Here is a 115343-nt window from a genome sequence, read left to right on the forward strand (position 1 = left end):
ACATGCAGCCGGTTTTTTTACGCCTGTACATATGTAAGGCGGGCTCTCGAGAACCTCTGGGCGAAAAAAAAACCGGCCCGCAGGCCGGTTTTCCATCAGCGAGTAGCTGATTACTTCTTTGCAGCGTCAGCAGCGACGTCAGCAGCGGTCGAAGCGGCCGAAGCAGCGTCAGCAGCAGCAACCGAAGCGGTTGCAGCAGCAGCAGCAGCGTCAGCAGCTGGGGTAGCAGCAGCGTCGGTGGTGGTGGTGGTGGTCGTTGCAGCAGGAGCAGCCGCGTCAGGCGTGGTGGTCATTGCAGCAGGTGCCTCAACAGCAGCTGGGGTGGTGGTGGTGGTGGTGGTCTCTTCTTTTTTCGAGCAAGCAGCCAGAGCAACAGCCATCAGCGAAACGATCAGCAGGGATTTTTTCATGGTTTTTCCTTAATTAAGTTAGAACTTTTGTTGCGATGAATAATTACCGGTAATTATCGCTCTTTTGGAATTCTCGTAGCTTTCGTACTGGTAACAGTGCCTGATAGACAACGGAACCTTCCTAACCCGATATTATAGCCAAATTTAGTGCTTCGCAATAGAAAACACATGCCAAAATGGAAGTATTTTGTGACTTGATAAGCTTCATTTTGTTACAAGATGCTACAAAGGTCAGGATTTTCGCTTAATTGTTGATCTACAGACAAATTTACAGTCCGGTGACAGTCGGTGAGAGTGTCACACTCGACTCTTCCCAGAGCGCGTCGAAACGCGGCGCCGACAACTCGACAGCGCCCGGTGCATCGAATACCGCCTCGCCGCGCATGTGATCGCAGTGAAAACGCCGTACCACATGCACGCCATCAGCCAGCGCGAACGAGTCGGACAGGTGCCGCAGCGAACGCGGGCTGAGGCGGCATTCGACGCGCTCACTGTAGTAACGCACGAGACCCAGGAACCGTGGACAGGAACGTTCGATATATTTGGTGTCGTGCAGCGCCAGGCGCAAGGAGCCGCCGGCACGCAGGAATGCGCCAAGGGTCGCCTCGACATCCGGCGCTCCCAGCGGAAAATCCGCAAAATCAGGGTCGAACAGGTCGAGCCGAAGCCTGGCCCGGCCGAGCAGCGCTCGCCACTGCACCTGAAGTTCGCGGCGCGTGTCGAAACGCGTGATCGGCGGCTCGGTCATCATTTAGCCCAGCTCGATCCAGGCATCGCAATACCATGTGTAGAGCGCCTCGAGCACGTCGTCCGACGCCTGGGCCAGCGTCGCGCCCGACAAGCGGCGCTCATTGGCCAGCATGTCGAGGACAATCTTGTCCGCACGGTTCACCGCGAACGATTCGCCGTTGATGAAGACATGCTTGCCGCGGTACAGCATCAGGGACTTCGGCGACAGTTTCAGGCCGCGCTTGGCGGCCGTCTCCATGAAGCGCCCGACGACCAGCGGCTTGGCGAGCGGCGTGAAGAACACATTGTGTTTCGGCTCGGACATGTATTCGCCAAAGAAGATCGTCACGTCTTCCTCGTCGAAGCGCACCTTGTTCAGTTCTTCGGTAATGCTGGCAAGCATCTCGCGCGGGATCTCGGCCGGATTTTTCGCCGGCTGCAGGTCGGGGTCGGCGTAGCGGCCCGGCAGGTCGATCGAGTCGGCCATGAATTGCAGGAAGGCTTCGCCCAGTTCCTGGAACGAAGGCGAGCGGAAACCGATCGAATAGGTCATGCACTCGCCCTCGGCCACGCCGTCGTGGGCGTAGTGCGGGGGCAGGTACAGCATGTCGCCCGGTTCCAGCACGAATTCTTCTTCCGGGGTAAAGTTCGACAGGATCTTCAAGGGCATGCCCTCGACCAGCGACAGGTCTTGCTGGGCGCTGATCTTCCAGCGGCGCTTGCCGTGCGCCTGCAGCAGGAACACGTCGTAGGAATCGAAGTGCGGGCCGACGCCGCCGCCATCGGTGGCATAGCTGACCATCAGGTCGTCCAGGCGCGCGTCGGGCAGGAAGCGGAACTCGCGCAAGAGGGCGTCGGCGCGTTCGTCGATCAGGTTCACGCCCTGCACCAGCAAGGTCCACTCGCGCTCGGTGCGCGGCGGCAGTTCAGGCAGCGGGCCATGCTGCATGTCCCACTGGCCGTCGACCATGGTCACCAGGCGCGACTCGACATGGTTCGTCGCAGCCGCTTCGGCGAGCTTGTCGAATTTCAGCAGTGGCTTGAAGCCGGGGATGGCATTGCGGATCAACAGGGGCTTCTTGTGCCAGTAATCGCGCAGGAACTGGGCCGGGGTGATGTTCCCCAGGAGCTGTAATTTTTTCATGACACATTATAAGGGAACTCAAAAACCTGCTGCGCGTTGGCCTGGCAGTCTGCGATGCTCACCGTACTTTAGTACGGTTGCGCTTCTCGACCACCATGCCTGCCGCTCGCTACGGTTTTTCGAGATCCCTTTCACCAGACCCACCACGGGCGAAAGCGGAGGAAGGTTATAATCTGGCCCTAACAACGAAAGGAAGCGCGATGAAGATTGCCCAGAATACGGTCGTGACGGTGAACTACAAACTGTCGGACGCACAAAATAACCTGATCGAAGAAGGCGCACAGCCGATGGTCTATCTGCACGGTGGTTACGAAAACACCTTGCCGAAGATCGAAGAAGAGCTCGACGGCAAGGAAGTCGGCTATGCGTCGACCCTGCAGGTCGAGCCGGACGATGCGTTCGGCGACTACGACGCCGAGTTGGTCAAGGTCGAAGACCGCAAGCTGCTGCCTGAGCCGCTGGAAGTTGGCATGCAGTTCGAAGGCATGGCCGACGGCGCGCCGGACGACGAGCCGATGATCTTCACCGTCACCGAAATCGCCGACGACAAGGTCGTGCTCGACGGTAACCACCCGCTGGCCGGCATGGCCCTGCGTTTCGAGCTGTCGGTGATCGACGTGCGCGCTGCGACCGACGAAGAGATTGCCCACGGCCACGTGCACGGCGCCCATGGTCATCACCATGGTGGCGACGGCGACGACGACGGCGAAGAAGGTGACCACTTCCGTAGCCAGCCGCTGCACTGATTCATGTTGGACTCACCGGGAACCTTCGTTCCCGGTTCATTGCTCCCTCGCATCCTTCAAACTGAATAAGGCCTTCTCCCCCGGCGTCACCTTCAGTTCAACCGCCTCACCCCCGACCGACACGTGCCCGACGTTCTGGCGCCATCCGATGGCCGGTTTGCCATCCTTCGGCAGGGCCGCACTGTCGACCAGCAGCACCTTCCCATCGAACTTCTGCGCCAGCAAATGCACCTGATTGCGTGTCGCCGCGAAACCGTCGCGCGTGGTAGACCCCCGGCGCAGCAGGCTGCGCAGGCCGGACGGCTCGGCCAGGGGTTTCAAGTCGCCTTCCGAGAACAGCACGATCGCATCGACCTTGTCGCGCCGGGCCAGTGTGAACAGGCGGTTGAGCCAGAAGCGCGTCGCCACCATCCGGTCCTCGTACTCGCTGTTGCGGCCGGCCGCGGCCAGGTAGTGGTTGTTGTTGGCGGGGAGGTTGACGGTCGCGTACAGCACCGAGTCCACGGTCCAGTGGGCATTCTCGGCATAGCTGCGAAAACGCGGGCTCATCGACAGGCGGGTCAGCGGCAGCTTTTGCGCGCCGAGCGATTGCGGTTCGCCATGAAACAGCTCGCGCATCCGGTTCAGGCGTTCGACGGCGTTGGTGCGGCCGGCCGCGTTGCGGCAATCGGCCCAGTCGCTGCCGGCGGGCAGCACGATGACGGGCCGCTTCGCCTTGTCGACCAGGTCGCGCCGCTCCTGGTACAGCGTGTCGCCGCAGGGCTCGCCGGATGCCTTGATGCCGGTGACGACAACAAAGGCCAGCGACTTCTCGCTCGTCTCCGCCAGCGCCTTCTTGAAATCCTCGTCGCCGGGCTTGCTGAAGCTGTGGCCGATGACGCCGAAGCGGTGCGCTTCATGCGCCTCGCGCCCGCCGTCACGCGCGCCGGCCGATGGCGCCGACAGGGCCGTCGACAGCGCAGCGGCCAGCAGGGCAGGGCGCAGGCGCGGCATCAGGCAGCCAGCCGCTTCAGTTCGTACAGCCGCTCGAGCGCTTCGCGCGGCGTCAGCGCGTCCGGATCGAGATCGTCGAGGGCGGCGAGCAGGGCAGGCGAGACGACCGGGGCTGCAGGCGCCGGCACCGCGTCGTCGACCTCTTCGGAAGGCAGCGCGAACAGGTCGAGCTGCGGCGTCGTGCCCACCGCCTGCGATTCGAGCCGCGCCAGGTGCTTGCGCGCGGCCTTGATGACGCTTGGGGGCACGCCTGCCAGCTGGGCCACCTGCAAACCGTAGCTCTGCGAGGCCGGGCCGTCCTGGACCGCGTGCAGGAACACGATCGTGTCCTTGTGCTCGACCGCCGACAGGTGCACGTTGGCCGCGCTAGCGTGGCTCTCGGGCAGCTGGGTCAGCTCGAAATAATGGGTCGCGAACAGCGTAAAACTGCGGCTGTTGTCGATCAGGTGGCGCGCGATCGCCCAGGCCAGGGCCAGGCCGTCGAAGGTGGAGGTGCCGCGTCCGACTTCGTCCATCAGCACCAGCGAGTGTTCGGTGGCGCCGTTCAGGATCGCGGCCGATTCGGTCATCTCGACCATGAAGGTCGAACGCCCGCCCGCCAGGTCGTCGTTCGCGCCGATGCGCGTGAAGATGCGGTCGATCGGTCCGATCGTTGCGCTGGTGGCCGGCACATAGCTGCCGACATATGCCAGCAGCACGATCAGCGCGGTCTGGCGCATGAAGGTCGATTTACCGCCCATGTTCGGGCCGGTAATGAGCAGCAGGCGCCTGTCGTTCGAGAGCTTGCAGTCGTTGGCGATGAAGCGCTCGATCTGTTTTTCCACCACCGGATGCCGGCCCTCGACGATGGTCAGGCAGGGCGCATCGACCAGCTGCGGGGCGCACCAGTTGTGGCGCAGCGCGTGGCTGGTGAGCGCGACCAGCGTGTCGATCTGGGCCAGGCCCTGCGCCACCCGCTGCAAGTGGCCGATGTGCGGCGCCAGGCAAGCGAGCAGCTCGTCGTACAGGGCTTTTTCGCGCACCAGGGCCTTGTCCTGGGCCGACAAGGCCTTGTCTTCGAAGGCTTTCAGTTCCGGCGTGATGTAACGCTCGCAATTCTTCAGCGTCTGACGGCGGCGGTAGTCGTCCGGCACCTTGTCGGTCTGGCCGTTGGTGACCTCGATATAAAAGCCGTGCACCCGGTTGTACTCGACGCGCAGGTTGGCGATGCCCGTGCGGGCGCGCTCGCGCGTCTCCAGATCGACCAGGAACTGGCCGGCGTTTTGCGACAGCGCGCGCAACTCATCGAGTTCGGCGTCGAAACCGCTGGCAAACACGCCGCCGTCGCGCACCATCGCGGCCGGTTCAATGGCCACCGCGCGGGTGAGCAGATCGAGGCAGGGCACGGGCGTATCGATGGCCTCGTGCAGTTCGCGCAAAAGGCAGGAGTCGCCCGGGATGAAGCAGCTTGCTACCTGTTGGCCCAGGGACGGTAACTGTTTCAAGCCGTCGCGCAGGCTGGCCAGGTCGCGCGGACGCACCGACAGGAGCGCGATGCGCGTCGTGATGCGCTCGATGTCGGGTACTTCATTGAGCGTGGCGGACAGGGCGCTCGTCGCATCGCCCTGGGCCAGCGCCTCGATCGCTTCGTGGCGCGCCCTGGCAACGCCTTGGTCGCGCTTCGCATGGTGCAGCCAGTGGCGCAGCAGGCGCGAACCCATCGCGGTGCGGCAGCCATCGAGCAGGGAAAACAGCGTCGGCGATTCCTGGCCGCGGATCGTTTCGGTCAGCTCCAGGTTGCGCCGCGTGGCCGCGTCCAGACCGATGAATTCGTTCTCGCTCTCCACGGCGAGACTGTTCACGTGCTGCAGGCCGCGGCCCTGGGTCGACTGCGCATAGCGCAAGAGCGCGCCGGCCGCGCCGAACGCGGCGCCCAGGCCATCGGCGCCAAAGCCGGTGAGGGTGGCCACGCCCAGCTGCTCGACCAGCGCCTTGTGGCCCTTGACGACGTCGAAGTGCCAGCCTGGGACGCGCTGGGTGTGGGCGAACGGATTTTCCTCGAACAGGTTGCCGTCGTCGGCGCGCAGGATTTCCGCCGGCGCGATACGCTCGAGCTCTTGCGCCAGGCGTGCGCCCACCGTGCGCTCGTCGCCCGAGAATTCCGTCAGGCGCAAGGCGCCGCTGGCTAGCGACAGCCAGGCGAGACCGACGGTGACCGACTTGCGTCCGGTGAGCGTGTACAGGGCCAGCAGGGAGCGCTCGGCTTTTTCGGGCAGCAGATCGGAATCGGTGAGCGTGCCGGGCGTGACCACGCGCATCACCTTGCGCTCGACCGGACCTTTACTTGTCGCCGGGTCGCCGATCTGCTCGCAGATCGCGCACGATTCGCCGAGCTTCACGAGTTTGCCGAGGTAGCCGTCGAGCGAGTGGAAAGGCACCCCGCACATCTTGATCGGGTTGCCGCCGGCCGAACCGCGCGCGGTCAGCGTGATGCCGAGGATGCGCGCGGCTTTCTCGGCGTCCTCGTGGAACAGCTCGTAAAAGTCGCCCATGCGGTAAAACACCAGCATGGTCGGGTAATCGGCCTTGATGCCCAGGTACTGGGCCATCATCGGGGTGACTTTCTCCGACGTTGCGCGTGCGGCAGCGGCGTTGATTTCGGTAGGGACGGTGGTCATGTCAATCGTGTTCGGGAAGGCAGGGCGGCAGCCGCGCCAGGACCGTCATTTTACAGCCATTGGCTGGGCAGCAGGATGCCGGACCGGCATGCGCCCGAGTAGCAGAACAGAATCAGCTGCGCAGCAAAGCCATGATCGTGTCGAGCTTGTAAGGCTTGGTCGTAAACAGATAGCGTCGCTCGCGGTTTTCCATCAGGGATGGGACCGTATACCCGGAAGTCAGGACAACTTTGATCCAGGGGAAGAACTCGGTGACGGCATCCGCCAGCTGCAAGCCGTTCATGCCGGGCATCATGACGTCCGAAAATACGGCATCGATGTCGGCGTCCTGCCCCAGGATCGTCAACGCTTCCTTGGCCGAATTGGCGACCACGACGTCCAGTCCGCGGCTGCCCAGGAGCGCCTCGGCCAGGTCAGCGAGGTCCGCTTCATCGTCGACGACCAGCACTTTGCGTACCAGGCCGGCTGCCTTGCCGGCTGCTGCTTCATCGACGTCGTGCGAACCCGCGAAACCGGGCGGAACAGCCTTCGAAAACGACCAGCGGACATTCGGCATACCGACCACAGCAACTCCCAGGACAGATCGCGTGCCACCCAGGCGGGTGGAATGAAGAAAAATACAAGTATGAATGATTTCAGGCTTGTGCTGCAAACAATTGCCGGCGTAAAGCGTGCTCATGGGCATGACATAAAAATATTCGATCGATTCAGGCTTGATTTCAGTGGAATCGCCAAAATCCCACTAGCATGGGACATCCGGGAGCGCCGTGGTCGGCATCATTGAACACGGCCATGACTGCGCCAACGAGGCGTGGATGGGGGAGTGCGACGCGACCATCCGGGCGCCGCTGTCTCCTTCGCGGGTGGAGTGGACGCTCGACTTCGAGTTGCGCTATTTCGGCAGTTGAACCCTGCATTTTTTGGCGCCGTCCCGGCCCCGAGCGAATGCTGTCACCCGGCCTGTATGTCGGGGTAATTTACACCTTGCTTCACTCGGCGCCGACGGGGTTTGGTAAGTGCCTGATAAGGCGCGTCTTTTGGATGGTGGAACGAAAATTGCTTCTATGTAGACGCCAATAATAAGGAGAACCCATGCGCTACGTGCGACGTCTTGCCGCTTTGATCATCACCGTCTGCGCTTGCGCCAGCGCCTCCGCCGCCGTCATCACGGCGACCAACACCACCTACGGTGTCATCGACGGCAGTGAAGCAACGCGCGTATTGGCCGTCGATGTGCACGGCACGATTACTGACGTGAACATCACGGTCGAATTCTCGAAGTGCGACAATCCGCCAATCGGCCCGAATGGCCGTGCTTGCGTGGGCCGTGGCTCTCCCTTCGAAAGCGAGTTCTCGCTTGTCCTGGTCGGACCGAACGGCCAGTCTGCCACCCTGGTCGATTCCTTCGACACCTATACAGCTGGCACTGTAGGGAGTGGCGTCGGGCGCGTGCTGGTGACGTTCGACGACGAAGCCGCGGCCGCTGCCGGTCCGCGTGTGCGGGCGGGCACCTTCCGCCCGGAGGACATGCTCTCCGCTTTCGATGGCATGGACTTGTTCGGCAGCTGGACCCTGTTCTTGCAGGACGACTTCCCCGCCGATCCGCTCGAATTCTTCTCGACGTCGCTCGAGATCGCCTACGAGCCGGCGCCCGTGCCGGAGCCGGCCACGCTGGCAATGCTCGGCCTGGGCCTGGGCTTGATGGGAATGCGGGCGGCGCGCAAGCCTTGATCCGCTCAGCGCGACACGATCAGCGTGACAGGATCAACTTCGCGCCCAGCGCAATGAACACGGTCCCGGCCAGGCGGTCGAGCCATTTGCCGGCACCGGGCTTGCGCTCGAGCCAGGCGCCCACGGAGCCGGCAAAATAACCGAGCAGGCCGAACAGGATCGCCGCCTGCAGCGTGAAGGTCAGGCCCAGCGCCAGCATCTGTCCCGGCACATTGCCGTGTGCCGCAATCACGAACTGCGGCAGCAGCGACAGGAAAAACAGCACCACTTTCGGGTTGATGGCGTTTGCCAGCAGCCCTTTCATGAACAGGCTGCGCAGCGACTGCGAGGGTTCTTTCGCGCTCGCTGCCGACTGCCCGCCCGTGCTGCGCAGCGCGCCGATTCCCAGCCAGACCAGGTACAAGCCTCCGCCGATGCGCAGCAGCGTGAACGCGGTCGGGGAGGCGGCGATGATCGCGCTCACGCCGATCACGGCGAGAAAAGTGTGGCTCAGGCAGCCTAGCGCGCAGCCCAGGCCGAAGACCATGCCTTGTTGACGACCCTTCGACATGCCGAGACCGAGCACCATCAGGTTGTCGGGGCCGGGGGAGGCGGTGAGCAGGATGGCGGCGAGCAGGAAGCCGAAAAATTGTTCGGGTGCGAGCATGGTTGAATTATTTTGCTTCCGCGACCCGCTTGGTGATATGCGCCAGCGCCGCATCGACCTGGTCGATCAGGATCAGGCACAGGTCGCCCTCGGTCAGGCGCGCCAGGGCCCGGTCGATCGCGACGAACTCGCCATTGATTTCCTCGACATGGCTGGTGCGCGTGGCGCCAAGCAAACCTTGGCGCAGCAAGGCCACGACTTCGCCGTCGGGACGTCCACGCTGGCACTGGTCCTGGTACAGCAGCACGTCGTCGAACGCCTTACCCAGGATTTCGGTCTGCTGGGTGATGTCCTGGTCGCGCCGGTCGCCGGCGCCGCTGATCACGGCCAGGCGGCGTTTTGCCGGCATGTTCTCGACCGCCGACACCAGGGCAGCGATGGCGTCAGGGTTGTGGCCGTAGTCGGCGATCAGGGTCGCGCCCTTGTAGTCGAACACATTGAAGCGCCCCGGCGCGTTGTCGCTCTCGCCGACAAAGGTTTTCAGGCCGAGGCGCATCTTGTCCCAGTCCAGGCCCACGGCCCAGGCGGCACCGACCGAAGCCATCACGTTCTCGACCTGGAAGCCGATGGCGCCGCCGCGGGTGATCGGCACCTCCGCCAGTGCAATCTTCGTGTCAAGCTTGCCCTCGGCGCAGACCAGGACACCATCTTCCACGTACACGACGCGCCGGCCCTGGGCGCGGTGCATGGCGATCAGCGGGTGGCCGCCGTCCTGGGCGAAGAAGGTGATGTCGCCTTTCGTGTTCTCGGCCATGGCGGCGACGACCGGATCGGCTGCATTGAGCACGGCCATGCCGCCGACCTTCACGTTCTGGACGATCACGCGCTTCAGGACCGCGAGGTCTTCCAGCGTGGTGATGTAGTTCAGGCCGAGGTGGTCGCCTGCGCCGATGTTGGTCACGACCGCCACTTCGCAGCGATCGAAGGCCAGTCCTTCGCGCAGCAGGCCGCCACGGGCGGTCTCGAACACGGCGGCGTCGACGTCCGGGTGCAGCAGCACGTTGCGCGCGCTGCGCGGACCGCTGCAGTCGCCGCTGTCGATGCGCCGGCCTTCGATATACACGCCGTCGGTATTCGTCATGCCGGTGCGCAGGCCGGATGTGGTGAGCAGGTGCGCGATCAGGCGCACGGTCGTCGTCTTGCCGTTGGTGCCGGTAACGGCGACCACCGGGATACGGCCGTCGTCGCCCTTCTTGAACATCATGTCGATGATCGCTGCGCCGACATCGCGGCCCTTGCCGAAGGAGGGCGAGAGGTGCATGCGCAGCCCCGGCGCGGCATTGACTTCGACGATGCCGCCGTGTTGCTCTTCAATCGGTTTGAGGACGGAATCGCACACCAGGTCGACGCCGCAGATATCCAGGCCGACCATGTGCGCGGCGGCGATGGCACGCGCGGCGACTTCCGGATGGACGTCGTCGGTGACGTCGGTGGCCGCGCCGCCGGTCGACAAATTCGCGTTATTGCGCAGCACGACGCGGCGGCCCTTGGCGGGCACCGAGTCCGCTTCCAGTCCTTGCTTGGCCAGGCTGCCGAGTGCGATGTCGTCGAAGCGGATCTTGGTCAGCGAGGTCGAATGCCCGTTGCCGCGGCGCGGGTCGAGGTTGACCTGGTCGACCAGCTGGCGCACCGTGTGCACGCCGTCGCCCACCACAATCGGCGGATCGCGGCGCGCGGCGGCGATCAGCTTGTCGCCGATGACGAGCAGGCGGTAATCGTGGCCCGGCAGGTAGCGCTCGACCAGGATGTCGTCGCGGAACTCGCTCGCCGAGTTGAAGCCGGCCGTGATCTGTTCCTTGGTAGTGATGTTGACGGTCACCCCCTTGCCCTGGTTGCCGTCCTTCGGCTTGATCACGACCGGCAGGCCGATCTCTTGCGCGGCAGCCCAGGCGTCGTCAGCATCAAGCACGACGCGCCCGAGCGGCACCGGCACGCCGGCGGCGTCCAGCAGGCGCTTGGTCAGTTCCTTGTCCTGGGCGATGGTCTCGGCGATGGCGCCGGTGGCGTCGATCTCGGCGGCCTGGATGCGGCGCTGCTTGCTGCCCCAGCCGAACATCACGAGGCTGCCTTCGGTCAGGCGCCGGAACGGGATGTCGCGCTCGATCGCGGCCTGCACGATCGAACCGGTCGAGGGGCCGAGGCGCACGTCTTCGTCGAGCTCGCGTAATTGAAGCAGCGCCGCTTCCAGGTCGAAGGGCGTGTCCTCACGCGCGGCGCCAATGAGCTGCTCGGCCAACTTCATCGCCAGGCGGCCGACCTCTTCCTCGCTGAACTCGACCACGACCTGGTAGATGCCGGTTTCCAGGGTGGCGGTGGTGCGGCTGAAGGTGACCGGGCAGCCGGCTTCGGCCTGCAGGGCGAGGGCGACGATTTCCAGCACTTCGGCCATCGGCACCGGGTCGAGCGCGTCTTCTTCGTGGCCGAAGGGCTGCAGCTGGCCCAGCTGAGGGAAGCGCGAACGCAGGCGCGACTCGAAGCCAGGCAGGGTGGCGATCGATTCTTCCTCCGGGCTGCAGGCGACGATCGCCTCGACCGAGGTGTGGTGGCTCCAGAGGTTAGGGCCGCGCAAGGCCCGTACGCGAGATACTTCCATAAACCATCATTCCTTTACAAGGTGCCGCTCCGACTGCCAGGACGGCAACAGCACCGTTAATTCGGACCGGCGAACCGGCCCTGATCATCAATAAGTCGTTTTCTTGCTTGCGTCGAAAGCGCGCAGGCCACCGCAGATCAGGTCGTGCTGCAGGCCCAGCGCCCAGGCGGCGGCAGTGGCCGCCAGCACGCTGGCCGGATGCTTGACGGTGGCGGGCCTGATCTTGGCAAGGTCGAGCAAACGGGATTCAGTCTCGCCGTCAGCGAGCACGATGTGGTTGTCGCGCGCAAAGACGATCCGCTCGCCGGAGGCGCGGTGCTGCGCCATGACAGGATTGTGCTCGTCCATCGCATAGAAGATCACGCGCCCGTCCGACAGTGCGGCCAGTTTGACCACGTCCGGGTCGGCCGCGTTCAGGACGGCAGCGCCTTCGGAGAGGATCACGTCGACCTGGCTGCGCACCACGTTGGCCAGCGCCTCATCGTCGTTGATGTGGAATCCGGTCACGTCGCCGAGTTGCCCCATGTCGGTCACCACGCCGACCGAGCAGCGGTCGTAGGGCAGGCCGCCGGACAGGATGCTGCGCGCGTTCGATTCGAACACGGCCGCTTCGACGTTGCGGTTAATGAGCAGGCGTTCGCCGGCCGCAAAGCCGGTGCAATCACCCTTGTGGACCTGGCGCCCGTCGAGGTACAGGCCCTCGCCGTTGGCCACGCCCACATGCTTGCCGGCGGCGTTCAGGAGGCAGCCGAGCAGGCGTGCGATCAGGCTGGTGCCGAGCGTGCCGGTGACGCCGACGACCGGAATGCGGCCGCTGTCCCCGTCCGCGAACAGGTGCCTGATAATGGCCTCGCCGACCTTGCGCGGCGTGCCGCTGGCCGGCTTGATGTGGGCCAGCAGGCCCGGGCTGGAATTGACTTCGATGATCGCGCCACGCTGCTGCGCAAGGGGCCGCGAGATGTCTTCGCAGACCAGGTCGATGCCGGCGATGTCCAGGCCCACGACGCGTGCCGCCAGGGCGGCCATGTGCGCCACCTCCGGGTGGACCAGGTCGGTGACATCGTCCGAGACGTTGCCGTTCGGCTGGATCAGCACTTTCTGGCCGTCCTGCGGCACTGACGCGGGCGTGAGGCCCTGGCGCTTCAGGTCGAGCAGGATTTCATCGTCCTGCACATTGACCGTGCCGAGCGGGTGTTCCTCGGTCTCGCCGCGGCGCGGGTCGGTGTTGATCTGGCTGGCGACCAGCGCGCTGACGCTGGAGCTGCCGTCGCCAGTCACCCGCAGCGACTCGCCGCGCGCCACGGCCACGACCTGCCTGCCGACGATCAGCAAACGGTGTTCGTTGCCGGGAATGAAGCGCTCCACCAGCACGGCGCTGCTGCCGCCCGCTTCGGAGGCGATCGCGTAGGCGGTATGCACCTCGGACTCGCTCATCAGGTTCAGCGTCACACCGCGGCCATGGTTGCCGTCGACCGGCTTCACGACGACCGGCAAGCCGATGTCCTGGGCTTCTTCCCATGCGGCTTCGGCGCTGCGCACCAGGGCGCCTTCGGGCACCGGCACGCCGCACGAGGCGAGCAGGCGTTTCGTTAAATCCTTGTCGCTGGCGATGCTCTCGGCGATGGCGCTGGTGCGGTCGGTCTCGGCGGTCCAGATGCGGCGCTGCGCGGCGCCGTGGCCGAGCTGCACCAGGTTGCCTTCGGTCAGGCGGATAGAGGGAATGCCGCGCTCGGTGGCGGCGTCGACGATGTTCGCAGTCGACGGGCCCAGGCAGTAGCGGTCGACCAGGTCGGTCAGGCGGGCGACAGTGCTCTTCATATCGAAGGACTCGCCGCTCACGGCAGCCATCAGGAGCGCGTGCCCGGCGTCGAGCGCGGCGCGGCCGACGATGGCGTCGCGCGTGCGGAACGCCATCTTGTAGACGCCCACTTCCGCGGTCGAGCGGGTCTTGCCGAAGCCGGTCTTCATGCCCGCCATGTTCTGCAACTCGAGCACGATGTGTTCGAGGATGTGGCCGGCCCAGGTGCCGCATTCCAGGCGCTCGAGGAAGCCGCCGCGTTCGCCGACGCCGCAGCGGTGCTCGATCAGGCCGGGCAGCATGTCCGTCAAGCGCGCGTTAAAGCCGGGCAGCTTGTCCGAAGGAAAGTCTTCCAGCTCGCCAATGTCGAGCCAGACCTCGATCACTGGACGGTAGGTCCAGATGTTCGGGCCGCGCAGGTGCGTCACACGGAGAAACTTGATGTCTTTCTTCTTTGTCATGTAATGATGTCTTGCCCACGGTGTCCGCTCGTGCACCATGATGGCTTTGCCTATGTTTGCCTGCCTGTGCGCTACCGCACCCAAGTGCGGTCATGCAGTGCACATGTTATATACTCGCGGGACCGAAGCTTACAGCGCGGTACCGATTTATGCCAATCAGGCGCCGTTCGCGACCCGCAGCAGAATTTTTCCTCTGATCATGTAAACCGCTGAGCCGGTCACCGCGTTACCCCTCTATCCAGAACATGCCTGTCACGGGCGGCACCATTAATGACAACTCAACAACTAGCTCTTCCGACATCGCTGGCGGCGGCCGCCGGCTTCCTGCCTGACGGTTGGGACAATGACGTTCGGAAACAGCTTGCACCAGGGGAAAACGTTTTAACTGGCGTGGAGGTTGACCTCGACACGAAATTACGTTTCACCAAGGGAATTCTGGTGGTGACGGATCGCCGTTTGCTGTCGCGCGCGCCGGGCGACGCCACCTGGAGCGACTGGGCGCACCAGCCCGGGCTGGTGCTGCGCCACCACGACCACGCCGGCGTCGGCCACCTGGAGCTGGTCGACGCGAACCGCCTGCTGGCGGCCTGGCGCTTTACCCTCGGCCAGAACCTGCACGCGATCCGCGTCGCCGATGCGTTTGCAGAGCAAATCACGAGCATCGAGACCGGCAACCCGGTCCTGCCACCCGAACAGCACATCTGCCCGAGCTGCAAGGCGCCGCTCGAGCCGGACCAGGAAGAGTGCCCGATCTGCGCCAAGGTGCTGCACACGCCGCCTTCGACCTGGACCCTGTTCCGCTTGTGGCGCTTCGCCATGCCCTACCGCGGCCAGCTGCTGCTGGGTTTCCTGCTGATGCTGGGCAGTACCGCCGCGCACATGATTCCGCCTTACCTGACGATGCCGCTGATGGACAATGTGCTGATCCCGTATCAGAACGGCCAGAAGATCGACAATCAGCTCGTCTACCTGTACATGAGCGGCCTGCTCGCGTCCGCCGTGCTGGCCTGGGCGCTGGGCTGGGCCAAGACTTATGTGTTGGCGCTGGTGTCCGAGCGCATGGGCGCCGACCTGCGCTCGACCACTTACGAACACCTGCTCAAACTGTCGCTGGAATTTTTCGGCGGCAAGCGCACGGGCGATTTGATGTCGCGCATCGGCAGCGGCTCGGACCGGATCTGCGTGTTCCTGTCGCTGCACCTGCTCGACTTCCTGTCCGACGTCCTCATGATCATCATGACCGGCGTGATCCTGTTTACGATCAATCCGTGGCTGGCCTTCATCACCCTGGTGCCGCTGCCCTTCATCGCCTGGATGATCCACGTCGTGCGCGACAAGCTGCGCACCGGCTTCGAGAAGATCGACCGCGTCTGGGGCGAAGTCACCAACGTGCTGGCCGATACGATTCCCGGTATCCGCGTGGTGAAAGCCTTCGCCCAGGAAAAGCGCGAAGCGGTGCGTTTCCGCGAAGCGAACAAGCACAACCTGGCCGTCAACGACAAGTTGAACAAGGTGTGGTCGCTGTTTTCGCCGACGGTCAGTTTTCTCACCGAACTCGGTTTGCTGGTGATCTGGTGCTTCGGCATCTGGCAGGTCTCGCGCGGCGACATCACGGTCGGCACGCTGACGGCCTTCATCGCCTACAGCGGCCGCTTCTACGTGCGTCTCGATTCGATGAGCCGGATCGTCTCGGTCACGCAGAAGTCGGCCTCGGCGGCCAAGCGCATCTTCGACATCCTCGACCACGTTTCCAGTGTGCCGGACCCGGTCAATCCAGTGAAAGTGCCGAAAGTACAGGGCAATATCGAACTGCGCGAAGTGGGTTTCCGCTACGGTAACCGCGCCGTGAACCGCGGCATTTCGCTCAACATCAAGGCCGGCGAGATGGTCGGCCTGGTCGGCCACAGCGGCTCGGGCAAGAGCACGCTGGTGAACCTGATCTGCCGCTTCTACGACGTGGCCGAAGGCGCGATCCTGCTCGATGGCGTCGACATCCGCAGCTTTGCGGTGGCCGACTACCGCCGCAACATCGGCCTGGTGCTGCAGGAGCCTTTCCTGTTCTTCGGCACGATTGCCGAGAACATCGCCTACGGCAAGCCGGATGCGACGCGCGAGGAAATCATCGCCGCCGCACGTGCCGCCCACGCCCACGAATTCATCCTGCGCCTGGCGCAAGGCTACGATTCGATGGTCGGCGAGCGTGGCCAGGGCCTGTCGGGCGGCGAGCGCCAACGCATCTCGATCGCGCGCGCCTTGCTGATCGACCCGCCGATCCTGATCATGGATGAAGCGACGTCCTCGGTCGACTCGGAAACCGAAAAGGAAATCCAGAAGGCGCTCGACAACCTGGTGCAGGGCCGCACCACGATCGCGATCGCGCACAGGCTCTCCACCCTGCACCGTGCCGACCGCCTGATTGTGCTCGACCGCGGCGTGGTGGTGGAAGAGGGCAGCCACGACGACCTGATGGCGCGCGAAGGCGCTTACCACCGCCTCTACGAAGCGCAGGCGCGCAACGTGGACCAGGACATGGACGATGCGGACAAGGACGACTGATATGACCCATGTATTCCAACTACGCCGCGACAGTTTCGGCAAACTCGTGTTCACCGGCGCCGACGGCATCGACGTCCATGGTGTAATTCCGGTGCGCGCCTTCCCGATCCAGGCGCCGACCCGCGGCATCTCGCTGGTGCGCGACGGCGGCAAGGAAGTCGCCTGGATCGACGACCTGGCGACCGCGCCTTCGCACATCCGCGATCTGGTGACCGAAGACCTCGAAGGCCGCGAATTCATCCCCGAAATCTCGCACATCGCCAGCGTGTCGAGCTTTGCCACACCCTGCACCTGGACCGTGAAAACAGATCGCGGCGACACCGCGTTCGTGCTCAAGGTCGACGAGGATATCCGGCGCGTGGGGGAAGCGTCGCTGCTGATTGCGGACAGCCATGGCATCAACTTTTTGGTGCGGGACATGTTCAGGATCGATAAGCACAGCAGGAAGATCCTGGATCGGTTTTTGTAGGCCTGTCGTAAACCTCCTGTTCGAGCACCTCCTCTAATGATTCGGCCATTTCGATCCATCGCGACGATCGCGTGTTAATGTCGTTAACACGTTAACGATATAGACCGCCCGCGATGACTCCCGAAACTTTCATCATCCCGACCGCCAACGGCGCCCAATTGGCGGCCACCCTCTGGCCCGCGCCCGACCCAAAAGCGATCGTGCTGATCCACCCGGCGACGGCCGTCACGCAAGCCTTCTACGAACCCTTCGCCCGCCACCTCGCCAGCCTGGGCTTGATCGCGCTGACCTACGACTACCGCGGCACCGGCCGCTCGCGCGGCCCCAGCCTGCGCGGCGAGACGGTCACGATGGCCGGCTGGATGCTCGAAGATGTGCCCGCCGTGACGCGCTGGGCCGGCGCGCGCTGGCCAGGGCTGCCGCTGCTGGCGGTCGGCCACAGCGTCGGCGGCCATGCGTTGGTCTTGTCCGGCGGCCAGCACGACGTGCGCGCCGGCGTGTTGATCGCCACCCACGCGGGCATCACGCGTACCATCCGCGGCCGCGCCGAGCGGGCACGGGTCTGGTGTGTCATGCGCGTGCTGGCGCCGTTGCTGTGCGCAATCAAGGGCTACATGCCCGGCCGGCGCATCGGCCTGGGCGAAGACCTGCCGCGCGGCGTCATGCTGCAGTGGAGCCGCTGGACCACGCTGCCGCGCTATTTTTACGACGATCCGGCGCTCGATGCGGCGCGCCGGGCCGCCGCCGTGCGCATGCCGCTGCTGGTGCTCGGCTTCAATGACGATCTCTGGGCCAATCCGCACGCGATGGACATCCTGCTCTCCGGCGTCACAGGCGCGCCGATCGAGCGGCGCCAGGTCGCCCCGCGCGCGGTCGGACTGGCCAGCATCGGCCACATGGGCTTCTTTCGCAAGCGCTGTGCGGGGGCGCTGTGGCCGCAGGTCGGCGACTGGCTGCTGGCGCAGGCCGCGTCGCACCAGGAGCACGCATGACGCCGGCGTCGAAGCCGCCGCGCTTCGTCTTCCTCGTCAACCGCGCCCAGCGCGCGATGATGCGCTGGATCGAGTGCCGGCCCGCAGCATGGGAAGGCGCCAGCGCCGCCCAGGCGGGACTGCTGTTCCTGCTGGCCGCGCGCGATGCGGCCTCGGTCGGCGAGATCGCATCGGCACTCGAGGTGGCGCCGGCCGCGGTCACGAACCTGTCGAAGCGAATGGAGGCGGCCAGCCTGGTCGAGCGCGTCGCCGACGAGCGCGATGCGCGCATGACGCGCCTGAGGTTGACCGAGCAGGGACTGGCGGCCAGCGTCCAGGCGAAATCGGCGCTCGCGCAGCTCAACCAACAGCTGTGCCAGGGTTTTAGCCCCGACGAGCTGCACACCGTCGCGCGCTGGCTCGACCATGCAGCCAGCGCCCTCAAGGAACAGGACGATTCCTAGATCACGCGGCGCTTGAAGCGATGTCCGGGCTGGCCTATGCTGGTGTCACATCATCGGCAGCGGAGGCAGCATGTTGCAGGGAGGCTGTTATTGCGGCGCGGTGCGGTATGTCGTCGAGGGCGATGTTTTCCACGGCACATTCTGCCATTGCAGCGACTGCCGGAAGATTACCGGGGCGCCGGCGGTGGCCTGGTTCAGCGTGCACAAGGAGCAGATGCGCTTCTCCACCGGCAATCCCGCGACCTTTCGCTCGAGCGAACACGTGCTGCGTGGCTTTTGCGCCACCTGCAGCACCACCCTGACTTTTCAGGACGACCACTACCCCGGTGAGATCGACATTGCCACGGCGAGCCTGGACGACCCCGAAGCCGTGCCGCCGCGCGACCATACCTTCCTCCGGGAACGGCTGAGCTGGATGCGCACCGACGACGGCTTGCCGGCGTATCCGCGCACGCGTTCCAAGGTGGCTGAATGACCCGCCTTTGTCCCGGGCTGGACCGGTCGAGCGTGAAATCGCCCACAGAGGCTTGCGCGGCGCACCTGTAGTCTGGTTGCATTACCAATCACAAGGAATACCGACATGAATTCGATCAACCGTAACCAGCCCGAAGAAAACCACCGCGACCTCACCGGCGTCGAGGCCCGCAAGCTGATCAGCGAGATGGCGGAAGAAGTGGAAACCTGCTTCTTCTGTACCAGTGGCGGCACCGGACAGAGCCGCGGCGTGCGCCCGATGAGCGTGCAACAGGCAGACGATGCCGGCCACCTGTGGTTCCTGAGCGCCACCGACAGTCACACGAATGCCGAGCTGGCGCACGACCCGGCCGTGAAACTGTTTTTCCAGCGCAGCGCCCATGCCGGGTTCATGGAACTCGACGGCATTGCCACCGTGTCGCAGGACCGCGCCAAAATCAAGGAATTGTGGAAGCCAATCCTGAAGACCTGGTTCACCGAGGGCGAGACGGACCCGCGCATCAGTGTCATCCAGGTCGTGCCGCGTGAAGGCTATTACTGGGACAACAAGCATGGCCAGATGGTGGCCGGCGCCAAGATGCTCATCGGCGCGGCGATCGGCAAGACGCTCGACGATTCGATCGAGGGCAAGTTGACGCCGTAAGCTGCGCCCGCGACCCGCGCACGATTGACTGTGTTTCATCCCCCGCGCACGCCCTTGTTAACCCGCAGTTAAAATGGGTTTCATCGAGAACGCAGGGGAATCCATATGCAGCGAACAGCTTTGGTAGTAGGTATCACGGGAATCGGCGGCAACCATGTCGCGCGCGAATTGCTAGCCAATGGGTGGAATGTGGTCGGCCTGTCGCGCCGCGCGCCGAAGGATTTGCCCGATGTGCGCCACGTCGCGGCCGACCTGCTGGACCCGGTCGCATTGCGCGCCGCGCTGGCCAATGTGTCGCCGACCCACGTCTTTATTACCACCTGGATGCGCCAGGAAACGGAAGCCGAGAACATCCGCGTCAACGCCGCGCTGGTGCGCAACCTGCTCGACGCCCTGTCGCCGAAAAAGAGCGTGCGCCATGTCGCCTTGGTCACGGGCCTGAAGCACTATCTTGGCCCCTTCGAAGCCTATGCCAAGTCGGGTACGCTGCCCGACACGCCGCTGCGCGAAAGCCAGCCGCGCCTGCCGCTTGAGAATTTTTATTACGCGCAGGAAGACGAGGTCTATGCCGCCGCCGAGCGCGACCGTTTTACCTGGAGCGTGCACCGTCCGCATACGATCATCGGCCAGGCGGTCGGCAATGCGATGAACCTGGGCACCACGCTGGCCGTGTATGCCACCATCTGCAAGGAAACCGGGCGCCCCTTCCAGTTCCCGGGCTCGAGCGCGCAGTGGAACGGCCTGTCGGACGTGACCGATGCGCGCATGCTGGCAAAGCAGCTGGTGTGGGCGGCCGACACTGATGCAGCGAAGAACGAAGCCTTCAACATCGTCAATGGCGACGTGTTCCGCTGGAGCTGGCTGTGGCCGAAACTGGCCGGCTGGTTCGGCGTCGAGGCGGCCGGCTTCAGCGGGCAGATCCAGCCACTTGAAGCGGCAATGGCGCAGGATGCGCCGCGGTGGCGCGAGATCGCCACCCGCCACGGCCTGGCCGAACCCGACCTGGATCGCCTGGCGTCGGCCTGGCACACGGACCTCGACCTGGGCCGCCCGCTGGAAGTCATGACAGACATGGCCAACAGCCGCCGCCTCGGCTTTGCCGCCTACCAGGCCACCGACGCCTCGTTCTTCGAGCTGTTCGAGCGCCTGCGCGCCGAGCGCCTGATTCCCTGAGGCGTTTTCCGTAAGGTGAGCACCATGGAAGCGCGGCACCCGTCCCTTCACATCGTGCTGGTCACGATCGGCTCGGCCGGCGACCTGTTTCCCTTCATGCGCCTCGCGCTGGCGCTGCGCGAGGCCGGTCACCGGATCAGCTTTCTCGGTCCGGTCCAGCACGAACCCTTCGTCCGCGCCGCCGGCCTGCCGTTTCATGGTTTGCCGGCCGACCCCAAGGTGCTCGACCATCCGGATTTGTGGCACCCGACGCGCGGTTTCGGCGTCGTCTGGGAAGCGACCCGGCCGGCGATGGCCGCCGTCCCGGCCTTCATGGCCGCGCTGGCGTCCGATGAAAATTGCACCATGTTGGTGCACCCACTGGCGTTGCCGGAGGCGGCACTGTGCCGCGCCACACGGCCCGGCTTGCGCATCGCCGCCGCCTTCCTCGCGCCATCGAACCTGCCGACCGTCCACGATCCGCTGATGCTCGGTCCCTGGCGCGTGCCGCGCTGGGTGCCGCACGCGGTGCGCCGGCGCCTGTGGCGCATCCTGGCCAGCCGCTTCGTCGATCCGATCGCGCTGCCCGACGTGAACGCGGCAAGGGGCGCGGCCGGGCTGGCGCCTGTGCACTCCCTGCTCGACACCATCGTCTCGATTCCCGACCTGTCGATCGCCCTGTTCCCCGACTGGTTCGCAGTGACCCAGCCCGACTGGCCGCGTCCCGTAGTGCGTAGCGGCTTTCCCTTGTTCGACCCGGCGCCGGATGCCGCCTTGTCCAACGAACTGCAGCATTTCCTGGGACAGGGTGGCCGGCCGCTCGTCTTTACCCCCGGCACCGGCAACCGCCAGGCGCGCAGTTACTTCGCGCATGCGATCGCGGCCTCCACCCTGCTGGGCGAACGCGCCGTCTTCCTGACGCCGCACCGCGACCAGCTCCCTTCCGAACTCCCGCGCCACGTCCTGTGGCAGGAATACGTGCCGCTGCGCGCCTTGCTGCCGCGGGTGGCGGTGCTGGTCCACCACGGCGGCATCGGCACCACGGCCGAAGCGCTGCACGCCGGTACCGCCCAGCTGGTGGTGCCGCTTGCGCACGACCAGTTCGACAATGGGGCGCGGGTCGAGGCGCTGGGTGTGGGGCTGGCGCTGCCGGCGACGCGCTTGACGACGCGCAAGCTGGTTGCGGGGCTGGCGGCCTTGCTCGATGATGATGGATTGCGGCTGCGCTGCCGGGCGGTGGCGGGGAAGTTCGCGGGAAATGCCGGAGTAGAGGGGGTCGTCAAGGCCCTGGAGGAACTGGGCGTCCGCGGCGCGGCGCGTACGCGACCGTAGAAAGGGGCGGCGCGTATTCATCTCGGTGTGTGAACGCACCGTCAACTTTCCCCGGTCGCGATTAAATGAGGCCATCTACAGCGAGGGCGGGACAGGCGATGCGACGTAAAGCGGAAGGCAGCAACGAGGCAGGCGGCATGACGGGCAACCCGGCAAGTGGCGCAGGCCGCCCCGGCTATGTGCGGGTGCGCGGCGCGCGCGCGCACAACCTGAAAAACGTCAGCCTCGACATCCCGCGCGACGCCCTCGTCGTGTTCACCGGCGTGTCCGGCTCCGGTAAATCGTCGCTCGCGTTCGGGACTTTGTACGCCGAGGCCCAGCGGCGCTACCTGGAATCGGTCTCGCCCTACGCGCGCCGCCTGTTCCACCAGATGCCGGTGCCGGAAGTCGACGAGATCGACGGCTTGCCGCCCGCCGTCGCGCTGCAGCAGCAACGCGGTTCGCCCACCACGCGCTCCTCGGTCGGCAGCGTCAGCACCTTGTCGAACTCCCTGCGCATGTTGTATTCGCGCGCCGGCGACTATCCAAAGGGGCAGGAACTGCTGTACGCCGAATCGTTTTCGCCGAATACCCCGGAAGGGGCCTGTCCGGAATGCTCGGGCCTGGGCCGCGTGTATGAAGTGACCGAACACTCGCTTGTGCCGGACGACTCGCTCACCATCCGCGAGCGGGCGGTCGCCGCCTGGCCGCCGGCCTGGCATGGCCAGAACCTGCGCGACATCCTGGTGACTATGGGTTACGACGTCGACACGCCCTGGCGCGAGCTGCCTAAAAAGGACCGCGACTGGATCCTGTACACCGACGAGACGCCGAGCGTGCCCGTGTATGCGGGCCTGACGCCCGAGGAAACCCGCAAGGCCCTCAAGCGCAAGGACACGCCGAGCTACCAGGGTACGTTCACCGGCGCGCGCCGCTATGTGCTGCAGACCTTCGCGACGACCGAAAGCGCCTCGATGAAGAAGCGCGTGGCGCGCTACATGGTCAGTAACGCCTGTCCGCTGTGCCGCGGCAAGCGCCTGCGGCAGGAAGCGCTGTCGGTGACCTTTGGCGGCGTCGATATCGCCGACATCTCGCGCATGCCGCTGGCGCGCCTGCACGACATGCTCGAGCCCTATGCGAACGGAAAGGCAATCGAAGACCCGCAACGCGCCAGGCTCCATCCCGAGCAGCTGATCGTCACCCAGCGCATCGCCGAAGACCTGGTCGCGCGCCTGGACGTGCTGCTGGCGCTGGGCCTGGGCTACCTGGCGCTGGAACGCAGCACGCCGACGCTGAGCCCCGGCGAACTGCAGCGCCTGCGCCTGGCGACGCAAGTGCGCTCGAACCTGTTCGGCGTCGTGTATGTGCTCGACGAACCGTCGGCCGGCCTGCACCCGGCCGATACCGAAGCGCTGCTGACCGCGCTCGCGCAACTGAAGGCATCGGGCAATTCGCTGTTCGTGGTCGAGCATGCGCTGGACGTGATCCGCTGCGCCGACTGGATCGTCGACGTCGGCCCTGCCGCAGGCGAGCAGGGCGGCGAGGTGCTCTACAGCGGCCCGCCCGACGGGCTGAAGAATATCGCCGCTTCGCAGACGCGACGCTACCTGTTCGACGATGCGCCGATCGGGCATCCGGCACGGCGCGCACCTGCCGGCTGGCTGCGCCTCGAAGGCGTGACCCGGAATAACCTGAAGGGGCTGGCGGTCGAATTCCCGCTCGGCGTGCTCACGGCCGTGTGCGGCGTGTCGGGTTCGGGCAAGTCGAGCCTGGTCAGCCAGGTGCTGGTCGACCTGGTCTCGCGCGCGCTGGGGCAGGGCGCCCCGGCAGCGGAGGTGGAAGAAGTCGACGACCTCGAACAAGAAGCGGTCATGCCGCTGGAAGGCCGGATCATCGACGGCATGGAATCGATCCGGCGCATGGTGCGGGTCGACCAGAAGCCGATCGGCCGTACGCCGCGCTCGAATCTGGCGACCTACACGGGTCTGTTCGATCAGGTGCGCAAACTCTTCGCCGGCACGAAAACGGCGAAGGCGCGCCGCTACGACGCCGGCCGTTTTTCGTTTAACGTGGCCAAGGGCCGCTGCGAGAATTGCGCCGGCGAGGGCTCGGTCATGGTCGAGCTGCTGTTCCTGCCGAGCGTGTACGCGCCGTGCCCGGTCTGCGCCGGCGCGCGCTACAACGCCCAGACGCTGGAAGTCACCTATAAAGATAAAAACATCGCCCAGGTGCTGGGCATGACAGTCGATGCGGCCGCCGAATTCTTCGCCGGCGAAGTGCTGGTCGAGCGCTCGCTGGAAGTGCTGCGCGAAGTGGGCCTGGGTTACCTGCGCCTGGGCCAGCCGGCCACTGAACTGTCGGGCGGCGAAGCGCAGCGCATCAAGCTGGCAACCGAACTGCAGCGCACCGGGCGCGGGAATACTTTGTATGTCCTGGACGAACCGACCACCGGCCTGCACCCGTCCGACGTCGACCGCCTGATCCTCCAGCTCGAGCGGCTGGTCGAGGCCGGCAACACGGTTGTCGTGGTCGAGCACACGATGCGGGTGGTGGCCGCCTGCGACTGGGTGATCGATATCGGACCGGGCGCTGGTGACGAGGGCGGGACGGTCGTCGCCAGCGGACCGCCGGAAACCGTGGCGCGCGTCGCGAAGAGCCGCAGTGCGCCGTACTTGCGGCCTTGCCTGGCGCCGTAAAGACGGGCCGGTGGCGCACTGTTGAACCGCCAGAGCCAAGTCCTTTGCGTTACACTTAAGAACTTTTTTCTTGAGATAAACGCAACACATGACCGGCTCCTCTCTCGATAACACCCAGTTCCGCCGCATTCTTACGCGCAACGTGGCGCTTCCCCTCGGCCTGTCCGTGTTGACCGCTGCCGTCTTCGTCGCCGTCATCACCTATCTGGTCAGCGTGCTGAACTGGGTAGAGCATTCGCAGGAAGTCATCGGCAAGGCGAACGAGGTCAGCAAACTGGTGTCCGACATGGAAGCCGGCATGCGCGGCTATCTCATCTCCGGCGACGACACCTTCCTCACGCCTTATACCGTGGCCAAGCCAAAGGTCGACGTCCAGTTGGATGCCTTGACGAGCCTGGTGTCGGATAACGAGGCGCAGACCGATCGCCTGGGCCGGGTACGGGCGGCGTACAGCGAGTGGTTGAAATTTACGTCGGAAGCCATCGAAAGGCGCCGCGCCGCACAGGATGTGGTCGAACTGGTCCGCAGCGGGCGCGGCAAGGTCCTGACCGATGAAGTACGCAGCCAGTTCGCCGCCTTTGTCGTCAGCGAACGCGAACTGTTGCGCGAGCGCAGTGACTCGGCGCGCTCCGTGATCACCTGGTCGGTCGCTGCCTTTCTATTGTTTACGCTGGTCGTCGGCGGTTTGCTCGCTGCATTCGGCCGGCGCGAACTGATGCATCTGTCCAAGTCCTACGGCGAGGTGCTGGATCACGAAAACCAGCACAATGCCGAACTGCGCCACCTGAGCTGGCTGCGCAGCGGCCAGACCGAGCTGGCGTCGAAAAGCGTCGGCTTGAATTCACTCGAAGCATTGGCCCAGGCCGTGCTCGACCATGTGGTGCGCTACCTCGGCGGCAGCGTGGCCGCCATGTATTTCCGTAACGAAGAGGGCGTGCTGCGGCGCATCGGGGCCTATGGTTTTTCGAACGACGAGGAACGCGCCAAGCTCATCGAGCCGGGCACGTCGCTGGCCAGCCAGGCCGCCAACGAGAACCGCCTGCTGCGCATCAAGGAATTGCCGGACGATTACATCAAGGTCGCATCCAGCCTGGGCGAATCGGCGCCGCGCGAAATCGTGATCGCGCCGTTCAATAATTTCGGCAAGGTCAAGGGTGTCATCGAGATCGGCTTCCTGCACCCGGTGCGCGAGCGCGACATCGAATTCCTGAAGCTCGTCGGCGATGCCGTTGGCTCCTCGGTCGGCGCGGTGGTGTATCGACAGCGCCTGCAGGATGCGCTGTCGGAAAGCCAGGCGTTGAACGAAGAACTGCAAGTGCAGCAGGAAGAACTGCGCACCGCGAACGAGGAATTGGAGGAACAGTCGCGCGCGCTGGAAGAATCGCAGAGCAGCCTGGAAAACCAGCAGGCCGAACTCGAGCAGACCAACGACCAGCTGTCCGAGCAGGCTCTGAACCTGGACATGAAGAACGCGGCGCTGACCGAAGCCCAGGAGCAGCTGCGTGCGCGTGCGCTGGACCTGGAGCGCGCCAGCCGCTACAAGTCGGAATTCCTGGCCAACATGTCGCACGAGCTGAGAACGCCGCTGAACAGCTCGCTGATCCTGGCAAAACTGCTGTCGGACAATGTGCCGGGCAATCTGAATAATGAGCAGGTGCGCTTTGCCCAGACGATTTATTCGGCCGGCAATGACCTGCTGCACCTGATCAACGACATCCTCGACATCTCGAAGGTCGAGGCCGGCAAGCTCGAATTGATGCCGGAAGACTTGCCGCTCCGCCGCACCGTCGAGGGCCTGGGCCGTACCTTCGAGCCGCTGGCCAAGCAAAAAGACCTGCGCTTTTCTGTCACGGTCGAGCCGAACGTGCCGCCCACCCTGCATACCGACCGCCAGCGCCTCGAGCAGGTGCTGAAGAACCTGCTGTCGAACGCGGTCAAATTCACCGAACAGGGCGAGGTCGGCATGACCGTCAGTGCCACCGACGAGGGCTGGATCCAGTTCACGGTGGTCGATTCGGGCATCGGCATCGCCCAGGACCAGCATGAACGCATTTTCGAAGCCTTCCACCAGGCCGACGGCACCGCGAACCGCCGTTTCGGCGGCACGGGCCTGGGCCTGTCGATTTCGCGCGACCTCACCAGCCTGCTGGGCGGCACCCTGGTCGTCTCCAGCACCCCCGGACAGGGCAGTACGTTTACGCTGAGCATGCCAAGGAACGGCACGGTGTCGGCTGCGCCACCGGCGCCCCGCATCGCCGCCCCAGCCCCGCGTCCGGCACGGCCCAGCCCGGCGCCTGCGCCAGTGGAAACGCTCGAGGAAGCGCCAGAGCGCGCCTCGTTCCCGGATGACCGCGCGCAGAGCGCGGGAGGCGCGCGTACCGTCCTCGTCATTGAGGACGAGCCGGAATTCGCACGCATCCTATTCGACCTCGCGCACGACCTCGAATACCGGTGCCTGGTGGCGCTGACGGCCGGCGAAGGCCTGGAATTGGCCGCCACCCACAGCCCGGACGCGATCCTGCTCGACATCCGCTTGCCGGACGGCTCGGGCCTGTCGGTGCTGCAACAGCTGAAGGACAACCCGGCCACCCGCCACATTCCCGTGCACGTCGTCTCGAGCATGGACAATGCCGGCGAAGCGCTGCACCTGGGGGCGATCGGCTTTGCGCTGAAACCGACCAGCCGCGAGCAGCTGGAAAGGGTGTTCCGCAAGCTGCAGGAAAAGAGCGCGCAGCAGATCAAGCGCGTGCTGCTGGTCGAGGACGACGAACGCCAGCGCGACAGCGTCGTCAGGCTGATCTCCGACGAGGACGTCAAGATCGACGCCGTCGGCTCGGGCGAAGAAGCCCTGGCCCTCTTGCGTACCGAGATTTTCGACTGCATGATCATCGACCTGAGGCTGCCCGACATGCAGGGCAGGGAATTGCTGGAAAAAATGTCGCACGAAGACCTGGTGTCGTTCCCGCCGGTGATCGTGTACACGGGCCGCAACCTGACGCGCGACGAGGAAGCCGAACTGATGAAGTATTCGCGCTCGATCATCATCAAGGGCGCGCGCTCGCCCGAGCGCCTGCTCGACGAAGTGACGCTGTTCCTGCATAAGGTCGAATCGCAACTCTCGACCGAGCGCCAGCACATGCTCAAAACCGTGCGCGGGCGCGACCGCGTGTTCGAGGGCCGTACCATCCTGCTGGTCGACGACGACGTGCGCAATGTCTTCGCCTTGACCGCGGCGCTGGAGCAGCGCGGTGCGCATGTCGAAGTGGGCAGGAATGGGTTTGAAGCCATTGCCAAGCTCGACGAGGTGCCGGGCATCGACCTGGTGCTGATGGATGTGATGATGCCGGGCATGGACGGGCTGGAAGCGACGCGTCGCATCCGCGCCGACGGGCGTTTCAACCGCCTGCCGATCATCTCGATTACCGCCAAGGCGATGAAGGATGACCAGGAACAGTGCCTGGCCGCCGGCGCCAACGACTACCTGGCCAAGCCGATCGACCTGGGCCGCCTGTACTCGCTGTTGCGGGTCTGGATGCCGACCATGGAGCGCGTGTGAAGCTTCCCCTGGACGACATCGACATCGAATTGCGGATGCTCGTTGAGGCGGTCTACCTCAAGTACAACTACGACTTTCGCGACTACACGGGCGCCTCGCAAAAGCGGCGGGTGCTGGTGGCGCTGCGCGAGATGGAGTGCGCGACCGTCTCCGAGCTGCAGGCCAAGGTGTTGCACCAGCCGGACGCGTTTGCCCGGCTGCTGCAATTTCTCACGATTCCCGTCACCGAAATGTTCCGCGACCCCGAGTACCATGCGGCCATCCGCAGCCAGGTCGTGCCGCATCTGTCGACCTATCCGTCGCTCAAATTCTGGGTGGCCGGCTGCAGCACGGGCGAGGAAGTCTATTCGCTGGCGATCCTGCTGCACGAAGAGGGCCTGCTGGATCGCAGCATCATCTACGCGACCGACATCAATCCGGCGTCGCTGGAAGCGGCGCGGCGCGGCGTGTTCCCGCTCGACCGCATGCGCCTGTACACCGAGAACTACCAGAAGGCGGGCGGCAAGCGCGCGTTTTCCGATTACTACACCGCGGCCTATGGCGGCGCGTTGTTCGAACGGTTCTTGATGGAGAACGTGACCTTCGCCGATCACAGCCTGGCGACCGACAGCGTGTTTTCCGAGACGCATTTCGTCAGTTGCCGCAACGTGATGATCTACTTTAACAGGCGACTCCAGAACCGCGTGCTGGGGCTGTTCCACGAGTCGCTCTGCCACCGCGGCTTCCTGGCGCTGGGCAGCAAGGAAAGCATCGACTTTTCCAGCCACGCCGACCGTTTCGAGCCGGTCGCCAAGCGCGAACGCATTTTCCGCAAGGCGGGGAAATGAGCGTCTTCAAAGCGGCAGTCGATACTGCGCTCGCGGGCCGGAGAATCGAGGCGATCGTGATCGGCGCCTCGGCCGGCGGCGTCGATGCCCTGATCGGACTGCTGCCGGCGCTGCCGCTCCACTTTGGTCCGGCCACGGTCTGCATCCTGCACGTCCCGGGCGACCGCGATAGCCGCCTGGCCGAGCTGTTTGCCGCGCGCCTGGCGCTGCCGGTGCGCGAAGCCGTCGATAAGGCGCCTGTGGAGGGCGGCACGGTGTATTTTGCCGGCGCGGGGTACCATCTGTCGATCGAACACGATCGCGTATTTTCCATCAGTTGCGAGCCGCCTGTGCACTATGCGCGTCCGGCCATCGATATCCTGATGGAGTCGGCTGCCGACGCCTATGGCGCTTCGCTTGCCGGCATTCTGCTGACCGGCGCCAATCACGACGGCGCCGAAGGCATGCAAAGGATCAGGCAGCGCGGCGGCCTGACGGTGGTGCAGGATCCGAACGAAGCACAGGCGCCGACCATGCCGGAAAGGGCGATCCGCCTGTGCGAACCGCATCTGATCTTGCCGCTTGCCGCCATCCGCGCGTTGCTGCCCCAGCTGGAGACAAGAATATGAGCGTCCTGAACCCAAGCAAACTCCTGATCGTCGACGATCTTCCCGATAACCTGCGCGCGCTCGACGCCCTCATCCGCGACGAGCAACGCCTCGTGTTCCACGCCCACTCGGGCGACGAAGCGCTCGCGCTGCTGCTCGAACACGAGTTCGCGCTCGCCATCCTCGACGTCCAGATGCCCGGCATGGACGGTTTCGAACTGGCTGAACTCATGCGCGGCACCGAGCGTACCCGCAACATTCCGATCGTGTTCGTCTCGGCCGCCGGGCGCGAGCTGAACTACGCCTTCAAGGGCTACGAGACGGGCGCCGTCGATTTCCTCTACAAGCCGCTCGATCCGGACGCGGTGCGCGGCAAGGTGAATGTGTTCGTGGCGCTCGACCAGCAGCGGCGCGAGACGCGGCGTCAGATGGAAGCGCTGGAAAAGAGCCGGCGCGAGCAGGAAATCCTGTTGCAGGAACTGAACGCGACCCAGGCCGAGCTGCAGCGCTCGCTACGCATGCGCGACGAATTCATGTCGCTCGTGGCGCACGAATTGCGCACGCCCCTGAATACGCTGTTTTTAGAGACGCAGATGCGCACGCTGCATCTGAAACGCGGCAATTTGCAGGCCTTTGCCGGCGAACAGATGGGCGCGATGATCACGCGCGACGAGCGCCAGATCAAGGCCATGATCCGCCTGATCGACGACATGCTCGATGTCACGCGCATGAGGAACGGCACCTTGTCGGTGCGTCCGGCCCAGGTCGAGCTGATCGGCATGCTGGAGCGGGTGGTGAGCGACTTGTCGCTGCAGGCGGCCGCCAGCGGCTGCGCCATTTCGCTCTGTCCTCATGCACCGGTGACCGGCTGCTGGGACGAGTTCCGGATCGAGCAGGTGGTGGTGAACCTGTTGACCAACGCCTTGCGTTACGGCGGCGGCTGCAATGTCGAGGTGCGGGTGGAAGTGGAGGGAAAGTGCGCGCGCATCGACGTCATCGACGGCGGCAAAGGTATTTCGCCGGAAGACATCGAACGCATTTTCCAGCCCTTTGAGCGCGGTGCGCGCAATGGCGAGCCGAAGGGTCTTGGCCTGGGCCTGTACATTTCGCGCCAGCTGGCGACGGCCCACAGCGGCCAGTTGACGGTGACCAGCACGCCGGGCCAGGGTTCGACCTTCAGCCTGGTCTTGCCCTGCGAAGTGATTACTTCGCGCGCGGCCGTGTCGGCGTAATCGTCGTAAAGCGCGCGCGGTTGCAAACACCGCGCGTTTCCCCCACACTAAGGGCTCTCTTGCGAGATCAATCGCCTTGCCTGACATGGCAGGTTTCGTTTTGTTCTCGCGATAGTAGAAATTAATCGAAGTAATCCGATCAATTAATTTTACAAGCATGAGCTAGACCTTTACACTTGCGTCTATCAACTTTTGACACACAACAGGAATTTCAATGTCCCTTATCAATACCGAAATCAAGCCATTCAAAGCAACCGCTTACCACGCAGGCAAGTTCATCGACCTCACCGAAGAGAATTTCAAAGGCACCTGGTCCGTTCTGATGTTCTACCCGGCCGACTTCACCTTCGTCTGCCCGACCGAACTGGAAGACCTGGCTTCATTCCAGCCTGAATTCAAAGACATGGGCGTGAAGGTGTATGGCGTTTCGACCGACAGCCATTTCGCCCACAAGGCATGGCACGACACCTCGGACGCGATCAAGAAAGTCAATTATCCGCTGATCGGCGACCCGACCGGAACGCTGGCCCGCAATTTCCAGGTCATGATCGAAGAAGAAGGCATGGCACTGCGTGGCACCTTCGTCCTCAATCCGGAAGGCCATATCAAGCTGATGGAAGTGCACGACAACGGCATCGGCCGCGACGCGTCGGAACTGATGCGCAAAGTCAAGGCTGCCCAGTATGTCGCCGCTCACCCAGGCGAAGTTTGCCCAGCCAAGTGGACCGAAGGCGCTGACACCCTGACCCCGTCGCTGGACCTGGTCGGCAAGATCTAAGTACTCGCCCAGAAATAAATGTGTTTTTGGCTGCCAGAACCGGCGCGTTGCTGCGTTGCCTCGTGCTTGCAGTGCTCGCACTGCGGCGCACTCGCCGCCTTGCACCGCAGCCGGTTCTGTTTGCCAAAATTCACATTTATTCCCGGTCAAGTACTTAAGCTGGCGTCAAGAAGCTGTCGTAATTAGCAGCAACCAGTTGTACCGGGCAGTGGCTTGCACTAGCCGGCCAGTGCCCGACAATCACCGAATAAAAGGAATAACAATGCTCGAAGCAACCCTCAAGAAGCAATTACAGGCCTATTTGGAAAAAGTGGTGCAGCCGATTGAGATCGTTGCATCGCTCGACGACTCGCCGAAGGCGCGCGAAATGGAAGAGCTGCTCCGGGAAGTCACCTCGTTGAGCGCCAAGATTTCGTACGTCGTGGGCGACGACGCCACCGTCCGCGCACCATCGTTTGCGATCAAGCGCGTCGGCACCGATGTCGGCGTGCGCTTCGCTGGCATTCCGCTCGGTCACGAATTCACTTCCCTGGTGCTGGCCCTGCTGCAAGTGGGCGGGCACCCGATCAAGTTCGACGACGCAGTCATCGAACAGATCAAGAATCTCGATGGCGATTACGTCTTCGAGGCATTCATCTCGCTGTCCTGCCATAACTGCCCGGAAGTCGTGCAGGCGCTGAACTCGATGTCGATCATCAACCCGCGCATCAAGGTCACGACCATCGACGGCGGCCTGTTCAAGGACGAAGTCGAGTCGCGCCAGATCATGGCAGTGCCGATGATGTTCCTGAACGGCGAGCACTTCGGTCAGGGCCGGATGAGCATCGAGGAAATCCTCTCCAAGGTCGACACCGGTGCCGGCAAGCGCAAAGCTGCGGAATTGAGCAAGAAAGAAGCGTTCGATGTGCTGATCGTCGGCGGTGGTCCAGCCGGCGCAGCCGCGGCAATTTATGCTGCCCGCAAAGGCATCCGCACCGGCGTCGTCGCCGACCGCTTCGGCGGCCAGGTGCTCGACACGCTGGCGATCGAGAACTTTGTCTCGGTCAAGGAAACGGAAGGCCCGCGCTTTGCCGTGTCGCTCGAAGAGCACGTCAAGCACTACGATGTCGACATCATGAATTTGCAGCGCGCGGCCAAACTCGAAAAGACCGGCAAGCTGTTCGAAGTGACGACCGAAGACGGCGCCGTGCTGAAATCGAAGTCGGTGATCATCTCGACCGGTGCTCGCTGGCGCGAAATCAACGTGCCGGGCGAAAAAGAGTACAAGAACCACGGCGTGGCCTATTGCCCGCACTGCGACGGTCCGCTGTTCAAGGGCAAGCGCGTGTCGGTGATCGGCGGCGGTAACTCGGGCGTCGAAGCGGCAATCGACCTGGCGGGCCTCGTCGAGCACGTGACGCTGATCGAGTTCGGCAACGAACTGCGGGCGGATGCGGTCCTGCAGCGCAAACTCTACAGCCTGAAGAACGTGGATGTGATCAAGGGTGCGCAGACGACTGAAGTCCTGGGCGATGGCAAGAAAGTCACGGGCCTGACCTACAAGGATCGCGCCAGCGGCGAGATCAAGACTGTGGAACTGGCGGGTGTGTTCGTGCAGATCGGCCTGATACCGAACGCCGAATGGCTCAAGGGCACGCTCGAACTGACGCCGCATGGCGAGATCGAAGTCGATGCCAGAGGCGAAACCTCGATCCCGGGCGTGTTTGCCGCCGGCGACGTGACTACCGTGCCGTTCAAGCAGATCGTGATTGCGGTGGGCGAGGGCGCCAAGGCATCGTTGTCTGCGTTTGACTACATGATGCGTCTGCCGACCGAAGAGACCGATGCGGTCGAGATGCCCAAGGCTGCATAAGTTGTAGCCGGGTAGATCGAGAACGCCATGCCGATGTGAATCGGGATGGCGTTTTTTGTTGGCTCAAGATTTAAAAAAGCGCCATCCGGCTCGAGCGGATGGCGCTTTTTGTCAATTGCCGGTACTGATGGAGTGCCGGTCTAAAACTGGTGCCTAGCGTTATCGTGCGCCGATGAGCTTGATGTTTTGCGACAATGATTACATCAACACATCACATATCGGCGACAAGCGGCCACGCCTGTGGCGGAATTTTTTTAGTGAAACATCAGCACCGCTGCGCCCTGCAGGGTGTTCGTCTCATAGACCAGCCAGGCTGCGGCAGTGGCAAGAGCAAGCTGAAGTGCGGTCAGGGTGGTGGGAAGTGAGCGCATCATGATTGTTTCTCCGGTCGTCGTGATTTCGTTTGGTATGGTGCCATTCTGAGGCCGTGTCGGTCCCTGTGGCATCGGCCGGTAGTCCTCCATTCTGTAGGAGCACAGCTTGCGCGCCTGTCTCAGCGGCAGGAAGGGTGACTGGGAGACACTCCTACGTGCCGCCTGCGTTTGCTCCTATAGCTGCGTTCGCGGGGGCGAATTATATTTATGACATGACCCGACACGACTCCCAACTCCTCCATAACGGCGTTCTCGCGGTGCGGCGCCATTCCATCAAAAAAATGCTCCGTTCCGTGTTTGGCATCGAGCGCCTGCGCGACGGACAGCAACGCGTCATCGACAGCGTCCTCGACGGCAAGGACACGCTGGCGATCATGCCGACCGGCGGCGGCAAGTCGCTGTGTTACCAGATTCCCGCGCATATGCTCGGCGGCATGACGGTGGTGGTCTCGCCCCTGATTTCGCTGATGAAGGACCAGCTCGGCAAACTGGAAGAGCTGGGCATCCGCGCGTGCCAGGTCAACAGCTGCCTGAACGCCGGGGAAGAACACGCGGCCCTGGACAGTATCGCGTCGGGAGAGTGCGAAATCGTCTTCTGCACCCCCGAACGCCTGACCTCGCCCGAATTCCTCGCTGTACTCAAGCAAACGAAGGTGGTGCTGGTAGCAATCGACGAAGCCCACTGCATCTCGCAATGGGGGCACGACTTCCGCCCGGCCTATCTCGAGATGGCGGCCGCGATTGCCGCGCTTGGCGAGCCGACCGTGCTGGCGCTCACCGCCACCGCCACCGACGAAGTCATGGCAGACATCGGCCGCCAGCTGAACCGGCCGCGCATGAATGTCATCAACACCGGCATCTACCGCCCGAACCTGCACTACAACGTGGTGCAGGTGACGAATACGGATCAAAAATTCGCCGAGGCGCGCCGCCTGGTGGCCGAATCCGAGGGCGTGGGCATCGTCTACGCCGCGACCGTCAAAGCAGCCGAGGAAATGCATCGCATCCTGGAAGAAGCCGGCGAATCGGTGACGATTTACCACGGCAAGCTGCCCGCGGGCGAGCGTCGCGCCAACCAGGATCTGTTCATGAACGATGAGCGGCGCATCATGGTCGCGACCAATGCCTTCGGCATGGGCATCGACAAGAGCGATACGCGCTTCGTGATCCACCTGCAGATTCCGGCCAACCTGGAATCGTATTACCAGGAGTCGGGCCGGGCAGGGCGCGACGGCAAGGACGCGAGCTGCACGCTGCTGTTCCTGCAGGATGACAAGCGCCTGCAGCAGTTCTTCCTCGTCAAGCACTATCCCGGCGCCGCCGAGATCCGCTCGGTATATGACGCCGCCTGCGAACTGGCGGAGTCTGGCGCGGTCACGACGGGGCGCATCGAGGAACAGCTGGTCGACTTGAACGAGGCGAAGATCAAGGTCTGTCTCAAGTTGCTGAAAGACGGCAAGCTGGTGCGCCAGAACCGCAAGCTCGAATTCGTCGTCACCGCCATGGAACCGGAACCCTCCCATTTCGAGTCGCTGGCCGCAGTCTATGTGCAGAAGCAGGACCACGATCACGACTCGCTGGAAAAAATGGTGGGGTATGCGGTCAGCGGATACTGCCGCTGGAAGCTGATGCTCGATTACTTCAACGACGAGGTGGAGGGCTTCGAGAAGTGCTGCCGCTGCGATAACTGCAAGAATCCGCCGTCGATCAAGCTGGAAGACATCGAGATCCGCGACGACGAGTTCGACCATACGCCTCTGCCCGAACCGACCGGGCCGCATTTCGACGCGGGCATGCAGGTCAAGGTGCCGAAGTACGGTGCGGGGGTGGTGGTGTCGGTCGCGGGCGAGCAGGTCGGCATCGACTTCCCGGACGGCGAGCATCGGTCCTTTATGGCAGACTTCGTCGAACCGGTCTGATGCCGGGAAAGGATCGCATGGCAGACATGGTGGTAGTGCGCAAGGAGGGGCTGTATTGCGTCCCTGGCGGGTTTTATATCGATCCCTGGCGTCCCGTGGAGCGCGCCGTCATCACCCACGCCCATGGCGACCATGCGCGCTACGGCCATGGCAAGTACCTGACCGCCGCCAGCGGCGTCCACGTGCTGCGCTCGCGCCTGGGCGAGATCTCGGTCGACGGCCTGGAATATGGCGAGACCGTGGTCCACAACGGCGTCACCATTTCGCTGCATCCGGCCGGCCATGTGCTTGGTTCTGCCCAGGTGCGCATGGAGTATCAGGGCGAGGTCTGGGTCGCTTCCGGCGACTACAAGATAGAACCCGATAAAACCTGCGCGCCGTTCGAGCCCGTACGCTGCGACACCTTCATTACCGAATCCACCTTTGGTTTGCCGATCTACCGCTGGGACCCGGAGCAGTCGATTTTCGACGACATCAACCGCTGGTGGCAAAAGAATGCAAACGAGGGGCGCCCGAGCGTGATCTTTGGCTATTCGTTCGGCAAGGCGCAGCGCATCCTGTCCGGACTCGATCCGTCGATCGGGCCGATTGTCTGCCATGGCGCGGTCGAGCCGCTGAACCGGGTGTATCGCGAGGGCGGCGTCCATCTGCCGCCGACGCTATTGGTGAGCGATGTCGACAAGGCGGGGCTGAAACAATCGATCATCGTCGCGCCGCCGTCCGCCTCCGGTTCGGCCTGGATGAAGCGTTTTGGCGACTACAGCGACGCCTTTGCCAGCGGCTGGATGCAGCTGCGCGGCGCGCGCCGCCGGCGCGGCGTCGACCGTGGCTTCGTGCTGTCGGACCATGCCGACTGGCCGGGATTGATGAGCGCGATCGCCGCCACCGGCGCGCAGCGCGTGATCGTCACGCACGGTTCGATTCCCGTGCTGGTGCGCTGGCTGTGCCAGCAAGGGCTGGACGCCGCCGGTTTTGACACCGAATATGGCGATGACGATGACGACGTGAGCATGGCGCCGCAACCGGCTCAAGCCTCGGAGGCGGCACCGGTAGCCACTGAGGCGAGCGAAGCAACCGATGCGTGAATTCGCCCGCCTCTTCGCCGAACTCGACGAAACCACCGCCACCAACCGCAAGCTCGAAGCCCTGCAGCAGTATTTTTCCAGCGCCGCACCGGAGAATGCCGCCTGGGCCGTGTATTTCCTCGCCGGCGGCAAACCACGCCAGGCGGTGCCGAGCAAACTGCTGCGTCAGTACGCGATCGAATACGCGGTGCTCGACGAATGGCTGTTCGACGAGTCGTACAACGCCGTCGGCGACATGGCCGAGACCATCGCCCACATCCTGCCGCCGCCCGACAAGCGCAGCGACGTCGGCCTGGCCGAATGGATGACGGAGCGCATCGGTCCCCTGCGCGGCGCCGATCCCGCAGTCATTCGCGAAGCCCTGTTCAGCTACTGGAACGAGCTGAACACGCCCGAGCGCTTCCTGTTCTGCAAACTGATCGGCGGGGGCTTTCGGGTCGGCGTCTCGAAATTGCTGGTCACGCGCGCGCTGGCGGCGATTGCGGCCGTCGACAGCAAACTGGTTGCCCAGCGCCTGATGGGCTGGACCGACGGCACCGTCGCCCCGACCGCCACCAAATTCCTGCAACTGATCGCGGCGCAATCGGATGACGAGCACAAGCTGCGCGGCGGCCAGCCGTATCCCTTCTTCCTCGCGCACCAGCTGCAGGGCGACCCAAGCGCGCTGGGCGAGCTGAAAGAGTGGCAGGTCGAGTGGAAATACGATGGCATCCGCGCCCAGCTGGTGCGGCGCGGTGCGCTCAATTACCTGTGGTCGCGCGGTGAAGACCTGATCAGCGAGCGCTTCCCGGAGCTGTGCAGCGTGCGCCTGCCCGAAGGCACGGTGGTCGATGGCGAGGTGCTGGTCTGGGACCATGCGAACGACGCGCCTGCGCCGTTCGCCGAGCTGCAGCGCCGCATCGGCCGCAAAACCCTCTCCGCCAAGCTGCTGGCCGAGCTGCCGGCGGTGCTGGTCTGCTACGACCTGCTGGAACTGGACGGCGTCGACCTGCGCGCGCTGCCCCAGCACGAGCGGCGCGCGCTGCTCGAAACGCAAGTCGCCGCCTGCGACCAGCCGCAACTCAAGATTTCGCCGCTGGTCCATGCCGAGAGCTGGGAGGCGCTGGCTTTGCTGCGCCTTGAGTCACGCAAGCGCGGCGTCGAGGGCATGATGGTCAAGGCGAAGAGCGCCCAGTACGGCGTCGGCCGCACCAAGGACGTCGGCACCTGGTGGAAGTGGAAGGTCGACCCGTATTCGATCGACGCGGTGCTGATCTATGCCCAGGCGGGGCACGGGCGGCGCGCCTCGCTGTATACCGACTATACGTTTGCGGTGTGGGACGATGAGGAAGGCGAGCGCAAGCTGGTGCCGTTCGCGAAAGCCTATTCGGGCCTGACGGACGCCGAAATCGCCCAGGTCGACAATGCGATCCGCAAGACCACGATCGAAAAATTCGGACCGGTGCGCTCCGTCAAACCGACGATGGTGTTCGAGATCGGCTTCGAGGGCATCGCGCTGTCCTCGCGCCACAAGGCCGGCATCGCCGTGCGCTTCCCGCGCATCCTGCGCCGGCGCGAAGACAAGACGGTCGAGGATGCCGATACCCTCGACACACTCAAAGGCTTGCTGGCCGCAGCGGGTGCAGCGTGAGCCCAAGTTTGTTAATGCAGGCGGCTGCGCTTCTGGACATACATCTGTTCGTCGGCCAGCAGCACATAGTCCGACAGCGTCTGTTCGCCGCGGGGATCGCACTGTACCACTCCTGCACTCATCGACAGGTCGTATGAATGTTCCTGCATCAGGTTGAACGCATGCAGGTTGGCGCGGATGCGCTCGAGAATCACGTCGGGCTGCTCGTCGTCGAGGGTATAGGCGACGAATTCGTCTCCGCCGAGACGTGCCACGACGTCCGTCTGGCGAAAGGACTGGCGAAACACCATCCCGGCGTCGCGGATCAGGCCATCGCCGCTGTCGTGCCCAAGGTCGTCATTGACGCGCTTGAGGCCATCGATGTCGGCGAAGATCACCGCACTTTTCGCGCGCTTGCGGCGCGACACCTTGAGCAGACGCTCTGCCTGCACGAAGAAGCCGCGCCGGTTGTACAAGCCGGTCAGCACGTCGATCAGCGACAGCATGCGCATTTCGGATGTCGCTTCATCCCGTTGTGCCAGTTCCGCAGCATGGGTAACAGACGTGGTCGCAATGAGCGCGGACTGGTTCGATACGAGCCGTTCCAGCGAGCTGCACGCCTCGATCTTGCCCAGCGCCGCGGCGGCGAGCTCCAGGATCATGGAGAGTGTTCGTTTATGCCCATCGAGCTGCGCGGGGGGCAGGTCGTGGTCCCAGGCAACGGCGAGGGCGGCGATCGCGGCATGCGCAGGCACGGCGAGGGTAAGCGTGCGCATGCCGACGTCTTCGCACAGGCCGTGGCCCTGCGTGTTGCCGGCAGCGGGACGATCCACGTCCGACATCAGGGCCATGCCCGCTGCATACAGGGGATGCTCGGTGCCGGTGGGCTGCAGGCCGCCACGCGCATCGAACGCGGCGATTTCCAGCCGCTCGCCGCGCAGGAGCAGCAAGGCCGAGTCGGAGCGGATCATGTCGACCACGGTCCGGCCGACCAATAGCAGCGAACTGTTCACCTCGTCGCTCTGGAAGAGTTCGCGTGCGAGGGTCAGCAGTACACGCAACTGGGCCGCGTCAAGTGGCGGCGCATTCATCGTGCTGTTCGCCATCGTCAAGGCCCTCCGCTGTCAGTTGCTGTCCGGGCGGCAGAATGACGATACTCGCATGCTCCCGGTTTATCTAGCACTTTCTGGCGCGTGCCGGGCACTGAGGCCGGCGCCGCCTGACGATCTCATTTGGTAGACTGGATCGGATGAGATCCAAAGCTGGCTTGACTTTTTCGAACGTAGGTAACGATGGGGCACGAACGTTGAACCGCAATAAATTCGAAGGCATCCGCATCCGGCTGCTGCAGTACGACGGCCGGGATACCCCATGCGCCGGTTCGCCGGCTGCCCCCGGCGCATGAGCGGTCCGACCCAAAAAGCCATCAAGGAGTGGTTCGCGTCGCGCGGCTGGAAGGCCTTCCCATTTCAAAAGGAAGTATGGAAGGCTGCGTTGTCAGGCCAGTCCGGCCTGCTGCACGCGAACACGGGTGCCGGTAAAACCTATGCGGTCTGGCTCGCGGCCCTGCAGCGCGGCGCGCTCGCCAAGGGACGGATGAGCGGCTTGCGCGTGCTGTGGATCACGCCGATGCGCGCACTGGCCGCCGATACCCAGCGCGCGCTGGAAGAATCGGCGGCGGTGCTGGCGCCCGACTGGACGGTCGGCGCGCGCACCGGCGACACCGGTTCAGCCGAGCGCGCGCGCCAGTCGCGCAGCTGGCCCTCGTGCTTGATCACGACGCCGGAAAGCCTGTCGCTGCTGCTCAGCCACGCGGCCGCCGCCGAGCAGTTCAAGCATCTCGACATGATCATCATCGACGAGTGGCACGAACTGATGGGCAGCAAACGCGGGGTGCAGGTGCAGCTGGCGCTGGCACGCCTGCGTCACTGGCGCCCAGGCCTCGTGATCTGGGGCGTGTCGGCGACGATGGGCGACCTCGACCTGGCGCGCCAGGTACTGCTGGGCGAGACGCCCGGCGTGCTGGTCGAAGGCGACACCAAGAAGCAGATCGTCGTCGATTCGCTGATCCCGAAGGACGTGTCGCGCTTTCCCTGGGGCGGGCACCTGGGCCTGCAGATGTTGCAACCCGTGATCGACGAGATCGAGCATTACGAGGCGACCCTGGTGTTTACGAATACCCGTTCGCAGTCCGAGATCTGGTATCAGAACATCCTGGAGGCGCGCCCCGACTGGGCCGGCGTGATCGCGCTGCACCACGGTTCGCTCGCGCGCGAGGTGCGCGACTGGGTCGAAATGGGGCTGAAGAAGGGCGAGCTGAAGGCGGTGATCTGCACCGCCAGCCTCGATTTGGGCGTGGACTTCCTGCCGGTCGAGCGGGTGCTGCAGATCGGCAGCGCGAAAGGCATCGCGCGCCTGCTGCAGCGGGCCGGACGCAGCGGCCACGCGCCGGGACGGGTCTCGCGCGTCACGCTGGTGCCGACCAACAGCATGGAAATCCTGGAGGCAGCCGGCGCCAAGGTGGCGGTGGCCGCGCGCCGCATCGAGGGCCGGTATGTGCCGAACAAGCCGTTCGACGTGCTGGTGCAGCACATGGTGACCGTCGCCCTGGGCGGCGGCTTTCGCTCCGAGGCGTTTTACCACGAAGTGCGGGGCGCCTGGTCGTACCGCACGCTGAGCGAGGACGAATGGCAGTGGGCGCTCGATTTCGTCGCGCGCGGCGGCCAGAGCCTGACCGTGTATCCGGAATACCGGCGCGTGCTGCCGGACGAGGAGGGCATCTATCGCGTTCCCGATGCCGCCATCGGCCGGCGGCACCGGATGGGTATCGGCACCATCGTCTCCGACGCCACGATCCAGATCAAGTACATGAGCGGCGGGCGCATCGGCAGCATGGAAGAGTCGTTCATCTCGCGCCTGAAGCAGGGCGACCACTTCCTGTTCGGCGGGCGCATCCTCGAATTCATCCGGGTCCACGAAATGACGGCGTTCGTGAAGCGCGCCACGGGAAACCGCGGGGCGATCGCGCGCTGGCAGGGCGCGAAGATGCCGATGTCGTCCGAGCTCGCCCACGCGACGCTCGAGCAGCTGCGCCAGGCGGACGAGGGGCGCTTCGAGGGGCCGGAGATGCAGGCGATCCGGCCGCTGCTCGAGATCCAGGAGAAATGGTCGGCGCTGCCGACGCTCGACACGCTGGTGCTGGAATCGCTCAAGAGCCGCGAGGGTTATCACCTGTTCGTCTATCCGTTCGCAGGGCGTTCGGTGCACATGGGGCTGGCCTCGCTGTTCGCCTACCGCATCGGCCGGCGCCAGCCGATCACCTTTTCGATCGCGATCAACGACTATGGTTTCGAGCTGATGGCGCCCGAACCGGTCGATTGGGAACGCGAATTCATGGGCGCGACCGGGCTGGACGTGGGACTGTTCGACACCGAGCACCTGCTCGAGGATGTGCTCGACAGCCTGAACGCGACCCAGCTGTCGCAGCAGCGCTTTCGCGAAGTGGCGCGTATTGCCGGGCTGGTGTTCCAGGGCTATCCGGGACAGCCGAAATCGAACCGCCAGGTGCAGGCGTCTTCGTCGCTGTTCTTCGAGGTCTTCCGCAAGCATGACGCCGGCAACCTGCTGCTCACGCAAGCACAGCGCGAAGTGCTCGAGCAGGAACTGGAATTGACCCGCCTGCGCGATACGCTGGCCGAACTCCATGCACGCAAAGTGGCGTATCGTGTCGTGAAACGCGCGACGCCCTTTGGTTTCGCGTTGATGGTCGAGCGCTTCCGCGAGAAGGTGAGTACTGAAAAATTGAATGACCGTGTTGCGCGCATGCTGCGCGAACTGGAGAAGGCTGCTGCTGTATGACGATGTCGGTTGTTGAGGTGGCGGGCGAGCGCTTGCTGCTGTTGCCGGAAAAGGCCGTGTTCTGGCCGGCGGAAAAAATGCTGATCATCGCCGACATCCACTTCGGCAAGGCGGCCTCGTTCCGCGCGCTCGGTATCCCCGTGCCGCGCGGCACCACCACCGAAAATCTCCTCGGGCTCGATGCCCTCGTCAAACAGCATGGCGCCGAGCACGTCGTCTTCCTCGGTGACTTCCTGCACGCGCGCGCAGCGCATGCATCGAGCACCCAGCAGGCGATGCTGGCCTGGCGCGACAGCCGGCGCGACCTGCGCCTGACCCTGGTGCGCGGCAACCACGACAAGCATGCGGGCGACCCGGCGGCCGTACTCGGCATCGAGCTGGTCGACGAGCCGCACATGGTCGGGCCGTTCGCGTTTTGTCACCATCCCGACCTCGACACGGGCGGCTACGCCCTGGCCGGCCATATCCACCCGGCCTGGGTGCTGGCAACGCGCTTCGATTCACTGCGCCTGCCGTGTTTTGTGGTCGGCAGCGAGCGCATGATTCTGCCATCCTTCGGCTCGTTCACGGGTGGTCACGTCGTCACGCGCGCGGCGGGCGACGCCATTTTCGTTACCTCAGGCGAGGCCGTGCACAGCGTTCGTTAGCGCACGGATTTCTTCATGGCATTGGCGTACTGTGTAAGTACGCCAAGAACAACTGTTCGGCCCACCTTTGAGGAGACACACCATGAAACTTCGCCATACCCTATGCGTTACGCTGACTGCGCTGATGCCGCTGTGCTCCCTGACGCTGGCACCGACTGTGGCGCATGCGCAACAATATGAGCGCGACAATCGCTCAGGCCCCGCCATCCGTGGCTTCAACGTCGAGGAAGTACGGCGCCTGGCGCCTGGTGTCGAACTGCATTTCGACTTGTACGGCACGCCCGGCGGCAACGCGACCCTGCGGATCGATGGCGCCACGCGCAATCTGAACCTGACGGAAACCGAACCCGGCCAGTACGTCGGCACCTACACGATCGGCACGCGTGACCGCATCACGAATGCCAGCGCCGTCACCGCTAACCTGCGCGTGGGCAACCGCGTGGCGACCGATGTGCTGAGCGAATCGGTCGTGCGCACCGGTGCGCCGCGCCCGAATCGCCGTGGCGACCTGGCCGCGATGCCGCGCATCGAACGTTTCGAAGTGCGCGCCAGCGATGAGCTTGCCCCTGGGAACGATCTCGGCTTCACCGTCTTCGGCACGCCCGGCGCCCGCGTCGAGCTGACGATGGTCGGCGCGCGTGGGGTGTTCTTCCTGCCGGAAGTGCGTCCAGGCGAATATTCGGCTGACTACACCATCCGCCGCAGCGACCGCATCGCCCCGGACAGTCGCGTGACGGCGACGATCCGTGCGAACGGCCGCTTCACGACGCAGGTGCTGGGCCGTCCACTGCTGGCCGGCGGGCCGCGTACGGTGGCTGCGCCCGTCGCAACGGCGGCGCCGCGCACCGCGCGCTATTGCACCAACTGCGCGACCGTGGAAGCGGTGAACGTGGTGGAAGTCAGCGGCGGGGGCAATTACCTCGGCACGGTAGGCGGCGCGGTCGTCGGCGGCCTGCTGGGCAACCAGGTCGGCAGCGGCAGCGGTCGCAAGGTGGCGACGGTGGCCGGCGCCGTGGGTGGCGCGATGGTGGGAAACAACATCGAGCGTAACCAGCGCGGCGCATCGCAGCGCTATGAGGTGGTCGTGCGCTATGCAGGCAATGGGGCGACGCAGACGCTGCAGTACGAGAACGATCCGGGCTTCCGGGCCGGCGATGCCGTGCGGGTGAATAACGGCGTGCTGTCGCGCGATCAATAAAACAGGTTGATCCCACCGGGTAGCCCAACCCGGTGGCGCACATTAAAACGGCTCCGACATACTGGTCTCGCGAAGAAACCATCATGTCGGAGCCGTTTTTCTTCGCCCCGCACCAGGGCGAATCAAGGACGTCACGCCGTTGCGAGAACTTGATCGTCTCCCGCTGCATCGAGCTCGGCCTTCTGCTTGGCGCCGGCCGCCTTGGTGCGCGAGCGCGACGGTGGCAGGCGGCGCAGGGTTTTCAGGGCTTCCGCATCCTTGATGCCGATCGTGCGCTGGTCGACCGTGATCAGGCCGATCTCGTTGAAGGCCGACAGCGTGCGGCTCACCGTTTCGAGCGTCAGGCCCAGGTAGCTGCCGATCTCGTGGCGCGTCATGCGCAGGTTGAACAGCTTGCTCGAGTAGCCCATGGCGGCGAAACGGTCGGCCAGCGAGACCAGGAAGCGGGCCACGCGTGCTTCGGCGGAGAGGGCGCCGAGCATGCCGATCATGGCCTGTTCGCGCACCAGTTCGCGGCTCATCACGCCGTACATCAGGTTTTCCAGCTCCATGTGCACACGGCCGAGGGCGGTAAGCTTCTTGAACGGCAGCAGGATCAGGTCGCAGTCGGACAAGGCGACTGCCTCGGAAGCGTAGTGGCGGGTGTGGATGCCGTCGACGCCGAGCATGTCGCCCTTCATCGGGAAGCTCAGCACCTGCTCGTTGCCGAACTCGTCGATCAGCACCGTTTTCAGGAAGCCGGAGTTGACGATGTACAGCGTATCGAAGGCCTGGCCGATGGTGTGGACGCGCTGGCCGGTCTTGAACTGCACGTGCTGGAACAGCAATTCTTCGGAATTGATCGAGACGGCGGCCGGGATGTGCAGCAGGTCGCAGACTTCTTTCAGGTTGGACCACAAACGGCCCTGGCGTTGGCGTCCAGCTTCCATTGGCGTGGAGTGCATGGTCGACGAGGCATTGCGTGGATCTGGCGTTGGCTGGGACTGCATGCTCTTCTCCGGTGAAGAAATCTTCTGGTGCGGCCCGGGTCTGGGGCCACTACCGGGTGCTTCAATAGGATTCATCAAGCGGGAGGCTTGGCTTACGGAGAGAAATTAGATCGCAAGCAAGTCGTTACGCTGAATTCAGTATGCCAACACGAGTCCGGCATTGGTATCAGCAATGGCTGAATGTGTAGGTAGGAGGGGAACTAGTCGTGTAGGAATATTCTTACTTCAGCGGGGCGTCATGGGGTAAGACGTACTGCAACGACTTGCCTTCCAGGTGGCGGCGCTGTCGAAGGGCGTGGCGGGCAAGGCACAAACCTCCACCCGCTGCTGTCAAACACTTTTCGCCCCGGAGCGGGGCGCTTTCGAAGCAACTACGAGCGCCTAACAAAACCTTCAGGGCAAGGCGCGGCGTCGAAAACAGTACGCTTGTACGGCGAGACGCTGCAACGCAGCCATGGAGATTTTGTTAGGCGCTCTCTGGCGCTTCAGGCCCTCAAGGGCGCCAGCAGGCGGTGCGCAACGGCGTACTGCACCATCTCCGACAGCGAGGTCATGCCCATCTTTTGCATGATGCGCGTCTTGTGGGTGCTGACGGTTTTTACCGACAGATGCAGGTTGTTCGCGATCTCGGTAATCGACTTGCCGCCCACCAGCAGCGAAAACACCTCGAATTCGCGGTCCGACAACTGTTTGTGCAGCAACTGTTCGTTTGGCGCCATGATATTCAGGGCCAGCTGCTCGGCCACTTCGGTACTGATATAGGGGCGGCCCGAGGCCACCTTGCGAATTGCGCCGACCAGCTGGGTGCCCGCGCTTTCTTTCGTCAGGTAGCCCTGGGCGCCGGCGCGGATCGCGCGCACCGCGTACTGTTCCTCTTCGTGCATGGTGAGGATCAGGATGGCCAGCTTCGGTGCCTCGCTGCGCACCTGGCGGATCAGGTCGACGCCGCTGCGCCCGGGCATCGACAGGTCGAGCAGCAGCAGGTCGAAACCGCCCTGGCGCACCAGCGACAGCACCTCGAAGCCGTTGGTTGCCTCGCCGACGATCTCGACGTCGAGGGCCCCGTCGAGGATACGCTTGAGTCCCTCGCGCATGATCGTATGATCATCTGCAATGACGATTCTTATCATGGATGTATCTCCCCGCGCCACGGCGCACCGTGGCTGCTCCATACAATGCACGCTGTGCGGCGTGCCGGCGCCGGCATCAGGCTGAGGCTGGCTCGTTGATCAGCCGGTGCACCAGCACTGGCTTGGTAGTATGCGACAACACTTTATTCGTGACGCTGCCCAGCAGGATCTGGCCCCAGCCGCTACGCCCGTGCGAGCCCATGAAGATCAGGTCACACGCTTCCTGCTCGGCGACGTCGACGATCTTCAGGGCGGTGGCGTCCGAAAACGCCGTCATGCAGCTGTGCTTGAGCCCGGCCTGTTCGCTCGAACGCATGATCTTGACCATGTAGTCTTCGCCGGTGCCCCGCATTTGTGCGATGTAGTCCTCCTCGCTCGGGTAGGAAGGAGGAATGATCTCGACGTACACGGGATACTGATATTCCGGTGCGACGAACAGGGCCAGCACCTCGGCCCCCATCTGGTGCGCGAACTTCACGCCGGCACAGGCAGTGTGCTGTGAGACGGCGGAACCGTCGGTCGTAATCAAAATTTTTCGGTACATGATGAGCCCCCCTTGATACGCATGCCATTGTGGCCGCAGCTCTGGTGTTCCGGGCTTGTGATGGCGCAAGCTGTTGACTTTGGTCAAACACGGGCTCGCCTCGCCGGGACGCTTCGAAAAACGGTGCACAATCGACGCGACCACAAAAACAACACCTGACTTGCGAAAATATTCAGGAACTGCATGGTTTTATTGTCGCGGAATTAAGAATCCTTGTCCATTTCGGCGTATTGCTTTTTCGGAGATTTACCTACGGCAACTACGCTGCTACACTCGCTTACGACTTTTGGGGCTTCCAGCGACTGCATGACGCGCGCGGAAGTTCGCACCCACCGGACCGACGCACGCAACAATGCGATACATTCATCTTATGGAGAAGCAGGGACTATGACCGACGCCGCCGACGATTTCGACGCCTTATTCGAGGAAGTGGCAGCCCAGCGAGCCAGCGCGCCGGCCCCCGCCGCCGCTCCTGCCGCAGCGGCCGCGCCGGCACCTGCCGCCGCCGCCGAAGATGACCTGGACGCCCTGTTCGACCAGGTTGCCTCCGCCCGCCCGGCTGAGCCGGCCACCGAAAGCACTTCCGGCAACCCGGCTGTCGTGGCGACAGCCGCCTTGGCCAGCGTCGCCGTGGCATCCGTTGCCGCCAGCGAGGGCCCCGAGGGCGACAAGAACATGTACGAACGCCTGGGCGGCATCGTGCGCCTGTTGCACGACTCGCTCCGCGAACTCGGCTACGACCGCGCGCTGACCGAGGCGTCCTCGCAGATCACCGATGCCCAGGACCGCCTGGAATACGTCGCCACGCTGACCGAGCAGGCCGCGAACAAGGTTTTGAATACCTTGGACGAAGGCATGCCGGCGCAGGACAAGCTGTCCAAGCAAGCGCAGGACATGTCGGGCCGCTGGGACGCCTTGTTCGCAGGCAAGCTGAGCCTGGACGAGTTCAAGGCCCTGGCGGGCGACTCGCGCCAGTTCTCACAAGCCGTGTCGGAAGCAACCGAGGCCGAAAAGGCGCGCCTGCTTGAAATCATGATGGCCCAGGACTTCCAGGACATCACCGGTCAGCTGATCAAGAAAGTCGTCTCGATCACCAAGACCGTGGAAAACGAGCTGGCCCAGCTGCTGCGCGATAACGCACCGCCTGAAACGCGCGCCAAGCTGGCTGAAAAAGAAGCTGCGCCAGTGCAATTGATGTCGGGCCCTTCCGTGCCGGAAGCGGCGCTGGACCAGGATAACGTCGACGACCTACTTGCCGATCTGGGATTCTAATGGACGAGATGCTGAAGGACTTCGTCGTCGAGGCGTTGGATCTGGCAGTCAACGTTGAAGAGCACCTCCTGCGCCTCGAACGCGATCCGCAGAACAAGGAGACGCTCAATGCAGTGTTTCGTTCGTTCCACACGATCAAGGGCGGAGCCGGCTTCATGGGCCTGCCTGCGCTGGTCGCGGCCTGCCACCTGACCGAAAATCTGTTCGACGCACTGCGCACCGGCGCCGCGCCGGTCACGCCACTGTCGATCGAAGCCGCGCTGCAGGCATCGGGTTTTGTTGCCGACCAGTTGAACGACCTGAACAACGGCGCCACGCCGGACCAGCTCGCGCCGATGCCGCAGGACCTCGAACGGATCCTGACGGATGCGATCGAAGGCAAGGCGCAAGCCGCTCCTGCCGCCGTGCCCGCACTTGTAGCCTGCGCTCCGGTTGCCGCAGCTGCGCCTGCCGCAGCGGCTGTCGGCGAAGACGGACTCGACTGGCCTGCGATGTACAACGCCGTGGTGCCGGCCAGCTTCGCGATTGCGACGACCCCGGCGCCTGCTGCGCCTGCAGCCGCGCCGGCCGCCGCCCAGCCTGCCGCAACGCCGGTTGCCCAGACTGAAGTCGCTGCCGCGCCTGCCGCCAGGCCGGGCTGGGACGGCGTCGACCGCCGCAACGAAGCCAAGCCCGTCGCCACTGCGCCGGCCAAGGACGAAAGCATCCGTATCGATGCCGTGAAACTCGACGCGCTGCTGGAAGTGGCCGGCGAATCGGTGCAGGCCGCCAACCAGGCTGCCGTGCTGCTCGAACGCCTGTCGCAGTTCAAGTTCGAAGGCCAGGCCGCCACCCTGATGGCGACGCTGACCGAAACGCTGGAACGCGCGTCGCGCTATTCGGCCGAACTGCAGCGCGCCACGCTGGCCACCCGCATGCAGCCGGTGGGACGCCTGTTCCAGAAGTTCCCGCGCCTGGTACGCGAACTGGCGAAAGACCTGGGCAAGGATGTCGAACTGACCATCGAAGGCGCCGAGACCGAAGTCGACCGCGTCGTCGTGGACAGCTTGTACGATCCGCTGGTGCACATGCTGCGTAACGCGCTCGACCACGGTGTCGAATCGCCGCAAGAGCGTGTCGCCGCGGGTAAGCCTGCCAAGGCCTTCATCCTGCTGAAAGCCTGGCAGGAAGCCAACAGCGTCATGATCGTGCTGCAGGACGACGGCAAGGGCATGGACCCGATCAAGCTGCGTCGCAAGGCCATCGACAAGGGCCTGATCGGCGAAAACGGCGCCCAGAGCGACGAAGACGCGTATCAACTCGTGTTCCTGCCGGGCTTCTCGACCAAGGAAGTCGCTTCCTCGGTCTCGGGCCGCGGCGTCGGCATGGACGTCGTGAAAACGGCGGTGGAAAAGAACCGCGGCGCGATCCGCATCGATTCCTCGCTCGGCCACGGCACCAAGTTCGCGATCCGCCTGCCGATCGAACTGTCGATCGTGCCGACGATGCTGGTCTCCACCTCGGGCGCCTCGCTGGCGCTGCCGATGGCGGTCGTCGAGCGTGTCGTCGAACTGCCGGAAACCTTCTCGATGGTCGGCGGCGCCCCGGTGCTGAAAGACCAGGGCCGTCCGCTGCCGGTACGCTCGCTGGCCGGCTCGCTTGGCTACGAAGAGGCGCCGGAACGCGTCGGCATCGTCATCAACGCCCCGCAGCCTTATATCCTGGCGGTGGAAGCGGTCGATGGCACGGCCGATCTCGTGATCAAGCCGATGACGGCGCTGACCGTCGAAGGCATCACCGGTACCGCCCGTTCAGCCGAGGGCGAACTGGTGCTGGTGGTGGGCCTGTCCTTCCTGATGGATGGTTGCCGCGGCACGGTGCGTATCGCCGCATAAATGCACTGAACGAGTGAAAAAGGGCAGAATGAGCCCTTGCAATAAAAGCCTGCGCATCCCATGCGCAGGCTTTTGTTATTTGCACGCATGGATCAGATTGCAAATCTTGTTTGCCTGGGATGATATTTATTGGCAGAAACGTGCAAAATGACCCAGCTTCTGCCGCAGTGCACAATTATGGCATAATCAAAATCCCCCATTCCAGCGGCCGGTTCGACAGGACACAGCATGTTAAAAACGCTCTACGACAAACTCTGGGAAGCGCACGTCGTGCGTGCCGATGCAGACGGCACGACGGTGCTCTACATCGACCGCCACCTGGTGCATGAAGTGACCAGTCCGCAAGCCTTCGACGGCCTGCGCGAAGCCAACCGGGGACTCTGGCGCACCTCGGCCAACCTGGCCGTGGCCGACCACAACGTGCCGACCACCGACCGCCGCGAAGGCATCGCGGACCCGACCTCGCGCCTGCAGGTCGAGACGCTCGACGCGAATGCCAGGAGCTTCGGGCTCACCTACTTCAACATGAACGACAAGCGCCAGGGCATCGTCCACGTGATCGGGCCGGAGCAGGGCGCGACCCTGCCGGGCATGACGGTGGTCTGTGGCGACTCGCATACGTCCACCCACGGCGCCTTCGGTTGCCTGGCGCATGGCATCGGCACGTCCGAAGTCGAGCACGTGCTGGCGACGCAGACGCTGCTGGCCAAAAAGTCGAAAGCGATGCTGGTGCAGGTCGACGGCGCCTTGCCGGTCGGCGTGACGGCGAAGGACATCGTGCTGGCCGTGATCGGACGCATCGGCACCGCTGGCGGCACGGGTTACGCCATCGAATTCGGCGGTTCCACGATCCGCGCGCTGTCGATGGAAGGGCGCATGACGGTCTGTAACATGGCGATCGAGGCCGGTGCGCGCGCCGGCATGGTGGCGGTCGACGACACCACGATCGACTACGTCAAGGGGCGTCCATATTCGCCAAGCGGTCCGCACTGGGAGCAGGCAGTGAGCTACTGGCGCACGCTGCAGTCCGACCCGGGCGCGAAATTCGACATGGTCGTCACGCTCGACGCGACGCAGATCCGCCCGCAAGTCACCTGGGGCACCTCGCCGGAGATGGTCACCTCGATCGATGGCCGCGTGCCCGATCCCGAGCAGGAACAGGATCCCGTGCGGCGCGACGCCATGGAAAAGGCGCTGGTCTACATGGCCTTGACGCCGAACACGCCGATCGAGAACATCCGCATCGACAAGGTCTTCATCGGCTCGTGCACGAATTCGCGGATCGAGGATCTGCGCGCCGCGGCAAGCGTGGTGCGCGGCCGCCAGCGCGCCTCGAACGTCAAGCTGGCGATGGTCGTGCCGGGTTCGGGCCTGGTCAAAGAACAGGCCGAACGCGAAGGGCTCGACCAGATCTTCAAGGCCGCCGGCTTCGAATGGCGCGAGCCGGGCTGCTCGATGTGCCTGGCGATGAACGCCGACCGCCTGGAGCCGGGCGAACGCTGCGCCTCGACCTCGAACCGCAATTTCGAAGGACGGCAGGGGCAGGGCGGACGCACCCACCTGGTCTCACCGGCGATGGCTGCCGCGGCCGGCATCGCGGGCCACTTCGTCGACGTACGCACACTCTGAACAATCAACGCCAACCCACAGGACCATCATGAAAAAAGTATTCGCCCTTTCCCTCGTCGCCCTCGTCCTCGCGGGCTGCAACACGATCTCCGGCGTGGGCCGCGACGTGCAGAAGGTTGGCCAGGTCGTCACCGGCGCCGGCGGCAAGTAAGTCATTTGCATCAAACGAAGCGGAACGAGGACATGGACAAATTCACCGTACACGAAGGGCTGGTGGCGCCGCTCGACCGCGCCAATGTCGACACCGACGCCATCATCCCGAAGCAGTTCCTGAAATCGATCCGGCGCACCGGCTTCGGTCCGAACCTGTTCGACGAGTGGCGCTACCTCGACCACGGCGAGCCGGGCCGTGACAACACGCACCGCCCATTGAACCCGGACTTCGTGCTGAACCAGCCGCGCTATGCGGGCGCTTCGATCCTCCTGACGCGCAAGAACTTCGGCTGCGGCTCCTCGCGCGAGCATGCGCCGTGGGCGCTGCAGCAGTACGGCTTCCGGGCGATCGTCGCGCCGAGCTTCGCCGACATCTTTTTCAATAACTGCTACAAGAGCGGCTTGCTGCCGATCGTGCTGGCGGAAAGCGCCGTCGAGCAGCTGTTCGACGAAGTCAAGGCGGGCAGCGGTTTCAAGCTCGTGGTCGACCTGGAAAACCAGGTGCTGCGCAGCGCTGACGGTCGCATCGGCTTCGAATTCGCGATCGACGACTTCCGCAAATTCTGCCTGATGGGCGGCCTGGACGACATCGGCCTGACTTTGCGTCACGCCGACGAGATCCGCGCTTTCGAGGAACGCCACCTGGCACGCCAGCCCTGGCTGGCCAACGTGATCTAGCGAGCGCACATGAAAAAAATCGCAATCCTGCCGGGCGACGGCATCGGCCCCGAAATCATGGCGCAAGCCGTGCGCGTGCTGGACGCACTCGGCGAATCGTTCGAGATGGAGCGCGCGGAAGTGGGCGGCGCGGGTTTTGCCGCGCACGGCCATCCGCTGCCGGAATCGACCTTGAAGCTCGCGAAAGAGGCGGACGCCGTGCTGTTCGGCGCCGTCGGCGACTATCAATACGACACGCTCGAGCGCGCGCTGCGTCCCGAGCAGGCGATCCTCGGATTGCGCAAGGAGCTCGGCCTGTTCGCCAACCTGCGTCCGGCGATCCTGTATCCGGAGCTGGCCGGTGCCTCGACGCTCAAGCCCGAAGTCGTGTCGGGACTCGACATCCTGATCATCCGTGAGCTGACCGGCGACATCTATTTCGGCAAGCCGCGCGGCGTGCGCGAGTGTCCCGATGGCCCTTTCAAAGGCCAGCGCGAAGGCTTCGACACGATGCGCTATGCCGAAGGCGAGATCCGCCGTATCGCGCACGTCGCCTTCCAGGCGGCGCAAAAACGCGATCGACGCGTGACCAGCGTCGACAAGGCGAACGTGCTGGAGACATTCCAGTTCTGGCGCGATGTCGTGACCGACGTGCACAAGCAATACCCGGACATCGAACTCGAACACATGTATGTCGATAACGCGGCGATGCAGCTGGTGCGCGCGCCAAAGAAATTCGACGTCATCGTCACCGGCAACATGTTCGGCGACATCCTGTCGGATGCGGCCGCGATGCTGACCGGCTCGATCGGCATGCTGCCCTCGGCCTCGCTCGATGCCGACAACAAGGGCCTGTACGAGCCGTCGCATGGATCGGCGCCGGACATCGCGGGCAAGGGCATCGCGAATCCGCTGGCGACGATATTGTCCGCCGCGATGATGCTGCGCTACTCGCTCGGCAAGCCTGAACAGGCCGAGCGCATCGAAGCGGCAGTCAAGCGCGTCCTCCAGCAAGGATTGCGCACACCGGATATATTCGAGGATGGCACGCAGCGCGTCAGTACCGAACAAATGGGCGACGCGGTGGTGCGGGCGCTCGGGTAAATCTTCAAAAAATCAAAGGGATGATGATGAAAGCAGTAGGTCTGGTAGGTTGGCGCGGCATGGTGGGTTCGGTCCTGATGCAGCGCATGCAGGATGAAGGCGATTTCGACCACATCGAGCCGGTGTTCTTCACGACCTCGAACGCGGGCGGTACGGCGCCCAAGATGGCGAAGAACGAAACCACCCTGAAGAGCGCGCACGACATCGCCGCGTTGTCGAAGTGCGAAATCATCATCTCTTGCCAGGGCGGCGACTACACGAGCGAGGTCTTCCCGCAGCTGAGGGCAAGCGGCTGGAACGGCTACTGGATCGACGCCGCCTCGACCCTGCGCATGAACGACGACGCCGTCATCGTGCTCGACCCGGTGAACCTCGACGTCATCAAGAACGCGCTGTCGCGCGGCGTGAAGAATTACGTCGGCGGCAACTGCACCGTGTCCTGCATGCTGATGGGCCTGGGCGGCCTGTTCGAGCAGGGCCTGGTCGAGTGGATGACTTCCATGACCTACCAGGCAGCCTCCGGCGGCGGCGCCCAGCACATGCGCGAACTGCTGACCCAGTTCGGAACGATCAATTCCGCGGTCAAACCGCTGCTCGACGACCCGGCCTCGGCCATCCTCGAGATCGACCGCACGGTGCTGGCGACCCAGCATGGCTTGTCAGGCGACGAAACGAAGCAGTTCGGCGTGCCGCTGGCGGGCAACCTGATCCCGTGGATCGACAAGGACCTGGGCAATGGCCAGTCGAAGGAAGAGTGGAAGGCCGGCGCCGAGACCAACAAGATCCTGGGCCGCGGCGAAGGTTTCGGCACTGGCGCGATTCCGGTCGACGGCCTGTGCGTGCGCATCGGCGCGATGCGCTGCCACTCGCAGGCCTTGACCATCAAGATGACGAAGGATGTGCCGCTCGATGAAATCAACGACATCATCGCTTCGCACAATCAATGGGTGAAGGTGGTGCCGAATACGCGCGAAGCGTCGATGCGCGACCTGTCGCCGGCAGCCGTCACCGGCAGCCTGACGATTCCTGTCGGGCGTCTTCGCAAGATGTCGATGGGTCCTGAGTACCTGTCGGCGTTCACGGTGGGCGACCAGCTGCTCTGGGGTGCGGCCGAGCCGCTGCGGCGCATGCTGCGCATCGTGCTGGAGAAGTAAGAACAAACGCCGCGATCATCGCGGCGTTTGTTTTTCGAACTGCGGTCCGCCAACGGCGCGTGCGCTCGCCAACGCTGTTGCATATACTCTTGCCGATCCGACCAGACCTGTTACCACCCCGATAATTCCGCACCACCCGTGACGATATCGAAACGTCATCGATCACTCATCCATCCCACAGATTGACACCCCTACGCCCCGCAGAGCTTGCATGCTCCAGTGCATGATGATATGTTGAGACCTCCGGGAAACCGTCCTTTCCCTCCTGCCAACCATCTCGCATCATCCAACTCTATGCCACTGAACCGCCGCCCTCAGATCATGTCGTCCGCGTTGAAAACGCTTACCGCCGCGGTCGCCAGTGCAGTGCTGTTGTCTTCGGTGGCCAGCGCAGCGGGACTGGGCAAGCTGACCGTCCTCTCGGCCCTGGGCCAGCCGCTGCGCGCCGAGATTGAACTGACTGCCGTCTCGCCTGACGAAGCGTCGAACCTGGTCGCGAAACTCGCGAGCGCGGACGCCTACCGCGCCGCCAACGTCGAATTCAATCCGGCCCTGCTGTCGCTGCGTTTCGCGGTCGAGCAGCGTGGTGGGCGCCAGTTCGTGCGCATCACCTCGCCGCAGCCGCTGAACGAGCCCTTCGTCGACCTGCTGATGGAGCTGTCCTGGAACAACGGACGCCTGGTACGCGAATACACCTTCCTGCTCGACCCGGCCGAGTTGCGCAACACGCAATCGGCGCAGGTCGCGCCGGCAGCGCGTCCTGCACGCGGCACGGCCGCGGCGCCGGCGCCAGGCGAGGCCGCGGAGCCGGCAGCGCGTCCACAGCGCGGCGCGCGCGCCGAAGACAGCGCAGGCGAACCGGCAGCCCGCACGACCGCCGCGTCGCGCTACCGCGTCAAGGCCGGCGACACGCTCGGCCGCATTGCCGGCAAGCTGAAACCGGTCGACGTCTCGCTCGACATGATGCTGGTCGCGCTGTACCGCGCCAACCCCGACGCCTTCATCGGCAACAACATGAACCGCCTGAAGTCCGGCCAGATCCTGTCGGTGCCAGGCGCCGATGGCCTGCGCGGACTCGAGGCGGGCGAGGCGCACGGCACGGTGGTGGCGCACGCGGCCGACTTCAACGCCTACCGCGCCAAGCTGGCCGGCCAGGTCGCCACCAGCGCCCCGGCGCGCGAAGCGGGAGCAGGGCAGAGCGCGACCGGCCGCATCACGTCCAGGGTAGAGGAACGCCCGACCGCCGCCAATGAATCGCAAGACCAGCTGCGCCTGTCGAAAGCGTCGCCAAGCCGCCCGGGCAGCGGCGCCGCGACCGCCAACGCCGAAGATGTGGTGGCCAAGGAAAAAGAACTGGCGGACGCCCAAACCCGGGTCAAGGAGCTGGAAAAGAACGTCAACGAACTCGAGCAGCTGATCACGGTCAAGAGCCAGACCGGCGCGACGGCCACCGGGCGCGCCGATACACCGGCGGCCGGCGCTGCAGCACCGGCAGCACCGGCAGCACCGGCAGCACCGGCAGCCCCGCTGGTCGTGGCCCAGGCCGAGACCGAACCGAAGCCTGCGCCGAAGATCAAGACCGCGCCAAAGTCAGTCGCCACGCTCACCCCGGCGCCAGCCGACACGAGCCTGGCCGACACGCTGATGGACAACATCCTGAACCTGGCCGCGGGCGCCGCCGTGCTGCTGCTGGCCGCGTTCGCCCTGTCGCGCCGCCGCAAGCAGAAAGTGGACGCACAGGCCACGCCGAACCCGCCGACCATCCTCGGCAGCGCGGCCCAGCCGGCGCCGGCGATGTTCGCCGAGACCGGTGGCCAGAGCGTCGATACCCACGACAGCGTCTTCAATTCCAGCTTCGCGCCGTCGGCCAGCCAGTTGGATACCAACGAAGTCGATCCGCTGGCCGAGGCCGAGCTGTACCTTGCCTATAACTTCGACACCCAGGCCGAGGACATCCTCAAGGAAGCATTGCGCCAGGACCCGTATCGCCATCCGGTGCGCCTGAAACTGCTCGAGATCTATGCGGCGCGCAAGGACGTGCGCGCCTTCGAAACCCAGGCGACCGAGCTGTACAGCCTCTCCGGCGGCAAGGGCGACGAGTGGGCGCAAGCTGCCGTGCTCGGCCATACGCTGGACCCGGCCAATCCGATGTACGCCCAGGCCGCCGGCCTGCAGGGCGCGGCACTGGCAACCGGTGCCGCAGTAGCGGGCGCCGGTCTTGCCGCCTCCACGCTGGCGAACGATGCCGGTCCGCAGACGATGCTGTCGCAACAGCTCGAACAAGCCTTCCGCAGCCGCGACCCGTCGCCGGAGATGATCGAGCCCACTTCGACCGTCGACGCCGTCACCGGCGCGCCGCTGGGCAGCGATGTCGACCTGGGCAGCCTGGGCCTGGACAGCGACGCCACCGCGCTGCCGTTGGCCGGGGCCTACCAGATTGACGCCAGGGCTGACGACAACCTTCTCGATTTCGACCTGGGCGGCCTGAGCTTCGAGCCGGTCGCCGCCACCGGCACCGCCAACGCCGTGCACGACGACGCGACCGCCGTGCCCGACTTGCAGTTCGACATGGAGCCATTCGCGCCGCTCGAGTCCCCGACGGGCACGTCCCCGACGGGCACGTCCCCGACGGGCACGTCCCCCACGGGCACCCCGACTGTCGCCGACAGCGAAAGCCTGGACGATCTTGCCTTCGACATGAATTTCGACGCGCCGGCAGCAGGCGCGCCAGGCGTCAACCCGGTCCATGACGAGGACGATGCCTTTGTCCTCGATCTGTCGAAGAGCGGTCCGAACTCCGACATCGACATGGCCCAGCTGGCGCGCGAATTTGAACTGAGCGAACCGAGCGACCTGCCGCAGCTGCCGGACGCGCCAGCCGCGGCGCCGGTGTCGGACCTGAAGGATCCGCTGTTCGATCTCGACGCCATGGACTTCGGCCTGACCGACACCACCCCGGTGACTCCGGTGGGCGCGCGCCAGGAACCGGTGTTCGATTTCGGCTCGACCGACTTCGACCTGACCCCGCCGGGCGCTGAGTCCTACGCGCAGGAAACGCATGCGCCGACAGCGAGCCCTGCTGTAGAGAAGGACCCGCTGTTCGATCTCGACATGATGGACTTCGGCCAGCCGGCCGCGCCCGCCGCACCGCAGGACGATCCGTTCGCACAGGATGAGGTGCTGGCGATCCCGAATCCGGGCACCCCGGTGCCGCGCTTCGACCTCTCGAGCATGGACCTCGACCTGCCGGCCCACGACTTTACGTTGACCGAGCCCGAGACGCACACCGGCGCCGCGGTCGAGCTGACCGCGGCCCAGATGGAAATGGAAACCAAGCTCGACCTCGCGATCGCCTACCAGGAGATCGGCGACAAGGAAGGCGCGCGCGAATTGCTCGACGAAGTCATCAAGGGCGGCAACATCGAACAGTCCAGCCGCGCCAGCGCCATGCGTGCGCAGTTGGCGTGACCCGTCGCGTGAGGCGGATCGCACTCGGACTCCAGTACGTCGGCACCGGCTGGAATGGATACCAAAAACAGCCTTGCCGTCACACCATCCAGGATGCCCTCGAGATCGCGCTCGAGAAGTTCGGCCGCACGACCTTGTCGACCACCTGCGCCGGTCGCACCGACGCCGGTGTCCATGCCATCGAACAGGTGGTGCACTTCGATACCGAACTCGACCGGCCGATGCCGAGCTGGGTGCGCGGCACGAATACCTTCCTGCCCGATTCGATCGCCGTGCGCTGGGCCAGTGAAGTGCCGCCCGACCTCGACGGCCAGGATTTCCATGCGCGCTACTCGGCGCGTTCGCGTACCTATCACTACGTCCTGTACAACAACGCCCAGCCCTCGGCGCTGCTGGCCGGACGCGCCGGCTGGGTGTTCCGTCCGCTCGATGTCGAGCGCATGCAGGCCGCTGCCCGCCACCTGATCGGCCTGCACGACTTTTCATCATTCCGTGCGGCAAGCTGCCAGGCGAATACGCCGATCAAGGACATGCAGGAAATCACGATCGAGCGACGCGGCGACATCATCGTCTTCACCGTACGCGCCAGCGCCTTCCTGCACCACATGGTGCGCAACCTGGTGGGCGCGCTGGTGTATGTCGGCCTCGGGCGCCATGAGCCTGACTGGATGGCCCAGGTGCTGACGGCACGCAACCGCGACGCCGCCGCACCGACCTTCATGCCCGACGGCCTGTACTTCGCGAAAATCGATTACGATCCGAGGTGGGGACTGCCGCAGGAGGCGGTCTCGCCCCTGCCTTTTTGAGGTTGTTCGACATGCACCGTACCCGAATCAAGATCTGCGGCATCACGCGCGCAGAAGACCTGCACGCGGCCGTATCGACCGGCGCCGACGCGCTCGGCTTCGTGTTCTACCCGAAGAGTCCGCGTTATGTTTCTCCGGCTCAGTTCGCACAACTGGCCATGGCCTTGCCACCGTATGTCAGCTCGGTCGCCCTGTTCGTCAACGCCGGCCTGGAAGAGGTCAGGGCGGTGGTCGAGGCGGGCCAGGTGGCATTGCTGCAATTCCACGGCGACGAGACAATGGAAGACTGCGCGCGCATCGCGCACGCCGTGAAACGCCCCTTCGTCCACGCCTACCGGGTCAAGCCGGACACGACGCAGCGTGAGCTGCTAGAATGCGAACTCGCATACCGCGCCGCCAGTCCCTGGTTCTCGAGCCTTCTGCTCGATACCTATGTGGATGCCTACGGTGGTGCTGGAAAGGTCTTCGATTGGTCTCTTATCCCAAAAGAGCTCGCGCCTCGGGTCGTTTTGAGTGGTGGCTTGAGCGTTCAAAACGCGACTAGCGCAGTCGCACGCGTACGCCCCTGGGCCGTCGACATCAGCAGTGGTGTCGAGGCATCCAAGGGGATCAAGGACGCCCGCAAGATCGCCGATTTCATCGCCGCGGTGCGGGCAGCCGATGCCACCATTGAAAGCGAGTACCCCCATGAAAGAATTACAGGAAGCAGCCCTGGAGATCCAGGAAGCCGCCGCTGAGCGCGCTGTCGGCGCGCTGTACCAGACCGTCGATTATCAATTTCCCGATGCGAAAGGCCACTTCGGCCCGTATGGCGGCGCGTTCGTCGCCGAGACGCTGACCCATGCACTGGCCGAGCTGAACGAAGCCTACGCACGCTACTCGCATGATCCCGAATTCCTCGAGGAATTCCGTTATGAGCTGGCGCATTTCGTCGGCCGTCCGTCGCCCGTCTACCACGCCAAGCGCTGGTCGGAACTCGCCGGCGGCGCGCAGGTGTTCTTCAAGCGCGAAGACCTGAACCACACCGGCGCGCACAAGATCAACAACGTGATCGGCCAGGCCTTGCTGGCGCGCCGCATGGGCAAGCCACGCATCATCGCCGAAACCGGCGCCGGCCAGCATGGCGTGGCCACCGCCACCATCTGCGCCCGCTTTGGCCTCGAGTGCGTGGTCTACATGGGCAGCGAGGACGTCAAGCGCCAGGCCCAGAACGTCTACCGCATGAAGCTGCTGGGGGCGACCGTCGTTCCCGTCGAGTCCGGCAGCAAGACCCTGAAGGACGCGCTCAACGAAGCGATGCGCGACTGGGTCACGAACATCGAAAATACCTTCTACATTATCGGCACCGTCGCCGGCCCCCATCCGTATCCGATGATGGTGCGCGATTTCCAGTCCGTGATCGGCGAGGAATGCCTGGTGCAGATGCCGGAAATGACCGGACGCCAGCCCGACTACGTGCTGGCCTGTATTGGCGGCGGCTCGAATGCAATGGGTATCTTTTACCCGTATATCGACCAGGCCGGCGTGAGGCTGATCGGCGTCGAGGCCGCGGGCGAGGGACTCGATTCCGGCAAGCATTCGGCCTCGCTGACGCTGGGCTTCCCGGGTGTATTGCATGGGAACCGGACATACTTGCTGCAGGATGCGAACGGCCAGATCATCGAGACCCATTCGGTCTCGGCCGGCCTGGATTACCCGGGCGTCGGTCCCGAGCATGCGTGGCTGAAGGATTCGGCGCGCGCCGAGTATGTGTCGATCACCGACGATGAGGCGCTGCAGGCCTTCCACGATTGCTGCCGCATCGAGGGCATTATCCCGGCGCTCGAATCCGCGCACGCGATCGCCTACGCGTTCAAACTGGCGGCCACGCTGCCAAAGGACCAGCTGCTGCTGGTGAATTTGTCGGGGCGCGGGGACAAGGACATGCACACGGTGGCGCAGCGCATGGGGCTCGATTTCAGCTGACCCCTTGCCCGCACACGTTCGACGAACGTGTGCGCACCTGACTGCCACCGCCAACTGAATTGCTAAAATAACCATGTCCCGAATCGAATCCACCTTCGCCGCCCTGCGCGAACAAAATAAAACCGGCCTCGTCACCTTCATCACCGCCGGCGACCCTGGTCCGGAAATGACCGTCCCCCTGATGCACGCGCTGGTCGCGGGCGGGGCCGACGTCCTGGAACTGGGCGTCCCGTTTTCCGATCCGATGGCCGAAGGTCCGGTCATCCAGCGCGCCTGCGAGCGCGCACTGAAATTCGGCATTGGCCTGAACGATGTTCTTGATTATGTGCGCGAGTTCCGCAAAACGAACGCCGATACCCCGGTCGTCCTGATGGGCTACGCCAATCCGATCGAGCGCATCGGCCCCGACAACTTCATCCGCAGCGCGAAAGAGGCGGGTGCCGACGGCGCCATCGTCGTTGACTATCCGCCGGAAGAGTGCGAAGCCTTTGCCGAGGCCATGCGCGCGAATGGCCTCGACCTGATCTTCCTGCTGGCGCCGACCTCGACCCAGGAACGAATCCGCCAGGTGGCGCGCTACGGCAGCGGCTTCAGTTATTACGTCTCGCTCAAGGGCGTGACCGGCGCCGGCAGCATCGATACCGACGACGTGGCGCGCCGCGTGGCCGCGATCCGCGAGCACGTCAGCCTGCCGATCGGAGTCGGCTTCGGCATTCGCGATGCCGAGACGGCAAAAGCGGTCGCTGCGGTGGCCGACGCGGTCGTGATCGGCAGCCGGATCATCCAGGAGCTGGAGAATACGCCGAAGGAAGATGGTCCGGAGGCGGTACGCGCCTTCTGCGCCAATATCCGCGCCGCGCTCGACAGCCAATAACATCGACGCACCCGAGGGCGACTTCGGGTGTGTGTTCGCACGCGTTTGTCGATCGGTGTATAACTGCTCCCAGCCCTGCGCCCATGCCAAAGCCAAGCTCTGCAGGGAATGATTGCCAAGCTGGCAAGCGGTCGACAAGGCGAACGCTAGCGGCTACACTACGCCCAACTTTAGAACTGCCGCACAGGAGAAAACATGAGTTGGTTGGAAAAACTGCTGCCCCCACGAATCCAGCGTTCCGATGCCGCCAACCGCAAGACCATGCCCGAGGGCCTGTGGGTCAAGTGCCCGTCGTGCGAAGCGGTGCTCTACCGTTCCGACCTCGAGTCGAACCTGCACGTCTGCCCGAAGTGCGATCACCACATGCGGATCCGCGCCCGCGCCCGCCTCGACGGCCTGCTCGACGAAGGCGGCCGCTATGAAATCGGCCAGGAAGCGCTGCCGGTCGACACCCTGAAATTCAAGGACAGCAAAAAGTATCCGGACCGCCTCAAGGCCGCCATGGAAGCCACCGGCGAGACCGATGCGCTGATCGTCCAGGGTGGTTCGATCATGAGCCTGCCGGTGGTGGTGGCCTGCTTCGAATTCGAATTCATGGGCGGCTCGATGGGTTCGGTCGTCGGCGAGCGTTTCGTGCGCGGCGCACAGAACGCCCTCGAACAGAAAGTGCCCTTCATCTGCATCACCGCCACCGGCGGCGCGCGCATGCAGGAAGGCTTGCTGTCGCTGCTGCAGATGGCAAAAACCACCGCCATGCTGACCAAGCTGTCGGAAAAGAAACTGCCATTCATCAGCGTACTGACCGACCCGACCATGGGCGGCGTCTCCGCCTCGTTCGCCTTCATGGGTGACGTCGTGATCGCCGAGCCGAAAGCGCTGATCGGCTTCGCCGGCCCACGCGTCATTGAAAACACCGTCCGCGAAAAGCTGCCGGAAGGTTTCCAGCGCGCCGAGTTCCTGGTGCAAAAGGGCGCTGTCGACATGATCGTCGACCGCCGCAAGATGCGCGAAGAAATCGCGCGCCTGCTGGCCCTGCTGCAAAATCAGCCGGCTGAAGTCATCGCCTAAAGGGCGTACCAAGTCAACGTTACCCCGGCCGGCGATCTGCACTCCAGGTCGCCGGTTTTTCGTTTTCAAGCACCTAATTTTCATGCCCATGCTTCCCACTACTTTGCCCGACTGGCTGGCGCTGATCGAGTCGCGCCACGCCGAAACCCATATCGACATGGGCCTGGACCGCGTCCGTGCCGTCAAGGAAAAGATGGGCCTGCAGTTCGCATGTCCCGTCATCATGGTCGCCGGCACCAACGGCAAGGGCTCGACCTGCGCCATGCTCGAATCGGTCCTGCTGCATGCCGGCTACCGCGTCGGTCTCTACATCAAGCCGCACTTCCTCGACTTTAACGAGCGCGCCCGCATCAATGGCGAGATGGCGAGCGACGCACTGCTGGTGGCAAGCTTCGATTTTGTCGAAAGCCGGCGCGGCGACACGCCGTTGACTTATTTCGAATTCACGACGCTGGCGATCATGCACCTGATTTCGCAGGCCGGTGTCGACGTGGCGATCCTGGAAGTGGGCCTGGGCGGGCGCCTGGATGCGGTCAACGTGGTCGACGCCGATGTGTCCATCGTCACCAGCATCGACATCGACCACACGGCCTGGCTCGGCGACACGCGCGAGGAAATCGGTTTCGAAAAGGCCGGCATTTTCCGCCCGGGCAAGACGGCGATTTGCAGCGATCCGCTGGCGCCGCAATCGCTGGTCCAGCACGCAGGGAGCATCGGCGCCGATTTGTGGCTGATCGGACGCGATTTCAACTTCCAGGGCGACCAGCAGCAGTGGAGCTACGGCGGACGCACCCAGCGCCGCAATTCGCTGGCCTATCCGGCCCTGCGCGGCGCCAACCAGTTACTCAATGCTTCGGCCGCGCTGGCCGCCCTCGAAGCGCTGCGCATGCAATTGCCGTGCGGCGCCCAGGAAGTGCGCACCGGCCTTGCATTGGTGGAATTGCCTGGCCGCTTCCAGGTGCTGGCCGGACGCCCGACCACGGTGCTCGACGTTGCCCACAATCCGCATGCATCGAGCACCCTGGCCCAGAACCTGGGCGCCATGGGCTTTCACCGCTACACGTATGCGGTCTTCGGCATCATGGACGACAAGGACATCGCCGGCGTACTCGCACCGATGGCCGGCCTCGTCGACCACTGGTGCGTGGCCGACCTGCCGTCGCCGCGATCGGCCAGCAGCAGCGCACTGGCCGACAAGGTCGCCGCACTGCGCCCGGCCGGGGCCAAAGATGCCGACTTTTCGGTCTCGCTTTTTCCCGATCCGGCAGCCGCGTTCGCAAATGCGGTGAGCCGTTCCGAGGAGAATGATAGAATTGTGGTCTTTGGCTCGTTCTACACCGTCGCCGGCGTGATGGCGGCCCGAAAAAACTCTCTTCACTGACATACAGACGCATGGGCTTGTTCTCGATTTTCAGTAAAAACAAGCAGGACAGCAGCGCCCAGGACAGTGGCCGTTTTTCCCGCGACGATGACGACTTCGGCCAGCAGGCCCGCGCCAAGCGAGCGTCGCACGCGAACGAAAGCGGGCAGGGCGGTTCGCGGCGCAGCCGCAGCGGTGGTGATCCCATGCTGCCGGAAAAGAAGCGCGCACGGCGCCGCCTGGTAGGCGCGGTCGCGCTGGCGCTGGCCGCTGCGGTTGGCTTGCCGATGCTGCTCGATTCCGAGCCGCGCCCCCTGGGCGGCGACATCGCCATCCAGATTCCCTCGAAAGAAAAAGCGCCTGCCTTGCCGGTGCCGGCCAGCCCCGTTCCCGCCGCCGACAGCGTCGACTCGGACGAGGAAATCATTGCACCGGCGCCACTGGCGACAACGACGCCGCGCGCGGCCGAACCGCCTCCGCTTAAAATGCTCGAGGAAGCGCCGGCCCCACGCGTGTTGCCGCCGCCGGAACCTGCGCCAAAGATCGTCAAGCCGGAAACCCGGCCGGAGCCGAAAGTGGCCGAGCGCAATCCGGAGCCGAAGGCGCCTGAACGCAAGGTCGCCGAAAAGCCGGCCGTGAAAAAGCCTGAGGAAAAACCGGTTCCGCGTCCGAAGGAGAACGAGAGCGCCCGCGCACTCGCGCTACTCGAGGGCAAGAGCGCCAAGCCGGCCGAGGTCCACCCGCGCGTCGAGGACAAGCCGGCCGCAAGCGGGCGTTTTGTCGTCCAGGTCGCCGCACTCGGGACCCAGGAAAAGGTCGATGAACTGCAGGCGCGCCTGCGCGCGGGCGGCATCAGCTCGTTCACGAAGAAGTCCGGCGCCCTGATCAAGGTACAAGTCGGTCCGTTCGGCAGCCGCGAGGAAGCCGACAAGACCAAGGCCAGGCTGGGTGGCCTGGGCCTGGGTGGTTTCCTGGTCCCGCTCTGATGCGCGTGGTTCGCACTTGCCTGCCGTGACGATTTTTGATTATCTGGTCGTGTTCGTGCTGGTGGCGTCGGTGGTGATCAGCACCATGCGTGGTTTAGTAAAAGAAATCCTGTCGCTGACGGGCTGGATCGTCGCCTTCGTCGTGGCAAACGCCTATGGCGCGCGCCTCGCGCCCCTGTTACCGGATATGATTCCCGGCGACACGGCGCGGCTGATCGTGGCCTTCATTGCCCTGTTCCTCGGCGTGCGCATCCTGATGGGCCTGTTGTCGCTGGCCATCGGGGCGCTGATCGAAGCGTCCGGCCTGTCGCTGGCGGACCGTGGCCTGGGCGGCCTGTTCGGCCTGGCGCGCGGGATTGTAATTGTGCTGGCCGCCGTCATATTGTGTTCCATGACCGCCATCCCCCAGCAAGCATTCTGGAAAGACGCGCTGTTGTCCCAACTGGCCGAGGCCGGAGCGCGAACGGTGAAGCCCTTTCTCCCCGCGGCGCTGGCGCAGCACCTCAAATTTTGACATCTTCGTTTTGAAATCCGTAACAGCATTCAGTTCTTAGGAGCGCACCATGTGTGGCATCGTCGGCGTCGTCTCGCAAACCCCCGTTAACCAGTTGCTGTATGACGCATTGCTGCTGTTGCAGCACCGCGGCCAGGACGCGGCGGGCATTGCAACCAATCACAGCAGCATGTTCTCGATGTACAAGGCGAACGGTCTCGTGCGCGACGTGTTTCGCACCCGTAACATGCGCTCGCTCCAGGGGAATACCGGTATCGGCCACTGCCGCTACCCGACCGCCGGCTCGTCGAGCGAGGAAGAAGCGCAGCCGTTCTACGTGAATGCCCCGTTCGGCATCACGCTGGCGCACAACGGCAACCTGACGAATCAGGCAGAGCTGAAAGAAGCGCTGTTCCGTAACGACCGCCGCCACATCAATACCAATTCCGACTCGGAAGTGTTATTGAACGTGCTGGCCCACGAGATCCAGGAAGCGGCCGACGGCTATTCCCTCGACGCCGAGGCGGTGTTCAAGGCGGTCGGCATCGTCCACCGCCGTGTACGCGGCGCCTACGCTGTCGTGGCCCAGATCGCCGGCCACGGCATGGTGGCATTCCGCGACCCGTACGGCATCCGTCCACTCTGCCTGGGCATGAATGAAACCGAGAATGGCGTCGAATACATGGTCGCCAGCGAATCCGTGGCTTTGGAAGGCATTGGTTTCCGTTTCGTGCGCGATATCGCGCCGGGCGAAGCCGTCTTCATCGACACCGACAGCAAATTGCACGAGCGCCAGTGCGCCGAAAACCCATCGCTCAATCCGTGCGCTTTCGAATACGTGTACCTGGCGCGTCCGGACTCGGTGATCGACGGCGCCTCGGTCTACGCGACCCGCCTGAAAATGGGCGAATACCTGGCCGACAAGATTCGCAAGGAAATTCCGATTGAGGACATCGACGTCGTGATGCCGATTCCGGACTCCTCGCGTCCGGCGGCGATCCAGCTGGCGCTGAAACTCGGTATCGAATACCGAGAAGGTTTCATCAAGAACCGCTACATCGGCCGCACCTTCATCATGCCGGGGCAGGGCATGCGCAAGAAATCGGTGCGCCAGAAACTGAACGCGATCGGGTCCGAATTCAAGGGCAAGAACGTGCTGCTGGTCGACGACTCGATCGTGCGCGGCACCACCAGCCGCGAGATCGTGCAGATGGCGCGCGAAGCGGGCGCGCGCAAAGTGTTCTTCGCTTCGGCGGCGCCGCCGGTGCTGTTCCCGAACGTCTACGGCATCGACATGCCGACCCGCGACGAACTGATCGCCTATGGACGCACTGTGGAAGAGGTGTGCGCCGAGATCACCGCCGACCGCCTGGTCTACCAGGATATCGAGGCGCTGAAGCGCTCGATCTCGGACGTCAATCCGGCGCTGACCAATTTCGAGGCTTCCTGCTTCGACGGCGTGTATGTCACGGGCGACGTCACCCCGGCCTATCTGGACCAGCTGGAAACGGCGCGCCACAATGGCGGCAAGCCGCAGATCGAGGACGAAGTGCGGACCCAGCTGAACCTGAATCCCGCGCTCGCCGCCGAGTAACCCGGCCGCCACCTGCCATGAGCGAAAATAGACACTACGGTTTCACGACCACCATCCTGCACAACGACCGCCGCAAGGCGATCGAGCACGGCTCGCTGCACAAGCCGGTCCACACCTCCGTCGCGTTCGGGTATAACGACGCGCGCCAGCTGGCCTCGGTGTTCCAGGGCAAGGAGCCCGGCTTTCGGTATGGCCGCCAGGGTAACCCGACGGTATCCGCGCTCGAGGACAAGATCACGAAGATGGAAGATGGCGTGTCCAGCCTGTGCTTCGGCACCGGCATGGCGGCCATCGGCGCGCTGTTCCAGGCACTGCTGCGCGAGGGTGACCACATCGTCTCGTCGAGTTTCCTGTTCGGGAACACCAACAGCCTGTGGCAGACGGTGGCAGGGCAGGGCGTTGCAGTCGACTTCGTCGATGCGACCGATGTCATCAATGTCGAAGCGGTGCTGCGTCCCGAGACGCGCATGGTGTTTGTCGAAACGATCGCCAATCCACGCACCCAGGTCGCGGACCTGGCACGCATCGGCGCCTTGTGCCGCGAACGCGGCATCCTGTATGTGGTCGACAACACGATGACCACGCCGTATCTGTTCCGCCCGAAGGCGGTCGGCGCGGCCCTGGTCGTCAATTCGCTGACCAAATCGATTGCCGGCCACGGCATCGCACTCGGTGGCGCGCTGACCGATACGGGCCTGTTCGACTGGAGCGCCTTCCCGAACATTGCGCCCAATTTCCGCAAGCAGGCAAGCAGCGCCCAGGGCATGGCCCAGCTACGCGCGAAAGCCTTGCGCGACTTCGGCGCCGCCCTCGGGCCGGAAGCGGCTCACCACATCGCCGTCGGCGCCGAAACGCTGGCGCTGCGCATGGAACGCACTTGCGCGAATGCGCTCGCGCTGGCGCAGATGCTCGAAGCCGATGACAGGGTGTCCGCGGTCCATTACCCCGGGCTCGCTTCGCATCCACAGCACGGCCTCACGACCGACCTGTTCCGCTCCGCCGGCTCGCTGCTCAGCTTTGAGCTGCGCGACGATATCGATCCTTTCGATTACCTGAATCGCCTGCAACTGGCGATCCCGGCCAGCAACCTGGGCGACACGCGTACGCTCGTGATTCCGGTTGCGCACACGATCTTCTTCGAGATGGGCGCCGAGCGCCGTGCCGGCATGGGCATTGCCGAGTCGTTGATCCGGGTCTCGGTGGGCATCGAGGATACCGAGGATTTGCTGGAAGATTTTCGTGCCGCGCTCGGCTCCCGGCTCGGCGCCCCATAAAGAAGCGTAAGGATGGTTGAGCCGGGGATGAGCGCGAGGTATGATGGGTTTTCGATTCTCCATCACAGCTCATGAAGCGTCTTCTCCTGATTGCCAGCCTGCTCGCCTGTAACGCCGCGCATGCCGACGCCTTGTCCGATGCGAACGCCCTGTTCAGCAAGAAGGCCTACCCGCAAGCCCTGGCTGCTTACACGAAGCTGGCCGCCGCCGGCAATGTCGAGGCCCAGCAGCAGCTCGGCGCCATGTATTTGTACGGCGAGGCGGGCGCGGTCGACGAAGCGAAGGCGCAGCAGTGGTTCAGCAAGGCGGCCGCGAAAGGCAATGCGGTCGCCATCGCTTCACTCGAGCTGATGAAGCAGCGCGGTGTGCGGCGTGCCGACATTGCACACTGGAGCATGACCTACGATGGCGCCGAACTCAAATCGGGCAAGTTTGCCTGCCCGGCGCCGCGTATTCCGCCCGTTTCGAAGCAGAGCGAGGACATTGCGCGCGTCTCGAATGCCATCAATAAATGGCAGACCTGCTACAACGGCTTTGTCGAGAACCTGAATGCAGCTTCTCCACTCACCAAGCAGATTCCGGCCGATCTTGCCAAGCTGATGAACGCAGCCGAGATCGAGCGCGCGAATACCCACCTGGCGCAGGTCCAGGAAAACCTGTCAGCAGAAGCGAAGGTCGGCGCACAGCTGGTGCTGGCCGATGTCGCCGTCTGGCGCAGCGCGACCGAAGCGTATGTCAAGGAGCACAACGCCATCATTGCCGCCAATCCGGGAGAGAAGCAGTATGACTTCGACAAGCCGATCGGCGCGGCGCCGAGGCCAAAGAACTAATTTTCGACGTAAAAAAAGCCGCGAGAAGCGGCTTTTTTTATCTGCGGCAGCTTGTGAACGCGGCTTAATGCCAGCTGCGCATCAGTCCGACTGCCAGGCCTTCGAGCGCGAACTCGTCGCCCGGTTCCACACGGATCACGGTGAAGTCAGGGTTTTCCGGCAGCAGTTCGATCGTCTCGCCGGTCTTGCGGTAGCGCTTGACGGTGACGTCTTCGCCGATGCGGGCCACGACGATCTGGCCGTTCTTGGCGCTGTCAACTTTCTTCACAGCGAGGAAATCGCCATCCATGATGCCGGCATCGCGCATCGACCAACCGCGCACCTTCAGGAGAAAATCGGGACGCGCGCCAAACATGGAAGGGTCGACGTTGTAGGTCGCCTCGACGTGTTCCTGCGCCAGGATCGGCGAGCCCGCGGCGACGCGGCCGACCAGCGGCAGGGACATCAGGAAGGCGGCCGGAATGGGAGGCACATGCGCCGGCACCGGATCGCGCAGGGAAGCACCGATCAGGCGGATGCCGCGCGAGGTGCCTGAGACGATCTCGATCGCACCTTTGCGCGCCAGGGCCTGCAGGTGTTCTTCCGCTGCATTGGCCGACTTGAAGCCCAATTCTTTTGCGATTTCGGCGCGGGTCGGGGGGAAGCCGGTATTGTCGATCGCTTCCCTGATCAGGTTCAGGATCTGTTCTTGCCTTGCGGTGAGCTTGAGCATAGGTCTGGCATGGTTGATGATTCAGACTGTATTTTTGTACAGTATTTCGTGGAATGCAAGAGAAATCCTGATTATTTAACGATTCCCGTGCAGCAAGTGTCGCTGGGGGGCGACGGCGCTGCCAGGATCGGCAGCGATTGCGCTGGTGCGTCAATCGCGCTATAATTGCCGGCTTTCCCTTCCCACACTCGTCTTGACGCCGAGGTGGGCATTTGTTTAAACGTCCTCAAGGAGTGTTGCATGCGTCATTATGAAATCGTTTTTATCGTCCATCCGGACCAAAGCGAGCAAGTCCCGGCGATGATCGAGCGTTACAAGACCACGGTGACTAGCCGCGGCGGTAACATCCATCGCGTCGAAGACTGGGGCCGTCGTCAGATGGCTTACCAGATCCAGAAGCTGCCGAAGGCACACTACATCTGCCTGAACATCGAGTGCGACAACGAGACCCTGGTCGAGCTGGAAACCGCATTCAAGTTCAATGATGCCGTGCTGCGTCATCTGACCGTGAAGATGAAGAAAGCTGAAACCACGCCATCGCCAATGATGAAGTCGGTCCAGCGCGAAGACGCAGCCAAGAGCCACCGCGCAGAAGCCCCGGCCCAAGCCGCTGCTCCTGCTCCAGCCGCCGCTGCTGCCTAAGTTTTTCTTGCCAGGAATCGTGAACGCGTTGAAGTGAACCAGCTACAAGTCGTCGCCAGCATCGCTGAACGCGACGTACTGCGCTTTACCCCCGCCGGCGTGCCGGTCGTCTCGGCAATCCTGATGCACAGTTCGCAGCAGGTCGAGGCAGGGGTGGACAGGCTGGTCGAGTTCGAAATTGCCGCATTCGCCGCGGGTGAGATTTCGGGCCGCTTCGCCAGCGCAGAGTTGGGTGCAGCGCACCAGTTCACAGGATTTTTGGCCAGGAAGAATCGCAACAGTAAAGCCCTGGTGTTTCACATCATTGATTTTAGTGCCGCCGCTTAAATTATTAGCGGCCACCTTTTAGATACAGGAGCCTCAAATGGCATTCGGTAAAAAGTTCGACAAAAACAAAGCCAAGCTTAAAGAAAAGCGCAAACAGCAAAATCCGCTGTTCAAGCGTAAGAAATTCTGCCGCTTCACCGCTGCAAACGTGGAACAGGTCGATTACAAAGACGTCGACACCCTGAAGGACTTCGTCCAGGAAAACGGCAAGATCATGCCGGCACGTCTGACCGGTACCAAGGCGCACTACCAGCGCCAGGTCGACACCGCGATCAAGCGCGCACGTTACCTCGCGCTGCTGCCGTACACCGACCTGCACAGCGCTTAATCGCGTCGTACAGTTCAGAACATCCTGGAGAAAAATATGCAAGTTATCCTTTTGGAAAAAGTTGTTAACGTCGGCAACCTGGGCGACGTGGTCAAGGTCAAGGACGGTTACGCACGTAACTTCCTGATCCCGCAAAAGATGGCCCGCCGCGCTACCTCGTCGGCTGTTGCCGAGTTCGAAGTCAAGCGCGCCGAGCTGGAAAAAGCTGCTGCTGAAAAGCTGTCGGCTTCGCAAGCCCAAGGCGACAAGCTGACCGGCATGACGATCACCATCGCCCAGAAAGCCGGTGTTGACGGTCGTCTGTTCGGTTCGGTCGGCAACTTCGACATCGCCGAAGCCCTGACCAAGCAAGGTTTCGCAGTTGAAAAAGCACAGGTTCGCCTGCCGACCGGTCCCCTGAAGACCACCGGCGAGCATCCAGTTGCTGTCGCTCTGCACACCGACGTCGTCGTGGAAATCACGGTCGCTGTCGTGGGCGAAGCTGCATAAGTTACGCTTGTTGTAATACGAAAAAAGCCGGTCCGCCGGCTTTTTTTACGCCCAGAAACTCTCCAATTATTTCAGCCGTGTGACCGGAGGGGTTATAATGCCCGCCATGAATAACCCCGCAGATCCTCAGCTCGAATCGCTGCGCATTCCCCCGCATTCCATCGAGGCAGAGCAGTCCGTCATTGGCGGCCTGCTGCGCGATAACGCCGCGTGGGATCGCATTGCCGACTTCATGCATGCGGAGGATTTTTACCGCTACGACCACCGCATCATCTTCGAACAGATGGTGCGCTTGATTAACGGCGGCAAGCCGGCTGACGTGATCACCGTCTACGAGGCCATGGTCTCGCTCGGCAAAGCCGATGACGTCGGGGGCCTGCAATACCTGAACGCCATGGCGCAGAACACGCCGTCGGCAGCGAATATCCGCCGCTATGCCGAGATCGTGCGCGACCGCGGCATCTTGCGCAAACTCATTACCGTGGCCGACGAAATTTCGGGCAGCGCGTTCAATCCGCAAGGCAAGGAAGTCAAGCAGATGCTTGACGAAGCCGAATCCAAGATCTTCGCCATCGCCGAGTCCGGCGCCCGTGGCGCCCAGGGCTGGAATCCGATCCAGCCGCTGCTGACCCAAGTGGTCGAGCGCATCGACGAACTGTACTCCCGCGAGAACCAGGGCGAAATCACCGGCGTGCCGACCGGTTTTATCGACCTCGACCGCATGACCTCGGGCCTGCAGCCGGGCGACCTGGTGATCGTCGCCGGCCGTCCGTCGATGGGCAAGACCGCGTTCTCGGTGAACATCGGCGAGAACGTCGCCATCGAAGCGGGCTTGCCGGTGGCGATCTTCTCGATGGAGATGGGCGGCACCCAGCTGGCCATGCGTATGCTCGGCTCGGTCGGCCAGCTCGATCAGCACCGCCTGCGTACCGGCCGCCTGAACGACGAGGATTGGCCGCGCCTGACGCACGCGATCCAGAAAATGAACGACGCCCAGGTCTACATCGACGAGACGCCGGCACTGAACCCGATCGAAATGCGCGCGCGTGCGCGCCGCCTGGCGCGCCAGTGTGGAAAGCTCGGCCTGATTATCGTCGACTACCTGCAGCTGATGCAGGGTAGCCAGCAGGGCGACAACCGCACCGCCGAAATTTCCGAAATCTCGCGTTCGCTCAAGGGACTGGCGAAAGAGCTGCATTGCCCCGTCATCGCCCTGTCGCAGCTGAACCGGGCGCTCGAGCAGCGCCCGAACAAACGTCCCGTGATGTCCGACTTGCGCGAATCGGGCGCGATCGAGCAGGATGCGGACGTGATTATTTTCCTGTATCGCGACGAGGTCTACAACCCGGACTCGCCCGATAAAGGTACCGCCGAAATCATCATCGGCAAGCAGCGTAACGGTCCGATCGGCGCAATCCGCCTGACCTGGATCGGCCAATACACCAAGTTTGGCAATTACAGCGGTAACCTCGCCGTCTACCAGGGCGATTAAGCCGATATTGCGCCGCTGCGCATGCAGCGGACCCTCGCAGTCCCCAAAGTTTTAAACCGGAGAACCATTAATGTTTGGACGCCTGATGCCCACCGAGGGCAAGTTTTTTGATTTGTTCAACCAGCACGCCGCGCTGTGCGTGAAGGGTGCGCAAGAACTGGTCGGACTGATGACCAACTTCGACGACCTGGAAATGCGCACCCATGCCGTGGAAACCATCGAAAAACAGGCGGACAAGGTCACCTACGCCTGCGTCGACCTGCTGCACAAAACCTTCATCACCCCGATCGACCGCGACGACATCCACAAGTTGATTACCCGCATGGATGACATCCTGGACATGATGGAAGACGCGGCCCAGACCATCTCCCTGTACGACCTGCACGCCGTCACCCCGGAAGCGAAGCGCCTGGCCGAGCTGTGCCTTTCCTGCTGCGAACGCGTCCAGGCCGCCGTCGGCCTGCTCCACGACATGGGCAACGCCCAGCAGATCGTCGCCATCTGCGAAGAAATCGACCGTCTCGAATCGGACGCCGACCACGTCATGCGCGCCGCCATGAGCAAACTGTTCCGCGACGAGCCGGACGTGCGCAACCTGATCAAGATGAAGGCGATCTACGAGATCCTCGAGACCGTCACCGACCGCTGCGAAGATGTCGCCAACATCATCGAAGGCATCATCGTCGAGAACGCGTAGCGCGCGGTCGCAACAAGAATAATTATGGAAACTATAAATATCAGCATTTACGTGCTGGGAATGCTGGTGCTGCTCGCCCTCGTGTTCGACTTTATGAACGGCTTTCACGACTCGGCCAACTCCATCGCCACGGTCGTCTCGACCGGCGTTTTGAAGCCGCATACCGCCGTTGCGATGGCGGCGTTTTTCAACTTCATCGCCATTTTCATCGTCAGCGTGAAGGTGGCCCAGACGATCGGCAAGGGCACGATCGATCCGAGCGTCGTGGACCATTACGTCATCTTCGGCGCCCTGATCGGGGCGATTACCTGGAACGTGATCACCTGGTACTACGGTATTCCATCGTCGTCCTCGCATGCCCTGATTGGCGGGCTGGTCGGTGCGGCAGTGGCCAAGTCGGGTACTGGTGCGCTCATCTCGGCGGGCCTGATCAAGACCGTCATGTTCATCGTGATCGCGCCCTTGATGGGCTTCATCCTGGGCTCGACCATCATGCTGCTGGTAGCATGGATATTCGTGAAATCGACGCCGCGCAAGGTCGACGTCTGGTTCCGCCGCCTGCAACTGGCGTCCGCGGCCGGCTACTCGCTCGGACACGGCGCCAACGACGCGCAAAAGACGATGGGCATCATCTGGATGCTGCTGATCGCCGCCGGCGTCACCAGTCCGACCGACGCGATGCCGCCCATGTGGGTGATCATCTCCTGCTACGCGGCGATTGCCTTCGGCACGCTGTTCGGCGGCTGGCGCATCGTCAAGACCATGGGCCAGAAGATCACCAAACTGAAACCTGTCGGCGGCTTTTGCGCCGAAACCGGCGGCGCGATGACGCTGTTGATGGCCAGCTTCTTCGGCATTCCCGTCTCGACCACGCATACCATCACCGGCGCCATCGTCGGCGTGGGCGCCTCACAAAAGGCCTCGGCCGTGCGCTGGGGTGTCGCGGGCAGCATCGTGTGGGCCTGGGTCTTCACCATTCCGGCATCGGCCTTGATGGCGGCGATCGCCTGGTGGATCGGCAAGCACATCATGTAATTGCACTTGCTCCATGTGAAGCCCGGCCTTGCCGGGCTTTTTTTATGGCCTGTTGCTTTTCAGTACCTTTCGGCCTCGTCAACCCATGAAGATGCTACAGTCACGGTCCCATTCCCCGGAGTACCCATGTTGAACGATTTGAGCATCAAGAACAAACTCATACTTGGTCTGGGGGCAATCGTCGCCATCATGCTGTTCCTGCTGACGCTGGCATATAACAATTCCCAGAAGCTGGCCGACGCCAACAAGTGGGACCGCCACGCGCTGGAAGTATTGCTCCAGTCCGACCATATCGCGACCTCGGTCCTGCAGATTCAGAGCGCCACCCGGGGTTATATTTTGACCGGCAACGAATCCCTGGTCGCACCGCTGACGGCGGAGTTCGACGAGGCCAAACAGCATCTGGCCAGTGCGACTGCTTTGGCGGCCGACAATCCAGCCCAGCAGGCGCGCATCAAACAGCTGGGCCCGATGCTGGACATCTGGTGGGAACGGGCCATTCTTCCGCAAGTCGAGCTGCGTCGTAGCCGGGTAGGGGTCATCGGTCCGGCACCGGACGCAAGTACTCCTGCAGCCGTGTTGATGGGCGCGCGCACCGTTGCCTCGATCCGCAAGCTGATCGACGAGATCGCGGCCGAGGAAAACCGCCTGATGACCGTCCGCTCGCAGGAGTCGGCGCGACTGCAGGAAACCATGTCGCTGCTGCTCACGGTTGGCGGCGGCGTCACCATCATCCTCGCCATGCTGATCGCCTGGCTGCTGATTCGCGCCCTGCTGGTGCCGCTCAACAGGCTGAACCGTACGCTGGGCCTGATCGCAGCAGGCGAGCAGTCGGCCCGTGCCAGGGTTGGCTCGAATGACGAGTTGGGCAAGGTTGCCGTCGAATTCAACCGCATGGCGCAGGCCATCCAGGACAGCCAGGCCAAGGAACAGGCCGCCACCACCGACTTGCGGGCTAAGGTCGATTCGCTGCTGGCGGTCGTCTCGAAAGCGGCCGCGGGCGACCTCTCGGGCCGGGTGAGCATCACCGGCCAGGACGCCATCGGGCAACTCGGCCAGGGCCTGGCGACGATGTTCGACAACCTGCGCAGCCACCTCAACAATGTGCAGAAGGCCGGGATCCAGGTCACCACCTCGGCCACCGAAATTGCCGCATCGTCGAGGCAGCAGGAAGCGACCGGCATCGAGCAGGCCCAGACCAGCGTCGAGATCCTGTCCACGACCCGGGAAATCTCGGCCAACACGACCCAGCTCCTGCGCACCATGGAGCAGGCCACCGCGGTGGCCGAGTTCACCACCAGCGCCACCGCCGAAGCCCAGGGCAACCTCAAGCGCATGGACGCCACCATGCAGCACATGGTCACGGCGACCGACGCGATCAATGCCAAGCTGGCAGCGCTTTCGGAAAAGGCGAGCAACATCAACAGCGTGCTGGTCACAATCACCAAGGTTGCGGACCAGACCAACATCCTGTCGCTCAATGCCGCCATCGAGGCCGAAAAGGCGGGCGATGCCGGGCGCGGCTTCTCCGTGGTGGCCACCGAAATCCGGCGCCTCGCCGATCAGACGTCGGTGTCGACCTGGGACATCGAGCAGATGGTCAAGGAAATGCAGTCGGCGGTGTCGGCCAGCGTCATGGGCATGGACAAGTTTTCCGAAGAGATCCGGCGTAGCGTGGGCGAGGTGCACCAGGTGGGCGCACAGCTGTCGTCGGTGATGGATCAGGTGCAGAAGCTGGCGCCGCAGTTCGACCTGGTACTTGAAGGGATGCAGTCGCAGGCGGTCGGCGCATCGCAGATCTCGGACACCATGCTGCAACTCTCCGATGCCACGCAGCAGACCGTCGATTCCCTGCGAGCGACCAGCGAAGCGGTGCGCCAGTTGCAGTATGCAGCGGGCGACCTGCAGTCGTCGGTCGCCACCTTCTCCGTTAACAGCTGACGCCAACGATGAAACTGCTGGTCTTTCACATCGGCGCCGAGCGCTATGGCCTGCCCCTGGCGGGGATCGACCAGGTGCTGCCGGCGGCGGCGCTCAAGGCGCTCCCGCTCACGCCACCGTATGTGGCGGGCCTGCTCGACCTGCACGGCACGCCGGTACCCGTGATCGACCTGGCACAGCTGGCCGGCCTGGCGCCGTCGGCGCTGTGTTTCGATACCCGCATCGTGGTGGTCGACTATGTCGCGTGCAACGGCAGGGTGCGGGCTCTCGGCCTGCTGGCCGAGCGCGTCGAAGGGGTGCAGGGAGTGGCGCCGGGCCTGCTGCTTGATGCCGGTGTGCGCGGCGCGCCCTTCCTGGGCCAGGTCGCGGCCGACGGCGGCGCCATGCTGCAGCTGGTCGAGATCGAACACCTGTTGCCGGCGGACGTGCGCGCCCTGCTGTTTCCAGCGGGGGAAGCATGAACGCGCGCCGTTTGCTGCAGGATGCGACCGGTCTGAATATCACCGAGGCCGATGCGCAGCGCGCAATGCGCGAGCGGATGGCGCAGCTGGGCATGGCCGACAGCCATGCCTACCTGCGTGCGCTGGCAGGGAGCGAACTTTCCGCGCTGACCGAACTGGTGGTGGTCCCCGAGTCATGGCTGTTCCGCGATCCCGGCGCCTTCAGCGCCGCCACCGATTTCGTCCAGCGCCGGCTGGCACTGCACCCGGCGCGGCCGCTGCGCATCCTGTCGCTGCCATGCGCTAGCGGCGAAGAGCCGTATTCGATGGCCATGGCGCTCGACATGGCAGGGGTGGCGCCGCCATCGGTGCGGATCGACGCGATCGACCTGTCGCAGGTGTCGGTCCGGCGCGCGATCGCCGGGCACTATACGCGCAACGCCTTCCGCGGCGCCGACCTGGCCTTTCGCGAGCGTTACTTTATGGAGCAGGGGGGCGGCTACCAGTTGTGCGATGCGATCCGCGCCCGGGTCGGTGTCAGGCAGGGCAACCTGTTCGAACTCGACACCGCCGCCCTGGCCGGCAGTTACGACATCGTGTTCTGCCGCAACCTGCTGATCTACTTCGATGACCTTGCGGCGCACGCCGCGGCGAAGATCCTGCATACCCTGCTCGCTGACGACGGGCTGCTGTTTGCCGGCTATGCCGAGGTGCCTGCCTTGTGCCGCCATGGCTTTGCGGCGCTGCGTATTCGCGGCGCGTTCGCCCTCGAGAAGGCGGCGCCGGACCCGAAGCGTTTGGCGCCGCCCCTGCGCCGCGCGCAAGCGGTGCGCTCTGTTGTCCCTGCGCAGGCAGAGCCGCAGGAAGCGTTCTTCCGTGCAGCGCGTCATGCGCCGGCGCCGGCCGCCGCACAGCTTGACGACGCGTTGGCGCAGGCGTGGCGCCGGGCCGACGGCGGCGACTTCGCGGGCGCGGCCGCGCTCTGCCACACATTGCTGGCGACCGACCCGTCCAGCGCCGACGCCTATTTCATTCTCGGCATCGTCAGCGAGTGCCAGGGGCAGGTGGCGGCGGCGGCCGATTACTGGCGTCGCTGCGTCTACCTGCGGCCAGGCCATTACGAGGCGCTGTGCCACCTGGCCTTGCTGGCCAGGCAGAGCGGCGACGCGCAAGTTGCCGAGGCTTATCAGGAACGTGCCGCGCGCATTTACGCGCGCCGCCAGACGCAAGGGGGGGCCGAATGAACGCGCCAGTCACGACAGCGCCGGCGGGAACGGCCCGGCGCATTCTCGAACGCCCGGTCGACGATGCCTACCGCACCCACTGGGCCGATCACTTGCGCCAGCCTCGTGTCGCTGCAGAGGCGCCAGATGCCTCGGCACTGGTCTTTCGCATCGGTGCCGAGTGGCTCGGGGTGGCGGCTGCGACTGTGACGTCAGTTGCGCCGCTGGCCCCGGTGCACCGTGTGCCGCACCGGGGCGGGGCCGCGCTGCTGGGGGTCGTCAACGTGGGCGGGCGCCTGGTGCCGGCCGTGTCGCTGGGGCGGCTGCTCGGAATCGATGAAACCCGTGCCGAGGCCGTCACGGGGCGCCATGTCTTTGCGCGCCTGCTGGTGCTCGACTGCGCAGGTCAGCCTTGCGCCATTCCGGTGGCTGAACTGAAGGGCCTGGTGCGTTACGCCAGCGCGCACCTGGCAGCGCCGGCTGCCACCATCAACAAGGGACTGGAACGCCACCTTGGCGGCGTGCTGGCGCACGACAGCCTGCTGGTCGGCGTGCTCGAGCCCGCCTCCCTGGCGCGCCACTGCGCAGGGCTGCTCCGATGAGCCACGAGCCGCACGACCTGAGCCAGTTTTCGCTGCTCGACCTGTTCCGTCTGGAAGCCGACGGCCAGGTGCGCCAGCTCACCGAGGGCTTGCTGCGACTCGAAAGCGGTGCCGCCGATGCCGCTGTCCTGGACGCCCTGATGCGTGCAGCGCACTCGATCAAGGGCGCCGCCGCCATTGTCGGGCTGCACGTGCTTGTCCAGCTTGCGCACGTGATGGAAGATGCTTTCACGGCAGCCCAGGCCGGCACGCTGGATCTGCACCCGGCCTGCATCGACGTGCTGCTGGGGGGCGTCGACCTGATCGCGCAGGCATCGAGCGTGACCGAAGCATCGCTGGACGACTGGATGCTTCGGTACGGACCGCAGATCGCCGATGCCGTGACGGCTGTGCGCGCATTGGAGACACTGGCAGTGCCCCCATTGCGTGACGTTTCGCCGGGCGACGCCGCGCCGGCCGCGATGGATCCGGCGCTACCGCAGCCGTCGCCGGCGAGCGAGGTCCGCGCCAGCGCCGTCACGGACGAACTGCTGGCGCTGGCAACTGAAACCCGTGCCAATGCACACAAGCTCGCCTCGTTCAACGCGTCGCTGCAACGCTTCAAGCGGCAGCAGTCCGCCATGCTGCAGTCGCTCGCGCAGCTGCACGAGGCCGTGAGCGCCAGCGGTGATCCACGCCTGATCGAGCAGGCGGCGCTGGCACTGGCGCGTGCACAGCCTCTCAAGCTGCAGCTGCAGCAGCACATGGCCGATGCCGAAACCCATGAGCGCCGCGCCGCCCAGGTATCGACCCGGCTGGTGGACCAGGTACTGGCGCTGCGCATGTGTCCTTTCACCGAAGGCGTGCACGCCTTCCCGCGGATGGTGCGCGACCTGGCGCGCCAGCTCGGCAAGCAGGTCCAGCTGATTATCGAGGGCAGCGACATACCGGTCGACCGCGCCATCCTGGCCCGCATCGAAAGCCCGCTCAACCATCTGCTGCGCAACGCCCTCGACCACGGAATGGAAACGCCGGCCGAGCGCAGCGCAGCAGGAAAGCCGGCGCAGGGCACGATCCGGCTCACGGCGCGCCATCGTGGTGGCATGCTCGTGATCGACATCAGCGACGATGGCCGCGGCATCGATCCCGAGCGCGTGCGCAGCAGGGTGGTCGAGCGCGCACTGGGTAGTGCGGCCATGGCCGCGGCGCTGTCGCCGGCGGAATTGATGGAGTTCCTGTTCCTGCCCGGCTTCAGCCTGAAAGAGAGCGTGACTGAAATTTCCGGGCGCGGTGTCGGCCTCGACGTGGTGCAGCAGGTCGTACGCGAGCAGAACGGCAGCGTGCGCGTCGACAGTGCGCCGGGCCTGGGTTTTCGTACTGCCATCACGCTGCCCCTGACGCAATCGATCGTGCGTTCGCTGGTGGTGCAAGTGCAGGGCGAAGCGTATGCCTTCCCGATCGCCAAGGTGGAACGGGTGCTGCGGGTGGCGCGAAGCGCGGTGCATACCCTGGAAAACAAGCAGTTCTTCGAGCAGGACGGTGTGCATGTCGGGCTGGTCGCCGCGACCCAGATACTGGAGCTGGGCCAGCCGATGCCGGCCGCCGAGCTGGCGGTGGTGGTGATCGGCACGGGTGCGGCGTGTTACGCACTGGTGGTGGACGCCATCGCGGGTGAGCAATGCCTGACCGTCCAGTCGCTCGAGCCGCAGTTCGGCAAACTGCGCAACATTTCCGCCGGTGCCCTGCTGGACGACGGCTCCCCGGTGCTCCTGCTCGATGTGGCCGACCTGCTGCTCTCGATCGACAAGTTGCTGCATGAGGACGCGCTGCAGCAGCCGGCCGGGCAGGGCGGCGGCGATGCGCGCGCTGCGCGCCGCATCCTCGTCGTCGACGATTCGCTCACGGTACGCGAGATGGAACGCAAGCTGCTTGCCGCGCGCGGCTACCGTGTCGATACGGCGGTCGACGGCATGGACGGCTGGAACATGGCGCGCTCGGGCCACTACGACCTCCTGGTGACCGACATCGACATGCCGCGCATGGACGGCATCGAGCTCGTGCGCCTGGTGCGCCAGGATGCGCGCCTGCACAAACTGCCGGTGATGATCATCTCCTACAAGGACCGTCCCGAGGACCGCGCACGCGGCATGAACGCGGGCGCCGACTATTACCTGGCCAAGGGCAGCTTCCACGACGCCAGCCTGCTCGACGCCGTGTTCGACCTGATCGGCCCGGCTGCGCCATGAAGATCGGTATCGCCAACGACGTCGCCCCGGTCGCGGAAGCCTTGCGCCATGCCGTCACCGACGGAACCGGGCACCAGGTAAGCTGGATTGCCCGCACCGGTCCGGATGCGCTGCGCCTGTGCCTCGAAGCGCGCCCGGACCTGGTGCTGATGGACCTGAACATGCCCGGGCTCGACGGCGTCGAGGCCACGCGCCGGATCATGCGCGAGGCGCCATGCGCCATTCTGTTGGTAACCAGCCACCCGGAAGACCAGGTCGGCCAGGTGTTCCGCGCACTGGGCGCGGGGGCGCTCGACGTCACCGCGACACCGGTGCCCGGCGGCGGCGGGAATGGCGCGCATGAACTGCTGGCCAAGATCAAGACCATCGGCAAGCTGATCCGCTCCGACCACGTTGTTCCGGCAGTGGTCAGGGCCGGGCTCCAACGCGTACCAAGCCTTGCAGGCCCGGTCAGGCATTTGCTTGCCATCGGCGCGTCGACCGGCGGCCCGGTGGCCATCGCCGCCATCCTGGCCGGCTGGCAGGCGCCGCTCGACACCGCGGTCGTGGTGGTGCAGCACATCGACGCCAGCTTTGCCGGGCATTTCGCGCGCTGGCTCAACGATCAGCTCAGCATGCCGGCGCGGGTGGTGGCCGAGAACGATGTCCTGCAGGGCGGCGTGGTGCAGGTCGCGCAGAGCAACGACCACCTGACGCTCAGTGCCGGGCACCGCTTTCATTACCGGCCCGAGCCGCTCGACTATCCCTACCGGCCATCGGTGGATGTGTTCTTCGCATGCGTTGCCACCCATTGGGCTGCCTCGGCCACCGGGGTACTGCTGACGGGAATGGGCCGCGACGGTGCAGCCGGGCTGCTGGCCATGCGCCGGGCCGGTCATGCCACGATCGCCCAGGACCAGGCCAGCAGCGCTGTGTACGGGATGCCACGTGCCGCCGCCGAAATGGGCGCAGCCATGAATATTTTGCCTCTCGGCAAGATTGGTGCGGCGATTCGCGATAGAATTCGTGAATAACTCTGCGCCCGACAATGCGCGCATCTTCACATCATCAGGTTCCCATGTCCGAAGTCGTGCCCACGGGCATCAATACGCAAGATTCTTCCCCTCACCGTGTCAGGGTCTTGCTCGTCGATGACCAACTCATCATCGTCGAAGCCATTCGGCGCATGTTCGTCGGCCAGCCCGATATCGAATTCCATTATGTAACCGATGCCACCACGGCGCATGCGGCGGCGGCCGCGCTGCGGCCGACCGTGATCCTTCAGGATCTGGTGATGCCCGGATCGGACGGCTTCGACGTGATCCGCCAGTACCGCATTGACGCGGGCCTGCGCGCCGTGCCGGTGATTGTGCTGTCGGCCAAGGAAGACCCGAAACTGAAAGCGCACAGTTTCGCCGTCGGCGCCAACGACTATCTGGTCAAGCTGCCCGATCCGGTGGAGTTGCTGGCGCGCATACGCTACCATTCGGCCGCCTACATCAGCCGGCTCGAGCGCGACGAGGCCTTTCGTTTCCTGCGCGAGAGCGAGCAAAAACTGGCGGACGCGAATGTGCAGTTGCAAAAACTGGCGGCCCTGGACGGCCTCACCGGCATCGGCAACCGGCGCGCCTTCGATGACATCCTGCAGCGTGAATGGCAGCGTGGACAGCGCTCGAACAAGCCGCTGTCGATGCTGTTGTGCGATGTCGACTGCTTCAAGCTGTACAACGACGAGTTCGGTCACCAGGCCGGCGACCTCTGCCTGAAGAAAGTGGCGGCCGTGCTGACCGAGCAGCTCAAGCGTCCGGCCGACCTGGCGGCACGCTACGGCGGCGAGGAATTTGCCGTCGTATTGCCCGAAACCGACCTCGAGGGCGCACTGAAACTGGCCGAGGCCTGCCGTGCGCACCTGGCCAATCTGGCGCTCGAACATCCCGTGACCGACGCGGGCGTGGTGACGATATCGATCGGCGTGGCGTCGTTCGTACCGGCATCCGAGTACACGCCGGCGGACCTGATTGCCAGCGCCGACAAGGCCTTGTACGCCGCCAAGGCCGCTGGCCGCAACTGCGTGCGCCAGGGCTGAGCGGAAGCAGGCGCACCCGGGCGCCCTTGACGCTCCGGAGGACGTAAAAAAAACCTGCGGGCCTTGCGGCGCGCAGGTTTTCTGTTGAAGCGATGAACCTTACAACACCTCGCTCGCGTGATCGGCCAGACGCGAACGCTCGCCGCGCGCCAGCGTCACGTGGCCGCTGTGCGACCAGCCCTTGAAGCGGTCGACCACATAGGTCAGGCCGCTCGAACCTTCGGTGAGATACGGCGTGTCGATCTGTGCGATGTTACCGAGGCACAGGATCTTGGTGCCGGGACCGGCACGCGTGACCAGGGTCTTGACCTGCTTCGGCGTCAGGTTCTGCGCCTCGTCGATGATCAGGAACTTGTTCACGAAGGTGCGGCCGCGCATGAAGTTGAGCGATTTGATCTTGATGCGCGAGCGGATCAGGTCCTGCGTCGCCGCGCGGCCCCAGTCGCCGGCGTCCGAATCGGACTTGTTCAACACTTCCAGGTTGTCGTCGAACGCGCCCATCCACGGCGACATCTTCTCTTCCTCGGTACCCGGCAGGAAGCCGATGTCCTCGCCGACCGGCACCGTCACGCGGGTGACGATGATCTCGTTATAGAGCTTCGTTTCCAGCACTTGCGCAAGACCTGCGGCCAGGGCCAGCAGGGTCTTGCCGGTGCCGGCCTGGCCGAGCAGCGTAACGAAATCGCACTCCGGGTCCATCAGCAAATTGAGCGCGAAGTTCTGCTCACGGTTGCGCGCGGTGATGCCCCAGACACTGTTCTTGGTGTGGCTGTAGTCGCGCAGGACGCGCAGCACGGCGGTCTTGCCGTTGATTTCTTTTACTTGCGCATACATCGGCGCTTCGCCGCCCGAAGGTTCGAGGAACACGAACTGGTTCGTCAGCAGGCTCGGGATGAACGGGCCGTTGACACGGTAGAACGTCGCGTTGTTGCCGTTCTTGTTTTCCTGCCAGGACTCCATGTTCTTGCTGTGCTTGTCCCAGAAATCGTCCGGCAACTGGACGATGCCCGAGTACAGCAGGTCGGTGTCTTCCAGCACGTGGTCGTTGAAATAGTCTTCGGCCGGCAGTGCCAGCGCACGCGCCTTGATGCGCATGTTGATGTCTTTCGACACCAGCACGATCGCACGGTCCGGCTGCTCGGCGGCGAGCGCCTTGACCACGCCCAGGATCTGGTTGTCGGCCTTGCCGACTGGCAGGCCTTCCGGCAGCAGGGGACCGCTGTGCAGCCTGGTCTGGAAGAACAGGCGGCCTTTCGCATCCTTGTTGCCGAGCTTGGCCAGCTCGATGCCGGCCTCGATCCCGTCGTCGTCGATGTCGGCGATCAGGGCGTCGAGCGTGCGCGAGACCTGGCGTGCGTTGCGCGCGACTTCCGACATGCCCTTCTTGTGGTCATCGAGTTCCTCGAGCGTCATCATCGGGAGGTAGACGTCGTGTTCCTCGAAACGGAACAGGCTTGTCGGGTCATGCATCAGGACATTCGTATCGAGCACGAACACCTTGGTCTTGCCGGACCGGTCGGCCTTGCGGCTGGTCGACGACTTGACGTTGACCTCGACCGGCTTGTGCTTGGCCGGATGCGGTTCATCCTGATCGGATTCCTTCAGCTTGGCGACGGTGCCGGTCTCGGCACGCGCCGGCCAGGTCGACGCTTCGCCACCGATGGACGGGACGGCAGCGAGCGGCGTGGCTTTCGCCTTGCGCGCACGGCTGGATTTGGGAGCAGGCACGGCTTTACCGCTGATCAGGTCTTCGACAGGATCGGCTTCCACCGGCGCTGCGGCAATGGCGCGCACGGGAGACTTGCCGGGTTCGGCTTTCGGGTATTCATTGACCGGCAACAGCGTGGCCGGCTTGGTGGGCATCTTTGGTAATGGCATCAGGTTCTCAATCTAAAAATGTGGAGGACGCCTCGCGCCAGCGCGTCGTGGGACGCGCTGCCGGGCGGGTTCGATGCAACTGGATAATACGTTGGGGGCGCGGGCCAGGGCCGGGAGAACCGGCGTGGCAGGCTGCCAGATTGGAATGATGCTGAGATAAAACGGGTTGACTCAAAATAACGGGGATCGTCCAGCAGGTTGATCGAATGGTGCCACCTGTTAAGGCTGGCTCTTCACAAATTCGAGCACTTCATCGACGTGATCACTGACCTTCACGCCACGCCATTCTTTCACCAATCGGCCGTGAGCGTCAACGACAAACGTACTGCGCTCGACCCCCCGGACTTGCTTGCCATACATGTTCTTGGTCTTCATGACGCCAAACTGGTTGCACACCAGTTCTTCCGGATCGGAGATCAGCTCGAAGGGCAGGCCGAGCTTGGCCTTGAAGCCTTCATGCGAGCGCAGCGAGTCGCGGCTGATGCCATAGACTTCGGTGCCGGCAGCGAGAAAGGCGTCATGATGGTCGCGGAAGGCCATGCTCTCGGTGGTGCAGCCGGGGGTGTTGTCCTTCGGGTAGAAGTACAGGACCGTATATTTTGCCGGACGCCCTTCGAACTGGAAGCTCTGGTCGCCGGTCATGGCGGCGGAAAAATTCTCTACGGTTGCTGCGCTTGGGCTGTCGGCCACGGGGTTCTCCTGGACTGGTAGGGCAGGATCGGCCTCGTGCCATCCTGCATAGCGCTCATCATAATCGGCTCTGGACGTCGGTGCCAGTCCGGCGTGCCGATAGGTCAATGGCCGATGGCGCCTTCGATGATCAAGGCCAGCGTCACCTTGCGGCCTTCGCCCATCAACACATTGTAGGTGCGGCAGGCGGCCTGGCTGTCCATCGACTCGACGCCGATGTGGCGCGAGGACAAAGCGGCAATCAGGCGCGGATGCACGAAACGCTGGCGCTCGCCGGTACCAAGAATGACGACATCGGGCGCATCTGCAGCAATCTGCTCGAAATGCGCCGCCTGCAGATCCTCGAAACGCGTCACATCCCACGGACGGGGCGGCGTTTCCGGCATCACAATCAGGCTGTACTCGAAACGCTGGGCGTTGATTTCCACGCCCGAGGCATCGTAGCCGGTCACGGTCTGGTATTGTTGGGTGCTGTCGGAATGGAGCTTCATCGTAGGAATCGCCGTGGGCAAACGTGGGCAGCCATTGTAACCTTTCCCTCACTTTTGCCCCGGTGCGTGCCGGGCGGACCACAGGTTGCTTAAATCGACCGCTTTCGGCAGAATGGTATTTTTCGCACTGCAACATGCGGGCAACCTACAGGTGACAATTTGCGACCGATTCTGAAATCGAACAAGCTCGACGAGGTGTGCTACGAAATCCGCGGCCCGGCGCTGGAGCAGGCGCGCCAGATGGAAGACGACGGCCACAAGATCATCAAGCTCAACATCGGCAACCTGGCCGTGTTCGGTTTCGACCCGCCCGACGAGATCATGCAGGACATGATCCGCAACATGCACGGCGCCGCCGGCTACACGGATTCGAAGGGCCTGTTTGCGCCGCGCAAGGCGGTCATGCATTACACCCAGCAAAAGAAAATCGCCGGTGTCCGTATCGACGATATCTATCTGGGCAATGGCGCCTCCGAACTGATCGTCATGGCGATGCAGGGCCTGCTCAATAACGGCGACGAGGTGCTGGTGCCGGCGCCGGATTATCCGCTCTGGACGGCCGCCGTGAGTCTCGCCGGCGGGGCGCCGGTGCACTACATCTGCGACGAGCAGGCCGACTGGATGCCGGACATCGCCGACATGCGCCGCAAGATTACGCCGAATACGCGCGCGATCGTCGTCATCAACCCGAACAACCCTACTGGCGCCCTGTATCCGCGCGACATCCTGCTCGAGATCGTCGAACTGGCGCGCCAGCACAGCCTGATCATCTATGCCGACGAAATCTACGACAAGGTGCTGTACGACGGCCACCAGCACGATTCGATCGCCTCGCTGGCCGACGACGTATTGTTCGTCACCCTGAACGGCCTGTCGAAGAATTACCGCTCTTGCGGTTACCGTGCCGGCTGGATGGTGGTCTCGGGCGAAAAACGCCACGCAAAAGATTATATCGACGGCCTCAACATGCTGGCCTCGATGCGCCTGTGCGCGAACGCGCCGGGGCAGTTCGCGATCCAGACCGCGCTGGGCGGCTACCAGAGCATCAACGACCTGGTGGGCCCGGGTGGACGCCTGCTCAAGCAGCGCGACCTCGCGCATCAATTACTGACTGACATTCCGGGTGTGACCTGCGTCAAGCCAAAAGCGGCGCTGTACATGTTCCCGCGCCTGGACCCGGCGATGTACCCGATCGCCGACGACCAGCAGTTCATCTGCGAACTGCTGGGCGAGGAAAAGGTATTACTGGTGCAGGGCACCGGCTTCAACTGGAAGTCCCCGGACCATTTCCGGCTCGTGTTCCTGCCCAATTCCGATGACCTGACGGACGCTTGTGCGCGCATCGCACGCTTCCTCGACGGTTACCGACGACGCCACGCGCGCTAACATCACCCTGAATCGACCATGAAACCCATCAAAGTTGGCCTCCTCGGCATCGGCACCGTCGGTGCAGGCACGTTTAATGTGCTTAACCGCAACCAGGAAGACATCCGCCGACGCGCCGGCCGCGGCATCGAGATCACGATGGTCGCCGCCCGTAACACCGAACGGGCAGGGCGCCTGACGAATGGCAAGTGCCAGATCGTCGACGATCCTTTCCTGGTCGTCGACAGCCCGGACGTCGACATCGTCGTCGAACTGATCGGCGGCTATGAATTGCCGCGCGAACTAGTGCTGCGCGCCATTGCCAACGGCAAGCACGTGGTCACGGCGAACAAGGCCCTGCTCGCATTGCACGGCAACGAAATTTTTGCAGCCGCCCAGGAAAAGGGCGTGATGGTCGCCTTCGAAGCAGCCGTCGCCGGCGGCGTGCCGATCATCAAGGCGCTGCGCGAAGGACTGACGGCGAACCGCATCGAGTCGGTGGCCGGCATCATCAACGGCACGACCAACTTCATCCTGTCCGAGATGCGCGACAAGGGGCTGGACTTCGACGTCGTGTTGAAGCAGGCACAGGAGCTGGGCTATGCCGAAGCCGACCCCACTTTCGACATCGAAGGCGTCGATGCGGCCCATAAACTGACCATCATGTCGGCGATCGCCTTCGGCATCCCGGTGCAGTTCGACAAAGCCCACATCGAGGGCATCAGCGCGCTGCAGGCGGACGACATTCGCTACGCGGAGCAGCTCGGCTACCGCATCAAGCTGCTCGGCATCACGCGCCGTTCGACGGTCGATGGCGTCGAGGGCATCGAATTGCGTGTGCACCCGACCCTGATCCCGACCACGCGCCTGATCGCCAACGTCGAAGGCGCGATGAACGCGGTACTGGTGGAAGCCGACGCGGTCGGCTCGACCCTGTACTACGGCAAGGGCGCCGGCGCAGAACCGACCGCATCAAGCGTGATCGCCGACCTGGTCGACGTGACGCGCCTGGCGACGGTCGACCCGTACTGCCGCGTGCCGCACTTGGCCTTCCAGCCGAACCAGATGACCGACGTGGCTATCCTGCCGATGTCGGAGATCACGACCAGCTATTACCTGCGCGTGTACGTGAACGACCAGCTCGGCGTGATGGCCGACCTGACCCGCATCCTGGCCGACGCCGGGATCTCGATCGACGCGGTCCTGCAAAAGGAAACACGCGGCGACGCCCGTACCGACATCATCATGATCACCCACCAGACGCGCGAGAAAAAGGTCGACGCGGCGATTGCGCGCATCGAGGCACTCGGTTCGGTGGTCGGGAAGGTGATCCGGATCCGGCTGGAAACGCTTAGCTAAGGTCGTGTGGCCTGGCCTCGCCCGTCCGGACAGGGCGGGCGACTGCATTCGATCAGAAAGTCGGTCGCAAACTCGTCGACGGTCGGGGCGGGCACGCCGTCCTCGTCGTCGAGCGAAGCGGTGGTGAGATCGAGCAGCGCGTACTCGATGTCGTCGAACAGCGCGTCAAGCGCGCCGCGCTGGATGGATGGGAGCTTGGGCGAATTCATCCGAGCATTCTACTCACGCTGCGCTGCACAACAAGCAGTCGACACGACCGGTTTGCGGCCGCTCAACTGGGTTCCTGCGCACACTCCAGTTGCTTTTGCGAACAACATTTGGCCAACGGCGAGGTCGGTTCTTTTGCCTTCCGCTGTCGCGGCTCGCGATACCTTTCGTACCGTCAGGCTAGCATTCCAACGCAATGATGATTTTAAGCAATATAGCGATTGTGGCGCGTCCCGCGCTGTTGTAAATTACCCATCTCTCTATCACGGGCCTACCGCATGAGCCAGTCGAGCCAATTTTCCTTGCTGTCGCAACGCCGGTTCGCGCCGTTTTTCTGGACCCAGTTCCTCGGCGCTTTCAACGACAACCTGTTCAAGACCGCGCTGCTCGTTGCGCTGACCTACGACGCCTTGTCCTGGACCACGCTTGATCCGGGTTTGCTGAACAACCTGATCCCCGGCCTGTTCATCCTGCCGTATGTCGTCTTTTCCGCCACCGCCGGACAGATCGCCGACAAGGTGGAAAAGGGCAAGCTGGCGCGCTTCGTGAAACTGCTCGAGGTCGTCATCATGCTGGTCGCGGCCGTGGGCTGGATGACGCATACGCTGTGGCTGCTGATCGCGGCCGTGGTCGGCATGGGCGTGCACTCGACCCTGTTCGGACCCGTCAAGTACGCTTACCTGCCGCAACACCTGAAGCAGGAAGAACTGGTCGGCGGCAATGGCGTGGTCGAAATGGGGACCTTTGTCGGCATCCTGCTCGGAGAAGTGGCAGGGGCCTTGCTGGTGGCCTACAAACCGTTCGGGATCGAACTCGTGGCCGGCGCCAGCATCCTGATGGCACTGATCGGCCTGGCTGCGAGCTGGCGCATCCCGGCTTCGCCGCCACCGGTGCCCGAGCTGAAAATCAATTACAACTTCGTGACCGAGTCGGTGCGCAACCTGCGCTTTTCGAGCCAGAACCGTACCGTCTTCCTGTCGATGCTGGGCAACTCCTGGTTCTGGTTCTACGGCGCCCTGGTGCTGTCGCAATTCCCGGTCTACGCCAAGGATTACCTGCACGGCGACCACAGCGTCTTCGTGCTGCTGCTCACCGTCTTCTCGCTCGGCATCGGCGTCGGCTCGCTGCTGTGCGAAAAACTCTCGGGACGCAAGGTCGAGATCGGCCTCGTCCCCTTCGGCTCGATCGGCCTGTCGCTGTTCGGCATCGACCTGTATTTCGCGAGCCTGGCCTACACCAACACGGCCACGGTGGACGCCTTCGCGCTGCTGGCGCAACCCGGTGCGCTGCGCATCCTCGCCGACCTGGTCCTGATCGGCGTCTTCGGCGGCCTGTTCATCGTGCCGCTGTTCGCACTGATCCAGACCCGCTGCGACCCGAAGCACGTCTCGCGCACGATCGCCGGCATGAACATCCTGAATGCCCTGTTCATGGTGGCCGCGGCCGGCGTGGCCATTCTGCTGCTGGGGCAGGGCTTCTCGATTCCGGAGATGTTCCTCATCACGGCCTTGCTGAACGCTGTGGTGGCGGTGTACATCTTCTCGCTGGTGCCCGAGTTCCTGATGCGCTTCCTGGCCTGGATGCTGATCCACACAATCCACCGCGTCCATACCGTCGATGTGGAGCGCATCCCCGACGAGGGGCCGGCGGTACTGGTGTGTAACCATGTCAGCTATGTCGACGCCATCGTCATCGGCGCCGCCAGCCCGCGTCCGATCCGCTTCGTGATGGACCATCGCATTTTCAAGATGCCGCTGCTGGGCTGGATTTTCCGCACCGCGAAAGCAATTCCTATCGCATCGGCCAAGGAAGACCCGTTCATGATGGAGCGCGCCTTCATCGACATCGCCGAGGCGCTGCACCAGGGCGACCTGGTCTGCATCTTCCCCGAAGGCAAGCTGACCACGACGGGCGAGCTGAACGAGTTCCGCGGCGGTATCGCGAAAATCGTCGAGCGCAGCCATGTGCCGGTGATTCCGATGGCGTTGCGCGGCTTGTGGGGCAGCGTGTTTACGCGCGATCCGGGCAATGTGTTCGAGCGCTCCTTCTCTCGCGGCTGGCGCTCGAAACTGGCGCTGGCGGTCGGCGTGCCAGTCAAGCCGCAGGAAGCGACGCCGGAATATCTGTACGAGCAGGTACGGGTGCTGCGCGGGGAGTGGAAGTAAGCCGGGCGCGCTGACGGTCGGCGTGATCTGCATCGCCTGCGCGCCGAAAAACTTGCTTTAGGCATCACAAAAACCTGAGAAAAAATTTTTGCCTCAGGTATAATTGCGGGCTAGTCGGGGCGTAGCGCAGCCTGGTAGCGTACGTGCATGGGGTGCACGGGGTCGGAGGTTCGAATCCTCTCGCCCCGACCAAGAGAATCAATCGGAAAGGCCAGTCTTCGGACTGGCCTTTTTCGTTTTTATTCCAGCGCCACTTCCCTGGCCCGATACGCCTCAGTCTGCTTGAGCAGGCTGCAGACCGCGTCCACTACCCGTGCCGGCGCCAGGCTTTCCACACAGTCGTGATGGCACACGCTGCGTTCGCAGTCGGGGCATTCCACGTCACCGTTCAGCACGCGGCCCGGGACCCGCCACGGCGTGTGCTGCGCGTCCGTCAGCGCCTGCAGGCTGACAATGGGCGTGCCGACAGCGGCGGCGAGTTGCACCGACTCCGGGTTGTTGCTGACCACGAGCGAGGCCTGGGCCAGCAGAGCGCCCAGTGCGCCGATGTCCAGCTGGCCGGCAAGCGAATGCACGCGCGCACCAGCGGGGATGTCGATGGCGTCGATCAGCGCCTGTTCATGGGCACCGCCAGTGAGCACCAGCGGGCAGCCGATGCGCTCATGCAGCGCGCGGATCAGGCTGCTCCAGTGGCGCTGGGGATAGCGCCTTGCCTGGGCGCCCGCGCCAGGATGCAGCGCCAGCCAGCGCCTGGACGGATCGATGCCGGCCGTGCGCAAGCGCCTGCGCACGGCCGCCAGGTCCATCTCGAGAGGCACGAACGCGAGGCGCTCGTCGGCGATCTCGGCGCCAAGGCGGCGCACCAGGTCGAGATGGCGCTGGACCGGGTGGCGCAGCATGGCGCCCGGCTCCGGATCGGCGATCGGGTGCGTGAGCAGTCCAGTGGGATTTTCCCGGCACCAGGCGGCCCGCAGCGCAATGCCGGCCAGTTGGCACAGCAGGGCCGCGGGCAGGGCACTGTCGCTGCAGCGCGTGAAGATGACGGCGCCATCGAAGCCTTGCGCAGCCAGCCTGGCGATCGACCCGAGGTGCGATGCGGGCGACGCTGCCGCACCTTGTTCCGTCCATGGCGCATCAAAGGCGAGCACGGCATCGACATCGGGCAGATAAGGGGCGAGCGCCGCCCCGGCAGCCGAAGCGAGCAGCGTCAGCCTGCGCCCCGGACATTGGGCGCGCAGGGCCCGCAGCGCCGGCGTACACGTCAGGACGTCGCCAGGCGCACGCAGCTGCACGCACAGCAGGTGCCGTGCATCGTTCCAATCAGTCATCGTGGTCATGAGCCTGGTCATGCGCCTGGTCCTGGTGGCCGGCAATCAGGACGGCCGCGGCGTACAGGTCGGGTGCCATGCGGGTGGGGATGCGGCGCGGTCCGAGCCGCCATTCGGTCTCGTTGCCCTTATCGAGCAGCACGGTGCGGCAGCCTGCGCGGTTGCCGGCCTCGACATCGTGCAGGACGTCGCCGATCATCCACGAGGCGCGCAGGTCGATGCCGTGCTCGGCCGACGCCTTGAGCAGCAGGCCGGGCAGGGGTTTGCGGCAATGGCATTCGATGGCATACGGCGCGACTGTGCCCCGCGGATCGTGAGGGCAGTAATAAAAGCCTTCGAGGCTCAGGTTTTCGCGAAACAGCAGGTCGGTCAGGCGGTCGCTGACCGCAGGCATCGCGTCCTCCGGGAAGCGTCCCTGGGCAATTCCCGGCTGGTTGCTGACGACGAAAAAACGGTAATCGAGCCGGGCCAGCAGACGCAATGCCGGCGCGGCGCCGTTGCTGAGGCGAATGCGGCGCGGCTCCACGTTGTGCTGCAGGTTGTCGACGAGCGCGCCGTCCTTGTCGAGAAAAATCGCTTTCATGTCAGTACCACCATATTTGCTCCTAGAAAGGTGTGATGCCGGACGCCGTCCCGGCCCGGGTCTCGTCGAGTACGTCCGCATACACGGCGCAAGCCTGCTGCGCCAAGGCACGCCAGGTGTAGTGGCGCCAGGCCCGGACCAGGCCTTCCACGCCCATGCGCATGCCGAGCGCGGGATCGGCTTGGAGCAGGGCCAGGCGCTCGGCCAGGGCACGCGGGTCGCGCGAGGGGATCAGGAAACCTGTGAGGCCATCGACGACCGTGCTTTTGATGCCGCCCACCTCCGAGCCGATGACCGGGCGCGCGCAGGCCATTGCTTCGACCGGGGTGATGCCGAAGGGCTCGAACCAGGGTGTGGCGACGAGCACGTCGGCGGCGCCGTACCACAAGCGCAGGGCGGCGCGCGGCTGCTGGCCGACGAAGCGCACGTGGCCGTCAATGCCGAGCTGGCATGCAAGTGCCTTCAAGCGGGCAAGCTCAAGGTCCTCGCTCCCATCCGCGCCGCCGACGACGAGCAAATCGGCATCGACTCCGTGCCGTTCGCGCAGCGTCGCCAGACCCTGGATCACCGTGTCGACGCCTTTGCGCGGCATCAGGCGCCCCAGCTGAAGCACCGTGAAACGTCGCGGGTCCAGGCCGAGCTGCGCGCGCGCCGCAGTACGCGGCACTGGCCAGAATTCATCCGGGGCGAAGCCGCGCGGCGCGATCGTGATGCGGCTTGACGCCGCGCCGTACAGCTGTTCCATGTCGAGCCGGTCTTGCGCGCATCCGGCCATGATGCGGTCGGCCTGGCGCATCAGGGCCGCCTCGATGCGGGTGCGCTCGGGCGCAAACGCGTCGGCCGTGCGCTGGCCCAGGCGGCGCGCGTCGCCGAGCGCGTGAAACGTGATCACATAGGGAATGCCGAGCGCAAGCTTGAGCTGCTGGGCGACCATGCCGGACATGAAGCAATTCGCGTGAACGATGTCGTAGGGGCCGGCCAGGCGGCGCGCAAAGCGGATCACGAAGCGAGCGAAGGCGTCCATCCAGGGGAGCAATTGCTCCTTCGGCAGATGGTGCGCGGGACCGGCCGGTACGTGGATGAGGCGCACCTTGTCGTCCAGCTGCACGACCTGCGCTTGTGCGGGCGCGTCGCGCCGCGTAAAAATGTCGACGCGGGCGCCGGCCAGCGCCAGTTCGCGTGCCAGGTTGGCGACATACACGTCCTGGCCGCCCTCGATGCTGCCTGGCGCCGCGAGCGGGGATGCGTGCTCGCTGATGAGGGCAAGGTGCCAGGTCTGGTTGCCGGGCTGCGCGCTCAGCAGCGGTTCGTTCAGTCGCATGCGCTGCTCCTGCGGGTGTGCCAGGTCAGGATCTTGAGTCGACGCATGGCAGCCTCAGCTAAAACGGACGCGGTAGCGGATGGCCCCGGCCAGGCGCCAGAACACCGCCAGCGGCGGGATCAGGACCGAGGTGACGACGACATCGAGGATGTAGGACACGCTGCGCACCGTGCCGCGCAGGCGTTGCCTGCACAGCCGCGCCGTGAGCGCCAGCCAGCCCAGGCCGGCAAGCAGGGTGCCGGGGCCGCTGCCGGCGGCGAGCAAGCCCAGCGCGGCCAGCAGCGCCCCGACGGCGAGGTAGTAATCCCAGGGAGGCGCGGCGGCGATGTGCTCGCGGTACAGCCGCGGATGTTTTTTATAGAGCAGGGCGTCGAACACGGCCGCATGCGTGCGGACCAGGCTCGCGCCCCAGGGCGCCGGCTGCATCGGCAGCACCACCAGCGCATCGGGTGCGCGCGCGATGTGCGCGCCGAGCGCCAGCAGGCGGAAGTGGAGGTCGGCATCGCAATGGGCTGCCTGTTCGAAGCGTTCGTCGAATCCTTCGAGCCGCTCGAGCAGGCTTTTGCGGCAAAAGCAGTTGGTGGTGCAAAATGCCGCGTCCTGCGCTTCGCCCACCGCGTGCCCGGCTTCGGTAAGCCGCGCCGGCAGGCGCAGGTCGAGCCGCCCGCACAGCACGTCGACGTCGTCGCCAAAGGCAGCCAGGCCCTGCGCCAGCCAGGAAGATGCGGGCACCGCGTCCTCGTCCGTAAAGGCGAGGATAGCCCCCTGGGCGCTGCGCCAGCCGAGATTACGCGCGGCAGCCGGGCCGTGCCGGTTGGCGTTCGCGAGATACACCAGGCGCGGGCCGCGATCGAGCGTGCGCGTGCGCCAGCCGGCCACCAGGTGCAGCGTGTTGTGGTTCGGTTCATCGTCCACGACGATGATTTCGTAGGATGTGCCGGGCAGGGTCTGGCGGGTAAGCGTGTCAAGGCAACGGTCGAGCAGGTCCATCCGGCCGCCCGTTGGCAATATGACCGATATCCCGATCGCGCCGCTGGCTGTCCCTGGCGTCATACCTGGCATGCTGCTCTCCGGTGGGTTAACGGGCGTTTCCTTGATGAGAGTGGTTCGAGTGCGCGACGAACGGCTGAGTTCCTGCCCGATTGGGTGTGCTGAATCTGGATCAAGTGGCGACGTCGTCTGGTCCACAATCAGGCACGCACCGTGCATAAATATTGCCCAGCATGCGAAGGATTGGTCCTACAGCGGACGCGGGCGGCGGAAGTACGCTGCGTAATGCATGGACGAAAAAAAGCCCGCGCAAGGCGGGCATGGATTCACCGCGGCAGCGTTCACACGCTACCGAGGCCGGCTCAGCTAACGCAGATACATCCGATCATCCGCGCGAAAATCCGGTGTCATCGTCCATCTTGCGGTCGCCCGCCAGTTTGTTGGCGCCGGCCGGGCTCTTCGGATAGCCGCCTGCGGCATCGTTCGATTCGTGCACCCGGTCCGGGTCCTGCTGCATGCTGCCGCCTGGTTTCCAGCCCGGATTGTCGCTCGTCGGACCCGAGTTGCCCGGGCTGCGCGGCAGGCCGCCGGTGGTGTCGTTCGACTGGTGCAGCCCGGCATCGCCTTCGGTCCCCGTTTCGAGGCCCCCTTCACCGGTTTGCGAGCCGGCGCGGTCGGTGCTGGCCGCTGCGCTACCAGCCGGATTGCTCTGCGAACGCCCTGTGGACTCCCCGCCCTGACCCGACTGCATCGATTGCCCCACGCCGTGATGAAGGCCGAGCGAGCCGCCCTGCAGCTCGGGCTGGCGTGGATCCTGCGGATTCATGCGCTGGGCAGCCTGCGTGTTGCCGGCATGTTGAAGCAGGTCGGTGCCGCTGTCGGCCGCGCGATGGCCCACTGGCTGTTCGAGCTGGCCATAGGCGCTTGAGCGCTGTTCCATCTGGCGCTGGTGGCTGTCGGTGATGCCCTGTTGCGGACCGCTGCCGCCACTCTGCTGGGTTTGCATGGAACCACCCGGCAGATCCCAGCGGCTGCTGTCTTCGGCAAATGGGCCTGGGCCCATGCCGCTTTGCTGGGTGCCCATCTGGTCGATGCCCTGGCGGCCCTGCTGTTGCGAGGCGCCTTGCGGATAGGTATGGTCGAGCGGCGCGTCCGGGGCGGTCTTGCCCTTGGCATTCTCGTTCCACTTTTCGTTGGCGCCGTTATTCGTCTGGTTGTTCATTTCAGTGCGTTGATTCGCGTCCATATCATTTCCTTTCAAAAACGTTTTTTTGCTGGCGATACTGTACCGACATCTGCCTGTCGACGCCGCCTGATCTTGCCATCATGCGCGTCCTCGCGTAGATTCAGTATAGGAAGACGCAGCGGTAGTGTGTAGGACAACAACTGACGGGAATAGTGATCAGAAGCACCCTATTGCGTAAGTGCATTTTCTGTCGCCTGTAGTCCTACAAAGTCATCTGAAAATGTCCTATACCCTCATCTAATTAGCATGCCTACTATGAATTCGACGTTCGCTCATCGGCGTTACACCGATGGGGGAGGGCCGAGCCTGCCGCAGGACGCGGCGGTTTTATCAGTGAACAGGGAGAACACGATCATGGCTTCGAGTAACCAGGGTAACAAACAGGGCGGTAACCAGTCCAACAGCCAGAGCGCCGGCGGCACCCGCAATCGCGGTTTCGCATCGATGGATCCGCAGCGTCAGCGAGAAATCGCCAGCCAGGGTGGCAAGGCAGCTCACCAGAAAGGTACCGCGCACGAATTCACCTCCGAGGAAGCGCGCCGCGCCGGCAGCATGAGCCACGGCAACCGTCAATCGGCGAGCGCCGGTTCGGGCAGCTCCTCGCGCACGTCCGCCAAGAGCGGTGGTCGCAGCTCGAAAGAGTAAGACCTGGCGCTGCGCCCGGCCGCCGTCGTGCAGGCGGCACGGGCCGTAACGACGAACATGTACGGGGAGCGCGCTGCTCCCCGTTTTCTTTCCATGCCTACACTACACGCCGATGGGATGCGGTAGAATCGCTGCGCCTTTTTAAACAATTCCTGAGGAACATCGTGGTCAAAGAAGCGGTCATTCGTCAAGTAAAGTGCATGTCCATGTCGTGCGATCGCGTCGGCAATTCGCTGCTAGCCAAGTTTTCCACGGAGGGCGCAAGCGATGTCTGCCTGCATATCCCGGCGACCATCGTGTTCTGGTTATTGAAGCATATGCCGGTCAACCAGGATCCGAACCTGCAGCCACCCGCGGCGCCGGCGCCGCAGCTTACCCAGCAGGACTGGGAGAATCCGGCGAACCCGCGCGCGCTGACGCTGAGCTGCCGCGAACTGCCGGGCAAGCTGCGCATGGCGTTCAACCTCGACCGGACGCCGAACCTGGTGTTGCTCCTCGACCGCAGCAACGTCGAGCTGATGCGCCAGATCATGGTCGTCTACAGCAGCGAGCTGATCGATCTGGACGCATAACAAGCGTCTCTTTTTGCCGGTGCCGCGCTTGCCCGTGCAGGAAGCAAGCGTGGCAAATCCGGTATCATGCTTCACTTCGTGAACAGTCCAACAAAGGATCAGCCATGCCTATCAAAATCAGCCAGCATTTCGATTCGGGCGCCATTGAAGTGGTGCAAGCGGACAGCGCGAAACAGATCGACCTGAACCTGCGCCGCGACAGCAACGCGGACATTCACCAATGGTTCCACTTCCGCCTGCAAGGCGCGCGCGGCCAGGCCTGCACTATCCGTTTCGGCAATGCCGGCCAGGCAACGTATCCGAAGGGCTTTGAGGGCTACCAGGTTGCGGCAAGCTACGATACCGAGAACTGGTTCCGCGTGCCGACCAGCTTCGACGGCAAGATCATGACGGTCACGCACACGCCCGAGCTCGACAGCGTCTACTACGCCTATTTCGAACCCTACACCTGGGAGCGCCACCTGCGCCTGCTGGGCGAAGTGGCCGAGAATCCGATGGCGCGCGTGCATGACATCGGCACCACGATAGACGGGCGCGACATGAACCTGGTAGTCATCGGCGACCCGGCAGCCGAGAAAAAGATCTGGGTCATCGCGCGCCAGCACCCGGGCGAGACGATGGCCGAATGGTATGTCGAAGGCATGATGGATGCGCTGCTCGACGACGCCAATCCGGTCGCCCGCAAACTCCTGCAGCGCGCCGTGTTCTACATTGTGCCGAACATGAACCCGGACGGCTCTGTGCGTGGCAACCTGCGCACCAATGCGGCCGGCGCCAACCTGAACCGCGAATGGATGACGCCGACGCTGGAACGCAGCCCCGAAGTACTGTGCGTGAAGAACAAGATTCACGAGACCGGCGTCGACATGTTCTTCGATATTCATGGCGATGAGGCATTGCCGTACAACTTCGTGGCGGGCAACGAGATGCTGGCCGATTTCACGCCCGAGCGCAAAGCACGCCAGGACGCCTTCGTGGCCCAGTACATGGCGGCCAGCCCCGACTTCCAGAACGTCTACGGTTACGCCGCCAGCAAGTACAACGAGGAATTGCTGACGCTGGCCTCGAAGTACATCGGCCACACCTTCAAATGCCTGTCGCTGACACTGGAAATGCCGTTCAAGGACAACGCCGACCTGCCCAACAGCCATACCGGCTGGAACGGCGCGCGCAGCGCGGCCCTGGGCGCGGCGATCCTTCAGCCAATTTTGCAGTCGCTGGACTGACGGTGGGGAACTGAGGTGGGTGTCGAGATCGAACGCAAATTCTTGCTAAGTGGCGACGCCTGGCGTGGGCTGGGTACGCCAAGCCTGCTGCGCCAGGGCTACCTCAGCGCAGACCCGGCGCGCGTGGTGCGCGTGCGCATCCAGGGCGAGTCGGCTTTTCTCACGATCAAAGGCAAGAGCCAGGGCGCAAAGCGTGGCGAGTGGGAGTATCCGATTCCCTTGCCTGAGGCGGCCGAGCTGCTCGATACGCTGTGCCAGCCGCCCCTGATCGAGAAATATCGCCGATGCATCCGGATCGGCGCCCATGTCTGGGAAGTCGACGAATTCCTGGGCGCGAATGCCGGCCTGGTCGTGGCCGAGATCGAACTGGCCAGCGAAGACGAAGCTTTCGAGAAGCCCGACTGGATCGGCGTGGAAGTCACGCACGACGCCCGCTATTTCAATTCGAACCTGATTCGCCACCCGTATTCCTTCTGGAAGGATCCAGCATGACCAGCATGGCCCGGCGCAGCGCGCTCTTTTTCAGCCTCACCACGCTGCTGGCGAGTGCCGGCGTCAGCGCCGCGCAACCGGCTGCGTATTTTCCGCGAGCCGGCGAGTGGACACGCAAGGCGCCCGCCGAGCTGGGCATGGATGCGGCGGCGCTGGCTGCCGCCGTTCAATATGCGCAGAGCCAAGAAACCAATCGCGCCGTCGATTTTTCCGATCAGGATGCCACCTTCGGTTCACGCCTGGGTTCGATGCCGACACGCCGCGCCCGGACCAATGGCGTGGTCATCTACAAGGGCTATGTGGTGGCCGAGTTCGGCGACACGGCCTTTGTCGATCCGACCTATTCTGTGGCGAAAAGCATGTTGGCGACAGTGGCCGGCGTGGCCCAGCGCGACGGGCGCATCGGCAAGCTCGACGAGCCGGTCGGCAAGCGCGTGAACGACGGCGGTTACGCGTCGTCGCGCAACGCGCTCGTTACCTGGCGCCAGCACCTGCAGCAGGAAACCGAGTGGGAAGGCAGCCTGTGGGGCAAGAATGCCGACTTCATCGGAAAGGAACAATTCGGCGCCGGCGAACGCAAGCCGCGCGGCCTCGGCGCGCCGGGCAGCCATTACGAATACAACGACGTGCGCATCAACCGCTTCGCGCTCTCCTTGCTGCGCGTGTTCGAGAAGCCGGTGCCGGAAGTATTCCAGGAGCAAGTGATGGATGTCATCGGCGCCTCGAACACTTGGAAATGGGTCCCCTACAACAACAGCTATGTCGAGCTGAACGGCAAGCAGGCGCCATCGGTCAGCGGCGGGACGCGCTGGGGCGGCGGCATGTGGATCAATTCCTGGGACATGGCACGCTTCGGCTACCTGTGGCTGCGCGGCGGCGCCTGGAACGGCCGCCAGGTGGTCCCAAGCGGCTTCGTCAAACAAGCCTTGACGCCGAGCGCGCACGGTCCTGACTACGGTTATCTCTGGTGGCTCAACACCCAGGGCAAGAATCTGCCGGGCATGCCGGCGAACGCCTTCGCCGCGCTCGGCGCGGGCAGCAATACGATCCTGGTGTCGCCCGACCACGACCTGGTGATCGTCTGGCGCTGGCACGGCGGCAATGTCGCCGAGTTCGGCAAGCGCGTGATCGGCGCGATTCGCTGACCGATCATTCAGAAACAAACATCATGAAAAACGGCGCTCATTAGCGCCGTTTTTTTCATGCGTCGGATGTAAGCGCTCAGTGGAAGTGCTCGGACCCCGCCGGCGTGTCTTCCGGCATTTCCGCATGCACCAATTCGCCGGTTGGATCGGCGAACAGCGGGGCGCCGCAGTCGTCGCAATACTCGGCGACGTACAGCTCGTTGATGCGTTTGATGTGGGTGACGCCTGCTTCGTTCAGGTGGGCGATGATCTCGTTGATCGGCGTCAGCGGTAAAGGCAGCAGGCCGCCCGCGCCAGGGCCGTCCATCGGTGTGCCTTCCTCGTCTTCCTGGCCGTAAAGCGGCCAGACGATGCCGTACACGATTTCGGCGCTCTGGCGCAGGGTGAAGCCGACGCGATACTCGTCGATCTGGCCATCGGCCGCTTCCTCGCCGAAGCCGGCGATCACGGCGCGCAGGTCGGACGCTTCCAGATCCAGGGTATTGGTCAGGTAGTTCACTGCGGCGCGGATCGACACCGGGCGGATCGCCTTGTCGGCTTCGCGGCAGGCCACGTAATACGCTTCCGGCAGCAGCAGTTCAACGCCGCACCCCGGCAGCAGGCGCGCGATATTCGCGGTGGCCTGCTCGCGCCAGGCGCCCAAGGCATGGTTGCGCTCCGCTTCGAAATTGATCTGGTGCTGGGGCTCCTGCCAGCGGAATAAGGGCGCGCCGACCGGGGCGATGATGGTGACCAGTAAATAACGGGTGTCGGCCAGGAAGGGCGCCGTTTCCTGAACCCGCACGGCCGGCTTGACGTTCGTGCCCTTGTGCGCGGCTTGCGCCAGCTTGTGGGTCAGCCCATAGGTTTCGGCGTGGGTGCGTGGCAACTGGTCGATCGCATACAGGGTCGGCGCCATGGCCATCTCCGTGCCCTCGGCCAGCAAGTGAGCGGAGAAATGCGCGGACAGGGTAGTGACCAATTCGGCGGGAATCGGGCCCGAGCCGATCGAAAAACGCGTCCACCCCAGAATGGGCGCGGCAACCAGCAAGGCTTGCCAGGTGACTTCGGCGCCGTCGTTGGCTTGCTCGACCATCGTCGACGATTCGCTGACGGCCTCGACGCCATCCATCAGCACATCGTAGGCGGCCAGGTCGTCCTTGAACAGGGCGTTGAGCGCGGCGTCGATGCTTTCCTGGTGATTGGTCTTGAGCAGTTTCTGCAGCTGCGCATCCAGTTGCCGCTCCCAGGTGCGTTCCTCGACGCGACTGGCAGACTGCACGATGGCTTGGGCAATGCTGGCGAGACGCTGGCTTTCTGCGGAAAGTTTATTGGATGAATCTTTGGAAGGACGACGCATAGCGCTGAAGAGTCTCTTGTAAATAGGTGAGGATCAAAGTCCGAGGGGTCATGATAAACCCTTATCCCCCGTATTGTAGTTGATTCGGCCACACGCCACGAATACAAGGGCAGGGCGGACGCCCCTGTTCGCTGTGGTGCCAAGCGGACGCGCACGCGGCACGCGGCAGGACAAGGTCAGTTGATCCCATCAATACTTGCCAAACGCCTCAATAGAAATCATAATGCGAATCGTTCTCATTACTTCTCCGATTTAGCCAGGCCCTATACCGGGCGGCCGGACAGGCAAACACTTTTAGCGACGACCATGACCACGACAGCAAGCCCAGCAGTCCCGAGCGCCACCTCCTTCATCCGCAGCCGCAAGCATGCGCGCGCCGCCGCGCCCTGCCTGACCGGTTCAGCGTTCGCGGTACTGGCCACGCTGGTCTCGCCCATGGCCCATGCCGACGCTGCCAACAAGGACATCGACCCGACCATTCCGACAGTCGAAGTCACGGGCACTTCGCGCCGCGACGTCCAGGCGCCGGTGGCTTCGAGCTCGGACAAGTTCACCGCGCCGCTGCTGGACACGCCGAAGGCGGTCACCGTCATCCCCCAGGAAGTGCTGTCGCAAACGGCGGCCGTGTCGCTGTCGGACGCACTGCGTTCGGTGCCGGGCATCACCATCGGTGCGGGTGAGGGTGGTAATCCGGTCGGGGACAACGTGTTTATTCGCGGCTACAACGCCCAGACCGACACCTATGTCGACGGCATTCGCGATTCCGGCTCGCAGTCGCGCGAAATCTTCAACCTCGAGCAGATCGAAGTGGTGAAGGGTCCGAACTCGGCCTACGGCGGGCGCTCGTCGGCCGGCGGCGGCATCAACCTGATCAGCAAATCGGCCCAGCTGGAGAACTTCAGCAACGCCAGCGTTGGTCTGGGCACCGACAAGTACCGCCGCGTCACCGGCGACCTGAACCGCACGCTGGGCGACAGCGCCGCCTTCCGCCTGAACGTGATGGCGCATGAAGCGAACACCGCAGGGCGCGACATCGTTGGCGGCGACCGCTGGGGCATCGCGCCGACCGTCACCTTCGGCATGAGCGGTCCAACCAAAGCCATCCTCAGCTACTACCACATGGAGTCGAGCGAGATCCCGGACACCGGCATCCCCTTCAACAACCCGTTCACGACCGGCCCCAACGTTGCGCGCAACGGCAACGGCACCCCGATCAAGGTCGACCGCGAGACCTTCTACGGCCTGGTGAACCGCGACTTCCGCGACACCGACACCGACATCGGCACGATCGACCTGCGCCACGAATTCGGCAACAACCTGGTGCTGCGCAACGTTACCCGCTACGGCAAGTCGAAGAACGACTTCGTCTGGACCCAGCCCGACGATTCGAAAGGCAACGCGGTCCTGTACGACACCGTCTGGCGCCGTGCCAACACCCGCGTCACCGACACGGAAACGATGGCCAATGCCACCAGCTTGAGCGGCAAGCTCACCACCGGCACCATCAAGCACAGCTACAACGTCGGCGTGGAAATCAGCCGCGAGTCCACCGAGCGCAGCGCTTACCTGTTCACGCCGGGCACCAACAACCCGCTGACCGGCAGCTTCACCTGCCCGACGTCGGGCGCGGCCACGCTGTACAACTGCGCACCGTTGAATAACCCGAACCCCTACGATCCCTGGGTCTATACGCGCAGCGTGTCGCCGGCCCTGACGAACGTCAAGACCAACACCCGCGCCGTCTACGGCTTCGACACCATCGAATTCAATCCGCAATGGATGCTGAACCTGGGCGTTCGCTGGGATGAGTTCAAGACCGCGCTCGATACGATGGCATCAAGCACCACGGCCGCGACGCGCGCCCGGGTGGACAGCAGCTTCAGCACCTACCAGGCTGGGTTGGTGTATAAACCAAGCGCGAACGGCAGTATCTACGTCTCCTACGCCACCTCGGCCACGCCGCCGGGCAACGACGGCGGCGACGGCTTCGATGCCTTGACGGTCGCCGTACAAAACCTGCAGCCGCAGGAAAGCAGGAACTTCGAGCTCGGCACCAAATGGGAAGTGCTGAACAGCCGCCTGTCGCTGAACGCGGCCCTGTTCCAGAGCGAGATGAAGAATGCCCGCGTCACCGCGCCGGACGGCACCACCCAGAACGTCGGCCGCAAGGAACTCAAGGGCCTGGAACTGGGCTTCTCGGGCAAGCTGACCAACGCATGGCAAGTATTCGGCGGCTATACCTTCCTGGACGCGATCGTGGAAGACAATGGCTTCCTCAACGTCGGCACGGCGACCGCACCAAGGTACACGCCGTCCCCGTTCAACGGCAACGTGTTCCCGACCACGCCCAAGCACAGCGCCTCGCTCTGGACTTCGTACGCATTCAACAAAGCCTTCAGCGCCGGCCTCGGCATGAACTATGTCGACCAAGTCTACGCCAACGTCAACAACAACAAGTACGCGCCGAGCTACACCCGGTTCGATGCGATGGCCAGCTACACGCTGAATAAAAACGTGTCGTTCCAGCTGAACATCCAGAACCTGGGAGACAAGCTGTATTTCGACCGTGTCTCGTCGCCGCACTACGCGGGCGTCGGTCCGGGCCGTTCGGCGAGCCTGACTGCCAACCTGAAGTTTTAACGAACGCAGCCCGGTTCTTGCCGGGTGGTGTTCCATGATCCTGTTTTACCCGGCCCTCCTTGCTTCATGCGTGGAGGGTCGTGTTGTTTTTGGAAAGGAAATCACGCCATGATGCTCCACATCCCGGGTGTACTGAGCGGCGAACAGGTCGCGCAGATGCGCACGCGCCTGCGCGATACCGACTGGATCGACGGCCGCGCGAGCGTCGGCCCCCAGGGCGCGCAAGTAAAACGCAACCGCCAGCTGGCGGAAGGCTCGCCGCTCGCCATCGAGCTCGGCCAGATCGTCAGTGCGGCCTTGATGGCGCACCCGCTGTTCTTCTCGAGTGTGCTGCCGCTGCGCATCCTGTCGCCCTACTTCAACAGCTATGGCGGCGGCGAGCACTACGGGCTGCATGTGGATGGTGCGATCCGCGCCCAGCGGCCCGGCTTGCCGGCGATTCGCGCCGACGTCTCGACCACGGTGTTCCTGAGCGAGCCTGATGAATACGAAGGCGGCGAGCTGGTCGTGGTCGACGCCTACGGTACGCATGAAGTCAAACTGCCGGCGGGCGACGCCATCGTCTACTCGTCAGGCAGCGTGCACCAGGTGCTGCCGGTATCGACAGGCGAGCGCATCGCCTCCTTCCTGTGGACCCAGAGCATGGTGCGCGAGGCCAGCCAACGCGCCATGCTGTTCGAATTGGACACCAACATCCAGAAGCTGCGCGCGGCGCATGGGGAGTCCGAGGCGACGGTCGGGTTGACGGGCCATTATCACAACCTGCTGAGGATGTGGGCCGAGGTGTGATGCCCGGCGCTGATCGCGCAGGTGCGCGCTTTTCTCAGCGGCGCAGCATGAGCGCCCGTGAATACACGAAACGCACCCCGTAGTAGATCGCCGCGCCAAGCGTGGCGAAGATGCAGGCCGCGATGAGGGGCAGCACGGCGCCAAAGGTCCAGGTCATGCCGATCACGAAGCCGAGCACGCAGGCAGCGCGGTGAATCGGATAGAACAGCGCCAGGACGAAGAGGGCCTGCACCATGGTTTCGGTACCGGTAGTTTGCCCCGCCGTGAACAGCAGCGAGAGCAGGGCGCCGAACACCAGCGCGCCTGCGAATGCGGCGAGATCCCCATGTGCGCCAGTCGGGTCGGCCTTGCGGCGCCGCTCGATGCGCCCGAGCAGGTACCAAGCCAGTACGGGCAGCGTCAGCAAGCCCCACCAATTGGAGATCAGGGGCATCGCCGGATCGGCCAGCACATGGTGCGCCGGCACGCCGCCGTTCAAGTGCTGCCAGCCCAGCAGCAGCGCCATGACGACGGCGATTGCAACAGTTGCTTTCGTACGCATCCGGACACCCCCTGGTTTTGTTTGTCGTCCATTCTCTCAGCTATTGATTAAATTTCAAGCAAAATCGGGTATGCATGTCCGGGGCATGTTCATCGTCATTCATGAAAGGTCAATAAAAAGGGCTGGAACCCGTCAAGGTTCCAGCCCTTTTGCTTGCCTCGAGCCCGCACCGAAGCGGGCCTGGAGCAATTAGGCAGCGAGCAGCTGGCGCAGCACGAACGGCAGGATGCCGCCATGCTTGTAGTAGTCGACTTCGATCGGGGTATCGATACGCAGCAGGACCATCACTTCCTGGGTGTCGCCGTTTTCACGGTGGATCACCAGGGTGGCCAGCTGTTGCGGCTTGATCTCGCCTTCCAGGCCCTTCAGGTCGAAGGTCTCGCGGCCGGTGATGCCCAGCGTTTCGACGCTGTCGGTGCCGATGAACTGCAGCGGCAGCACGCCCATGCCGACCAGGTTCGAGCGGTGGATGCGCTCGTACGAGCGAACGACCACGGCCTTCACGCCCAGCAGCTGGGTGCCCTTGGCTGCCCAGTCGCGCGACGAGCCGGTGCCGTACTCTTCGCCGCCGAAGACCATCGTCGGGGTGCCTGCCGCCACATACTGCATGGCCGCGTCGTAGATCGACATCTGTTCGCCGCTCGGCTGGTGCAGCGTGATGCCGCCTTCGACTGCCGAACCGTCGGCCTTGGCCGGGATCATCTTGTTCTTGATGCGCACGTTCGCAAACGTACCGCGCATCATGATCTCGTGGTTGCCGCGGCGCGAGCCGTAGGAGTTGAAGTCGGCTTTCAGCACGCCGTGATCCTTCAGCCACTTGCCCGCAGGGCCGTCTTCCTTGATCGAACCGGCCGGGGAGATGTGGTCGGTGGTGATCGAGTCGCCGAACACGCCAAGTGCGCGCGCACCCGTGATGCCGGTGGCGGCCGCCTTCGGGGTCATCTCGAAGTCGGCGAAGAACGGTGGTTCCGCGATGTAGGTCGACTCAGGCCAGTTGTAGACTTGGCCTTCGGTCGACGATACGCGCTCCCACAGTTCGCCCGGGTTGCCCTTGACGTCCGCGTAGTTCTTCTTGAACACTTCCGAGTTCATCGCGAACTTCATCAGCGCGCCGATTTCCTGCGAAGTTGGCCAGATGTCGCCCAGGTAGACGTCGACACCGTTGGTGTCGCGGCCGACCGGTTCGGTCATCAGGTCGCGCGTCATGTTGCCGGCGATCGCGTAAGCGACGACCAGCGGAGGCGAGGCCAGGAAGTTCGAACGGATGTTCGGGTGAATGCGTGCTTCGAAGTTACGGTTGCCCGACAGGACGGCCGAGGCGACGATATCGTTCTGGACGATCGCGGCGTTCAGTTCCGGAGTCAGGTCGCCGGCGTTGCCGATGCAGGTCGTGCAGCCATAGGCGGTCACGCCGAAGCCCAGCTTTTCCAGGTAAGGCAGCAGGCCGGCGGCGGTCAGGTACTCGGTGACGACGCGCGAGCCTGGGGCCAGCGAGGACTTGATGTGCGGCGCCACGGTCAGGCCGCGCTCGACGGCTTTCTTGGCCAGGAGGCCCGCGGCCAGCAGCACGCTCGGGTTCGAGGTGTTGGTGCACGAGGTGATGGCGGCGATCAGGATGTCGCCGTTCTTCACGCGCACGCCGTTGGTCGTCTCGTAGACCTTGTGCAGGTCGTCGGCGGCCTTGTTGAAGCCGTTTTCGGTGGTCGGCTTGCTGAACAACTCCGTGAAGTTGTTCTTCACGTTGCCCAGTTCGATACGGTCCTGTGGACGCTTTGGGCCAGCCAGCGACGGGGTCACGGTCGACAGGTTCAGTTCCACCACGCGGGTGTAGTCGATGTCGCCGGCCTTTGGAATGCCGTACAGGCCCTGGGCCTGGAAGTAGTTCTGGAAGGCGGTGATTTCTTCTTCGGTGCGGCCGGTGCCGCGGAAGTAGTCGACGGTTGCGTCGTCGACCGGGAAGAAGCCCATGGTCGCGCCGTATTCCGGTGCCATGTTGGCGATCGTTGCGCGGTCGGTGGTCGACAGCGAACGGGTGCCTTCGCCGAAGAACTCGACGAACTTGCCGACGACTTTCTCGCGACGCAGCAGTTCGGTGATGGTCAGCACCAGGTCGGTCGCGGTGCAGCCTTCGCGCAGCGAACCGGTGAGGTTGACGCCGATAACGTCCGGGGTCAGGAAATAGACCGGCTGGCCCAGCATGCCGGCTTCGGCTTCGATGCCGCCCACGCCCCAGCCGACGACGCCAACGCCGTTGATCATGGTGGTGTGCGAGTCGGTGCCGACCAGGGTGTCAGGGTAGTAGGTGTCGCCCTGGCGCATCACGCCGCGTGCCAGGTATTCCAGGTTGACCTGGTGAACGATGCCGAAGCCCGGAGGCACGACGCCGAAGGTGTCGAAGGCTTGCATGCCCCACTTCATGAACTGGTAGCGCTCGTTATTGCGCTGGAATTCCAGTTTCATGTTCAGGTCGAGCGCGCCCGGCTCGCGGAAGTGGTCGATCGTGACCGAGTGGTCGACCACCAGGTCGACCGGCACCAGCGGCTCGATCTTCTTCGGATCGGCGCCGTACCTGGCGGCGACGTTGCGCATCGCGGCCAGGTCGGCCAGCAGCGGCACGCCGGTGAAGTCCTGCAGCACGACGCGGGCAACGACGAAAGGAATCTCGTCGGTGCGCTCGGCGGTCGCGCTCCAGTTCGCCACTTGGCGGACGTGTTCTTCGGTGACCTTCTTGCCGTCGCAGTTACGCAGCACGGATTCGAGGACGATACGGATCGACACCGGCAGGCGCGACAGGTTCACGCCCAGGCTTTCGCCCAGCGCCGGCAGCGAATGGAACTGGCCGGACTGGCCCGCTGCAAGCGGGAAGTCCTTCAGCGTGTTCAGGGTGTTGCGAGACATAAGCTCTCCTTCAGTGGGGTTTCTTGTAATTGCTTCAATATGGTGCTGACGCTCGGTAACTGAATGAGCGTCAGCTTGTCTTTTCTTCCGGAGCGGCCGCGACGACCGGCGTGGCCTGGTCGGCACTCTTGCATTCGTTGGCCAGCTGGCGGTTCAGGCGCGAGTCGAGCAGGATGCCCTTCGACGGGATGCCGATCCAGATCAGGCGGAAATTGGTGTTCTCGAAACGCAGCGCGCCAGTGGTCGTGCCGACCCGGTCCAGGCGATGCAGGCGCTTTTTCCAACGCAGCGCGATGTGCGCGTCGTCCTTGTCGTTGCTGTAGATCGTGACCTTGTTATTCAGTTCGCACGTGTACTCGGTCACCCTGGTGTCGGTGACGTCCGGCTCGGCTTCCTCGGCCGGGGTCCAGTCGTCCTCGGCGGCCGCTGCGGCCGCTTTCTTCGACTTCGACTTCGACGGCGTTGCTTTCTTCGCCTTCAGGACGTCGGCGGCTTTCGGGTGGTTCTTTTCCGGCGCGGCAGAGGCGGGTGCGGCGCACAGGCCGAGGGCCGCGAACGCGAATGCGCCGGCGGCGAGGAGGTATTTGGGGGAGGTGGCCATTAGTTCGATTCCGTTTGGTTGACGATTGCCGCCGCGGAGTCGGGCAGCGCCAGGCCGGCCAGCTTCGCGCGCTGCAAAACGGTCCAATAATATCGGTAGCTGGCGCGGTCGTGCAAGCGCCCATGTTGAGCGATCGGCCCCCAGTTCGCCGCCATCGCCTCCTGCAAAATGTTGGTGGCTTCGTTTACTTCCGACAAGCGGGGCGTAAACGCCTTGACGATGGGTTTGATCTGGTCCGGATGGATGCTCCACATGCGCGTGAAACCGAATTCGCCGCCGGCGCGTTGTGCATCGTTTGCCACAATCGCACTGTCTTTGATCTCGGTCGTCACATTATGCGAGGCGACCTTGCCGTGCGCATGACATGCCGCAACCATCTCCAGCTTGGCGCGGACAACTAATGGGTGCGAAAACTGTCCCGGGGTGCGCATCGCGGCTGCCGGAATGGCACCGAAGTGCGAGGACACGAAATCCATGATGCCGAAGGACAGGCACTCGACCTGGGGCAGGGCGGCAATCTCGTAAGCGTCGTGCAAGGCGCCGTGGGTTTCGATCAGCACGTGCACCGGCAAGGCCACGCGCCCGTTCGGGACCGCCACGCGGTTGATCATCTCCAATGCGCGCCGCACGTCCTCGATGCCGTTCGGCTTGGGCAGCACGACATAGGCGAGGCGGGCGGCGGCAGCGCCGACGATGGTCACGACGTCCTGCACGAAGTGCGCGCTGTCGATGTCGTGCAGGCGCACGCCGATGCGCTTGAAGCGGTTCTCTTCGCTGTTCACCAGCGTTGCCACGAGCTGCGCGTGCGCGGCCTCGGTGCCGGCGGGGGCGCCGTCTTCGCAGTCGAAGGTGATGTCGAAGACGGGGCCAAGCTCTTGTTGCAGGGCCATCGACTTGCGCATCAGCTTCTCGGAGCCGGCGTAGTGATCGCAGGCGGGAAGCAGGAGCGGCTGGCGTTTGCCCTGGAATAAAACCTCGGAAGGATGCATGGTTGGTTCAGTAGTAGAAACAGCGGTGCCGCCTTGGAAGGCGGCACAGAATCAGCGGACGGGCAAGCCGTGCCGGCCCGTCTGCTGTAAGGACAACTTAGGCCAGCAGGTGCGCCACGCCTTCACGCTCTTCGGTCAGTTCCTTGAGCGTCAGGTTGATGCGCTCTTGCGAGAATGCGTCGATTTCCAGGCCCTGGACGATCTTGTACTCGCCGTTTTCAACGGTGACAGGGAAGCCGAACATGGTCTCGGCAGGGATGCCGTACGAACCATCCGACGGGATGCCCATCGTGGTCCACTTGCCGCCCGTGCCGGCATGCCAGTCGTGCATGTGGTCGATCGCAGCATTGGCAGCCGAGGCCGCCGACGACAGGCCGCGCGCTTCGATGATCGCAGCGCCGCGCTTGCCGACGGTCGGCAGGAAGGTGTCGCGGTTCCATGCGTCGTCGTTGATCATGTCCTTCACCGAAGCGCCGTCGATGGTGGCGAAGCGGTAGTCGGCGTACATGGTCGGCGAGTGGTTGCCCCACACGGCCAGCTTCTCGATCGAGGCGACCGGTTTGCCGGTCTTGGCAGCCACTTGCGACAGGGCGCGGTTGTGGTCCAGGCGCAGCATGGCGGTGAAGTTCTTGGCCGGCAGGTTCGGAGCGGACTTCATCGCGATGTAGGCGTTGGTGTTGGCAGGGTTGCCGACCACCAGCACCTTGACGTTGCGCGAAGCGACGGCGTCGAGCGCCTTGCCCTGCACGGTGAAGATCTGGGCGTTCGCTTCCAGCAGGTCCTTGCGTTCCATGCCAGGGCCGCGTGGACGTGCGCCGACGAGCAGGGCGAAATCGACATCCTTGAAGGCGGTCATCGGGTCCGAATGCGCGGTCATGCCGGCCAGCAGCGGGAAGGCGCAGTCGTCGATTTCCATCATGACGCCCTTCAGGGCTTTCTGTGCTTTTTCGTTGTCGATCTCGAGCAGCTGCAGGATGACCGGCTGGTCTTTGCCCAGCATGTCGCCGTTAGCGATACGGAACAACAGCGAATAGCCGATCTGGCCGGCAGCGCCGGTAACGGCAACGCGCATTGGGGTTTTAGCCATGATGAATCTCCAAAAGTGGGAATGAAAACGGTCGAAGCCGAGGATACGCCTGTTCGAGAAAACTGCAATGATACCAAAACCGGCCCCTCTTCTTGCGGGTGTCCGGCGTGGTGCGCGCGGCAGGTGCGGACGCCCGATCGACCGCGAGTGTAGTCCTCGGTTGTTCTCCCGTCAATCCATATCATATGTCTTATATAAGACACATATGTTGCCAGGTGTTCACTGGACGGGGGAGGGCATTTGTGGTGAAATCGTGGTCTATGAATTCCGTCCCGACCCCCCCTGTCGGCGAAGGCCAGGGCAGCAATGCCTCGCCATCGTTCCGCCCGCTGTATCAGCAAATCAAGGCGCTGATCACGCACAGTCTGCAATCCGGAGAATGGAAGCCGGGCGAACTGATGCCGAGCGAAGTCGAACTCGCCGCCCGCTTCAAGGTCAGCCAGGGAACCGTTCGCAAGGCCATCGACGAGCTGGCCGCCGAGAACCTGGTGCTGCGGCGGCAGGGCAAGGGCACCTTTGTTGCCACGCACCACGAAGAGCGCGCGCATTTCCGTTTCCTGAAGCTGATGCCCGACGAGGGCGTTCCCCACCATCCCGATAACCGCATCATCGAAGTCAAGCGCATCCGTGCGCCGGCCGAGGTGACGCGCCTGCTCGAGCTGAAGTCGGGCGACGCGGTCGTGTATATCAAGCGGGTGATGTCCTTCGACGGCGCGCCGACGATCCTCGAGGAGCTGTGGCTGCCGGGGCAGGTGTTCAAGGGCCTGACGGCCGAACGCCTGGTCGAGTACAAGGGTCCAATGTATGGCCTGTTCGAGTCCGAGTTCGGCACGCGGATGATCCGCGCGACCGAGAAGATTCGCGCTGTGGGGGCCGATGCGGTGGCGGCGCAGTACCTGGGTGTGGCCGAGGGAACGCCCTTGCTGGTGGCGGACCGGGTCTCGTTCACCTACGGCGACCGCCCGGTCGAGTTGCGGCGCGGCTTGTATTTGACGGCGCAGCACCATTATCAGAACGACTTGTCGTAAAACGCGGTCGCCGTCGCGGGTGCGGCGCCGCAACGGCGGTGGCCCTGCAGGTTTGCCGTTATGCGTTTAAAATATGTTGTTACTGAGAAAGCGCCGAACAAAACCCGGTTCCGCGTTTGTCCCGCCAATATTCCGCACACGGATCTTGGTGCGCCGCAAAAAATCGGCGAAAATTAAGGGTTAATCACATTTTGTCAGTTAAGGGAGGTGTTGTATGTCCGAAGCCGTGAGAGAGGCCACAAAAAAAGGACGGCCGGAGTTCCGTAATATCCACATTACGGATATCACGACGAAGTACAAGATGCCGCCGTCGGCGATCGTCTCGATCCTGCACCGCGTGACCGGTTTCGGGATGTTCCTGCTGTTGCCGTTCATGCTCTACCTGCTGCAGGAAAGCCTGCGCTCGGAGATCTCGTACGCCCACTTCGCGGGCATGGTCGACAACATCTTCACCAAGATCATCCTGCTGGGCCTGTCGTGGGCGTATGCGCACCACTTCATCGCCGGCATCCGTCACCTGTTCATGGATAACCACTTCGCCCTGGACAAGGACGCCGCCCAGAAGACCGCACGCTGGGTGCTGGTCGCCAGCCTGGTCCTGACCGCCGTCGTCGGACTGAAACTGTTTGGAGTATTCTAAAAATGGCAAGCAAGAATAACATCGGCCAGAACCGTCTCGTCGTCGGCGCCCACTACGGCGTGCGTGACTGGCTGGCGCAGCGCGTCACCGCGATCGTGATGGTGGTCTACACCCTGATCCTGCTGGGCACCTTCCTGACCGCACAGAATTTCACCTACGAAGGCTGGGCGTCGCTGTTCTCGCGCCAGTGGTTCAAGCTCTTTTCCCTCGTCACCTTCTTCGGCCTGTACTACCACGTCTGGGTCGGCATGCGTGACATCTGGATGGACTACGTCAAAAATGTCGGCGTCAAGCTGACCTTGCAGATCGCTACGGTGCTCTGGCTGCTCGCCTGCGCCGCCTGGACTGTGCAAATTCTCTGGAGTGTGTAATCGTGGCAGCAATTAAAACTGCAATCCCTACCCGCCGTTTCGACGCGGTCATCGTCGGCGCCGGCGGTTCCGGCATGCGCGCCTCGCTGCAGCTGGCTGAAGCCGGCCTGAACGTGGCCGTGCTGTCGAAAGTTTTCCCGACCCGCTCGCACACCGTGGCGGCGCAGGGCGGCATCGGTGCTTCGCTCGGCAACATGAGCGAAGACGACTGGTACTGGCACATGTTCGACACCGTCAAGGGTGGCGACTACCTGGGCGACCAGGATGCGATCGAATTCATGTGCCGTGAAGCGCCGAAAGTCGTCTACGAGCTCGAACACTTCGGCATGCCCTTCGACCGCAATCCCGACGGCACGATTTACCAGCGTCCGTTCGGCGGCCACACCGCCAACTTCGGCGAGAAGCCGGTTCAGCGCGCTTGCGCCGCTGCCGACCGTACCGGCCACGCGCTGCTGCACACGCTGTACCAGCGTAACGTCCGTGCGCGTACCCACTTCTTTGTCGAGTGGATGGCCCTGGACGTGATCCGCGATGCGGACGGCGATGTCGTCGGCGTGGTGGCCCTGGAGATGGAAACCGGCGACGTCATGATCCTGGAAGCGAAGACCACCATCTTCGCCACGGGCGGTGCCGGCCGTATCTTCGCCGCATCGACCAACGCCTTCATCAACACCGGCGACGGCATGGGCATGGCGGCACGTGCCGGCCTGCCGCTGCAGGACATGGAATTCTGGCAGTTCCACCCGACCGGCGTGTCCGGCGCGGGCGTCCTGATCACGGAAGGTGTCCGCGGCGAGGGCGGTATCCTGATCAACTCGAACGGCGAACGCTTCATGGAGCGCTATGCGCCGACCCTGAAGGACCTGGCGCCGCGCGACTTCGTCTCGCGTTCGATGGACCAGGAAATCAAGGAAGGCCGTGGCTGCGGTCCGAACAAGGACCACGTGCTGCTGGACCTGCGCCACATCGGCGCCGACACGATCAAGAAGCGCCTGCCTTCGATCCTGGAAATCGGCCACAAGTTCGCCAACGTCGATGCGACCAAGGAACCGATCCCGGTCGTGCCGACGATTCACTACCAGATGGGCGGCATCCCGACCAACATCCAT

101 protein-coding genes and 1 tRNA gene (1 of these 102 running past the window's edge) are annotated in these 115343 nt (G+C 63.9%); 73 read left to right on the forward strand and 29 right to left on the reverse strand.

Features of this window, described 5'->3' with window-relative positions; all coding sequences use genetic code 11:
• Window positions 1-110: 110 nt before the first annotated feature.
• The 3 genes from ACHAC9_RS19610 to ACHAC9_RS19620 form a co-directional block, all read right to left on the reverse strand.
• Window positions 111-410, reverse strand: a complete 300-nt coding sequence (locus tag ACHAC9_RS19610; RefSeq protein ID WP_435762478.1) for a hypothetical protein — start codon at window positions 408-410, stop codon at window positions 111-113.
• Window positions 411-678: 268 nt separating this feature from the next.
• Window positions 679-1161, reverse strand: a complete 483-nt coding sequence (locus ACHAC9_RS19615; protein WP_435762480.1) for a hypothetical protein — start codon at window positions 1159-1161, stop codon at window positions 679-681.
• Window positions 1162-2283 carry a JmjC domain-containing protein gene (locus tag ACHAC9_RS19620; protein WP_435762481.1) on the reverse strand — a complete coding sequence of 374 codons (1122 nt, stop codon included), beginning with the start codon at window positions 2281-2283 and terminating at the stop codon, window positions 1162-1164.
• Between the two features lie 200 nt (window positions 2284-2483).
• Between ACHAC9_RS19620 and ACHAC9_RS19625 the strand changes: the two genes are divergently transcribed.
• On the forward strand, window positions 2484-3029 hold the full coding sequence (locus tag ACHAC9_RS19625) for an FKBP-type peptidyl-prolyl cis-trans isomerase (protein WP_435762483.1): 546 nt from the start codon (window positions 2484-2486) through the stop codon (window positions 3027-3029).
• 36 nt (window positions 3030-3065) lie between these two features.
• Here the strand turns inward: ACHAC9_RS19625 and ACHAC9_RS19630 are convergent, their stop codons facing one another.
• From ACHAC9_RS19630 to ACHAC9_RS19640, 3 genes are all read right to left on the reverse strand, one after another.
• Window positions 3066-4022 (reverse strand): hypothetical protein, encoded by a 957-nt coding sequence (locus tag ACHAC9_RS19630; RefSeq protein ID WP_435762485.1) that lies wholly within the window; start codon window positions 4020-4022, stop codon window positions 3066-3068.
• Complete coding sequence (gene mutS / locus ACHAC9_RS19635) at window positions 4022-6679, reverse strand: DNA mismatch repair protein MutS (protein WP_435762487.1); 2658 nt, start codon at window positions 6677-6679, stop codon at window positions 4022-4024. The genes ACHAC9_RS19630 and mutS overlap by 1 nt, the downstream gene beginning before the upstream one ends.
• Before the next feature lie 112 nt (window positions 6680-6791).
• Window positions 6792-7235 carry a response regulator gene (locus ACHAC9_RS19640; protein ID WP_435762489.1) on the reverse strand — a complete coding sequence of 148 codons (444 nt, stop codon included), beginning with the start codon at window positions 7233-7235 and terminating at the stop codon, window positions 6792-6794.
• Window positions 7236-7286: 51 nt separating this feature from the next.
• Here ACHAC9_RS19640 and ACHAC9_RS19645 point away from each other — a divergent pair, with 51 nt between their 5' ends.
• The 3 genes from ACHAC9_RS19645 (at window position 7287) to ACHAC9_RS19655 (ending at window position 8410) form a co-directional block, all read left to right on the forward strand.
• Window positions 7287-7463: a hypothetical protein gene (locus ACHAC9_RS19645; protein WP_435762491.1), complete on the forward strand. Its 177-nt coding sequence runs from the start codon at window positions 7287-7289 to the stop codon at window positions 7461-7463.
• The gene (locus ACHAC9_RS19650; protein WP_435762493.1) at window positions 7447-7587 is read left to right on the forward strand and encodes a hypothetical protein; all 141 of its coding nucleotides are present in this window, start codon (window positions 7447-7449) and stop codon (window positions 7585-7587) included. Before ACHAC9_RS19645 ends, ACHAC9_RS19650 begins: the two co-directional genes overlap by 17 nt.
• Window positions 7588-7771: 184 nt before the next feature.
• Entirely contained in the window at window positions 7772-8410 is a 639-nt protein-coding gene (locus ACHAC9_RS19655) for a PEP-CTERM sorting domain-containing protein (protein WP_435762495.1), read from the forward strand.
• Between the two features lie 19 nt (window positions 8411-8429).
• Here the strand turns inward: ACHAC9_RS19655 and ACHAC9_RS19660 are convergent, their stop codons facing one another.
• The 3 genes from ACHAC9_RS19660 to cphA (ACHAC9_RS19670) all read right to left on the reverse strand — a co-directional run bounded on the left by ACHAC9_RS19660 (window position 8430) and on the right by cphA (ACHAC9_RS19670) (window position 13908).
• Window positions 8430-9056 carry a LysE family translocator gene (locus ACHAC9_RS19660; protein WP_435762497.1) on the reverse strand — a complete coding sequence of 209 codons (627 nt, stop codon included), beginning with the start codon at window positions 9054-9056 and terminating at the stop codon, window positions 8430-8432.
• A gap of 7 nt (window positions 9057-9063) precedes the next feature.
• Window positions 9064-11649, reverse strand: a complete 2586-nt coding sequence (cphA, locus tag ACHAC9_RS19665; RefSeq protein ID WP_435762499.1) for a cyanophycin synthetase — start codon at window positions 11647-11649, stop codon at window positions 9064-9066.
• Between the two features lie 87 nt (window positions 11650-11736).
• A complete protein-coding gene (cphA, locus tag ACHAC9_RS19670) occupies window positions 11737-13908 on the reverse strand; it encodes a cyanophycin synthetase (protein ID WP_435762501.1) in 2172 nt (723 codons plus the stop codon).
• A gap of 270 nt (window positions 13909-14178) precedes the next feature.
• Between cphA (ACHAC9_RS19670) and ACHAC9_RS19675 the strand changes: the two genes are divergently transcribed.
• The 18 genes from ACHAC9_RS19675 (at window position 14179) to ACHAC9_RS19760 (ending at window position 38484) form a co-directional block, all read left to right on the forward strand.
• A complete protein-coding gene (locus ACHAC9_RS19675) occupies window positions 14179-16464 on the forward strand; it encodes an ABC transporter ATP-binding protein (RefSeq protein ID WP_435762503.1) in 2286 nt (761 codons plus the stop codon).
• Between the two features lies 1 nt (window position 16465).
• A complete protein-coding gene (locus tag ACHAC9_RS19680) occupies window positions 16466-16933 on the forward strand; it encodes a DUF1854 domain-containing protein (RefSeq protein ID WP_435762505.1) in 468 nt (155 codons plus the stop codon).
• A gap of 113 nt (window positions 16934-17046) precedes the next feature.
• A complete protein-coding gene (locus ACHAC9_RS19685; protein WP_435762507.1) occupies window positions 17047-17925 on the forward strand; it encodes an alpha/beta hydrolase family protein in 879 nt (292 codons plus the stop codon).
• A complete protein-coding gene (locus ACHAC9_RS19690; protein WP_435762509.1) occupies window positions 17922-18368 on the forward strand; it encodes a MarR family winged helix-turn-helix transcriptional regulator in 447 nt (148 codons plus the stop codon). The genes ACHAC9_RS19685 and ACHAC9_RS19690 overlap by 4 nt, the downstream gene beginning before the upstream one ends.
• Window positions 18369-18438: 70 nt before the next feature.
• Window positions 18439-18843, forward strand: coding sequence for a GFA family protein (locus tag ACHAC9_RS19695; protein ID WP_435762511.1), 405 nt, complete (start codon window positions 18439-18441; stop codon window positions 18841-18843).
• A 105-nt stretch (window positions 18844-18948) separates the two neighbouring features.
• On the forward strand, window positions 18949-19485 hold the full coding sequence (locus ACHAC9_RS19700; RefSeq protein ID WP_435762513.1) for a pyridoxamine 5'-phosphate oxidase family protein: 537 nt from the start codon (window positions 18949-18951) through the stop codon (window positions 19483-19485).
• A 105-nt stretch (window positions 19486-19590) separates the two neighbouring features.
• Window positions 19591-20658, forward strand: a complete 1068-nt coding sequence (locus tag ACHAC9_RS19705) for an SDR family oxidoreductase (protein WP_435762515.1) — start codon at window positions 19591-19593, stop codon at window positions 20656-20658.
• A gap of 24 nt (window positions 20659-20682) precedes the next feature.
• Window positions 20683-21969: a glycosyltransferase gene (locus tag ACHAC9_RS19710; protein WP_435762517.1), complete on the forward strand. Its 1287-nt coding sequence runs from the start codon at window positions 20683-20685 to the stop codon at window positions 21967-21969.
• A gap of 137 nt (window positions 21970-22106) precedes the next feature.
• Window positions 22107-24644 (forward strand): excinuclease ABC subunit UvrA, encoded by a 2538-nt coding sequence (gene uvrA / locus ACHAC9_RS19715; protein ID WP_435762700.1) that lies wholly within the window; start codon window positions 22107-22109, stop codon window positions 24642-24644.
• 88 nt (window positions 24645-24732) lie between these two features.
• Window positions 24733-28200: a response regulator gene (locus tag ACHAC9_RS19720; protein ID WP_435762519.1), complete on the forward strand. Its 3468-nt coding sequence runs from the start codon at window positions 24733-24735 to the stop codon at window positions 28198-28200.
• A 35-nt stretch (window positions 28201-28235) separates the two neighbouring features.
• Window positions 28236-29027, forward strand: coding sequence for a CheR family methyltransferase (locus ACHAC9_RS19725; protein WP_435762702.1), 792 nt, complete (start codon window positions 28236-28238; stop codon window positions 29025-29027).
• Window positions 29024-29635 carry a chemotaxis protein CheB gene (locus ACHAC9_RS19730; RefSeq protein ID WP_435762521.1) on the forward strand — a complete coding sequence of 204 codons (612 nt, stop codon included), beginning with the start codon at window positions 29024-29026 and terminating at the stop codon, window positions 29633-29635. Before ACHAC9_RS19725 ends, ACHAC9_RS19730 begins: the two co-directional genes overlap by 4 nt.
• Window positions 29632-30846, forward strand: coding sequence for a hybrid sensor histidine kinase/response regulator (locus tag ACHAC9_RS19735; protein ID WP_435762523.1), 1215 nt, complete (start codon window positions 29632-29634; stop codon window positions 30844-30846). Before ACHAC9_RS19730 ends, ACHAC9_RS19735 begins: the two co-directional genes overlap by 4 nt.
• Before the next feature lie 214 nt (window positions 30847-31060).
• Window positions 31061-31624 carry an alkyl hydroperoxide reductase subunit C gene (ahpC, locus tag ACHAC9_RS19740; RefSeq protein ID WP_435762525.1) on the forward strand — a complete coding sequence of 188 codons (564 nt, stop codon included), beginning with the start codon at window positions 31061-31063 and terminating at the stop codon, window positions 31622-31624.
• Between the two features lie 262 nt (window positions 31625-31886).
• The gene (gene ahpF, locus ACHAC9_RS19745) at window positions 31887-33476 is read left to right on the forward strand and encodes an alkyl hydroperoxide reductase subunit F (protein WP_435762527.1); all 1590 of its coding nucleotides are present in this window, start codon (window positions 31887-31889) and stop codon (window positions 33474-33476) included.
• Between the two features lie 586 nt (window positions 33477-34062).
• Window positions 34063-35769, forward strand: coding sequence for a RecQ family ATP-dependent DNA helicase (locus ACHAC9_RS19750; RefSeq protein ID WP_435762529.1), 1707 nt, complete (start codon window positions 34063-34065; stop codon window positions 35767-35769).
• A gap of 17 nt (window positions 35770-35786) precedes the next feature.
• Window positions 35787-36854: a ligase-associated DNA damage response exonuclease gene (locus ACHAC9_RS19755; RefSeq protein WP_435762531.1), complete on the forward strand. Its 1068-nt coding sequence runs from the start codon at window positions 35787-35789 to the stop codon at window positions 36852-36854.
• Window positions 36847-38484, forward strand: a complete 1638-nt coding sequence (locus ACHAC9_RS19760) for an ATP-dependent DNA ligase (RefSeq protein ID WP_435762533.1) — start codon at window positions 36847-36849, stop codon at window positions 38482-38484. The genes ACHAC9_RS19755 and ACHAC9_RS19760 overlap by 8 nt, the downstream gene beginning before the upstream one ends.
• Window positions 38485-38495: 11 nt before the next feature.
• Here the strand turns inward: ACHAC9_RS19760 and ACHAC9_RS19765 are convergent, their stop codons facing one another.
• A complete protein-coding gene (locus tag ACHAC9_RS19765) occupies window positions 38496-39569 on the reverse strand; it encodes a diguanylate cyclase domain-containing protein (RefSeq protein ID WP_435762535.1) in 1074 nt (357 codons plus the stop codon).
• Window positions 39570-39834: 265 nt separating this feature from the next.
• Between ACHAC9_RS19765 and ACHAC9_RS19770 the strand changes: the two genes are divergently transcribed.
• The 3 genes from ACHAC9_RS19770 (at window position 39835) to ACHAC9_RS19780 (ending at window position 44166) form a co-directional block, all read left to right on the forward strand.
• Window positions 39835-42321, forward strand: a complete 2487-nt coding sequence (locus ACHAC9_RS19770) for a ligase-associated DNA damage response DEXH box helicase (protein ID WP_435762537.1) — start codon at window positions 39835-39837, stop codon at window positions 42319-42321.
• Complete coding sequence (pdeM, locus tag ACHAC9_RS19775; protein ID WP_435762539.1) at window positions 42318-42968, forward strand: ligase-associated DNA damage response endonuclease PdeM; 651 nt, start codon at window positions 42318-42320, stop codon at window positions 42966-42968. The genes ACHAC9_RS19770 and pdeM overlap by 4 nt, the downstream gene beginning before the upstream one ends.
• A gap of 82 nt (window positions 42969-43050) precedes the next feature.
• A complete protein-coding gene (locus tag ACHAC9_RS19780) occupies window positions 43051-44166 on the forward strand; it encodes a glycine zipper 2TM domain-containing protein (RefSeq protein WP_435762541.1) in 1116 nt (371 codons plus the stop codon).
• A gap of 131 nt (window positions 44167-44297) precedes the next feature.
• Here the strand turns inward: ACHAC9_RS19780 and ACHAC9_RS19785 are convergent, their stop codons facing one another.
• The 3 genes from ACHAC9_RS19785 to ACHAC9_RS19795 form a co-directional block, all read right to left on the reverse strand.
• On the reverse strand, window positions 44298-45095 hold the full coding sequence (locus tag ACHAC9_RS19785) for a Crp/Fnr family transcriptional regulator (protein ID WP_435762704.1): 798 nt from the start codon (window positions 45093-45095) through the stop codon (window positions 44298-44300).
• A 545-nt stretch (window positions 45096-45640) separates the two neighbouring features.
• Window positions 45641-46285 carry a response regulator gene (locus ACHAC9_RS19790; protein ID WP_435762543.1) on the reverse strand — a complete coding sequence of 215 codons (645 nt, stop codon included), beginning with the start codon at window positions 46283-46285 and terminating at the stop codon, window positions 45641-45643.
• Window positions 46286-46361: 76 nt separating this feature from the next.
• Window positions 46362-46829: a universal stress protein gene (locus ACHAC9_RS19795; RefSeq protein ID WP_435762545.1), complete on the reverse strand. Its 468-nt coding sequence runs from the start codon at window positions 46827-46829 to the stop codon at window positions 46362-46364.
• Window positions 46830-47216: 387 nt separating this feature from the next.
• Here ACHAC9_RS19795 and ACHAC9_RS19800 point away from each other — a divergent pair, with 387 nt between their 5' ends.
• The 19 genes from ACHAC9_RS19800 to ACHAC9_RS19890 all read left to right on the forward strand — a co-directional run bounded on the left by ACHAC9_RS19800 (window position 47217) and on the right by ACHAC9_RS19890 (window position 69390).
• Window positions 47217-48101, forward strand: coding sequence for a protein phosphatase CheZ (locus ACHAC9_RS19800; RefSeq protein ID WP_435762547.1), 885 nt, complete (start codon window positions 47217-47219; stop codon window positions 48099-48101).
• Window positions 48101-49975 carry a chemotaxis protein CheA gene (locus ACHAC9_RS19805; protein WP_435762549.1) on the forward strand — a complete coding sequence of 625 codons (1875 nt, stop codon included), beginning with the start codon at window positions 48101-48103 and terminating at the stop codon, window positions 49973-49975. Before ACHAC9_RS19800 ends, ACHAC9_RS19805 begins: the two co-directional genes overlap by 1 nt.
• A gap of 228 nt (window positions 49976-50203) precedes the next feature.
• Window positions 50204-51604 (forward strand): 3-isopropylmalate dehydratase large subunit, encoded by a 1401-nt coding sequence (leuC, locus tag ACHAC9_RS19810; protein WP_435762551.1) that lies wholly within the window; start codon window positions 50204-50206, stop codon window positions 51602-51604.
• Between the two features lie 28 nt (window positions 51605-51632).
• A complete protein-coding gene (locus ACHAC9_RS19815; protein ID WP_435762553.1) occupies window positions 51633-51755 on the forward strand; it encodes an entericidin A/B family lipoprotein in 123 nt (40 codons plus the stop codon).
• A gap of 32 nt (window positions 51756-51787) precedes the next feature.
• Window positions 51788-52435: a 3-isopropylmalate dehydratase small subunit gene (leuD, locus tag ACHAC9_RS19820; RefSeq protein WP_435762555.1), complete on the forward strand. Its 648-nt coding sequence runs from the start codon at window positions 51788-51790 to the stop codon at window positions 52433-52435.
• A gap of 9 nt (window positions 52436-52444) precedes the next feature.
• Window positions 52445-53518, forward strand: coding sequence for a 3-isopropylmalate dehydrogenase (gene leuB, locus ACHAC9_RS19825; RefSeq protein ID WP_435762557.1), 1074 nt, complete (start codon window positions 52445-52447; stop codon window positions 53516-53518).
• A gap of 26 nt (window positions 53519-53544) precedes the next feature.
• Window positions 53545-54672, forward strand: coding sequence for an aspartate-semialdehyde dehydrogenase (gene asd, locus ACHAC9_RS19830; protein WP_435762559.1), 1128 nt, complete (start codon window positions 53545-53547; stop codon window positions 54670-54672).
• Between the two features lie 333 nt (window positions 54673-55005).
• Window positions 55006-58140 carry a FimV/HubP family polar landmark protein gene (locus ACHAC9_RS19835; protein ID WP_435762561.1) on the forward strand — a complete coding sequence of 1045 codons (3135 nt, stop codon included), beginning with the start codon at window positions 55006-55008 and terminating at the stop codon, window positions 58138-58140.
• A gap of 8 nt (window positions 58141-58148) precedes the next feature.
• The gene (gene truA, locus ACHAC9_RS19840) at window positions 58149-58946 is read left to right on the forward strand and encodes a tRNA pseudouridine(38-40) synthase TruA (RefSeq protein ID WP_435762706.1); all 798 of its coding nucleotides are present in this window, start codon (window positions 58149-58151) and stop codon (window positions 58944-58946) included.
• Between the two features lie 11 nt (window positions 58947-58957).
• Window positions 58958-59683, forward strand: coding sequence for a phosphoribosylanthranilate isomerase (locus tag ACHAC9_RS19845; RefSeq protein WP_435762563.1), 726 nt, complete (start codon window positions 58958-58960; stop codon window positions 59681-59683).
• The gene (trpB, locus tag ACHAC9_RS19850) at window positions 59634-60911 is read left to right on the forward strand and encodes a tryptophan synthase subunit beta (protein WP_435762565.1); all 1278 of its coding nucleotides are present in this window, start codon (window positions 59634-59636) and stop codon (window positions 60909-60911) included. Before ACHAC9_RS19845 ends, trpB begins: the two co-directional genes overlap by 50 nt.
• Window positions 60912-60984: 73 nt before the next feature.
• On the forward strand, window positions 60985-61785 hold the full coding sequence (trpA, locus tag ACHAC9_RS19855; protein ID WP_435762567.1) for a tryptophan synthase subunit alpha: 801 nt from the start codon (window positions 60985-60987) through the stop codon (window positions 61783-61785).
• Between the two features lie 195 nt (window positions 61786-61980).
• Entirely contained in the window at window positions 61981-62853 is an 873-nt protein-coding gene (gene accD, locus ACHAC9_RS19860) for an acetyl-CoA carboxylase, carboxyltransferase subunit beta (protein WP_435762569.1), read from the forward strand.
• Window positions 62854-62935: 82 nt separating this feature from the next.
• Window positions 62936-64234 carry a bifunctional tetrahydrofolate synthase/dihydrofolate synthase gene (gene folC, locus ACHAC9_RS19865; RefSeq protein ID WP_435762571.1) on the forward strand — a complete coding sequence of 433 codons (1299 nt, stop codon included), beginning with the start codon at window positions 62936-62938 and terminating at the stop codon, window positions 64232-64234.
• Window positions 64235-64245: 11 nt separating this feature from the next.
• Window positions 64246-65199 carry an SPOR domain-containing protein gene (locus ACHAC9_RS19870; protein WP_435762573.1) on the forward strand — a complete coding sequence of 318 codons (954 nt, stop codon included), beginning with the start codon at window positions 64246-64248 and terminating at the stop codon, window positions 65197-65199.
• Window positions 65200-65224: 25 nt separating this feature from the next.
• Window positions 65225-65713 (forward strand): CvpA family protein, encoded by a 489-nt coding sequence (locus ACHAC9_RS19875; RefSeq protein WP_435762575.1) that lies wholly within the window; start codon window positions 65225-65227, stop codon window positions 65711-65713.
• A gap of 49 nt (window positions 65714-65762) precedes the next feature.
• Window positions 65763-67286, forward strand: a complete 1524-nt coding sequence (gene purF / locus ACHAC9_RS19880) for an amidophosphoribosyltransferase (RefSeq protein ID WP_435762577.1) — start codon at window positions 65763-65765, stop codon at window positions 67284-67286.
• Window positions 67287-67303: 17 nt separating this feature from the next.
• Window positions 67304-68560: a cystathionine gamma-synthase family protein gene (locus ACHAC9_RS19885; protein WP_435762579.1), complete on the forward strand. Its 1257-nt coding sequence runs from the start codon at window positions 67304-67306 to the stop codon at window positions 68558-68560.
• 71 nt (window positions 68561-68631) lie between these two features.
• The gene (locus tag ACHAC9_RS19890) at window positions 68632-69390 is read left to right on the forward strand and encodes a sel1 repeat family protein (RefSeq protein ID WP_435762581.1); all 759 of its coding nucleotides are present in this window, start codon (window positions 68632-68634) and stop codon (window positions 69388-69390) included.
• A gap of 64 nt (window positions 69391-69454) precedes the next feature.
• Here ACHAC9_RS19890 and lexA read toward each other — a convergent pair whose 3' ends face one another.
• Window positions 69455-70102, reverse strand: a complete 648-nt coding sequence (gene lexA / locus ACHAC9_RS19895) for a transcriptional repressor LexA (protein ID WP_435762583.1) — start codon at window positions 70100-70102, stop codon at window positions 69455-69457.
• A 240-nt stretch (window positions 70103-70342) separates the two neighbouring features.
• On the opposite strand from lexA, the gene rpsF reads away from it, so the two are divergent.
• From rpsF to ACHAC9_RS19965, 14 genes are all read left to right on the forward strand, one after another.
• Complete coding sequence (gene rpsF / locus ACHAC9_RS19900) at window positions 70343-70744, forward strand: 30S ribosomal protein S6 (protein ID WP_379726596.1); 402 nt, start codon at window positions 70343-70345, stop codon at window positions 70742-70744.
• Window positions 70745-70777: 33 nt separating this feature from the next.
• Window positions 70778-71071 (forward strand): primosomal replication protein N, encoded by a 294-nt coding sequence (priB, locus tag ACHAC9_RS19905; protein WP_435762586.1) that lies wholly within the window; start codon window positions 70778-70780, stop codon window positions 71069-71071.
• Window positions 71072-71108: 37 nt separating this feature from the next.
• The gene (rpsR, locus tag ACHAC9_RS19910) at window positions 71109-71399 is read left to right on the forward strand and encodes a 30S ribosomal protein S18 (RefSeq protein ID WP_435762588.1); all 291 of its coding nucleotides are present in this window, start codon (window positions 71109-71111) and stop codon (window positions 71397-71399) included.
• A 36-nt stretch (window positions 71400-71435) separates the two neighbouring features.
• A complete protein-coding gene (gene rplI / locus ACHAC9_RS19915; protein ID WP_435762590.1) occupies window positions 71436-71888 on the forward strand; it encodes a 50S ribosomal protein L9 in 453 nt (150 codons plus the stop codon).
• A gap of 106 nt (window positions 71889-71994) precedes the next feature.
• Window positions 71995-73380, forward strand: coding sequence for a replicative DNA helicase (locus ACHAC9_RS19920; RefSeq protein WP_435762592.1), 1386 nt, complete (start codon window positions 71995-71997; stop codon window positions 73378-73380).
• A 70-nt stretch (window positions 73381-73450) separates the two neighbouring features.
• Window positions 73451-74077 (forward strand): DUF47 domain-containing protein, encoded by a 627-nt coding sequence (locus tag ACHAC9_RS19925; RefSeq protein ID WP_435762594.1) that lies wholly within the window; start codon window positions 73451-73453, stop codon window positions 74075-74077.
• Between the two features lie 24 nt (window positions 74078-74101).
• Window positions 74102-75112 carry an inorganic phosphate transporter gene (locus ACHAC9_RS19930; RefSeq protein ID WP_435762595.1) on the forward strand — a complete coding sequence of 337 codons (1011 nt, stop codon included), beginning with the start codon at window positions 74102-74104 and terminating at the stop codon, window positions 75110-75112.
• A 126-nt stretch (window positions 75113-75238) separates the two neighbouring features.
• A complete protein-coding gene (locus ACHAC9_RS19935; protein ID WP_435762597.1) occupies window positions 75239-77053 on the forward strand; it encodes a methyl-accepting chemotaxis protein in 1815 nt (604 codons plus the stop codon).
• Window positions 77054-77061: 8 nt separating this feature from the next.
• Window positions 77062-77514 (forward strand): chemotaxis protein CheW, encoded by a 453-nt coding sequence (locus ACHAC9_RS19940; protein WP_435762599.1) that lies wholly within the window; start codon window positions 77062-77064, stop codon window positions 77512-77514.
• Window positions 77511-78737 carry a CheR family methyltransferase gene (locus tag ACHAC9_RS19945; protein WP_435762601.1) on the forward strand — a complete coding sequence of 409 codons (1227 nt, stop codon included), beginning with the start codon at window positions 77511-77513 and terminating at the stop codon, window positions 78735-78737. Before ACHAC9_RS19940 ends, ACHAC9_RS19945 begins: the two co-directional genes overlap by 4 nt.
• Window positions 78734-79318 carry a chemotaxis protein CheW gene (locus ACHAC9_RS19950; protein ID WP_435762603.1) on the forward strand — a complete coding sequence of 195 codons (585 nt, stop codon included), beginning with the start codon at window positions 78734-78736 and terminating at the stop codon, window positions 79316-79318. The genes ACHAC9_RS19945 and ACHAC9_RS19950 overlap by 4 nt, the downstream gene beginning before the upstream one ends.
• The gene (locus ACHAC9_RS19955; protein WP_435762605.1) at window positions 79315-81543 is read left to right on the forward strand and encodes a hybrid sensor histidine kinase/response regulator; all 2229 of its coding nucleotides are present in this window, start codon (window positions 79315-79317) and stop codon (window positions 81541-81543) included. The genes ACHAC9_RS19950 and ACHAC9_RS19955 overlap by 4 nt, the downstream gene beginning before the upstream one ends.
• Complete coding sequence (gene cheB, locus ACHAC9_RS19960) at window positions 81540-82556, forward strand: chemotaxis-specific protein-glutamate methyltransferase CheB (RefSeq protein WP_435762607.1); 1017 nt, start codon at window positions 81540-81542, stop codon at window positions 82554-82556. Before ACHAC9_RS19955 ends, cheB begins: the two co-directional genes overlap by 4 nt.
• A gap of 44 nt (window positions 82557-82600) precedes the next feature.
• Window positions 82601-83608: a diguanylate cyclase gene (locus tag ACHAC9_RS19965; protein WP_435762609.1), complete on the forward strand. Its 1008-nt coding sequence runs from the start codon at window positions 82601-82603 to the stop codon at window positions 83606-83608.
• 99 nt (window positions 83609-83707) lie between these two features.
• Here the strand turns inward: ACHAC9_RS19965 and ACHAC9_RS19970 are convergent, their stop codons facing one another.
• From ACHAC9_RS19970 to ACHAC9_RS19980, 3 genes are all read right to left on the reverse strand, one after another.
• Window positions 83708-85486, reverse strand: a complete 1779-nt coding sequence (locus tag ACHAC9_RS19970) for a PhoH family protein (RefSeq protein WP_435762611.1) — start codon at window positions 85484-85486, stop codon at window positions 83708-83710.
• 219 nt (window positions 85487-85705) lie between these two features.
• A complete protein-coding gene (locus tag ACHAC9_RS19975; RefSeq protein WP_435762613.1) occupies window positions 85706-86176 on the reverse strand; it encodes a peroxiredoxin in 471 nt (156 codons plus the stop codon).
• A 104-nt stretch (window positions 86177-86280) separates the two neighbouring features.
• Window positions 86281-86667: an Mth938-like domain-containing protein gene (locus ACHAC9_RS19980; RefSeq protein ID WP_435762615.1), complete on the reverse strand. Its 387-nt coding sequence runs from the start codon at window positions 86665-86667 to the stop codon at window positions 86281-86283.
• A gap of 159 nt (window positions 86668-86826) precedes the next feature.
• On the opposite strand from ACHAC9_RS19980, the gene ACHAC9_RS19985 reads away from it, so the two are divergent.
• Both ACHAC9_RS19985 and ACHAC9_RS19990 read left to right on the forward strand, forming a co-directional pair.
• Entirely contained in the window at window positions 86827-88053 is a 1227-nt protein-coding gene (locus ACHAC9_RS19985; RefSeq protein ID WP_435762617.1) for a pyridoxal phosphate-dependent aminotransferase, read from the forward strand.
• Between the two features lie 18 nt (window positions 88054-88071).
• Window positions 88072-89391 (forward strand): homoserine dehydrogenase, encoded by a 1320-nt coding sequence (locus ACHAC9_RS19990; RefSeq protein WP_435762619.1) that lies wholly within the window; start codon window positions 88072-88074, stop codon window positions 89389-89391.
• On the opposite strand, the gene ACHAC9_RS19995 is transcribed toward ACHAC9_RS19990, so the two are convergent.
• Window positions 89388-89600: a hypothetical protein gene (locus ACHAC9_RS19995; protein WP_435762621.1), complete on the reverse strand. Its 213-nt coding sequence runs from the start codon at window positions 89598-89600 to the stop codon at window positions 89388-89390. The two genes, ACHAC9_RS19990 and ACHAC9_RS19995, sit on opposite strands and share 4 nt — an antisense overlap.
• 276 nt (window positions 89601-89876) lie before the next feature.
• On the opposite strand from ACHAC9_RS19995, the gene ACHAC9_RS20000 reads away from it, so the two are divergent.
• Entirely contained in the window at window positions 89877-91763 is a 1887-nt protein-coding gene (locus ACHAC9_RS20000; protein WP_435762623.1) for an MFS transporter, read from the forward strand.
• A 115-nt stretch (window positions 91764-91878) separates the two neighbouring features.
• Window positions 91879-91955: transfer RNA gene (locus tag ACHAC9_RS20005), tRNA-Pro, on the forward strand.
• A gap of 47 nt (window positions 91956-92002) precedes the next feature.
• Here the strand turns inward: ACHAC9_RS20005 and ACHAC9_RS20010 are convergent.
• From ACHAC9_RS20010 to ACHAC9_RS20030, 5 genes are all read right to left on the reverse strand, one after another.
• The gene (locus ACHAC9_RS20010; RefSeq protein ID WP_435762625.1) at window positions 92003-93100 is read right to left on the reverse strand and encodes a glycosyltransferase family 9 protein; all 1098 of its coding nucleotides are present in this window, start codon (window positions 93098-93100) and stop codon (window positions 92003-92005) included.
• Window positions 93084-93674 (reverse strand): D-glycero-alpha-D-manno-heptose-1,7-bisphosphate 7-phosphatase, encoded by a 591-nt coding sequence (locus ACHAC9_RS20015; RefSeq protein WP_435762627.1) that lies wholly within the window; start codon window positions 93672-93674, stop codon window positions 93084-93086. The genes ACHAC9_RS20010 and ACHAC9_RS20015 overlap by 17 nt, the downstream gene beginning before the upstream one ends.
• 22 nt (window positions 93675-93696) lie before the next feature.
• A complete protein-coding gene (locus ACHAC9_RS20020; RefSeq protein ID WP_435762629.1) occupies window positions 93697-94995 on the reverse strand; it encodes a glycosyltransferase in 1299 nt (432 codons plus the stop codon).
• Window positions 94996-95049: 54 nt separating this feature from the next.
• Window positions 95050-96057: a glycosyltransferase family 2 protein gene (locus tag ACHAC9_RS20025; RefSeq protein WP_435762631.1), complete on the reverse strand. Its 1008-nt coding sequence runs from the start codon at window positions 96055-96057 to the stop codon at window positions 95050-95052.
• A gap of 313 nt (window positions 96058-96370) precedes the next feature.
• Window positions 96371-97231: a hypothetical protein gene (locus ACHAC9_RS20030; RefSeq protein ID WP_435762633.1), complete on the reverse strand. Its 861-nt coding sequence runs from the start codon at window positions 97229-97231 to the stop codon at window positions 96371-96373.
• Window positions 97232-97585: 354 nt separating this feature from the next.
• Between ACHAC9_RS20030 and ACHAC9_RS20035 the strand changes: the two genes are divergently transcribed.
• From ACHAC9_RS20035 to ACHAC9_RS20055, 5 genes are all read left to right on the forward strand, one after another.
• A complete protein-coding gene (locus tag ACHAC9_RS20035) occupies window positions 97586-97876 on the forward strand; it encodes a KGG domain-containing protein (protein WP_435762635.1) in 291 nt (96 codons plus the stop codon).
• A gap of 200 nt (window positions 97877-98076) precedes the next feature.
• Window positions 98077-98448: a hypothetical protein gene (locus tag ACHAC9_RS20040; protein WP_435762637.1), complete on the forward strand. Its 372-nt coding sequence runs from the start codon at window positions 98077-98079 to the stop codon at window positions 98446-98448.
• A gap of 104 nt (window positions 98449-98552) precedes the next feature.
• Window positions 98553-99674, forward strand: coding sequence for a M14 family metallopeptidase (locus ACHAC9_RS20045; protein ID WP_435762639.1), 1122 nt, complete (start codon window positions 98553-98555; stop codon window positions 99672-99674).
• 15 nt (window positions 99675-99689) lie between these two features.
• Complete coding sequence (locus ACHAC9_RS20050) at window positions 99690-100166, forward strand: CYTH domain-containing protein (protein ID WP_435762641.1); 477 nt, start codon at window positions 99690-99692, stop codon at window positions 100164-100166.
• The gene (locus ACHAC9_RS20055; protein WP_435762643.1) at window positions 100163-101311 is read left to right on the forward strand and encodes a serine hydrolase domain-containing protein; all 1149 of its coding nucleotides are present in this window, start codon (window positions 100163-100165) and stop codon (window positions 101309-101311) included. Before ACHAC9_RS20050 ends, ACHAC9_RS20055 begins: the two co-directional genes overlap by 4 nt.
• 76 nt (window positions 101312-101387) lie before the next feature.
• Here the strand turns inward: ACHAC9_RS20055 and ACHAC9_RS20060 are convergent, their stop codons facing one another.
• Complete coding sequence (locus ACHAC9_RS20060; protein WP_435762646.1) at window positions 101388-102650, reverse strand: DUF2863 family protein; 1263 nt, start codon at window positions 102648-102650, stop codon at window positions 101388-101390.
• Window positions 102651-102956: 306 nt separating this feature from the next.
• Between ACHAC9_RS20060 and ACHAC9_RS20065 the strand changes: the two genes are divergently transcribed.
• Entirely contained in the window at window positions 102957-105290 is a 2334-nt protein-coding gene (locus ACHAC9_RS20065) for a TonB-dependent receptor (protein ID WP_435762648.1), read from the forward strand.
• Window positions 105291-105398: 108 nt separating this feature from the next.
• The gene (locus ACHAC9_RS20070; RefSeq protein ID WP_435762650.1) at window positions 105399-106079 is read left to right on the forward strand and encodes a Fe2+-dependent dioxygenase; all 681 of its coding nucleotides are present in this window, start codon (window positions 105399-105401) and stop codon (window positions 106077-106079) included.
• 34 nt (window positions 106080-106113) lie between these two features.
• Here the strand turns inward: ACHAC9_RS20070 and ACHAC9_RS20075 are convergent, their stop codons facing one another.
• The 5 genes from ACHAC9_RS20075 to ACHAC9_RS20095 form a co-directional block, all read right to left on the reverse strand.
• On the reverse strand, window positions 106114-106620 hold the full coding sequence (locus ACHAC9_RS20075) for a hypothetical protein (protein WP_435762651.1): 507 nt from the start codon (window positions 106618-106620) through the stop codon (window positions 106114-106116).
• Window positions 106621-106809: 189 nt separating this feature from the next.
• Window positions 106810-109518: an aconitate hydratase AcnA gene (gene acnA / locus ACHAC9_RS20080; RefSeq protein WP_435762652.1), complete on the reverse strand. Its 2709-nt coding sequence runs from the start codon at window positions 109516-109518 to the stop codon at window positions 106810-106812.
• A 70-nt stretch (window positions 109519-109588) separates the two neighbouring features.
• Window positions 109589-110119 (reverse strand): hypothetical protein, encoded by a 531-nt coding sequence (locus ACHAC9_RS20085; RefSeq protein ID WP_435762654.1) that lies wholly within the window; start codon window positions 110117-110119, stop codon window positions 109589-109591.
• Complete coding sequence (locus ACHAC9_RS20090; RefSeq protein WP_435762656.1) at window positions 110119-111108, reverse strand: HpcH/HpaI aldolase/citrate lyase family protein; 990 nt, start codon at window positions 111106-111108, stop codon at window positions 110119-110121. Before ACHAC9_RS20090 ends, ACHAC9_RS20085 begins: the two co-directional genes overlap by 1 nt.
• Window positions 111109-111205: 97 nt before the next feature.
• Window positions 111206-112195 (reverse strand): malate dehydrogenase, encoded by a 990-nt coding sequence (locus ACHAC9_RS20095; protein ID WP_435762658.1) that lies wholly within the window; start codon window positions 112193-112195, stop codon window positions 111206-111208.
• A gap of 260 nt (window positions 112196-112455) precedes the next feature.
• Between ACHAC9_RS20095 and ACHAC9_RS20100 the strand changes: the two genes are divergently transcribed.
• The 4 genes from ACHAC9_RS20100 to sdhA all read left to right on the forward strand — a co-directional run.
• Window positions 112456-113223 (forward strand): GntR family transcriptional regulator, encoded by a 768-nt coding sequence (locus ACHAC9_RS20100; RefSeq protein ID WP_435762660.1) that lies wholly within the window; start codon window positions 112456-112458, stop codon window positions 113221-113223.
• Window positions 113224-113437: 214 nt separating this feature from the next.
• A complete protein-coding gene (sdhC, locus tag ACHAC9_RS20105) occupies window positions 113438-113863 on the forward strand; it encodes a succinate dehydrogenase, cytochrome b556 subunit (RefSeq protein ID WP_435762663.1) in 426 nt (141 codons plus the stop codon).
• A gap of 2 nt (window positions 113864-113865) precedes the next feature.
• A complete protein-coding gene (gene sdhD, locus ACHAC9_RS20110) occupies window positions 113866-114234 on the forward strand; it encodes a succinate dehydrogenase, hydrophobic membrane anchor protein (protein WP_435762666.1) in 369 nt (122 codons plus the stop codon).
• A 2-nt stretch (window positions 114235-114236) separates the two neighbouring features.
• Window positions 114237-115343, forward strand: the 5' portion of a protein-coding gene (gene sdhA / locus ACHAC9_RS20115; protein WP_435762668.1) for a succinate dehydrogenase flavoprotein subunit. Its footprint extends 675 nt past the window's final position; the window shows 1107 of its 1782 coding nt (coding positions 1-1107); its start codon is at window positions 114237-114239; its stop codon lies beyond the right edge, outside the window.

Origin of the sequence: Massilia sp. CMS3.1, from assembly GCF_051262535.1 — a bacterium.
Classification (GTDB): Bacteria; Pseudomonadota; Gammaproteobacteria; order Burkholderiales; family Burkholderiaceae_D; genus Telluria.

Bases quoted from the DNA above. Each gene is read 5' to 3' on its own strand.
- ACHAC9_RS19610 (WP_435762478.1), bottom strand. From the start codon at position 410: ATGAAAAAATCCCTGCTGATCGTTTCGCTGATGGCTGTTGCTCTGGCT.
- ACHAC9_RS19615 (WP_435762480.1), bottom strand. From the start codon at position 1,161: ATGATGACCGAGCCGCCGATCACGCGTTTCGACACGCGCCGCGAACTT.
- ACHAC9_RS19620 (WP_435762481.1), bottom strand. From the start codon at position 2,283: ATGAAAAAATTACAGCTCCTGGGGAACATCACCCCGGCCCAGTTCCTG.
- ACHAC9_RS19625 (WP_435762483.1), top strand. From the start codon at position 2,484: ATGAAGATTGCCCAGAATACGGTCGTGACGGTGAACTACAAACTGTCG.
- ACHAC9_RS19630 (WP_435762485.1), bottom strand. From the start codon at position 4,022: ATGCCGCGCCTGCGCCCTGCCCTGCTGGCCGCTGCGCTGTCGACGGCC.
- mutS (WP_435762487.1), bottom strand. From the start codon at position 6,679: ATGACCACCGTCCCTACCGAAATCAACGCCGCTGCCGCACGCGCAACG.
- ACHAC9_RS19640 (WP_435762489.1), bottom strand. From the start codon at position 7,235: ATGCCGAATGTCCGCTGGTCGTTTTCGAAGGCTGTTCCGCCCGGTTTC.
- ACHAC9_RS19645 (WP_435762491.1), top strand. From the start codon at position 7,287: ATGAAGAAAAATACAAGTATGAATGATTTCAGGCTTGTGCTGCAAACA.
- ACHAC9_RS19655 (WP_435762495.1), top strand. From the start codon at position 7,772: ATGCGCTACGTGCGACGTCTTGCCGCTTTGATCATCACCGTCTGCGCT.
- ACHAC9_RS19660 (WP_435762497.1), bottom strand. From the start codon at position 9,056: ATGCTCGCACCCGAACAATTTTTCGGCTTCCTGCTCGCCGCCATCCTG.
- cphA (WP_435762499.1), bottom strand. From the start codon at position 11,649: ATGGAAGTATCTCGCGTACGGGCCTTGCGCGGCCCTAACCTCTGGAGC.
- cphA (WP_435762501.1), bottom strand. From the start codon at position 13,908: ATGACAAAGAAGAAAGACATCAAGTTTCTCCGTGTGACGCACCTGCGC.
- ACHAC9_RS19675 (WP_435762503.1), top strand. From the start codon at position 14,179: ATGACAACTCAACAACTAGCTCTTCCGACATCGCTGGCGGCGGCCGCC.
- ACHAC9_RS19680 (WP_435762505.1), top strand. From the start codon at position 16,466: ATGACCCATGTATTCCAACTACGCCGCGACAGTTTCGGCAAACTCGTG.
- ACHAC9_RS19685 (WP_435762507.1), top strand. From the start codon at position 17,047: ATGACTCCCGAAACTTTCATCATCCCGACCGCCAACGGCGCCCAATTG.
- ACHAC9_RS19690 (WP_435762509.1), top strand. From the start codon at position 17,922: ATGACGCCGGCGTCGAAGCCGCCGCGCTTCGTCTTCCTCGTCAACCGC.
- ACHAC9_RS19695 (WP_435762511.1), top strand. From the start codon at position 18,439: ATGTTGCAGGGAGGCTGTTATTGCGGCGCGGTGCGGTATGTCGTCGAG.
- ACHAC9_RS19700 (WP_435762513.1), top strand. From the start codon at position 18,949: ATGAATTCGATCAACCGTAACCAGCCCGAAGAAAACCACCGCGACCTC.
- ACHAC9_RS19705 (WP_435762515.1), top strand. From the start codon at position 19,591: ATGCAGCGAACAGCTTTGGTAGTAGGTATCACGGGAATCGGCGGCAAC.
- ACHAC9_RS19710 (WP_435762517.1), top strand. From the start codon at position 20,683: ATGGAAGCGCGGCACCCGTCCCTTCACATCGTGCTGGTCACGATCGGC.
- uvrA (WP_435762700.1), top strand. From the start codon at position 22,107: ATGACGGGCAACCCGGCAAGTGGCGCAGGCCGCCCCGGCTATGTGCGG.
- ACHAC9_RS19720 (WP_435762519.1), top strand. From the start codon at position 24,733: ATGACCGGCTCCTCTCTCGATAACACCCAGTTCCGCCGCATTCTTACG.
- ACHAC9_RS19725 (WP_435762702.1), top strand. From the start codon at position 28,236: ATGCTCGTTGAGGCGGTCTACCTCAAGTACAACTACGACTTTCGCGAC.
- ACHAC9_RS19730 (WP_435762521.1), top strand. From the start codon at position 29,024: ATGAGCGTCTTCAAAGCGGCAGTCGATACTGCGCTCGCGGGCCGGAGA.
- ACHAC9_RS19735 (WP_435762523.1), top strand. From the start codon at position 29,632: ATGAGCGTCCTGAACCCAAGCAAACTCCTGATCGTCGACGATCTTCCC.
- ahpC (WP_435762525.1), top strand. From the start codon at position 31,061: ATGTCCCTTATCAATACCGAAATCAAGCCATTCAAAGCAACCGCTTAC.
- ahpF (WP_435762527.1), top strand. From the start codon at position 31,887: ATGCTCGAAGCAACCCTCAAGAAGCAATTACAGGCCTATTTGGAAAAA.
- ACHAC9_RS19750 (WP_435762529.1), top strand. From the start codon at position 34,063: ATGACCCGACACGACTCCCAACTCCTCCATAACGGCGTTCTCGCGGTG.
- ACHAC9_RS19755 (WP_435762531.1), top strand. From the start codon at position 35,787: ATGGCAGACATGGTGGTAGTGCGCAAGGAGGGGCTGTATTGCGTCCCT.
- ACHAC9_RS19760 (WP_435762533.1), top strand. From the start codon at position 36,847: ATGCGTGAATTCGCCCGCCTCTTCGCCGAACTCGACGAAACCACCGCC.
- ACHAC9_RS19765 (WP_435762535.1), bottom strand. From the start codon at position 39,569: ATGGCGAACAGCACGATGAATGCGCCGCCACTTGACGCGGCCCAGTTG.
- ACHAC9_RS19770 (WP_435762537.1), top strand. From the start codon at position 39,835: ATGCGCCGGTTCGCCGGCTGCCCCCGGCGCATGAGCGGTCCGACCCAA.
- pdeM (WP_435762539.1), top strand. From the start codon at position 42,318: ATGACGATGTCGGTTGTTGAGGTGGCGGGCGAGCGCTTGCTGCTGTTG.
- ACHAC9_RS19780 (WP_435762541.1), top strand. From the start codon at position 43,051: ATGAAACTTCGCCATACCCTATGCGTTACGCTGACTGCGCTGATGCCG.
- ACHAC9_RS19785 (WP_435762704.1), bottom strand. From the start codon at position 45,095: ATGGAAGCTGGACGCCAACGCCAGGGCCGTTTGTGGTCCAACCTGAAA.
- ACHAC9_RS19790 (WP_435762543.1), bottom strand. From the start codon at position 46,285: ATGATAAGAATCGTCATTGCAGATGATCATACGATCATGCGCGAGGGA.
- ACHAC9_RS19795 (WP_435762545.1), bottom strand. From the start codon at position 46,829: ATGTACCGAAAAATTTTGATTACGACCGACGGTTCCGCCGTCTCACAG.
- ACHAC9_RS19800 (WP_435762547.1), top strand. From the start codon at position 47,217: ATGACCGACGCCGCCGACGATTTCGACGCCTTATTCGAGGAAGTGGCA.
- ACHAC9_RS19805 (WP_435762549.1), top strand. From the start codon at position 48,101: ATGGACGAGATGCTGAAGGACTTCGTCGTCGAGGCGTTGGATCTGGCA.
- leuC (WP_435762551.1), top strand. From the start codon at position 50,204: ATGTTAAAAACGCTCTACGACAAACTCTGGGAAGCGCACGTCGTGCGT.
- ACHAC9_RS19815 (WP_435762553.1), top strand. From the start codon at position 51,633: ATGAAAAAAGTATTCGCCCTTTCCCTCGTCGCCCTCGTCCTCGCGGGC.
- leuD (WP_435762555.1), top strand. From the start codon at position 51,788: ATGGACAAATTCACCGTACACGAAGGGCTGGTGGCGCCGCTCGACCGC.
- leuB (WP_435762557.1), top strand. From the start codon at position 52,445: ATGAAAAAAATCGCAATCCTGCCGGGCGACGGCATCGGCCCCGAAATC.
- asd (WP_435762559.1), top strand. From the start codon at position 53,545: ATGAAAGCAGTAGGTCTGGTAGGTTGGCGCGGCATGGTGGGTTCGGTC.
- ACHAC9_RS19845 (WP_435762563.1), top strand. From the start codon at position 58,958: ATGCACCGTACCCGAATCAAGATCTGCGGCATCACGCGCGCAGAAGAC.
- trpB (WP_435762565.1), top strand. From the start codon at position 59,634: ATGAAAGAATTACAGGAAGCAGCCCTGGAGATCCAGGAAGCCGCCGCT.
- trpA (WP_435762567.1), top strand. From the start codon at position 60,985: ATGTCCCGAATCGAATCCACCTTCGCCGCCCTGCGCGAACAAAATAAA.
- accD (WP_435762569.1), top strand. From the start codon at position 61,981: ATGAGTTGGTTGGAAAAACTGCTGCCCCCACGAATCCAGCGTTCCGAT.
- folC (WP_435762571.1), top strand. From the start codon at position 62,936: ATGCCCATGCTTCCCACTACTTTGCCCGACTGGCTGGCGCTGATCGAG.
- ACHAC9_RS19870 (WP_435762573.1), top strand. From the start codon at position 64,246: ATGGGCTTGTTCTCGATTTTCAGTAAAAACAAGCAGGACAGCAGCGCC.
- purF (WP_435762577.1), top strand. From the start codon at position 65,763: ATGTGTGGCATCGTCGGCGTCGTCTCGCAAACCCCCGTTAACCAGTTG.
- ACHAC9_RS19885 (WP_435762579.1), top strand. From the start codon at position 67,304: ATGAGCGAAAATAGACACTACGGTTTCACGACCACCATCCTGCACAAC.
- ACHAC9_RS19890 (WP_435762581.1), top strand. From the start codon at position 68,632: ATGAAGCGTCTTCTCCTGATTGCCAGCCTGCTCGCCTGTAACGCCGCG.
- lexA (WP_435762583.1), bottom strand. From the start codon at position 70,102: ATGCTCAAGCTCACCGCAAGGCAAGAACAGATCCTGAACCTGATCAGG.
- rpsF (WP_379726596.1), top strand. From the start codon at position 70,343: ATGCGTCATTATGAAATCGTTTTTATCGTCCATCCGGACCAAAGCGAG.
- rpsR (WP_435762588.1), top strand. From the start codon at position 71,109: ATGGCATTCGGTAAAAAGTTCGACAAAAACAAAGCCAAGCTTAAAGAA.
- rplI (WP_435762590.1), top strand. From the start codon at position 71,436: ATGCAAGTTATCCTTTTGGAAAAAGTTGTTAACGTCGGCAACCTGGGC.
- ACHAC9_RS19920 (WP_435762592.1), top strand. From the start codon at position 71,995: ATGAATAACCCCGCAGATCCTCAGCTCGAATCGCTGCGCATTCCCCCG.
- ACHAC9_RS19925 (WP_435762594.1), top strand. From the start codon at position 73,451: ATGTTTGGACGCCTGATGCCCACCGAGGGCAAGTTTTTTGATTTGTTC.
- ACHAC9_RS19930 (WP_435762595.1), top strand. From the start codon at position 74,102: ATGGAAACTATAAATATCAGCATTTACGTGCTGGGAATGCTGGTGCTG.
- ACHAC9_RS19935 (WP_435762597.1), top strand. From the start codon at position 75,239: ATGTTGAACGATTTGAGCATCAAGAACAAACTCATACTTGGTCTGGGG.
- ACHAC9_RS19940 (WP_435762599.1), top strand. From the start codon at position 77,062: ATGAAACTGCTGGTCTTTCACATCGGCGCCGAGCGCTATGGCCTGCCC.
- ACHAC9_RS19945 (WP_435762601.1), top strand. From the start codon at position 77,511: ATGAACGCGCGCCGTTTGCTGCAGGATGCGACCGGTCTGAATATCACC.
- ACHAC9_RS19950 (WP_435762603.1), top strand. From the start codon at position 78,734: ATGAACGCGCCAGTCACGACAGCGCCGGCGGGAACGGCCCGGCGCATT.
- ACHAC9_RS19955 (WP_435762605.1), top strand. From the start codon at position 79,315: ATGAGCCACGAGCCGCACGACCTGAGCCAGTTTTCGCTGCTCGACCTG.
- cheB (WP_435762607.1), top strand. From the start codon at position 81,540: ATGAAGATCGGTATCGCCAACGACGTCGCCCCGGTCGCGGAAGCCTTG.
- ACHAC9_RS19965 (WP_435762609.1), top strand. From the start codon at position 82,601: ATGTCCGAAGTCGTGCCCACGGGCATCAATACGCAAGATTCTTCCCCT.
- ACHAC9_RS19970 (WP_435762611.1), bottom strand. From the start codon at position 85,486: ATGCCATTACCAAAGATGCCCACCAAGCCGGCCACGCTGTTGCCGGTC.
- ACHAC9_RS19980 (WP_435762615.1), bottom strand. From the start codon at position 86,667: ATGAAGCTCCATTCCGACAGCACCCAACAATACCAGACCGTGACCGGC.
- ACHAC9_RS19990 (WP_435762619.1), top strand. From the start codon at position 88,072: ATGAAACCCATCAAAGTTGGCCTCCTCGGCATCGGCACCGTCGGTGCA.
- ACHAC9_RS19995 (WP_435762621.1), bottom strand. From the start codon at position 89,600: ATGAATTCGCCCAAGCTCCCATCCATCCAGCGCGGCGCGCTTGACGCG.
- ACHAC9_RS20000 (WP_435762623.1), top strand. From the start codon at position 89,877: ATGAGCCAGTCGAGCCAATTTTCCTTGCTGTCGCAACGCCGGTTCGCG.
- ACHAC9_RS20010 (WP_435762625.1), bottom strand. From the start codon at position 93,100: ATGACCACGATGACTGATTGGAACGATGCACGGCACCTGCTGTGCGTG.
- ACHAC9_RS20015 (WP_435762627.1), bottom strand. From the start codon at position 93,674: ATGAAAGCGATTTTTCTCGACAAGGACGGCGCGCTCGTCGACAACCTG.
- ACHAC9_RS20020 (WP_435762629.1), bottom strand. From the start codon at position 94,995: ATGCGACTGAACGAACCGCTGCTGAGCGCGCAGCCCGGCAACCAGACC.
- ACHAC9_RS20025 (WP_435762631.1), bottom strand. From the start codon at position 96,057: ATGCCAGGTATGACGCCAGGGACAGCCAGCGGCGCGATCGGGATATCG.
- ACHAC9_RS20030 (WP_435762633.1), bottom strand. From the start codon at position 97,231: ATGGACGCGAATCAACGCACTGAAATGAACAACCAGACGAATAACGGC.
- ACHAC9_RS20035 (WP_435762635.1), top strand. From the start codon at position 97,586: ATGGCTTCGAGTAACCAGGGTAACAAACAGGGCGGTAACCAGTCCAAC.
- ACHAC9_RS20040 (WP_435762637.1), top strand. From the start codon at position 98,077: ATGTCCATGTCGTGCGATCGCGTCGGCAATTCGCTGCTAGCCAAGTTT.
- ACHAC9_RS20045 (WP_435762639.1), top strand. From the start codon at position 98,553: ATGCCTATCAAAATCAGCCAGCATTTCGATTCGGGCGCCATTGAAGTG.
- ACHAC9_RS20055 (WP_435762643.1), top strand. From the start codon at position 100,163: ATGACCAGCATGGCCCGGCGCAGCGCGCTCTTTTTCAGCCTCACCACG.
- ACHAC9_RS20060 (WP_435762646.1), bottom strand. From the start codon at position 102,650: ATGCGTCGTCCTTCCAAAGATTCATCCAATAAACTTTCCGCAGAAAGC.
- ACHAC9_RS20065 (WP_435762648.1), top strand. From the start codon at position 102,957: ATGACCACGACAGCAAGCCCAGCAGTCCCGAGCGCCACCTCCTTCATC.
- ACHAC9_RS20070 (WP_435762650.1), top strand. From the start codon at position 105,399: ATGATGCTCCACATCCCGGGTGTACTGAGCGGCGAACAGGTCGCGCAG.
- ACHAC9_RS20075 (WP_435762651.1), bottom strand. From the start codon at position 106,620: ATGCGTACGAAAGCAACTGTTGCAATCGCCGTCGTCATGGCGCTGCTG.
- acnA (WP_435762652.1), bottom strand. From the start codon at position 109,518: ATGTCTCGCAACACCCTGAACACGCTGAAGGACTTCCCGCTTGCAGCG.
- ACHAC9_RS20085 (WP_435762654.1), bottom strand. From the start codon at position 110,119: ATGGCCACCTCCCCCAAATACCTCCTCGCCGCCGGCGCATTCGCGTTC.
- ACHAC9_RS20090 (WP_435762656.1), bottom strand. From the start codon at position 111,108: ATGCATCCTTCCGAGGTTTTATTCCAGGGCAAACGCCAGCCGCTCCTG.
- ACHAC9_RS20095 (WP_435762658.1), bottom strand. From the start codon at position 112,195: ATGGCTAAAACCCCAATGCGCGTTGCCGTTACCGGCGCTGCCGGCCAG.
- ACHAC9_RS20100 (WP_435762660.1), top strand. From the start codon at position 112,456: ATGAATTCCGTCCCGACCCCCCCTGTCGGCGAAGGCCAGGGCAGCAAT.
- sdhC (WP_435762663.1), top strand. From the start codon at position 113,438: ATGTCCGAAGCCGTGAGAGAGGCCACAAAAAAAGGACGGCCGGAGTTC.
- sdhD (WP_435762666.1), top strand. From the start codon at position 113,866: ATGGCAAGCAAGAATAACATCGGCCAGAACCGTCTCGTCGTCGGCGCC.